This window comes from Azospirillum brasilense (assembly GCF_005222205.1).
GTDB lineage: Bacteria > Pseudomonadota > Alphaproteobacteria > Azospirillales > Azospirillaceae > Azospirillum > Azospirillum brasilense_G.
In genome coordinates, this window is the sequence record NZ_CP032349.1 from 395,591 (window position 1) to 510,078 (window position 114,488).

Here is a 114,488-nt window from a genome sequence, read left to right on the forward strand (position 1 = left end):
GTCTGCATCGCCCGCACGCTGGTGATGCGCCCGCGCCTGATCCTGCTGGACGAGCCGTTCGGCGCGCTTGACGCGCAGACCCGCCTGATCATGGGCGACGAGCTGCTGAAGCTGTGGCGCGAGACCGGCGCCACGGTGATGCTGATCACCCACGCGCTGGATGAAGCGGCCATGCTGTCGGACCGCATCGGCGTCATGTCGTCCCGGCCCGGGCGGATCATCGAGGAGATCGCGACGGGCTGGCCGCGCGAGCGCGATTCCCGCATCGCCAGCGAGGACGCTTTCGGCCAGATCACCGCCCGGCTGTGGCGGCTGCTACGCGAGGAGAGCCTGAAGGCGGCGGGCCTCGCCGGGGGTGGATCGTGAGTTGGGCGGGCTGGCTCCGGCTGATCGTGGTGGGCGGCGCCGTCCTGCTGCTGGAGGTGCTGTGCCGGGCCGGCGTCATCGCCAAGACGGTTCTGCCGGCACCCAGCGTCATGGCCGGCGATCTCTACCGCCTTCTCGCCTCGGGGGCGGCCAGCGCCGACATCGGCGAGACGCTGGGCAACGTCGCCATGGCGGTGATCGCCTCGATCCTGCTCGGCTTCGTCGCCGGGGTGGCGATCCACGCCATGCCGCGGGTGCGCCGGGCGCTCGATCCCTTCCTGGCGACCTATTACGCGGTGCCCTTCTTCGTCTTTTACCCGGTGCTGATCGTCATCTTCGGGCTGGGGGCGGCGCCCATCGTGGTGATCGGCACGCTGTTCGGCGTGGTGGCGATGCTGATCAACACGCTGAACGGGCTGGACCGCATTCCCCGCGTCCTGCTGAAGACCGCGCGCGTCCACGGCATGGACCCGGTGCGCACGGCGCTGATGGTCAAGCTGCCCAGCGCCGCGCCCTTCCTGTTCACCGGGGCCAAGCTCGCCATCGCCTACTGCTTCATCGGCGTCATCGCGGCGGAGTTCATCATGTCCTCCTCGGGCATCGGCTACAGCATCGCCTATGCCTTCAACAACTTCGACAATGCGCGGATGTACGCGCTGATGCTGTTCATCATCGTCCTGGTGACGGTGCTCAACGCGGTGCTCTTCACCTGGGAGCGCCGGATCATGCAGCGGCGGAGGCGCTGACGGCCATGCGCAGAAAGACCGATACGCTCCTCGTCATCGTCGCGCTGGTGGCCCTGTGGCAGGTCCTGCACTGGATCGTCGGCAGCGTCGCCCTGACCTCGCCCGCCGACACGCTGGCCCGCGCGGTGGAACTGCTGGGCTCCGCCACCTTCTGGCCGCACGTCGCGGAGACCGGCGTGGCGCTGCTCTATTCGCTGCTGCTGGCGGTGCTCGGCGGGCTGACCATCGGCATCGCTCTCGGCATCAACCGGCTGGCCGGCGAGGTGGCGGAGCCGATCCTGGTGTCGCTCTACTCGCTGCCCAAGATCACCCTCTACCCGGTGATCCTGCTGGCCTTCGGGCTGGGCCTGTCGGCCAAGGTGGCCTTCGGGACGATCCACGGCATCATCCCGGTGATCATCTTCACGATGAACGCGGTCCGCACCATCCCGCCGGTGATGCTGCGCAGCGCGCGGGTGATGCGCCTGTCGCCGCCCCAGCTCGTCTCCACCATCATCCTGCCCGCCGCCCTGCCGGAGCTGGTGTCCGGCCTGCGGGTGGGCTTCTCGCTGACCCTGTTGGGCGTGCTGATCGGCGAGATGTTCGCCTCGCAGCGCGGCCTCGGCTACCTCGTCATGAACGCCATCGGCGGCCACGACGTGCGCACCATGATGGCCGTGGTGCTGATCCTCGCCACCACCGCCGTGCTCATCAGCGCCGGCCTGCTGCACATCGACCGGCGCATGCACCGGCGGGCCTCGTAAAGACTTCCGGAGATTCCACAGACATGACCATTTCCCTCAAGCAGCGCCTGTCGCAGCCGGGCCTGATCTCGGCCCCCGGCGTGTTCGACATGATCTCGGCCAAGGTGGCGGACGGCATGGGGTTCGACGCGCTGTACATGACCGGCTACGGCACCGTCGCCAGCCATCTCGGCCTGCCGGACGCCGGGCTCGCCACCTACAGCGACATGGTGGGCCGGGTGCGGGCGATCGCGCACGGCACCGCGACGCCGCTGATCGCCGACGGCGACACCGGCTATGGCGGCCTGCTGAACGTCGATTTCACCGTCCGCGGCTACGAGGAGGCCGGGGCCGCCGCCATCCAGCTCGAAGACCAGGAATTCCCGAAGAAGTGCGGCCACACGCCGGGCCGCCGGGTCATTCCCATGGCCGACATGGTGCGCAAGATCCGCGTCGCCTGCGAGGCGCGCTCGTCGAGCGACTTCCTGATCATCGCCCGCACCGACGCCCGCACGACGCTCGGCCTCGACGAGGCGCTGCGCCGCGCCGACGCCTACGCCGAGGCCGGGGCCGACATCATCTTCGTGGAGAGCCCGGAGAGCGAGGCGGAGATGGAGCGGATCTGCCGGACCATCGGCAAGCCGCTGATCGCCAACATGGTGGAAGGCGGGCGCACGCCGGTGATGACCGGGGCGCGGCTGGAGGAGCTGGGCTACCGCATCGCCATCTTCCCGGCCACCGGCTTTCTGGCGATGGCCGCGGCGCTGCGCAGCGCCTACGGCGAAATCCTCGCCAAGGGGTCGAGCGCCGAGTATCGGGGAGAGCTTTACCCCTTCCCCGATTTCACCCGCCTGATGGGCTTCGAGCGCGTCTGGGCGTTCGAGAAGCGCCACCCCGAGACGGAGTAACCGTCCGCCATCTCAGGTCTGCGGCGCCTTTCCGGGGGCACGGCAGGGGAACTCGACGGTGAATCGCGTTCCCTCGCCGGGCTGGCTGTCCAGCTGGATGGTGCCGCCGAGCTGGCCGGTGATCAGGTTGAAGACGATGTGCAGGCCGAGCCCGGTCGAGCCGGTGCCCCGCCGCGTCGTGAAGAAGGGCTCGAACACCTTGCCGTGGTTTTCCGCTGGGATGCCGCAGCCGTTGTCCCGGTAGACCAGCCGCACCCCATCATTCTCCAGCGCCTCCGCCGTGATGGCGATCCGGCCCTTCTCGCCCTCCCGGTAGGCGTGGTTGACCGAGTTGGTGATGAGATTCGTCACGATCTGGGCGATCACGCCGGGGTAGCTGTCCAGCTCGATGCCCTTGGGGCAGTCCAGACTCACCTCGTGGCCCGGGCGGTGCCAGGTCGGGCGCAGGCTGACCAGAACCTCCTCCAGATAGCCGCGCAGGTCGAACCGGCGGCGGTCGCTGCGCGTCTGGTCGGAGGCGACCTGCTTGAAGCTCTGCACCAGATCGGCGGCGCGGGTGGCGTTGCTGATCATGAGCGTCGCGGCGTCGCGCGCGGCCTGCATGAAGTCCTGGAAGTCGGCCCGGCGCATCTTGCCGGTGTCGGACAGCGTTTCGAGCGCGCTGATCTTCTCGCCGAGATAGGAGGCGCTGGTCATCACGATGCCGATGGGCGTGTTGATCTCATGCGCCACCCCGGCGACGAGCTGACCCAGCGAGGCCATCTTCTCCGCCTGGACGAGCTGCTGCTGGGCGGCCTTGAGCTGGGCATGGGCGGCATGGAGCTGCTCGTGGGCGTCGCGCAGCTCGCTTTCGCGGCTGCGGTCCACCGTCACGTCCACATAGACCTGCACCATGCCGCCGTCCGGCATGGGATTGCTGCGGATCTGGATGACCCGGCCGTCGGCGAACTCGATCTCGCTGGGGCTGCTGACCAGGGGCGAGGGCACCAGCGCCGTCAGAAGCTGTCCGGACGCGTTCACCGCGGCGCTCAGCTCCCGATAAGGAACGCCGACCCGGCGCAGCGTGTCCGGCAGGCTGAAAAGCGCCATGGCGCGCTCGTTCCAGACGCGCAGCCGCTCCTCGGCGTCGAAGGCCGCCAAGCCGTCGTACATGCTGGCGAGCGTGGCGCGCAGCAGCTGCGACTGCTCCGCCACTTCGCGCGTCCGCTCGGCGACCTGGGCTTCCAGCGTGCGGTTCAGCCGCTCCAGCCCGTCGTAGAGGCGGGCATTCTCGATGGAGATGGCGATCTGAACGGACAAGAGGTCGAGCAGCTCCAGCCGCTCCGGGCTGAAGATGTCGGCGGCGAGGTTGTTCTCCAGATAGAGGATGCCGACCATCTGGTTGCGGTTGCGCAGGGGCAGGCACAGCACGGAGCGCGGCTGCGCCATCCGCGTGTAGGGGTCGTACTGGAAATCGCCGTCGTTCACGGCGTCGGCCAGGACGACCGGCTCCCCGGTCTGGATGACCGCATCGACGACACCGCGCACCAGGATCGGGGCCGCATCGTCGAGGGGGCGGGATTGCAACACCTCCGCGGCATCGCCCTCGCTCGTCGCGTCGGCCTCGATCCGCCACACGCCGTCGGTCGGCAGCAGCAGGCAGCCCCGCGTTGCCCCGGCGTTGGTGATGACCAGCTTCATGAGGGTCCACAGCAGGTCGCCGAGCCGGATGTCCTGCGCCAGCGCCCGCGAGGTGCGGATCACCGTCTCCACATCCACCATGTGCGAGCTGGACCCGGAGGAGGAGCGGCGCCGCGACGTCGCGGTGACCGGGCGTTGCGGCGGGAGGCCGTCGTCGGCGGGACTTTGGTCCGCCGCCGTCTCGCCGAACAGTTCCGCCAGCCGGGCGTCCAGCGCCCGGACCTTCGCCAGCGCGTCCCAACGCCGGTAGGCGTGGCGAGCCTGGAACAGCATCGCCTTCGCCGTGAAGCGGTCGCCGCGCGCCAACGCGGCCTCGCCAGCCCGCTCGCAGGCGAAGGCCTCGTCGTGGGTGAAGCCCTGCTCGCGGGCGCTCTCGGCGGCGGTCTGGTAATGACGGTGCGCCTTGTCCAGCCGCCCCGTGGCGCGCAGCCGCTCGGCCACCACGAGCGCCAGCAGATGCCGGAAATTGGTCGGCGCGTGGCGGACCGCGCCGCGGAGCCGGCGCTCCAGACCGAGCGCCGCGGCCCGTGCGCGGAGCCGCTCGGCGGGGCGGAGGCGGTCCCAGGCGGCGAAGTCGATCAGGGCGGCGACCACCCGCATGCGCAGGTTCATCACCATGCCCATGGAGGCATCGGCGAAGGGGCGGCGCTTCGCCATGCAGCGCCGCGCCTCGTCGATCCGGCCGAACAGCAGGTTCAGATAGGCCAGATGGCTGTGCATCGTGTCCAGGGCGAGGCGGTTGCCGCTGGCGGCCAGGGCCGGGACGTCGCTTGCTTCCGTGACGTGGGGTCCGGCGAAGACGGTGGGGTCCTCGGACTCGCCAAGCAGATTGGCGATGAGCTGCTGGTGGGGCCGCAGCACGCCGGCCGCGGTCTGCTGGTTCAGGCGCGCGATGGCGGCGGCGTGGCCCGCGGCGGTCTGCTGGAGCTGCCGCAGGGGATGGCCGAGAAACAGCCCTTGCGCGACGGCGTTGTTCAGGCAATAGGCGGCGTACTCGATGTCGCCGGTTTCCAGGCCGATCCGGTGGGCGTCGAGAAGGCCGGCCAGTGATTTGGCCACCGGCTGGTGCCAGACCTCGATGAACAGATGGACGACGAACAGCGTCTGGGCGCGGCCCTGGTTGGCGTTCAGCCGGTCGAGCACGCGCAGCGCCACCCGCCCGTACATGGCGCCCGCCGGAACGTCGCCGAGCATCGCGCAGTGCAGCAGCCCGTAGGTGGCGTAGGTGATGCCGGAGGCCGGCAGGATTCCCTCGGTCGCCGACAGGCGGACCATGCGCAGCAGCAGCACCGTGTAGAGGTTGGTGTCGTGCAGATAGGCGCTGGCCAGCACGCGCGACACGATGCGCCCGATCGTCAGCAGACGCGGGTCCGTCAGCGGCGGGCGGTTCACGAGATCCTCCTCGCCCTTGCCGCGCAGCGCCAGCTTGGTCTTGGCGAGTTCCTTGAGCACATGGCGGGTGTCCGCCCGCTCCGGGATCGGGCTGCCGAGCTGGCCCAGGGCGGTGCGGCAGGCATCGAGCGCCGCGGGCAGGTTCTGCCGCGACACGTGCATCTGGATCTGCGTCTCGTAGGCCAGCGCGCGGTCGAGGACGGTGCGGGCGTTGGCCTCGATGGCCTCGGCCAGCGGCGTCGCCGCGGCGACGTCGCCGTTCACCGCCGCGATCTCCGCCGCTTCGGCGTGTAGGCTGAGCGTCAGCTCGTACAGGCGCGACCAGCCGTCCGCGGGGAGCAGCCCGACCCCGGTGATGAGATAGTCGAAGGCCGGCCCCAGCGCCGCCGAGGCGCGCGCCGCCTGTCCGGCCAGCAGGTTGTAACGGGCCAGCCGCTCCCTCTGCTCCGGCGACAGCAGGGGCAGGGCGCGGTTCAGCTGGTTGGTGATCGCGAACAGCCGGTCGGTCGTCCGGTCGCCCGTCAGGCCCTGGCTGCGTTCCAGCACGAGGCCGACGGCGAGATGGCAGGCCAGGGCGTCGGCGTCCGGCAGCATGCTGTAGGCGGCCTGCTGCACCCGGTCATGGACGAAACGGTAGGTGGCGCGCGGCGACACGCTGTCCATGTCGGCGTAGCGGTAGGCGTCGCCCACCGGGACCACCAGCCCGCTGCGCAGGGCCGGCCACAGCGCCGCCGCCGTCGCGGCGGAGGTCCGCCGGCTCGCGTCGGCCAGAGTGGCGAGATCGAAGGCGCTGCCGATGCAGGCGGCGGTCTGGATGACGGTCAGCGTCTCGGCGGGCAGCTCGCGGATGCGGCGGACGACGAAGGTGACGACGTCGTCGACCATCCGTTCCATCCGCTGGGACTCGATGGCCTCCAGGTTCCAGTTCCACACACCGGCGAGGCCGTCATAGGCGATCAGCCCGCTCTGCTCCAGCGACTCCAGGAACTGGCCCAGGAAGAAGGGGTTGCCCAGCGTGTTGGCGATCAGCCGTTCGGCCAGAGGGCGCACCTCGTCGGGGGCCGCGTGCAGCGTGTCGGACAGCAGGGCGACCACCGCGTCGGCGTCGAGCCCGCCGAGAGAGACCTCGCGCACCGGCACGCCGCGCTCGCCGAAGGTCTGGATCGTGTGGCGCAGCGGGTGGGCGGCATCGACCTCGGTGTCGCGGCAGGTGCCGACCAGCAGGAAGTGGCCGAGGTCCGGATCGCCGGCCAGCCCTTCCAGGAGCTTCAGCGTGGCGAGGTCGGCCCATTGCAGGTCGTCCAGGAACAGCACCAGCGGGTGCCCCGCCCCGGCGAAGGCGCGGACGAAGTTGCGGAAGACGTAGATGAAGCGCTCATGCGCCTCCACCGGACCCAGTTCCGGGACCGGCGGCTGGGGGCCGATCAGCCGTTCGACGTGCGGAATGACGTCGGTGATGACCCGCCCGTTGGGACCGAGCGCGGCGAGCAGCCGGGCGCGCCAGCGCGCCAGCGACTCCGGACCGGTGGCGAAGGTCTGCCGCACCAGGGTCTTGAAGGCCTCGATCACCGGGGCGTAGGGGATGTCGCGCTTCAGCGGCTCGAACTTGCCGGTGATGAAGAAGCCGCGGCGGGCGATCACCGGCTTGTGCAGCTCGCGGACCAGCGCCGACTTGCCGACACCGGAATAGCCGGAGATCAGCAGGGTTTCGAACCCGCCCGCGGCGGCCCGCCCGAAAGCGTCGAGAAGGGCGCGGAACTGCGCGGTGCGGCCGTAGAGCTTCTGCGGGATGCGCAGCACCGGACGGACGTCCCGGCTGGCCAGCGTGAAGGGCTCGACGCGGCCGTGGCCGCGCCATTCGGTCAGGCAGCGTTCAAGATCGGCGCGCAGGCCGAAGGCGCTCTGGTAGCGCTCCTCCGGGTTCTTCGCCATCAGCCGGGCCACGATGGCGGCCAGCGGCTCGGGCACCAGCGGGTTGAGCTTGTGCACCGGGACGGGCGTCCGCGCGATGTGGCAATGCACCAGTTCCAGCGGGTCGCCCGATGGGAAGGGGGGCTGCCCGGTCAGGAACTCGTGGAAGGTGGCGCCCAGAGCGTAGAAGTCGGCGCGGTAATCCACCGACCGGTTCATCCGCCCGGTCTGCTCCGGCGCCATGTAGGCGAGCGTGCCCTCCATGGTGCCGACGTCCGGGTCGCCCGCCTCTTCCCGCGATAATTCCGACGCGATGCCGAAATCGATCAAGTTGAACTGGCCGGTCGCCGGGTTCCAGATCAGGTTGCCGGGGCTGATGTCCTTGTGGACGACCCCGGCGTCGTGCACGGCGGCCAGCGCGTCGACGGCCTGGAGCGCCATCCGCAGGAAGACCGCGACGTCCTCCGTCCGCACGTCCGGGAGCCCGTCCAGGGCGGTGCCACCGATGTCGCGGAACACCATCATCAGCCCGTTGCCGTGGGGGACGCAGTCCAGCGCCTCCACGATCCCGGCGTGGCGCAACCGGCGGGTGATGGCGAATTCACGCAGGAAGGCCGCCTTGTCCTCGCCGCCGATGTCCGCGCCGGACAGGAATTTGCAGATGACGGGCAGGCCGTCGTCGCGGCGGATGGCGCGCAGCACGGTGGAGCGCGACCCCACATGCAGCGTCTCGACAACGCGGAAGCCCGGTAACGCCGGCACGGTTGCGGTGGGGATGGCCCCGATCACGACGCAGCATCCTTATGTCGCGTGGTTGCGGTATCCGTTATAGAAGGTCGCGCCACGGTGGAGCAAGCGCAGGGCGTGCCGGCCGGGGTTTTGCACGATTTTTGCTTTGCGATCGCACGGGTCATAGGCCTGTAGCATCGGCGAAACGGCGTAATAGTTCAATTGCGGTAAGACAATTTATGCTAATCTCCCCCGCAATTTCCGACGAGTGCCACGAAATTCCGCGGTGCTGTCGTGAGGATGCCGGATCGGTCGGGGGGAGAGCATGGCGAAGATGAGGGTTGCAATTCTAGGTGGTGGCGTCGGCGCCCTCACCACGGCGCATTTCCTGTCCGACACGGATGAGAAGCGGGCGCGCTACGACGTCACCATCTATCAGATGGGCTGGCGGCTGGGCGGCAAGGGCGCCACCGGGCGCGACCAGTGGAACCGCATCCAGGAACACGGCCTGCACGTCTGGTTCGGCTTCTACAACAACGCCTTCAAGATGCTCCAGGACGTCTTCGACGTCTGGAAGCGCTCGCCGGACAACACCTTCCAGTCCTGGCGGGACGTGCTGAAGCCGCAGCGCTTCACCCCCATCGGCATGGTGCTGGACGGCGGAAAGCCGGCCTACTGGCCGCTGACCTGGCCAGTGCTGGGCGGCGAGCCAGGCTCGGCCAACGTCATGCCGACCCTGCCGCAGGCCATCGCGTCGCTGGTCGGCGTGGTGCGCGATGTCTTCGAGAACTGGGACGAGCTGAGCGGCCTGATCGTCGACGGCAAGCTGGTCCACATCGACGGCCGCACCGTCGCGCCGATGCCGGTCCTGCCGCCCGACCAGCAGGTCCTTCCGGCGCCGCTGGCCACCCGCTTCGCCGACGCGATCCGCGGCTGGAAGGACCGGGAGGTCCGCCATCTGGCGCAGGCCGAGGCGCTGGTGAAGGGCGCCGCCGTGACCACTGCGAAGGACGCCGCCATCGCCGCCCACCGGCTGATCCGGGCGCTGGCGGACGGGCCGCAGAATGGGCCTGGGTCCAACCCGTCGGCGGCCCCGCCGGTCGAGCATTTCCACGACCTGATGAAACTGTTGCGGCTGATCGAAGCCGCGGCGGCCACCCTGCCCAGCAACCATGTGGCCCGCGACCTGCTGGCCTTCGTGCTTCCCTTCACCATCGGCGTCATCGCCGATTTCGGGATCGAGAAGCGCACCGCCGACTCGCTGGACGAGCTGGAATTCACCGACTGGCTGATCCGCCACGGCGGCGACGCCGAAGCGCTGAAGCAGAGCTGTTCGCTGCGCACCTGCTACGACACCTTCATGCAGTACAAGGACGGCGACTACCGGCAGCCCAACTGGGGCGCCGGCGTCGCGGCGCAGTCCTGCGTGCGCATGTTCGCCACCTGCCGCGAGTCGGTGATGTGGAACATGGAAGCGGGCATGGGCGAGGTCATCATCGCGCCCATCTACCAGACCCTGCTGCAGAACGGCGTGAAGGTGAAGTTCTTCCGCCGCGTCGAGGACATCGGCCTGTCCGACGACCGCGCGCTGGTCGAGACCGTGCGTCTCGCCCGGCAGGTCGATCTGGCCGACGGCGGGGACGACTACCAGCCGCTGATCACCGTGCCGCTGGAGGACAAGAAGTTCCTGCTGGCCTGGCCGCTGGAGCCGCTGTGGGACCAGGTCAAGGACGCCGACAAGGTCCAGGCGGCTCTCGCCACCAACAACTCCTCGCTGGAATCGCACTGGTGCGCGTGGGAGCCGGTCGGGACCGAGACGCTGCAGCGCGGCCGCGACTTCGACGTCGCCGTCCTCGGCATCTCCATGGGCGGCTTCAAGGCGATGAACGACCAGCCGACCCTGGCGGCGGAGCTGCAGGCGGCCTCGCCGGCCTTCAACGCGATGACCAGCAACATCGGCATCATCCCGACGCTGTCCATGCAGCTGTGGTGCGGTCCCGACCTCCAGGGGCTGGGCTGGGAGCCGGGGCAGCCGGCCGCCGTCGCCGGGCCGGAGCCCTGGTCGATCTGGGCGGAGATGGGGCAGACGCTGCCCTACGAGTTCCGCCCCGACGAGACCGGCGCGCCGAAGTCGGTGCATTACATCTGCGGCGTTTGGCAGACCGGTCTGGTCGCCCGTCCGACCACCGACCTCGCGGTGCCGAAGGAGGCGCTGGACAACGTCACGAACAGCGCGGCGGAGTGGCTGGACGCCTATATGGGCAATTTCTGGCCCAAGGCGACGGTCTCCGGCCAGGGCGGCGTCGGCTTCAACTGGAACGTCCTCTACGATCCGTGGAACGGCACCGGGCGGGAGCGGCTGTCGCACCAGATCATCCGCGCCAACGTCGATCCGACCGAAACGCTGCCGGGCAGCGCCGCCGGCTCCACCAAGTTCCGGCTGCGCACCGACGCGAGCGGGTTCTACAACCTGTTCCTGGCCGGCTGCTGGGTTCGCACCGGCTTCAACACCTCCTGCATCGAGGCGACGGTGATGTCCGGCATGCAGGCGGCGCGGGCCATCTCCGGAACGCCATTGTTCATCTCCGGCGAGAACTTCCTGAACGGGGCGCCGTCGTGACCGCCCCCCGCTACGTCTCCTTCGCCGGGCACGGCGAGGTGTCGATCGCCGCACCCGGCGTCTTCACCGACAGCCTCGCCACCGCCTTCATCGTGCGCAGCAACCCGGTGAACACCCAGGCGCTGGTGGATAAGCTGCTCAACGCGGCGCCTGCCGGGGCGGTGCGCTACGAGGTGGCCGGTCCGGTGGCTCTGTGCACCTTCCTGTCGGTGGGGCGCTGCACCAGCCCGACCGAGCCGTTCGGCTGGATTCCCTACCGGGAGGCCTCGCTGTGGCTGCCGCTGATCGAGCATCGGCCCGGCCACTGGCCGCGGCTGGTGCTGTGGATGCCGTACGTCTTCCCGGACGCGACCATTCCGCTGGTCTGCGGGCGCGAGGGCTGGGGCTTCGCCAAGTCGCTCGGCCGCATCACGCTGCCGGAGGAGGGCGCCGAGGCGCCGCGCTTCGTCTGCGAGACGACGCTGTTCCGCACCATGTCCTCCGACTGCGAGGGGGTGTTCGCCCCGCTGCTGACGGTGGAAGGCGGGCCGTGGACCCCCGGCTCGGCGTGGCAGAGCCTCGAGGATCTCGCCGCCGACCTCGGCGACGCGCTGAAGGCCCTGCTACGCCCCGGCGGTCTGGTCGAAGGGGTGGAAGTCGCTGTCAAGGCGGTGGAATCGCTGCTGGCCGGCACGGTGCCGGTCATCAACCTGAAGCAGTTCCGCGACGCCCCGGACAGCGAACGGGCCTGTTACCAAGCGCTGATCGACTGCCCGATGCACGTCGACCGCTTCCGCGGGGCGTGGCCGATGCGGGGCGACTGGACGCTGCGGGTGGCCGACTACGCCAGCCATCAGGTCATCTCGGACTTCGGCTTCGCGGCCGGGCCGGATGGCAGCGCCACCGTCCATGTGGATTTCGCCATGCAGATCCACATGGACTTCCGCGCCAACCCCGGCCGGGTGGTCTGGCAGGCGGAGTGAGGAAAGGGGCGCCGGCCCGACGGAAGGCCGGCGCCCGTTTTTCAGATATGGGAGACCGTCAGAACGAGGCGCTGAGGCTCAGCGCCACGATGTCGGTGCCGTTGCAGAACTTCCCCGGGTTGACGGCGGAGCCGTTGGGCGGCGTGCCGTTGCTCACGCATTCCTGGAAGCCGTGGGAAAAGGCGCCGTCCAGCCGCAGCGTCTCGGAGAAGGCGTAGCCGACGCCGACGCTGGCGTGCTTGGTGATGACCACCGGGATGACCGAGACGATGTCCTCCGCCGGAGAGGTCTTGTCGGCCCAGCGGAAGCCGGCGCGCAGGGTCAGCGCGTCGGTCACTTGGTAGGCACCGCCGACGGCGAAGATGTTGATGTCGCGGTAGCGCTGCGGCAGCGTCTCCCACACCGTGCCGAGGCCTGGCACGTCGACGCGGATGTTGTACTGGCGCAGCGCCTGCGCCCAGAAGGCCCGCCGGTAGTCGAAGGCGACGGTCAGGTCGGGCCGCAGCCGGTGGCTGACGCCGATGCCGAACTCGGCGGGGAGCTGGAAATTGCCCAGCGTGTACTTCGCGGGCTGGGTCAGCCGCGAGCCGTCCGGCGCCAGCACGATCACCGAACCGTCGCCGGTCAGGTTGTTGAGCGCCGTGCGGAACTGGTAGAAGGCGCCGACGGTGGTCTCGGCCTGCGGCTTCCAGGTCAGGCCGAGCCGGCCGCTGACCCCGTCGCCCTCCACGCCGGCGCGGGCGATCGACGGGTCGAAGATGTCGAAATAGACGCCGCCGCCCATCCCGACCATGGCGCTGGCCGCGCCCAGCATCGGCCCCTGTCCGGTCAGCCGCCCGGTGGCGGCCAGCGCGCCGAGCTGGTCGGCCCCCTGAAGGACGCGGAAGCCGAGCCCCGCCCGCACATAGTCGATGGCGCCCGCCACCGTGACCTTCGGCGTCACGTCCCAGGCGGCGGCCAGCGGGACGCGCATGAACATCGCCTCGCTGCTGGTGCGCAGTCCGCTGTCGACGCCGGACGGCAGGCGGGCCATGAAGCTGCCCTCGCCGTAATCGGTGCCGAAGCCGCCCTGGGCGTAGGCGCCCAGCCCCAGCGCCAGGGTCTCATGCCGCCAGACGAAGCCGCCCTGGGGGATGTAGTAGCCCTGGAAGGGGAAGGTGTCCTTGCCGTGCGCCACCTCGCCGGTCCGCGTCTGCGTGGCGCGCAGCCCGGTCGGGGCGGCGACGACCAGTCCGCCTTCCAGATAGGAGGAGGAGCGCTGGGTCAGGGTCGCCGGGTTGAAGATCATGGCGGCGCCGCCGATGTCGGACGCCGCGCCGGTGCCGCCCATGCCCATGGACACGGCCCCGAATCCTTCGAAGGTGTAGACGTCGGTGGCATGGGACGGAAACGCGGCGGCCAGGGTGGCCGCCGCGGCAAACGCTGCGATTACGCGCATTGAATCAGGATTCTCAATCGGACGGGGTGAGGTCGATGGTCTGGCGGGCGATGGCCTCGGCGGCCTGCTTTCCGGAGAGGACGGCGATCTCGGCGCTGCCCGCGCTGAACCAGGTCCGCGTCCAGTCCCCCGCCAGGAAGGCGTTGACGAAGCCGCTGTCGCCCGGCGTCAGCCGGGTCTCCACCGTCGCCGGGAAGCACTGCACGTAAAGCTCCGACGGGTCGAGGTTGTAGCGGTAGTAGGAGGAATGGACCTGGCTCTGGTCGAACACGCCGTCCTTGACCGTGTTGGGCCACAGAACCCCGATGTTGGCGTTCAGCCACTCCGTGGCATCCCGGCGGACGTCCGCGGCCATCCGCTGCGGCAGGCCGCAGGCGTAGGGCGGGGCGCCGGCCGGCCAGCGGGCGGTGCCGCAGAAATACTCCACGGCCTTGACGGTGCCGGGCGGCCAGGATTCGGCGGGGATGAGGTGGCTCATCTCGCCCCAGCTGTCCAGTTCCTCGACATAGCTGGTCATGGCGGTCGGGCCGGCCTTCCAGCCCATCTCCTCGATGCTCGGCGTCATCCAGAGCTGGACCGCCTGGGTCGGCACCGCCGGGGTGACCTCGACCATCTGCTTGAAGCGCAAGTCGGCCTGCATCAGTTCCGCCGCCGGCTCGGCCAGCGCGGCGGGCGGCATCGCCAGGACGACGAGGTCGAAATCCTTGCCGACCTCCAGCACCGATTCCCCGGCGGTGCAGTGGCAGAACACGGATTCCAGATTGATGCCGGCGTCGCGGATCTTGTCGCCGTCGACGATCTGGCTCCAGTCCGGCTCGGACGGCCAGCAGTAGAGCCACTTCCCATCGTCGCCGTAGCCGACCTTGACGAACGGGTCATAGGCGCCGTTGACGAGATCGACCTGCCGGTTCAGGCGCACCCGCTCCACCCAGGCGCCGTTCTCCGAGGTTTCCAGCTTGGTCAGGCGGTGGAACAGCTTGATGTCCACCCCGCGCTGCTTCAGCACGAACCAGGCGGGCGTGAAGACGGTGTCGCCCATGCCGGCGTTCATCTTCCACAGCGGCGCGCCCTTGTAGGCGAAGCCCATCAGCAGAAGGATCTCCGCCGCCGCACCGGCGGCGAAGCGCGCGTTCTCCGGCCCGTCGGTCGCTTCGCCGTTCTTGTAGGAGAAGCACATGTCGTAGAGCAGGCGCACCGGGGCCGACCACGCGAAGGTGTCGGAGATGCCGTTCTTCTGCAGCCACTCGCGGAAGTCCTCGCCGTTGATGCGGTCGAAGCCGTCCTTGCCGTAGGGCAGCACGTCGGCGAAGCAGCCGATGGCGAAGGCGAGGCCGAAATCGGCGAAGCAGGCGAACTCCCAGCCCTCGTCCGACAGCTTCAGCAGCGGCTCCAGGACCGCCTGGAAGCCCTTCTGGACGAGCTTGAGCAGATCGACGATCAGCCCGTGGTCCAGGGCGCCGTCGCCGGCCTCCTCGATGTGGGCCCGCGCCTTGTCGAGGGCGTCCAGGCCGAGCTTGGCGGTGAGGTGGCCGGGCAGATGGTCGTGCTTGGCGACCAGATTCTGCAGCGCGCCGATCAGGAAGGCGGCGAAGCCGTTCGGGCCGAGCGACCGCGGGTCGCCGGGCGTGCCGGGGCGCTCGGGGAAGTCGAGGTTCCAGGAGTGCCAGCGGGTCTTGCCGAAGCGCGGGATGTCCTGCATCAGCGTCACCTGATACAGCGGGCGGAAGGCGTCGGTCCAGGTCTGGAAGGCGTAGTCGGCGGGCTTGTCCCACTCCGCGTAGGCGCCGCGCACCATCCGGAAGGCGTTGTCGTAGAAGCCCAGGAAGATGTGCAGCCCGTGCTCCTCGATGCGCTGGCCCTGCTTGGCGTTGCGGCCGCTGGCCCCCTTGCCGCCCAGCCGCCAGCCGTGGCTGACCAGAGTCACGTCGAACGTCTCGCGCAACGCCTCGGTCGCCGTGAGAGTCAGCGCGGCGGACACGCCCCCAAGCCCGCCGCCCAGCACCAGCACACGCGTCTTTCCCATCGCAGCCACCCCGAGCCCCCGGTTGTTTTGCCGGGGGATTGTGCTTGGCATCGCCGGATGTCGCAATGGGATTAAGACGAATGCGAACATTCCGTCGCCGCACCGATGCGAATCGGTTACGGGGCGTTGGCGTCCGGCAGTTCCGGCGGGGTGGCGGGAGCTGCGGCGTCGAGCATGATTCCCGACCGGCGCTGGGCGAACATTGCGATGAGCAGGGCCGCTGCCTGGGCGGCGGCGGCGGTGGGGGCGAGGCCGCCGACTCGGACGTTGGAGATGCAGTTGCGCTCGCTGTCCACCCGGCCGGGTCGCGGTTCCCAGGTCAGATAGAGGCCCAATGAATCGGCGGCGCTCAGCCCCGGCCGCTCGCCGATCAGGACGACGCTCGCCCGCGCCTGGAGCAGCGCGCCGACCGGGTCGCCCAGCGCCACCCGCGCCTGCTCCGCCACCACCACCGGCCCGACCCGCAGCCCGGCCGCCTGGAGCTTCGGGATCAGGGCCTCCAGCACCGCGACGGCGTTGGCCTGCACGGCGGTGCCGCTCAGCCCGTCGCCGACCACCAGAACCACGTCGGGGGCGCGGACCGGCTCCGACAGGCGGCGCTGCGACTCCTCCGACAATTGCCGGCCGAGGTCCGGGCGCTTCAGGTAGGCGGCGCGGTCGGGCGCCGCGCTGGTCACCGCGACCGCCGGCCAGCCGCGCTCCGCCAGGGCCGCCAGAAGCGCCGCGGCGTCGAGCGGCGTGTGCACGGCGTCGCGCGCCCGGGCGTGGGCGGCCTGGAAGGCGAGGTGGGCGGCGGTGGGCAGGCCGCTCCCGGCGTGGCCCAGCGCGATCCGCGCGTCGGTGTGGCGGCGCAGATGCGCCCAGCGATCGGGCTGGACCGGGTCGGGTTGGGCCTGGGAGGGAAGGGGCACCGGTTCGGACTCCGTCATGGCTGTTCCTCCGGCAGGGGCAGGGCGGGCAGAAGGCAGGACGCGGCGGGGTCGAAGCGCAGGCGCCCGGTGGAATCGGCGATGCCGGCGGCCTGCTGCCACGCCTCGAACTCCGGCGCGGGGCGGCGGCCGAGCACCTGACGCACATAGAGCGCGTCGTGGAAGGAGGTGCTCTGGTAGTTCAGCATGATGTCGTCGGCCCCCGGCACCCCCATGATGAAGGTGCAGCCGGCCACGCCGAGCAGGGTGAGCAGGGCGTCCATGTCGTCCTGGTCGGCCTCCGCGTGGTTGGTGTAGCAGACGTCGCAGCCCATCGGCAGGCCGAGCAGCTTGGCGCAGAAATGATCCTCCAGCCCGGCCCGCGTGATCTGCTTGCCGTCGTAGAGGTATTCCGGCCCGATGAAGCCGACCACCGTGTTGACCAGAAGCGGCCGGTAGCGGCGGGCGACGGCGTAGCAGCGCGCCTCCACCGTCTGCTGGTCCACCCCCTCATGCGCGCCGGACGACAGCTCGCTGCCCTGGCCGGTCTCGAAATACATCAGGTTGTCGCCGACGGTGCCGCGGTTCAGCGCCCGTCCGGCCTCCCACGCCTCGTCCAGCAGGGCCAACGAGACGCCGAAGGCGCGGTTGGCGGCCTCCGTCCCGGCGATGGACTGGAAGACCAGATCGACCGGCGCCCCGCGCTCCATGGCCTTCAACGCCGTGGTCACATGGGCCAGCACGCAGGACTGGATCGGCGCGCCGGTGCGCAGGCGAAGCTCCTCCAGCATCTCCAGGAGGGTCGTCATCGCCTCCACGCTGTCGGTGGCCGGGTTGATGCCGATCACCGCGTCGCCGCTGCCGTACATCAGCCCGTCGAGGACACTGGCCGCGATGCCGCGCGGGTCGTCCACCGGGTGGTTGGGCTGCAGGCGCGTCGATAGGCGTCCCGGCAGACCGATGGTGTTGCGGAAGCGCGTGACGACGCGGGTCTTGGCGGCGACGGCGATCAGGTCCTGCAGCCGCATGATCTTTGACACCGCCGCGACCATCTCCGGCGTCAGGCCCGGGGCGAGCGCCGTCAGGGCCGCCGCGTCCGCCGCCTCCGACAGCAGCCAGTCACGGAAGCCGCCGACGGTCAGGTGGGCGACCGGGGCGAAGGCGGCGCCGTCGTGGCCGTCGACGATCAGCCGGGTCACCTCGTCCGTCTCGTAGGGGACGACCGCCTCGCTCAGGAAATGGCGCAGCGGCAGGTCGGCCAGGGCCATCTGCGCGGCCACCCGCTCCGCCGCGCTGGCGGCGATCAGCCCGGCCAGCGCGTCGCCCGAGCGTGGCGGCGAGGCGCGGGCGAGCAGAGTCTTCAGATCGGGAAACTGGTGCCGCGTCCCGGCCAGAGTGTGGGCGAATGCCATGGCGTCCCCTCTCCCCCTCCTCGGTTCGTCCGCTCAACCCGCCGCCCGCGCGATGGCGGCGATGGTCTCGGCGTGCAGGTCGGCGGTGGCGGCGGCGACCACGCGCCCGTCGGAGTCCATGGTCAGCGGCTTGCCCTGCCAATCCGTGATGACCCCGCCGGCCCCCTCGATCACCGGCTGCATGGCCAGGTAATCGTAAGGCTGGAGCCCGGCCTCGATCACCAGATCGATGTGGCCCGAGGCGACCAGCCCGTAGATGTAGCAGTCGCCGCCAAAGCGCCGCGTCCGCGCCTGCCGGCTGACCGTCTCGAACACCCGCAGCCCCGCCGCGTCGAAGGCGTCGGGCGAGGTGGTGTAGACCGTGGCGTCGGCCAGCCGGCGGCAGTCGCGCGTGCGGCAGGGCCGCTCCGCTCCCGTCCCGTCGCTGTAGAGTGTGGGGGCGCCGGCGCGTCCCGTCCAGCGTTCGCCCAGCACCGGCATGTCGATCAGCCCGACCGCCGGGACCCCGCGCTCCAGCACCGCCAGCAGCGTGCCGTAGACCGGCCAGCCGCTGATGAAGCTGCGCGTGCCGTCGATGGGGTCGATCACCCAGACGATCTCCGAGTCGAGCCGGTCGCGGCCATGCTCCTCCCCGAAGATTCCATGGTCCGGGAAGCGCTCGGCGATGCGGCGGCGCAGGGCGGCCTCCACCTCGCGGTCGGCGATGGTTACCGGGCTGTCGTCGGATTTGGTGTCGATGGCGACCGGCGTGCGGAACCAGCGGCGGGACAGGCCGCGTGCCTCGTCCGCCAGGGCGGCGGCGAAGCTGGCCAACTCCCCGGCCAACTCCCCGGTCGATTCGCCGGCCAGCTCCCCGGTCAACGCCGCACGGTCGATGGTCGCGTCCTTGGTGATGGGGCTCATGATCTGCCTTGTTTTTGTGCGGCTGCGCAAATGCACGCCAACTGTGCAATCATGGTAGACACAAACGCACAGAAGTGCAAACCTCCACTTAAATCCACGGCGGGCACGGGCTCGCCACCGGCCGGGGCGCCGGGAAAGGGCATGCGGAACAGAGGGGTTGGCGATGGTGGAGTTTGCTGGGAAGTCGCTGCTGGCCGGCGTGGTGCTCATGGGCGCGGCGGTGCTGCCGGCCGTCGTGCAGGCGGGGACGCTGACCGTCTACACGGCGCTGGAGGAGGACGAGATCGCCGACTATGTGGCGGCGGCGAAGAAGGACCTGCCGGACATCGACCTGAAGGTGCTGCGCCTGTCCACCGGCGACCTCGGCGCCCGCATGCTGGCCGAGGCGTCCAACCCGCAGCACGACGTGATCTGGGGCTGGGCCGTCACCAACATGCTCGACCCGCGCGTCATGGCGCTGGTCGAGCCCTACGCCGCCAAGGGCTCCGACGCGCTGCCGGCCGCCTACAAGGGGGCGGACGCGAGCTGGTTCGCCGCCACCGGCTACATGGCCGCCTTCTGCGTGAACACGGAGCTTCTGAAGGCCAAGAACCTGCCGGTCCCGACCTCCTGGAAGGACCTGACCAACCCGGTCTACAAGGGCGAGGTGGTGATGCCGAACCCGGTTTCCTCGGGCACCGGCTATCTCCAGATCGCCGCCATCCTGCAGAGCCAGGGCAACGAGAAGGGCTGGCAGTTCCTGAAGACGCTGGACGGCAACATCGCCCAATACATCAAGTCCGGCTCCAAGCCCTGCAAGTCGGCCCGCTCGGGCGAGTTCGCCATCGGCGCCTCGCTGGCCTTCGCCGCCATCAAGTCGGTCGAGGAGGGCTTCCCGCTCAAGATGGTCATCCCGACCGACGGCGCCGGCTACGAGCTTGAGGCGTCGGCTCTGATGAAGACGTCGAAGAACAAGGACGACGCCAAGCGCTTCCTCGACTGGACCCTGTCGCCGAAGGCCGCCGCGCTCTACACCAAGTACAAGGAAATCGTGACGATCCCCGGCGCCCCGGTCGCCAAGGCGGCGGAAGAGGCCGGTCTGCCGGCGGACGTCCAGAAGGTCCTCTACCCGATGGACTTCGCCAAGTCCGCGGCGGAGCGCGACGCCATCCTGAAGACCTGGCAGGGCAGCATCGGCCGCTGAGGCCCGGTTTCCCTCTCCCGCTCCGGGAGAGGGTGCCCGCGAAAGCGGGCGGGTGAGGGTCGCGCGAGAATCGAAGCACGCTTTCTTGGCGGCACCCTCACCCTTCCCGCGCTTTCGCGCGGGCCCCTTCCTTCTCCCGCGGCGGGAGAGGGAGTCATCCCCCGCTCCAGATGGCCGCGCCATGGATTTGCAGATCAAGAACCTCCTGAAGACCTTCGACGGCTTCGTCGCCCTCGACCGCATCAACCTGACCGTGGAGGAGCGGGAATTCGTCTGCCTGCTGGGGCCGAGCGGCTGCGGCAAGACCACGCTGCTGCGCATCGTCGCCGGGCTGATGCCCTACGACACCGGCGAGCTGCTGATGGGCGGGCGGGACCTCGGCGCCGTGCCGGCGCGCGACCGCGGCTTCGGCATCGTCTTCCAGTCCTACTCGCTGTTCCCCAACATGACGGTGGCCGAGAACATCGGCTACGGCCTGAAGATCCGCAAGGCGCCCGGCGACCGCATCGCGGCGCGGGTGAAGGAGCTTCTGGAGCTGATCAAGCTGCCGCAGGTCGCCGACCGCTATCCCTGGCAGCTCTCCGGCGGGCAGCAGCAGCGCGTGGCGCTGGCCCGCGCCCTGGCCGTCGATCCGTCGCTGATCCTGCTGGACGAGCCGCTGTCGGCGCTCGACGCCCGGGTGCGCGCCGACCTGCGGGCGGAGATCCGCGACGTGCAGCGCCGGCTGGGCATCCCCACCATCATGGTCACCCACGACCAGGAGGAGGCGCTGACCCTGGCCGACAAGGTGGTCTGCATGAACCACGGGCTGATCGAGCAGGTCGGCACGCCGCAGGACCTCTACCTGCGCCCGCGCACCCGCTTCGTCGCCGACTTCATGGGCAGCAGCAACCTGCTGCCGACCGGCTGGGTGCGCGACGCCATGCCCCACCTGCTGCCCGGCCGTCCGGACGGGGCGGAGAACGCCTATGAGGCCTGCGTCCGGCCGGAGCGGATCGCCGTCGCCCCGGCGGCGGACGGGGAGGGGCGGGTGATCGACCTGACCTTCCTCGGCAACATCCGCCGGCTGCGCCTGTCCTGGCGGGGGCGGGAACTGCTGGCCGAAACCCACCAGGACCCCGGCGTCGGGCCAGGTGCGGCGGTGGACGTGTCGGTTGCGGCGGACGCCTGCGCCTGGGTGCGCGCATGACCATGCCCGCCCTGACCCTTCCCGGCAAGACGCCCAACGCCGCCCGGCCCCGCCGCCTGCACCGCCCGCTGGACGAGCGGCTGCTCTACGGCGCCTGCGTCCTGGTGCCGGTGGTGGCGCTGGTCCTGTTCTTCCTGCTGCCGCTGGGCACCATCGTCTGGCGGAGCGTCGTGGAGGAGGAGGGCGGCGTCGGCCTCGCCAACTATCTGGCCCTGTTCCGGACGCCGGGCATCCTGCGTGCGGTCGGCAACAGCCTGCTGGTCGGCGGCGCCACCACGGTGGTCTGCCTGCTGCTCGGCTTCATGGTCGCCTACGCCGTGCAGCGCACGCGCATCCCGGGCAAGCGCTTCGTCGCGGCGGCGCTGTCGCTGCCGCTGCTGGCGCCCTCGCTGGTGCTGGGCCTCGGCCTGATCTTCCTGCTGGGCCGCAACGGGCTGGTCAGCAACCTGATCGGCACGCGGCTGAACATCTACGGCTTTCCCGGCCTGCTGATCGCCAACGTGCTCTACGCGCTGCCCCAGGCGGTGCTGATCATCCAGGCGGCGCTGCGCCAGTCCGACGCCCGCTACTACGACGCGGCGGAGGTGATGGGGGCGACCCGGTTCCAGCAGTTCTTCGGCATCACCCTGCCCAACGTGAAGTTCGGCCTGCTCAGCGCCGGCTTCGTGGTCTTCACCGTGACGATCACCGATTTCGGCAACGCGGTGACCATCGGCGGCGACTTCTCCGTCCTGGCGACCGAGATCTACAACCAGGTCACCGGCCAGATGAAGTTCGGCATCGGCGCCGCGGTGGGCATCCTGCTGCTGCTGCCCACGGGCATCGCCGTCTACATCGAGCGGGTGGCCGCCCAGCGCCAGTTCGGCACCGCCTCGGAAAGCGCCCTGCCGCCGGTGCCCGATTACGTGCCGATGCGCGACATCCCGCTGTTCCTCGCCACCATGACGCTGGCCCTGTCCATCGTGGCGGTGGTGGGGACGGTGGTCTTCGCCAGCTTCGTCCGGCTGTGGCCCTACCGGCTGGACCTCACGCTCAAGCATTACTCGATCACGCTCAGCGGCGGCTACGACCCGCTGTGGACCTCGCTCGCCGTGTCGGCGGGGGCGGCGGCGATCGGAACGGCGCTGCTCTTCGCCCTGGTCCTGGGGCTGCGGCGGATGCCGCCGGGGGTGGCGAAGGCGGTCTATCTGCTGGCCGTCCTGCCGGTCGGCGTGCCCGGTCTGGTGCTTGGCCTGTCCTACATCTTCGCCTTCAACCTTGCGGGAACGCCGCTGCACATGCTGTATGGCACGGTGCTTCTGCTGGCGCTGTGCAACTTCTACCACTACCACACGCAGGGTTTCCTCACGATGGTCACCGGAATGCGCGCCGTGCCGCCGGCGCTGGAGGAGGCGGCGAGCTGCCTCGGCGGCGGCGTCCTGCGGGTGCTCGGCGACGTGGTGGTGCCGGTGATGGTGCCGACGCTGCTGTCGGTCTTCTTCTTCCTGTTCATGCGCTCCATGGTCACGCTGTCGGCGATCATCTTCCTGGTCACCCCCTCGACCAACCTCGCCGCGGTGACGGTGATGCGGCTGGACGAGGCCGGGTTCGTGTCGCAGGCGGCGGCCTTCTCCACCTGCATCATGGCGGCGGTCGCGGCGGCGGCGCTGGCGATGCGCGGCGCCCTGTCGCTGGCGACCCGGCGCAAGGCGGCCTGAGCGATGCTTCAGGAGGAACGCCACCAGCGCATCCGCGCCCTGCTGACGGCGCTGCACCGGGTGTCCACCGACCGCATCGCCGGGGACCTCGGCGTGTCGCGCGAGACGGTGCGGCGCGACATCGTGGAGCTGGAATCGCGCGGCGAACTGCGCCGCGTCCATGGCGGCGTCGTCGCCGTGGGGCCGGAGCCGGAACCCCCGATCGCCGTGCGCAGCCAGGTCCGCCTGAAGGAGAAGCGGGCCATCGCCAAGGCGGCGGCGCGGCTGGTCTCGCCCGGCCAGACGCTGTTCCTCGACTTCGGCAGCACGGTGTCGGCCCTGGCGGAGGAGCTGGCGAGCCTGCCCGGCCTGACCATCGTCACCAACTCCTTCGACGTGGCGCAGACCGTCGCCAACCAGAACCGCAGCCGGGTGGTCCTGCTGGGCGGCCGGGTGGACGAGGGGCTGCCCGCCACCTTCGGCGAGGGCACGGTGGCGGAGATCCACCGCTACCGTGCCGACATGGCGCTGCTGTCGCCGGTGGCGCTGCATCCCCGCTATGGCGCCACCAGCTTCGACCCGCGCGAGGCGGAGGTGGCCCGCGCCATGGTCGCCAACGCCGGCCGCACGGTGATCCTGGCCGACCACAGCAAGATCGGGCAGGCCAGCCGGGTCAGTTTCTGCCCGGTGGAGGGCATCGACACGCTGGTCACCGACGCCCGCTCCCGCGACCTGCCGGAGCTGGCCGCGCTGGCGGTGCCGGACATGGTGTTCGCTTAGCCCGGCTCCGGGGAGAAGAAAGGGCTTTACAAACAAAGGAAAATAATCCTTACTGACTGGCGTCAGCACCCGAATTGCGCCCGCCCGGCTCCGCCGTGGCGGGCGTCGTCGTTTCTGGCCGTGCTCTCCGCCAGCGACACCCGTCCCGACCCTTCGCAGGAGCGACCATGACCACCACCCTTCGGGCAGCACCGCCGCCCGCCGCGCTCGATCTGGCCCGCCATTTCGAGGGTTTGTCCCGAACCGCCTACCGTTGCCCCGCCGGCGTCTGGACCATCGGCTACGGCCACACCCGGGCGGTGGCTTCCGGCGACACCGTCACGACCGAACAGGCCGAGCGCCTGCTCGCCGACGATCTGGCCGAGGCCGCCGCAGTGGTGGATGGCGCCGTGACCGTGCCGCTGACCGACGGGCAGCGGGCCGCGCTGATCGATTTCGTCTTCAACGTCGGGGCCGGCCGGCCCGGGAAGGGCAAGGACCCGGGGAAGGACGGCTTCGTCCGGCTGCGCAGCGGAAAGCCCTCTACCCTGCTGCGCAAGCTGAACGCCGGCGACGCCGAGGGCGCCGCCGCCGAATTCGCCGCCTGGGTCTATGGCGGCGGCCGGCTGCTGCCCGGTCTGGTGCGGCGCCGGCGTGCCGAGGAGCTGCTGTTCCGCGGTGCGGACTGGCGGAGGGCCCTCGACGATGGGCCGATGGCCCAGCGGGTCGAGCCGGCGGCGCCGTCCGGCACGACCGGCGCCGTCCGCGCCGCCGCGGGGACGTTGGCCGTCGGCGGCTCGCTCGGCGTGGTGGCGGAGGCGCTGACGCCGGTGCTTCAGGTGACTCAGCAGGTGCAGGACCTCGCCGAGCGGGCACAGGACGTGTCCACGGGGATTCGGGGGCTGGCCGGATGGCTCGGGTGGGCGCCGTCGCCGGCGGTCGCCGTGCTGTTCACCGGTCTGGTGGTGACGCTGGCCCTGCTGTGGCGGGAGCGCCGCTCCGGCGGCTGACCGCAGGGACGGCGCGTCCTGACGGGCGGCGGCGCGGCCCCGAAGTCGCGTGCGTTGGCGGTGGCGGATGTGCTGTACTCCTTCCGCTCAAACCCCGCGAGTTCCGACCCGCCGCCGCCATGCCGACTTCCGCCGATCCCGGATATCCCGCCGCCCGTACCGCTCCCCAATCCGCGGAGTCCGTTCTGCGCGGCATCCTGGCCGTCGACGGAAGCAATGTGGAGGCGTGGCTCCGGCTGGGCGGCCTCGCGCTCAAGGAGGGGCGTCACAGCCGCGCTGCGCGCTGCTTCGCCCGCGTCATGCTGCTCGCCCCGGACCGGGCGCAGGCCATGCACAATCTGGCCGAGGCGCTGCGCCTGACCGGACGGAAGGGGCGGGCGTCCATCGCCTTCAGCCGGGCCTTGCGCCTGCGTCCGGACTATCCCAAGGCGCTGACGGCCTTCGCCATGATGATGCAGGACCAGGGTACGGGGCGCGCGGCGCGCCGTCTGGCCGTCCGTGCCCTGATCGCCGACCCGGCCTTCGCCATGGGATGGCGCAATCTGGCGATGCTGTTCCAGCCCCTGAACCAGCCGGACACCATGGTCCGGCTGCTGCGCCGGGCGGCGCTGTCCGATCCCGGCGACACAGGCGTCCAGGCCGCCTACGGCGTCGCGCTGTGCGAAACCAAGGAGACCCGCCGCGCCGTGGAGGCGCTGCACCGCGCCGTCGCGCTGGCTCCGGGTGAGTCCGAGCCTTTGGGCCACTTGGCTTACGGCCTGATGCATGCGGGCGATTGCGATGGGGCCCTGCTGGCGGCGTCGCGGTGCCGCCGCATCGACCCGATGGCGGCGGCGGCGGACGCGCAGGAATCCCTGGCCTGGATGATGATGGGCGACTTCCGGCGCGGCGACGCGGCCATCCGGCGCGCGGTCACGCTCGATCCCGGCAATTCCGGCATCCTGGTCAACGCGGCCCTGCTCCGGCACACGCTGGGCGACGGGGCGGCCAGCGTGCGCTGGAGCAAGCGCGCCCTGCGGCTGGACCCGGACAGCGGGGTCGGGCGCTTCAACCTGTCGCTGACTCTGCTCCGGCATGGCGATTTCCGCCATGGCTGGGCGCTCTACGAGGCGCGCTGGTCGCTGTGGGGCAACGCCTTTCCGCGCCACGCCCCGGCCTGGGACGGCGGACCGCTGAACGGGCGGAGCATCCTGCTGACCGCCGAGCAGGGGCACGGCGACACGCTGCAATTCGTGCGCTACGCCACCCTGCTGGCCGAGCGCGGCGGGCGTGTCGTCCTGCACGTCCAGCCGCTGCTGAAGCGGCTGCTCGCCAACACCCCCGGAGTCGCGGCGGTGTACGGGACGGACGAGGAACCGCCGGCCTGCGACCTGTGCGCGCCGCTGCTGAGCCTGCCCGGCCTCGTCGGAACCCGGCTGGACAGCGTTCCCGCCGCCATGCCCTATCTGCGGCCCGACGAGGCCGACCGTCCGGCGTGGCGGGCGCGGCTGGCCGGGGAGCGGCGGCTGAAGGTCGGTCTGGTCTGGGCGGGCGAGCCGCGCAAGGAGGACATCAAGGCCAACTCGGTCGACCGGCGGCGCAGCCTGACGCTGGCCGCCCTCGCGCCGCTGGCCGCCGCGACCGGCACCGTCTTCTACAGCCTGCAGGTCGGCGCGGCGGGCGCCCAGGCCAAGGCGCCGCCGCCGGGGATGGAGGTCATCGACTGGACCGGCCACATCCGCGACTTCGCCGACACGGCGGCCTTCATCGCCGAACTCGACCTCGTGGTGACGGTTGACACCTCGGTCTGTCATCTGGCGGGCGGGCTGGGCAAGCCGGTCTGGGTGCTGTCGCGGTTCGACGCCTGCTGGCGCTGGCTCGGCCATCGCGAGGACAGCCCCTGGTACCCGACCATGCGCCTGTTCCACCAGGAGGAGCCGGGCGCCTGGGAGGCTCCCATCGCCCGGCTGGCCGCCGCGCTGACCACCCTGTCCGCCGGCCGCCGCGCCCTTCCGGGACCGGAGGCCCCGCGGGGTGCGGACCCGGCGCCGGACCCGCTGGGCGCTGGGCTCACCGCGGCGCTCGCCGCCCACCGCTCCGGTCGCTTGGCGGAGGCCGCCGCCGGCTACCGCCGGGCGCTCGCCGCCGATCCGGCGAAGGGCGACGCGCTGCATCTTCTCGGCCTGACGGGTCTGGCCGAGGGGGGCCGGGATGTGGCCGGGCGCTGGCTCGACCGCGCCGTCGCCGTCGAGCCGGGGCGCGCGGTCTTCCGCAATTCGCTGGGCGAGTGCCAGCGCTCCGCCGACCGGGTGGAGGCCGCCGGGCGGTCCTACCGGCAGGCCGTCGCGCTCGATCCCGCCTATGCCGAGCCGCAGGTCAACCTCGCCAAACTGTCGGTGGCCGCCGGTCGGGCAGGGACCGGGCTCCGGCAGGCCCGGCGAGCGCTGCGCCTGTCGCCCCTGTTGCCGGACGCGTGGCGCAGCCTGGGCCACGCGGCTCTGGAGCACGGCGAGGCCGTGGTGGCCGAGCGGGCCGTCCAACGGACGCTGGCGCTCCTCCCCACCGATGGGGAAGCGCTGGGCCATGCCGCGCGCTTGGCCGGACGGCGCGGCGACCGGGATCTGGCGGAGCGGCTGCTCGGGCGCGTCCTGCGCCTCGGCCCGGACACGGCGGCGGCGTGGCGCGAGCGCGCCGATCCGTGCCTGAAGAGGGGTGACCACGCCGTCGCCCTGCCCATGCTGCAGCGGGCGGTCGCCCTCGCCCCCGCTTTTCCGGAGGCGCTCAACAACCTCGGCGGCGCGCTGCTCGGGCTGCGGCGCCGCGAGGAGGCGGGGCGCCAGTACCGCCGGGCCATCCAGCTCCGCCCCGGCTATCCCGACCCCTGGAACAACGCCGGCAGCGCCTTGCAGGAGCGTGGCGAGACCGCCCTCGCGCTGGATCATTACCGGCGCGCGGTGGCGCTGTCCCCCGATCACCCCGTGGCCTACGCGAACATGGGCGAGACGATCCGGTCATCGGCGGCCGGGCTGGCGGACTTCCGGACGGCGGAGGCGCTGTGCCGCCGCGCCCTGACGCTGGTGCCGGATCATGGCGCCGCCCTTAACGCGCTGTCCGTGCTGTGCCTGGACCTGCGGCGCCTGGAGGAGGCGGAGGCCGGCTTCCGCACCCTCATCGGACGGGACCCGGAGAGCGCCCAGGCCCGCTTCAACCTGTCGCTGGTCCTGCTGACCAGCGGCCGCCTGCGCGAGGGGTGGGAGCATTACGAGGAGCGCTGGCGGATCGGCGAGATCCCGGTTCCCAAGGCGCCGGGCCGGCTGTGGACCGGCGAGCCGCTGGAGGGCCGCAGCGTCCTTCTGCACGCCGAGCAGGGCCATGGCGACACGCTCCAGTTCGTGCGCTACGCCCCGCTGGTGGCGGCACGGGGCGGCCGGGTCCATCTGGCCGTCCACAACGGCCTGCGGCGCCTGATGGAGCGCATCCCCGGACTGGAAGGCGTGTACGACCTCTACGGCCGGTTGCCGGCGACGGAAGTCCACTGCCCGCTGCTCAGCCTGCCGCGGGCCTTCGGAACGGAGCTTGGCAGCATCCCCGCGGCGGTCCCCTACCTGACCGCCGATCCGGTCGAGGTGGAGCGGTGGCGGGCGCGCCTGCCCGCGGACGGGCGGCTCAAGGTCGGGCTCGTGTGGTCCGGCGACCCGCGCCCGCACAGCCCCAAGGCCAACGCGGTCGACCGGCGGCGCAGCCTGACGCTGGCCGCCCTGGCCCCGCTGGCCGCCGCCGGGGACATTCTGTTCGTCAGCCTGCAGAAGGGCACCCCCGCCGTCCAGGCCAAGGACCCGCCGCCGGGCATGGCGCTGATCGATCCGATGGACGCGGTGACGGATTTCGCGGACACCGCGGCGCTGATGCGCTGTCTCGACCTGATCGTCACCGTGGACACGTCGGTGGCCCATCTGGCGGGCGGGCTGGGCCTGCCGGTCTGGGTGCTGTCGCGGTTCTCCGGCTGCTGGCGCTGGCTCGAACACCGCACGGACAGCCCCTGGTACCCGACGCTCCGCCTGTTCCACCAGCCCGGCCCTGGCGACTGGGAGCCCGCCGTCGCCCAACTGGCAGAGGCGCTGGCCGAGCGGCGGCGCTCCCACGCGGCCCATCCGGCGTGACCGGGGAGGGCCGTCGCGAGAACCGGTTCAGCGGAACCGTCCGCCGCCGTCCATGTCGACCACCGAGCCCGACAGGTAGGCGACGCGCGGCGAGCTGAGGAGCGTGACGAGGGAGGCGATCTCCGACGGTTCGGCGAGGCGCCCGAAGGGAAGATCGCCCAGGGCTTCGGCCCAGCGTTCCTCGTCGTCGAAGCGCGTCTTGGCGCGCTTGCGGTAGACCGCCGCGACCCGGTCGGTGCGCGTCGCCGAGGGGTTCACCCCGAAGACGCGGACGTTCCAGTCGGTGCTGCGGGCGCCCACCGCCTGGGTGAAGGCGATGAGCGCCGCGTTGCCCGCCGACCCGCAGGCGTAGTCCCAGCGCGGCGTCATGCCCATCATGCCGATGACGTTGACGATGGTGCCGCCGCCGCGCTCCCGCATCGCCTCAACGAAGAGCTTCGTCATGTGGATGTAGCCGAAGACCTTCAACTGCCACGCCGCCTCCCATTCGGCCATGCCGAGGTCGAGGACGCTGCCGCCGGGGATCGCCCCGGCGTTGTTGACCAGCACATCGATGCCGGGAAGCGCCGCGGCGAGGCGTTCGCGAGACGCCCCGTCGGCGAGGTCGGCGGCCATCGTCTCGACCGCCACGCCGTGACGCGCGCGGATGCCCGCCGCCGCCGTCTCCAGCGCCGCCGCGTCGCGGGCGACCAGGACGGGCAGGGCGCCCTCGGCGGCGAAGGCCTCGGCGCAGGCGAGGCCGATCCCCTTGGAGCCCCCGGTGACGAGGACCCGCTTGCCGGACAGGTTCAAGTCCATCGCTCAGCCCTCCGCTTGGTCGATTGCCGGCCCTGCTGTCGGTTCTGCCGCCGCGTACCAGTCGGCGATTTGCGGACCGGTGGCGAAGGCGACGTGCGGCGAGGCCTGCAGCAGGTCCAGCATGGCCTCCAGCTCGTGCAGCCGGTGCGGCACCGCGATCAGGTGCGGGTGCAGGCCGATGGCCAGGACGCGCGGGTTCGCCTCGCATTCCCGCTCGAACAGCCGCAGGGTGTGGCCGAGCCGGCTCAGCATCTCGCCCGTCGCGTGCTTCTCGATGGCGTAGACGATGGAGTCGTTGATCTCCAGGTTGTAGGGCATGGCGAGCAGCGGGCCATGCGCGGTGCGCATCCAGCTCGGCAGGTCGTCCACCACCCAGTCGAAGACATGGTCGACGCCCTGGCGGCGCAGCAGGTCGGGCGTCTGCACCGTCTCGCGCAGGCCGGGGCTCAGCCAGCCGCGCGGGCGCTTGCCGGTGAAGCGCTCGATGCGGTCCAGCGCCGCCTCGATCAGCGCCTCCTCGCCATCGCCGGCGTGGTTGATCGCCTTCTGGTGCATGCCGTGGCCGATGAACTCCCAGCCGGCGGCGAGCATGGCCTCGGCGGCCTGCGGGTAGGCGTCGATGACACCGGCGTTGAGGCTGGTCGAGGCCGGCACGCCGCGGTCGCGGAACAGCTTCAGGATGCGCGGCAGGCCGCTGCGCATGCCGTAGTCCGCCCAACTGAAGTTCGGCACGTCCGGCACCGTCTCCCGCCCGTGGGGCGGGGTGATGATGGTGCGCGGCATCGCCTCGTCGAAGCGCCAGTTCTCAACGTTGACGACCAGATGGGCGATGATCCGGCGCCCCTGGAAGTCGGGCAGCGCCGGCCGCGCGTCGGACAGGCGGTAGCTGATCCGGGGGTTGGTCATGCGTGTTCCTTCTGGGCTTCGCGCATCTCGGCCATGATGGCGGCCTTGTGCCGGATGAAGGCGGGGTCGGTGAGCTGATCGACGGAGCGGGGCCGCGGCAGGTCCACGGTGATCTCGCGGGTGATCCGCCCCGGCCGGGCCGACATGATGCAGATCCGGTCGGCGAGCAGGATCGCCTCGTCGATGTCGTGCGTGACGAACAGCACCGTGGTACCGAGCGACTGCCAGACATCGAGCAGCAACTGCTGCATGCTCATGCGCGTCTGGGCGTCGAGCGCGCCGAACGGCTCGTCCATCAGCAGCGCCTTGGGGTCCATGACCAGGGCGCGGGCGATGCCGACGCGCTGGCGCATGCCGCCGGAGAGCTGCGAGGGCAGGGAGTGGGCGAAGCGCTCCAGCCCGACGAGGCGGAGCAGCTCGCGGATCTTCGGCTCGTATTCGGCGCGCGGGCGCTTCTGGACGCTCGGCCCGAAGGCGATGTTCTGCTCCACCGTCAGCCAGGGCAGCAGGGCGGCCTCCTGGAAGACGACGGCGCGTTCCGGGCCGGGGCTGTCGACCGTGCCGCCGTTGAAGGACAGCGCGCCGGAGGTCATGTCCTCGAAGCCGGCGATGAGGTTGAGCAGGGTGGATTTCCCGCAGCCCGAGGGGCCGAGCAGGGCGACGAACTCGCCCTCGCCAATGTCGAGATTGACGCGGTCGAGCGCGATGACCGGCTGCTTGCCGGGGTAGGTCTTCACGACCTCGCGGAAACGTATGGTGCCCATGTGTGTCTCCGTCCTTTAAAGCGGATCGTGATCCGCTTTGGACCGCGACGGCGGTCCCGGCCGCCTGTGCGGCCGAAGCCCGCCGGCGAATGAGGCGATATCAGTGCGAGGCGAACCGGTGTTCGCCTCAGCGCGAGGCGGATTGGAGCCGGCGCCAGCGCAGGGCCCAGTGCTCGACGGTGACGATCAGCCGGTCGCTCAGCAGGCCCATGGCCCCGATCGACAGCATGTCGGCGATGACCACGTCCATTCGCCCGACATAGTAGGCGTCCCACAGCACGTAGCCGAGCCCCGACTTGACCGCGACCATCTCGGAGACGATGACCGCCGTCCAGGCGATGCCCAGACCGATGCGCAGGCCCGTGAAGATCGCCGGCAGCGCCGCCGGCAGGACCACGCGCCGCAGCACGTCGAAGCGGCTGGCCCCCATCATCTCGGCCGCCCGGATCCAGTTGCGGTCGACGTCGCGGGCGCCGTGCGTGGCGTTCACCACGATCGGGTAGAAGCCGCCGAGAGCGATCAGGAAGATCGCGCCCATGTCCTGGATGCCGAACACGGCGATGGAGAAGGGCAGCCACGCGGTGATCGGGATGGGGCGCAGAAGCTGGATCGTCGGGTCCACCGTGCCGGACACGGCGCGGCTCCAGCCGATCATCACCCCCGCCGGGATGCCGATGGCCATGGCGAGCACGAAGCCCTGCGCGACGCGCATCGACGAGAACAGCACGTTGCTCAGCCAGGTGCCGCTGTAGGGGTTGAGGCCCATGCCCTGCGGGCCGAAGGCCCAGACGACCCAGGCGTCCCACACCCGGTCCGGGGTCGGCAGGACACCGCCGGCCAGCGAACCGCCCGATCCGGCGAGCTGCCACGCCGCGATCACCAGGATGGGCAGCAGCGCCGCGCGCATCGCCGCCCCGGTCCGGCCCGCCGGGAACAGGCCCCGGCCCTTCACCTTGGGAGCCGCTGGCACGGGGGCCGCGTCCAGAGCTCTTGCGGGCGCGTCATTCATCACTCCAGTCCTCCGCCATTCTTGTCGGCCGCCACGCTGTCGGAAGGCCGCCCGCCGAAGCGGGCGGCGGCTTGCCGTGTCACTGAGCCTTCTCGACGAAGGAGGCGTCCCAGTACTTCTCGATGTCGCCCGACACGTCCTTCGGGATGACGCCCAGCTCGTTGAAGGCCTTGGCCTGACGCTTGATCTGGTCGACGGTGGTGACGGAGCCAAGCTCGATCACCTTGGACGCCTCGGCGGCGAGCTTGGTGTCGAGGCCGGTCAGCGACGCGTAGGCCTTGGTGAACTCGTCCGGCGAGGCGGCGAGCTTCTTCTGCGCCTGCAGATAGGCCCAGACGAAGCGCTCCATGGCGGGGCGCTTCTCGGCCATCGACTTGCGGTTGGCGGCGAGCATGCCGAGCTCCGCGCCGACCGACTTGGACTGGCTGTATTCGAGATTCTTGGCGAAGAAGCCGTAGCCCTCCATCACGGGGATGGATTCGAAGGGCTCCCAGGTGACGATGGCGTCGACCTCGCCGCGCTGGAGGGCCTGGTCGAAGTTGGCGCCGCCGCCCTGGATGTTCACGGCCTGGAAGCTGTTGTAGGGGATGTTCTTCTCGGTCAGGGTCGCGGCGAACTGGAACCACACCGCCGAGCCGGGGGCGATGGCGACCTTCTTGCCCTTCAGGTCGTCCCAGCTGTCGAGCTTCACGCCCTTGCGGCCGATCACGTATTTCGGGGAGCTGCCGACGCCCATCACGCCGACCATGTCGGTGGCGCCTTGGGCCAGCGAGATCGCGAGGTCGGCCGGTCCGACCGTGGCCATGTCGAGGGAGCCGGCGAGCAGCGCGGTGCGCGCGTCGGCGTAGCGGGCGAACTCGACCGTCTTCAGCTCGACCCCGAGCTTCTTGAGGTCGTCGGTGATCATCACCACCGGGGCGAGATGGCCCACCTTCTGATAACCCACCGTCAGCTCGACCGGCTTTGGCAGGGGAGCGGGTTCCGCCGCGCGCGCGGCGGGCGACAATGCCAGACATCCGGCGATGACCGCGCCGATGGTGTTGAGACCCAGATGCTTCCAGTTCATGACTTGTCTCCCTGTTTATGGTTCGCCGCCCCGTGGGGCCGATCCTCCGCCTTACTCTCCCTTAAACCCGGGTTCTCTTTTTTGCGCGAAGGCGGCACGCCCCTCCGCGTAATCGGCGCTGGCGAAGCAGCGGGCGACGAGCGCGTCCACCGCTTCCACGTCGGCGGGACCGTCGGTCCGCAACGCCTCCAGCATGGCCCGTTTCGCCGCGCGCAGCGTCAGCGGCGCGTTTCCGGCGATCAGGCCGAGATAGTCCTCCACCGCGCCGTCGAAGGCGGACGCGGCGGCCACGCGCTGGACGATGCCGAGGCTCGCCGCCTCGTCCGCCGTCACGATGCGCGCGCTGAACAGCAGGTCGGCGGCGGCGGCGGCGCCCATCCGCTGCACGACGAGGCGCACCAGGGGGAAGCCGTAGCCGAGGCCGAGCCGGGCGCCCGGCATGCGGAACCGCGCGCCGTCGTCGCTGAGCCGCAGGTCGCAGCACAGCGCCAGTTCCAGCCCACCGCCGAAGCAGATGCCGCGGATGGCCGCGACCGTGGGCACCGGGGCGTTGAGGAGGGCCTCGGTCGCCGCCGACACCGCCTCCTCGTAAGCGGCGGCCTGGGCGGCGTCGGCGCGGACGGTGCCGAATTCGGAAATGTCGGCCCCGGCGGAGAAGGCGCGTTCCCCGGCGCCCCGGACCAGCAGGACGCGGACCGCCGGGTCGGCCACGGCGCGGCCGATGCGTTCGGGCAGGGAGCGCCACATCTCCAGCGTCATCGCGTTCAGCCGCCGGGGCTGGTCGAGCGTCAGGCGGGCGATCCCGCCGGACACGTCGAGCCCCACCACACCCCCAACCGCGCCCGGCTCCTGCTCGCTCATCAGACGATCCCCTGCGCCTTGAGGGCGGCGACGTCCGCTGGGGACAGGCCGATGGCGCCCAGCACCTCCGCCGTGTGTTCGCCCGCGTCGGGAGCGGGCCGCTCGATGCGGGCGGGCGTGCGCGACAGGCCGACCGGCTGGCCGACGAGGCGCATGGCGCCGCGCGCGGGATGCTCGCAGGGAACGGCGATGCCGAGATGCCCGACCTGCGGGTCGGCAAAGACCTCGTCCATGCGGTAGATCGGTCCCGCCGGAACCCCTTCCTCCTCCAGCCGCGCCAGCCAGTCCGCGGTCTTGCGGGTGCGGAACACCTCCTCCAGCAGCGGCTTGAGCGTCGGGCGGTTGCGGAAGCGCTGCTCCTGCGTGGCGAACTCGGGGGCGTTGGCGAGGTCCTCGCGCTCGATGGCCCGGCAGAAGGACTGCCACTGGCCGTCGCCGCCGACGCCGATGTTCAGGTGGCCGTCGGCCGTCGCCATCACGCCCATGGGGGTCGAGTAGGGGTGGTCGTTGCCCGCCGGTTGCGGCACCTCGCCCTCCACCAGATAGCGGGCGGCCTGGAAGTCCATCAGGGCGATCTGGGACTCCAGAAGCGAGGTCTGGACCCACTGCCCCTCGCCGGAGCGGTCGCGTTCCGACAGGGCGACCAGGATGCCGATGGCGGCGTAGAGGCCGGAGGCGCTGTCGGCGACCGCGATGCCCGCCCGGACCGGTCCCTGGCCGGGAAGGCCGGTGACGCTCATCAGGCCGCCCATGCCCTGGGCGATCTGGTCGAAGCCGGCGCGGTCGCGGTAGGGGCCGGTCTGGCCGTAGCCGGAGATCGAGGCCAGGATGATCCGCGGATTCACCGCCCGCAGCGCGTCGTAGCCGATGCCGAGGCGGTCCTTCACGTCGGGCCGGTAGTTCTCGACCACCACGTCCGCCGTGCGCACCAGCTCCAGGAACAGGTCCCGGCCCCGCGGGGTGCGGAGGTTGAGCGACAGCGACCGCTTGTTGCGGTGCAGGTTCAGCATGTCGTAGCCGTGCCGGGGGCCGCTCATCCCCTCGTTGCGGTCGACGCCCGGCGGCGCCTCGACCTTGATGACGTCGGCCCCGAAGTCGGCGAGCACGCGGCAGCAGGTCGGGCCGGCGCGCACGCGCGTGAGATCCAGGACTCGGATGTGCTCAAGAGCTTTTGCGGGTTCGGATCGGGTCATGAGCCACGCTGTGCAAGAGGGCTGGGAAAATCGGTGATGTCGGTGGGCCGCCGCCGGTGCCAGCCGGTCCGCGCCTGCAGCGCCGTGGCCAGCGCCAGCAGCGGGCCGTCCGTCCCCGGACGGCCGACGATCTGGAGCGCCACCGGCATTCCGCGGTCGTCGAAGCCGGCCGGGACGGCAACCGCCGGCAGGCCGAGCGCGTTGACGAAACGGGTGTAGGCGCTGAGCTGGTAGAGCGTCGCCGCGCGGAAGTCCGGGGAGGCCGGGTCGGCCACGGCGACCGGCGGCGTGCGGATCGGCATGACCGGCAGCAGGAGGGCGCTGGCCGCGCCGAACAGGCTGTCCAGGATGGGCGCGGTGGCGCCGGACAGCGCCGCCTTCGCCGCGGCGAGGCGGTCGGGCGCGATGTCCAGGCCCTTGGCGAGCCGCCGGGCGAGGGTCGGGTCCCGCGCGGCGAGAGCGAGCCCGCCATGCTGGGCCGCCGCCTCGCCCTGAAGAATGAGAAAGAGGGGGTCGGACAGCGATTCGATGGTCGGCAGGCCCGGCCGCTGTTCCAGGGAGACGCCGCAGGCGGCGATGGCCTCCGCGCCGTCGCGGCAGGCCGCCTGGATCGGCGCTTCGGACGCCTCGACCGCGTCGGAGAGGAAAGCGACGCGGGCCGGCGGTTCGGATGGGAACTCCATACCCGTCGCCAGAACGGGCGCCAGGAGCTGGATATCGCGCGCGCTGCGCGCCAGAAGCCCGATGGTGTCGAGGCTGGGGGCCAGCGTCATCGCTCCGGCGACCGGCACCGCGCCGTAGGTCGGCTTCCAGGCGGTGACCCCGCAGGCCTGCGCCGGAATGCGCAGCGACCCCGCGGTGTCCGATCCCAGAGCGGCGAACACCGCGCCGGCCGCCACCGCCACCGCCGATCCGGAGGACGAGCCGCCGGGGACGATGTCGCGGTTCCAGGGGTTGAGCGCCTTGCCCACGCCGGAGGGCTCGTAGGCCAGCGCCGTCATGGTGGTGAAGCCGATCCGCCGCGCCCCGGCTCCGTCGAGCCGTTCCAGCACCGCCGCCGCCCGCTGCGGGGCATGGCCGGATGCGTCGTCCGCGGCAGCGGGGAGGCCACAGCCGGGCGAGCGGCCCACGCTGTCGAACATGTCCTTGGCGGCGTAGGGCAGCCCGGCCAGCGGGCCGGCGGTGTCCGTTTCGGCGGTGCCGATCTCGACGAAGCAGCCGAAGCGGGCCTGAACCTCCGGCGCCCAGGCCGCGCAGGCCGCGGCGGCCTCCACGCGGGCCGCCGACGGGAGCCCGCTCCAGTCCGCGAAACCGGCATCGGCCCCGCGGGGGTCGTCAGGAACATCGGGGTTCTGGATGGTCCAGGACATTCGGCCCACTCCCTCATCGCCGGACCTGATGATGAGGGTCTGCACAGTTGCCTAGAAGAACAATTGCGACACACCTGATTTCGAATTTCTCGAAATCACGGCTTCGGGACGGCCTGCTCCCGCAGGAAATCCAGAAGCCGTTGGCTCGGCGCATCCAGCGCATCGGGTGAACGAACGCAAATCTCGAAGCTGCGTTCCGCCCAGTCCTCGTCGAGGGCGACCAGTTCGACGCCGAGCGCGTTGGACAGCGGCAGCACGGCGCGCTTCGGCAGAACGCCGACGCCCAGCCCCAGGCTGATCATCTGGCACATCACCTCGAAGCTGCGGACCTGGACGCGCACCTTGATGAAGCGGCCCTCCGCCCGCGCCCGCTCGGCGAGCAGGCCGTGCACGGCGGTCCCGCCCTCCAGCGCCACATGTTCCTCGTCCAGAAGCTCGGCGAAGCGCAGGCTGGGCCGGCCGGCCAGCCGGTGCCCGCGCGGCAGCGCCACCCACAGCCGGTCCTTGGCGTAGGGGTAGCGGACCAGCCCCTCGGTCCCCCGGCCGCCGACGATGACCCCGATGTCGGCCTTCTTGCGATAGAGCGCGTCCAGCGTGTCGGCGCTGGGGCGTTCCTCCAGCTCCAGCTTGATGCCGGGATTCTCGGCGGCGAAGCGCGAGAGGTCGGCGGCGAGGCATTCCACCAGCGCCGAGGACGACGCGTAGACCCGCACATGGCCGCGCACGCCGGACCGGTATTCGGCGAGCATCGCCTCCAGCTGCGCCCCCAGATAGACCATGTCGTGGGCGTAGCGGAGCACGAGCAGCCCGGCCGGGGTCGGCTCGATGCCGTGCGGGCGCCGCTTCAGCAGCGGCATGCCGGCGTCGTGCTCCAGCAGCCGGATGCGCCGGCTGGCCGCGGACACCGCGAGATTCAAAGCCTCGCTGGCGCGGCTCAGGCTTTTCAGCTCGCAGGCTTTCACGAACAGCCGAAGCGTTGCCAAGTCATGGTGAAGCACGGTCCACACACCCCATCCGCAGTTCACCGGCCATCCGCAATCCGCCGGTCCCAACAGAGTGCCATTCCGGGCGCGGGCGGGCGAGTGCGTTGACGGGGGGAGGGGATTCAGGATGCCCGGATCACAGGGACAGGTCGAGCACCCGTCCCTCGAACACGCGGTCGCGCGACCCTTCCAGATGCCGGCGCATCCGCGCCCGCGCGGTGTCGGCGTCGCGGTCGCGGATGGCTTCGAAAATGCCCCGATGCTCCTCCAGAACATGGGACAGCCCGCCGCTCGGTCCCAGCAGCGACGAGCCGTGGAACTTCATGCCGACGGCGATGTGGTCCTTCAGCGCCTGCATCGACGACGCGTAATAGTGGTTGTTCGCGGCGTCCGCGATGGCGGCGTGGAAGGCGAAATCCGCGTCGTCGCGGTGGCGGTGGGCGCGGGTCGCGTCGGCCATCAGGTCGAGCGCCGCCACGATGTTGGACAGGGCCGCGTCGTTCCGGCGCAGGGCGGCGTGATAGGCGTGGTCGGGCTCGATAGTCAGGCGGAATTCGTAGCAGCGCTGGATGTCGGCGATGGTTTCCACCGGCGCGTAGCCGAGCAGCGGCCGGCTTTCCTCCACCGTCGCCCGCACGAAGCTGCCGGCGCCCTGGCGCGAGTAGATCATCCCCTCGTCGCGCAGCCGGCGCAGCGCCTCGCGCACGATGGGGCGCGACACCTGGAAGCGCGTGGCGAGCTCGTTTTCCCCCGGCAACCGCTCGTTCGGCTGGTAGTCGCCGGCGCTGATCTGGGTCAGCAGAAGCTGGTAGACGCGCTGGACGAGAGGCGTGTGGCGCCCCCGCGCCGCGGTGTGGCCCTCGCCATCCCCGGGCATTGGCGACGTGCCGTCCTCCAGCCCCCGTTCGCGTGACTCCATGCGGCCTTCTCCTGCGACGTCCTGCCAACTTGTAAAGATGTAAACCCATTCTGGCGGGTGGTTCAAGCAGAAAAGCAGCAATCAACCTTACAACATGTTGACAGGTGATTTGTTGTATGCCTCAATGATCCGGCCTTGAACAACGGGTCGGAACGTCATGCCGCCGCTTCACCTGATCGCCGACGACCTGACTGGCGCGCTGGACAGCGCGGCGGCCTTCGCCGGCCCGGCCCGGCCCGTCGCGGTCCATTGGGAGGGGATTCCCGCCGGTCTGGCGGCGGGCGCCTCGGTGGCGCTCGACACCGGCACGCGGGACATCGGCGACGCGGCGGCGGCGCGGCGGCGGGTGACGGGGTTGGCAACCCGGCTGCCGGCCGACCGTGGAGCGCTGCGCTTCGCCAAGCTGGACAGCCTGCTGCGCGGCCATGGCGCGGCGGAAATCGCCGCCTGGATGGCGGCGGACCGGCCGGACCATTGCATCGTCGCGCCGGCCTTCCCCTTCCAGGGGCGGGTGACGCGCGACGGTCGCCAGCGCGTCAAGGGCGCGGGTGGCTGGACGGCCGTCGCCACGGATCTGACGGCCGCATTGGCGGCAGAGGGCGAGCGGGTGCGGCTGTGCCGCCCCGGCGACCCGGTGCCGCCGGGCGTCAGCCTGTGGGACGCCGAGACCGACGCCGACCTCGCCGCCATCGCGGCCTCCGGGCTGGCCTTGTCCGGCCGGGTGCTGTGGTGCGGCAGCGGTGGCTTGGCGGCGGCCCTGGCGGTGGCGATGGGAGCTGAGCGCGAACCGGCGCCGTCGTTCGCCTCCACTCCGTTGCCCCGGCCCTTGCTGGGACTGTTCGGCACCGACCATCCGGTGACGATGGCGCAGCTCACGGCCTGCGGGGACGATGTTCTGGTCCTGCCGGACGGCGGAACCGCATCTGCGGCGCGCGTGGCCGCGCGTCTGGCGGAGCGCGGCGCCGCGCTGGTCCGCCTCGGCCTGCCCGACGGGCTGACGCGCGACGTGGCGGCCGAGCGCATCGGTCGGGAGCTGGGCGCGCTGGCCCGCCGCCTCGTCCCGCCGGCGACCCTGCTGGTGTCGGGCGGCGAGACGCTGCGCGCGCTCTGCCAAGCGCTCGGCGCCGGTCGTCTCGACCTCGACGGCGCCCTGCTGCCCGGCGTGCCCTGCTCGACCCTGCGCGGCGGCGGTTGGAACGGGGTGCGCGTCGTCTCCAAATCGGGCGCCTTCGGCGACCCCTCGCTTTTGCGCCGGCTGATCCGCGGGGACGCCCCCGACGCGGACCGGGCGGCACCGGAACCAACGCGCCACGGCACGCCCTGGCCGCATCGAGGAGAAGAAGCATGACCCCCCATCTGGCCATCACCATGGGTGATCCGGCCGGCGTCGGACCCGAGATCATCGTGAAGGCCTGCGCCCGCCTGAAGGAGCGGCTGGACGCCGGAAGCCTGCGGCTTCTGGTGATCGGCAGCAACCCGGCGCTGATGGCGGCGCGCGCGGCCCTGGGCAGCGACCTCGCCTTCCCCGAGGTGACGGCGGACGAGGAGTGGCCGGCGCTCGCCTGCCTCCAGGCCGGGCCGGAGGGCGAACCGATCCGCCCCGGCGAGCTGTCGGTGGACGGCGGCCGCTTCGCCTATCTGGCGGTGGAGCGCGCGGTGCGGCTGGCCGAGGCCGGGCGCATCCACGGGCTGGTCACGGCGCCGCTGAACAAGGAGGCGATGAACAAGGCCGGCTACCACTTCGCCGGCCACACCGACCTGCTGGCCGAGCTGACCGGCGCCCGCGGCTCGGTGATGATGCTGGCCCACGGCAACATGCGGGTCAGCCACGTCACCACCCACATCGCGCTGGAGGACGTGCCGAAGCGCCTGACGCCGGAGCGGCTGCGCTACGTCATCGACCGCACCGACGAGACGCTGGCCGGGCTGGGGCTGGAGCGCCGCCGCATCGCCATCGCCGCCCTCAACCCCCACGCCGGGGAGGGCGGGCTGTTCGGCCGCCAGGACATCGAGATCACCACCCCGGTCATCGAGCGCTGCGTCGCCGAGGGGCTGGACGTGGTGGGGCCGGTGCCGGGCGACACGGTCTTCGTCAAGCTGCGCGCCGGCCAGTTCGACGCGGTGGTCGCCATGTACCACGACCAGGGGCACATCCCGGTCAAGCTGCTGGGCTTCCACGTCGATCCGGCGACCGGCCGGTGGGACGCGCTGAGCGGGGTCAACATCACCCTGGGGCTGCCGATCATCCGCACCTCCGTCGATCACGGCACCGCCTTCGACATCGCCGGCAAGGGCATCGCCAACGAACTGAGCCTGATCGAGGCCATCGATTACGCCGAGAAACTGGCCGCCGCCCGCCGGCGGACCGGCTGAGGGAGGAGCACCCGCCATGACGGAGTCCATCCACGCCACCCCGCCCAACGCCACTCTGGCCGACATGTTCACGCCCATCGAGCTGGTCCGGCCCCCGCGCGTCCTGTTCGGCGGCGGTCTGGTCGCCTCGGTCGGCGCCTGGGCGCGGGAGAACGGCATCGCCCGCACGCTGGTGGTGGCCGACGCCTTCAACGCCGCCCGCGTCGGGCTGCTTGACCTGCCGGGCGCGGTGACGGTCTTCGACCGCGTGCGGCCGGAGCCCGACACCGCCAACCTCGACGACCTGTTGGCCGTGGCCGAGGCGGCGGAGCCGCAGCTCGTCGTCGGCTTCGGCGGCGGCAGCGCCATGGATCTGGCCAAGCTGGCGGCGGTGCTGCCGGGCAGCGGCCAGACCCTCGCCGACGTCGCCGGGGCGGAGCGGGTGCGGTCCAAGCGCGCCGCTCTGGCCCAGGTGCCGACCACCGCCGGCACCGGCAGCGAGGCCGGAACCCGCGCCCTGGTCACCGACCCGGCCGCCGCCAGCAAGATCGCCGTGCAGAGCCTGCACATGCTGGCCGATCTGGCGGTGGTCGATCCCGACCTGACGATGACCGTGCCGCGGGCGGTGACCGCCGCCACCGGGGTGGACGCGCTGGCCCATTGCGTCGAGGCTTACACCAACCGCAAGGCCCATCCGGCCATCGACCTCTACGCGCTGGCGGGCATCCGGCTGATCGGGCGCTGGCTGCCGCGCGCCGTCGCCGACGGGTCCGACCGCGAGGCGCGGGCCGGTCTGGCCCTGGCCTCGCTCTACGGCGGCTTCTGCCTGGGGCCGGTCAACACGGCGGCGGGCCACGCCGTCGCCTATCCGCTGGGGACCCGGCACCATGTGCCGCACGGCGCGGCCAACGCCCTGGTCTTCCCCCATGTCCTCGCCTTCAACGCCCCGGCGGTGCCGGAGAAGACGGCGGGGGTGCTGGCGGCGCTGGGGCTGAAGCCGGTCAGCGAACCGGCGGCGGTCCTTCAGGCGGCGCACGGCTGGTGCGTGGCGCTGGGCTGCACCATGTCGCTCTCCGACCTCGGCGTGCCGGAGGACGACCTGCCCCGCATGGCCGAGGAGGCGCACGCCATCCGCCGCCTGCTGGACAACAACCCGCGCCCGGTCGGGCGGGACGACATACTGGCGATGTACCGCGCCGCCTACTGACGACGGCCCGGACCGAAGCCGGCCCCCCAAGAAAACGCCCCAGGAAACGCCCAAGGTAGATGCGATGAGCAAGATCACAGGACCCTTCGTCGCCGTCGTCACCCCCTTCGACGCGGAGGAGCGGATGAACGAGGCGGCGCTGCGCCGGCAGGTGGCGCGGCAGGCGGCCGCCGGCAACGGCGTCTTCTGCGCGGGCACCAACGGGGAGTTCTACGCGCTCTCCGTCGACGAGAAGCGCCGCGCCGCCGAACTGTGCGTGGAGGCCGCCGCCGGCCGCGTGCCGGTGCTGGCCCACATCGGTGAGATTTCCACCCACCAGACCATCACGCTGGGCCGCGACATCGCCCGGCTGGGCGTCAAGGCGGTGTCGGCGATCACGCCGTCCTTCATCGCCTGCTCGCAGGAGGAGCTGATCGGCTATTACCGCCGGGTGGCGGACGCGCTGACCGTGCCGCTTTACCTCTACAACATCCCGGCGCGCACCGGGAACACGCTGACCCCGGAGGCCGCCCGCATCCTGGCCGACCACCCCAACATCGTCGGCATCAAGGACAGCGCCGGCTCGCAGGACAGCCTGGACGGCTTCCTCGCCGTGGCCCGCGAGCGTGACGATTTCGACGTGATGGTCGGCCCGGATTCGCTGATCCTGCACGGGCTGCGCAACGGCGCCGCCGGCTGCGTCTCCGGCCTCGGCAACGTGGCACCCCTGACCCTGAACCGCATCTGGACCGCCTTCATGGCGGACGAGAACGAGGCCGCCGAGGCCGCCCAGGCCCATTTCGGCCAGCTCCGCAAGGACCTCTACGCGCTGGGCTTCCCGCCTTCCATGGTCAAGCGGGCGCTGTGCCACGCGATGCCGGAGGTCGGCCACAGCCGCGGCCCGGTGCTGATCGACGGGGAGACCGACCGCGCCATCGCCACCCTGGCCGTCCGCTACGCCGAGGCCGCCGACGGTTCGCAGGAGTGACGCCCATGGTGACGCCCATGACCACCGCATCGACCCTGTCCCATCAAGCCGCTCCGCCGCCGGAGCCGGAGCGCCGCGGCCCGCTGGTTCCGGCGGCCGACGATCCCCGCCGCATCGACGCCTACCTGCCGTCGCCCTGCGTGCAGAACCACGCCGCCAATCTGGCGCTGCTGCCCAACGGCGACCTGCTGTGCGCCTGGTTCGGCGGCACGCAGGAGGGCATCCCCGACGTGTCCATCCACGTCGCCCGCCTGCCGGCCGGCGGCGACCGCTGGGAGGCGCCGGTCAAACTGTCCGACGATCCCGGCCGGTCGGAGCAGAACCCGGTCCTGTTCCCGGCGCCCGACGGCACGCTGTGGCTGATGTACACCGCCCAGATCTCCGGCCACCAGGACACCGCCATCGTGCGCTGCCGCGTGTCGGCCGACCAGGGGCGGAGCTGGGGGCCGGTGCGCACCCTGTTCGAGGCCGAGGGCCACACCGGCGTCTTCATCCGCCAGCCGGTGGTGGTGCTGGACAACGGCGACTGGCTGCTGCCGACCTTCCTGTGCCACGGCACGCCGGGCCGCGCCTGGGTGGGCGACCACGACACCAGCGCCGTGCGCATCTCCAGCGACGGCGGCCGGACCTGGACCGAGCATGCGGTCTCCGACAGCACCGGCTGCGTCCACATGAACATCGTGCCGCTGGCCGACGGGCGGCTGGCCGCCTTCTACCGCAGCCGCTGGGCCGACCATGTCTACCGCAGCCTGTCCAGCGACGGCGGGCGGAGCTGGACCGCGCCGGAGCCGACGGAGCTGCCCAACAACAACTCCTCCATCCAGGTGACGGCCCTGTCCGACGGACGGCTGGCCATCGTTTACAACCACGCCAGCGCCGCCGACGCGACCGGCCGCCGGCTGGGCCTGTACGACGACATCGAGGATGCGGGCGAAGATGCGGGCGAAGGGACGGCCTCCGCAGCGTCCACCGCCGAGCCTGCGGCCGAACCTCCGGCGGAGGGGCGGACGGCCTTCTGGGGGGCGCCGCGCGCGCCGCTGACCCTGGCGCTGTCCTCCGACGGCGGGGTGACCTGGCCGCTGCGCCGCGACCTGGAGGTCGGCGACGGCTATTGCATGACCAACAATTCGAAGGAGAAGCTGAACCGGGAGTTCTCCTACCCGGCCATTCTCCAGACGCCGGACGGCCGGCTGCGCATCGCCTTCACCTATTTCCGGCAGGCGATCAAATACACCGAACTGCCGCCGGGCTGGGTCGATGCCGGCTGGGTCGAATCCGGCAGCGGGCGATAAGGGGGAAGGAAGCATGCCCATGAGAGCGACACAGATGGCGCCCATCGCCGGCCTGCGGCCGGTCGCACCGACGCTGATCCAGATCCGCAACCTGAAGAAGACCTACGCCGCCGGCCGGGTCCAGGCGCTGTCGAACATCAACCTCGACATCGCCGATGGCGAGTTCGTCTGCGTCGTCGGCCCGTCGGGCTGCGGCAAGAGCACGCTGCTGCGCATCCTGGCCGGGCTGGACGATTACGACAGCGGGCAGGTGATGCTCGGCACCAAGTTGGTCTCCGGCCCGTCGCGCGACGTCGGCGTGGTGTTCCAGCAGGCCAACCTGCTGCCCTGGCTGACGGTGCGCGAGAATGTGGCGCTGCCGCTGCGCGTCGGCGGCGGCCGGCCCGACGGAGCGGACGACGTGGACCGCCTGCTGGAGGTGGCCGGCCTGAAGGATTTTGGCGGCCGTTACCCCTACGAGCTGTCGGGCGGCATGCAGCAGCGCGCCGGCATTTGCCGCGCCCTGGTGCGCAACCCGCGCATCCTGCTGATGGACGAGCCGTTCGGCGCGCTGGACGCCCTGACCCGCGAGCGGATGAACCTGGAGCTGCAGCGCATCTGGCAGAGCACCGGCAAGACGGTGATGCTGATCACCCACTCGATCTCCGAGGCGATCTTCCTCGCCGACCGGGTGATCGTGATGTCCGCGCGTCCCGGCCGCGTGCTGCGCGAACTGACCGTGGACATCCCGCGCCCGCGCAGCAACGACACCATCATCAGCCACCCGGATTACCCGGCGCTCGCCAAGGAGATCCGCGCGCTTCTGACCGGACAGGGAGAGGAATGATGAGCAAGCCCGACATCACGCTGGCGGTCGCCGATCGCGCCATCGAGTCCGCCCCCGCCTCCGAATCCCCGCCGCGCGCGCCGCGCCCGGTCAACGGCACGCTGATCGCCGGATTGGGGCTGGTGGCGCTGTTCGCCGGCTGGGCGCTCGCCGTCCGCTTCCTCGACGTGCCGTCCTACATCCTGCCGTCGCCCGCCGCGGTGTGGAAGGCGCTGTGGTCGGGGCTGGCGGTGTCGCCCTCCGACCCGCTCGGCTACTATCTGCCGCTGTGGGGCACGCTGAAGAACGCCGCCATCGGTCTGGCGGCCGGCGGCGGGCTCGGGCTGCTGCTCGGCTCGCTGATGGCGGAGAGCCGCACCATCGAAAAGCTGCTGATGCCCTACGCCTTCGCCCTGCAGAGCCTGCCCAAGGTGGCCATCGCGCCGCTGGTGGTGATCTGGTTCGGCTTCGGCGACGGGTCGAAGATCGCCATCGCCGGCCTGCTGTCCTTCTTCCCGATCCTGATCAACAGCTTCACCGGTCTGCGCTCCGTCGATCCGGAGAAGATCGACCTGATGCGCTCGCTCTCCGCCTCGCGCTTCGAGACCTACCGCATCGTCAAGCTGCCGAACGCCGCCCCCTACATCTTCGCCGGCCTGGACATGGCGGTGGTCTATGCCCTGCTGGGCACCATCGTGGCGGAGTTCCTGGGCGCGCAGCAGGGCATGGGCGTCGTCATCACCCAGGCCCAGGCGGTGACCGACGTGGCCGGCGTCTTCGCGGCCCTGGTGATCCTGGGCGCCTTCGGCATCCTGCTGCACGGCATCGTGCGCGGGCTGGAGCAGCGCATCGTCCATTGGGGCAACCGCGGCCGCAAGTGAGCCGCGGCCCGAACAGCTTGAATTCAAACAACACGATCAAGGGGGAGGACACCATCATGACCAACTTCAGCGTCACCCGCCGCCAGTGCCTGCAGGCCGCCGGCGTCTTCGCCGCCGCCATGGCGCTCGGCCCGCGCTCGCTCTTCGCGCAGTCCGCCCCGCGCACCGTGCGGCTGGGCGTCGGGCTGAAGTCGCTGAACGCCAGCGTCATCAACCTGCTGATTGGCGAGGCGCTGGGCTACAACGCCGCCGAGGGCTTCACCGTCAAGGGCATGGCGGTGGGCGGCAACGCCAACGTCCAGGTCGCGGTGGACCGCGGCGACGTGGAGGTCGGCATCGCCGTGCCGTCCTACGCGCTGCCGATCCTCGCCAAGGGCGAGTGGGGCGAGGCCATCAGCTTCTATCAGTACACCTACCCCTACAAATGGGACGTGGCGGTGAAGCCGGGCTCGGTGCTCAAGAGCTACGCCGACCTCAAGGGCAAGAACATCGGGGTGTCAGATTTTGGCGGCACCGAATATCCGGTGACCCGCAACGTCCTGAAGAATCTCGGCATCGACCCCGACCGCGACGTGAAGTGGACGGCGGTGGGTGGCGGCGTGCCGGCCGGCGTGGCGCTGCAGCGCGGGGCGGTCGACGCGCTCGCCTACTACGACACCGGCTTCGGCCTGATCGAGGGGGCGGGCATCCCCTTCGAGATCCTGACCCGCCCGCAGGGCCTGCCGATGATCGGCGGCCAGTTCCTGATGACGCTGCGCGACAAGCTGAAGAGCGACCGCGCGCTGATGGTCGGCTTCGGCCGGTCGGCGGCCAAGGCCTCGACCTTCCTGCTCGCCAACCCGACGGCGGGGGCCAAGGCCTTCCTCAAGCTCTATCCGGAGACCGCGCCGCGCGGCAGCAGCGAGGAGGAGGCCGTCAAGGCGGTGCTGGTCGCGGTCAGCCGCCGCATCAAGCTCTACCAGCCGCCCTATCCGGGCTTCAAGATGGGCCAGATCAACCCGGACGAGTTCACCACCGAGATGGCGCTGAACGGCATGGAGGCGAAGGACCTGTCGCGCTTCTACACCAACGACCTGATCGCGGACATCAACGCCTTCGACGCCGAGGCGGTGAAGGCCCAGGCGATGAGCTACAATGGCTGAGCGGTCGGACGTGGGGCGGCCCGAGGTGAAGCGGCCCGCGCCTCTCGGCCGGGCGCTGGTGACCGGGGTCAGCTCCGGCATCGGCGCGGCCATCGCGGCTCGCCTGCTGGACGACGGCTGGGAGGTGGTGGGGATGAGCCGCACCGCCCCCGCCATCGACCATCCGGCCTTGCGCTTCGTCGCCGTCGATCTGATGGACGCCGGGGCGCTGGCCGACGCCTTGGCCGGCCTGCCGCCGGTGCGGGCGGTGGTCCACGCCGCCGGCATCCTGCGCGTCGGCCGGCTCGGCGAGGCGGAAAGCGCCATGGCGGACGCGCGGGCGATGTGGCGCTTGCATGTCGAGGCGGCGACGCAGCTCGTCGAGCACGCCGTCCCCGCCATGGAGGAGGGCGGGCGCGTCGTGCTGATCGGCAGCCGCACGTCGGACGGCTCGGCCGGGCGCGGCCAGTACGCGGCCAGCAAGGCGGCGCTGTCGGGACTGGCCCGCTCCTGGGCGATCGAGCAGGCGCCGCGCGGCGTCACGGTGAACGTCGTCGCTCCCGGCGCCACCGACACGCCGATGCTGGCCGACCCCAACCGCGCCGGCGTGCAGCCGAAGCGGCCCCCCATCGGCCGTTTCGTGAAGCCGGAGGAAGTTGCGGCCCTGACCGCCTTCCTGCTGTCGGACGCGGCGGCCAGCATCACCGGCCAGCGCATCGTGGTGTGCGGCGGTGCCTCCCTGGTGTGAAGCGCCTTTTCCGGTTCAGTAAGCCTGGACGAGGCGCGGCACCCAGCGGACGTAGGTGAGCATCGCCGCCAGTTCCACCAGCGTCTGCGTCACCACCACCGCGGGCACCAGCGCCCCGCCGTCCGGGACGGCGAAGGCCAGCGGCAGGACGACCAGGGAGTTGCGCGTGCCGCCGCTGAAGACGACGGCCCGCGCCGCCCCGGTCTCCAGCCGGAACAGGCGCGCCACGGCCCGGCCGGCGTAGGGCATCACGATCGCGAAGGCGATGTAGAGCGGCACGGCCAGGGCCACCGCCCGCGCCTGGGCCGCCACGTCGGCAGCGACCGAGGCGACGACCAGGAACAGCACCAGCGCCATCAGCGGCACCGGCAGCCATGCCAGGGCGTCCGCGGCGGATTTTCCGACACCGCCGCGCGCCGCCCAGGCCTGCGTCGCCCCGGCCAGCGCCAGCGGCACGGCGATCAACCAGACGAAGGCGTCGATGAAGGGACCGGGCCGCATCAGCGCCGCCGCTCCCTCCCCGGCGAACAGGCCGAGACAGACGGGCAGGAGCAGCATCTGGACGAGCAGCAGCACCGGCGTCGCCGCCAGCACCAGCCGCGCGTCGCCGCGCCCGAGATGGGTGAAGACGACGACATAGTCGATGCAGGGCGCCAGCAGGACCAGCAGCACGCCGAGCCGCACCGCCGCCTGCTCCGCCGGCAGGACGGAGACCAGCCCGAAGACCACGCAGGGCACCACCGCGAAATTGACCAGCAGCAGGGCCAGCAGGAAGCGGGTGTTGGTGACGCTGCGCCGCAGGTCGCCCAGCGGGACCTGGAGAAAGGTGACGTAGATCAGCGCGGCGAGGGTGGGGTTGATTCCCGCGTCCCAGAGTTCGCCCGGCAGGACGGCGGCGCTCAGCAGACCGGCCGCGACCGCGACGAAATAGACGGTGACCTGATGGTTTTCCAAATCCGCGCGGGTGACGGCGGCCATGTCTCGGCTCCCGGTCATGGATTGTCCTTGTCGGCCTGCGGAACCCGCCTGGTCACGGGCAGCAGCGGCCGTCCTCGTGGTGGGGCGACAGCGCCTCGATGATGCGGCACTCGGCCATCCGGCCGCCGCGCCGGCACTGGTGGGCCAGCCGGTCCAACTCCTCGCGCAGGCGCTCCAGATCGGCGATCTTCCTCTCCACTTCACCCAGCTGTTCGAGGACCAGGGCGTCGACCTCGTCGCAGGGGCGGTCCGGCTGGTCGGCCAGATCGAGCATCGCCCGCACCGTCTCCAGCGGGAAGCCGAGGTCGCGCACCCGCCGGACGAAGGTCAGCCGCCGCACATGGTCGTGGCCGTAGCTGCGGTAGTTGCCCGCCGTGCGGGCGGGCGCCGGCAGGATGCCGATCTTCTCGTAGAAGCGGATGGTCTCGACCTTGGTGCCGGTCTGCTTGCCGAGCGCGCCGATGGACAGCTCCTGTTTCGCCATCACAAACCCTCTTGACCCTGTAGTAACTCCAGGGTCCATGGTAGCGCACGACAGGCAGCCGCGCACCCTCCAATGGCGCGGTCCGCCACACCGCCGGTCGGAGTGGATCATGCAGGACAGGACAATCGAGGCCGCCCCGGGCACCGGGCAGGCCTTGCGCTACAAGGTGGCGGGCATGGATTGCCCGAGCTGCGTCGGCAAGATCGAAACCGCGCTGCGCCGCCTGCCGGGGGCGTCGGGTGTCGGGCTCAACCACCATTCGCAGATTCTGCGGCTGACGCTGGACGAGGCGGCGACGCCGCGCGCGACGGTCGAGGCGACGATCCGCGGCCTCGGCTTCGGGGTGGAGCCCGCCGACACGATCCACATCGCCGACGGAGACGGCGTGGTTACCGACGCCATCAGCGGAACGGAGCCCCGCTGGTGGCAGACCGGCCGGGGCCGCCTCACCATCCTGATCGCTCTGTTGGTCGCCGGCGGCTATCCGCTGTCCTGGCTGGCGCCGGGCGTGGCGGATTACGCGCCGGTGCCCGCCGCCCTGTTCGGGCTGGCCGTCTTCGGGCGCCGCGCCGTCCGGCTCGCCCGCTCTGGCTCGCCTTTCAGCATCGAAATGCTGATGTCGGTGGCGACGCTGGGCGCGCTCGTCATCGGGGAGGCGGAGGAAGCCGCGGTGGTCGTCCTGCTCTTCGCCATCGGCGAACTGCTGGAGGGTGTGGCCGCCGGGACCGCCCGTTCGGGCATCCGGGCGCTGTCGGCCCTGGTCCCGCGGACCGCCCTGCTGATCGAAGGGGAGAGCGCCCGCGCGGTGCCGGTGGAGCGGCTGGAGGTCGGGCAGCTCGTGCTCGTCCGGCCCGGCGACCGCGTGTCCGCCGACGGCGTGGTGGAGGAGGGCGAGTCCGACATCGACGAATCCCCGGTGACCGGTGAATCCGTGCCGGTCGCCAAGACCGTGGGCTCTTCGGTCTTCGCCGGCGGTATCAACGCCACCGGCGTGCTGCGCGTCCGGGTCACCCGCAAGGCGTCGGACAACACCATCGCCCGCATCGTCCAGCTCGTCGAGGAGGCGCAGGCCGCCAAATCGCCGACCGCGCGCTGGATCGAGCGGTTCAGCGCCCGCTACACCCCAGCCGTCATCGCCGCGTCGGTCCTCGCCGTCCTGGTGCCGCCGCTGGCCTTCGGCGGGGATTGGCACACTTGGATCTACCGCGGTCTGGCGCTGCTGCTGATCGGCTGCCCCTGCGCGCTGGTCCTCTCCACCCCGGCGGCCATCGCCTCCGGGATCGCCGCGGGCGCCCGGCGAGGCCTGCTCATCAAGGGCGGCGCCGCGCTGGAGGCGATCGGCAAGGTGCGGACCATCGCCTTCGACAAGACCGGGACGCTGACCCTCGGGCAGCCGCGCGTCACCGACCTCCTCCCGCTCGACGGAAACGAGCGCACGCTGCTCGGCCTCGCCGCCACGGTCGAGAACGGTTCGGCCCACCCGCTGGCCCGCGCCATCCTGGAGCGCGCGGCGGCCGACGGCGTGCCGCTGCGTCCGGCCCGCGACCGCAAGGCCGTGCCGGGACGCGCGGTGCAGGCCGTGGTCGGCGGGCGCCTGATCGAGGTCGGCTCTCCCCGCCACGCCGTCGAGCGGGCCGTCGCCGGGTCCTTGCCCGCCGACACCGTCGCCGCCTTCGAGGAGGAGGGCAAGACGGTCGCCGTGGTCCTGGCGGATGGCCGGCCCATCGGGCTCCTGGCGCTGCGCGACGAGCCACGGCCCGACGCCGCCCAGGGGATCGCCGCGCTGCGCGGGCTCGGCGTGCGCAGCGTCATGCTGACCGGCGACAACCGCCGCACCGGTCAGGCGGTCGCCCGGACGCTCGGCCTGGAGGTCGAGGCCGAACTGCTGCCGGAGGACAAGCTGCGCGCGATCGCGGGTTTGAAAAAGGAAGGGGCGGTCGCGATGATCGGCGACGGAATCAACGACGGCCCCGCGCTGGCCGCCGCCGACGTTGGAATCGCCATGGGCGGCGGCACCGACGTCGCGCTGGAGACCGCCGACGCCGCCCTGCTGGGCAACCGCGTCGAGGGGGTGGCCGACCTCGTCACCCTGTCGCGGGCGACGCTCGCCAACATCCACCAGAACGTCGCCTTCGCGCTCGGCCTGAAGGCGGTCTTCCTGGTGACGACGCTGTTCGGCATCACCGACCTGTGGCTGGCCATCCTGGCGGACACCGGGGCCACCATCCTCGTCACGCTCAACGCGCTGCGCCTGCTCCGCCGCAAGGGTGTGAGCCCGGCGCCGGCACTCTGAAGGAGACCATCATGAGTTTGCCATGGGCGGCCCTGTCCGCTGGTCTGAGTTCCGCTGGTTTGAAACTGGCGGGGACCATCGGCGCCGCGGTCCTGGTCCTCGATCAGCTCACCAAATGGGTGGCGCTGGAGCATCTTCTGGATCCGCCGCGGCTGATCGAGGTCACGCCGTTTCTCAATTTCGTGCTCGGCTTCAACACCGGCGTCAGCTTCAGACTGCTGGAGAACGACAGCGTCTACGGCCCCTGGCTGCTCTCCGGAGCGGCACTGCTCGTCGTCGCGGTTCTCGTGGTCTGGGCGGCCCGCTCGGACAGCCGCGCCGAGGCGGCGAGCTTCGGCGCGATCGCGGGCGGGGCGGTGGGCAACGTCGTCGACCGCCTCCGCCAGGGCGCCGTCACCGACTTCATCGACGTGCACGCCTTCGGCTGGCACTGGCCGACCTTCAACGTCGCCGACATCGGCATCACCGGCGGCGTCGGCTTGCTGCTGCTCTCCGGGCTGTGGCCGCGCAAGGCGTCCGACGACGACACCCCGGCCAATCGGGATGGCGCGCCCCGCTGATCCAACGCTTATGATCCGGCGGCCGCCACGGCGCGCTTCAGGACGTCGAAGACGCGCGGGTCGCCCATCTGGGCGACGTTGAAGCGCAGAAAGCCGGCGGCGGACTGGCCGACGCTGAAGACATTGCCGGGGGCGAGGACCACCTGTTCGTCCAGCGCCGCCCGTGCGACCGCCGCAGCGTCCCGGCCGTCCGGCAGGCTGCACCAGAGATAGAAGCCGCCGCGCGGCATCAGCCAGGGGTGCAGGCCGATGGGCGCGAGCCGGTCCGCCGTGTCGCGCCGCAGCCGCTCCAGGCGGCGGCGGAGCCCGTCGAGATGCCTGCGGTAGCCGCCGTCGCCGAGGGTTGCGAGGACGAGTTCGGCAGCGACCGGGCTCGGACCGCCGAAATTCGTCGCGACCTGCAGATCGACCAGGGCCTCCACCCAGTCCGGCCGCGCCGCGAGGTAGCCGCAGCGGACCGAGGCGGAGAGCGTCTTGGAGAAGCTGCCGATCCGGATGACCTGGGCCAGCCCGTCGAGGACGGCGAGGCGCGGCGAGGGGTCCGGCTCGAAACCGGCGAAGATGTCGTCCTCGACGATGACGACGTCGTGGGCGGCGGCGGCCTTGAGCAGACGGTGCGCCGTCTGCGGCGACATTGTGGCGCCGGTCGGGTTGTGCAGCGCCGCGTTGGTGATGTAGAGGCGGGGGTGGTGTTCGGCCAGCGCCGCGGCGAACCGCGCGGTGTCCGGGCCGCTCGGCGTGTAGGGCACGCCGACGATGCGGACCTGATGGGCGCGCAGCAGGGCCTGGAAGTTGAAATAGCAGGGGTCGTCGACCAGCACCGCATCGCCGGGGCGCAGCAGGAAACGGCAGATCAGGTCGATCGCCTGGGTTCCCGATCCGGTCAGCAGGATCTGCTCGGCTCCGACGGCGATTCCCTCCTCCGCGAACTGCCGCGCCAGGAGCCGGCGCAGGGCGAGCGAGCCGCGCGTGCCCCCATAATCCGCCAGCAGGGCATCGTCGGCGTTTGCGAGGCGGCGGAGGGCGCGGCGCAGGGCGGTGTTGGGCATCCAGTCCGCCGGCAGCCACCCGCAGCCGGGCTTCAGCATCTCCGCGCCGGCGTCGAGCGACTGGCGTGACACCCAGAAGGGATCGATCGCCCGGTCGCGGCGCGGTTCCGCCTCGGCCAGGGCCAGCGGCGGCAGGGCGCCGGACACGTAGAAGCCCGATCCGGGCCGCGAGCGGATCACGCCGTCCGCGGCGAGACGGTCGTAGGCCTCCACCACGGTCGAGGGCGACACGCCCATGGTGGAGGCGAAGCGGCGGATGGAGGGAAGCCGGTCCCCCGGAGACAGCCGGCGGTCCGCCATTCTCTGGCGGATCGCCTCCATCACCTCCGTCGTCCGTGTGCCCGTTCGGTTCGTCATCGCCCGGCCTTCGGCAAGTGTGCGGCTTTCAGTACCAATACAGTTCGGTGGAATTGTACGGGACCGTCGCTGTCTTCGCCAGCCCCCGCCGCGCTAGGGTCACCCGGCAAAGGGAACGGGATGGGAAAGGGTCGGGACATGCGGTGGGCGACGGCGGGCTGGGGCAGCGGGTTGCTGGGCGTTCTCATCTTCAGCGGGTCGCTGCCGGCGACGCGCGTCGCGGTCGGCGGCTTCTCGCCCTTGTTCCTGACCTCGGCGCGGGCGCTGATCGCCGCCCTGCTGGCGGGTGCCCTGCTGGCCGTGCTGCGGCAGGCCCGGCCGCGGCGCGGCGACCTTGTGCCGCTCGCGGTCGTGGCGCTCGGCGTGGTCGTCGGCTTTCCGCTGCTCACCGCGCTGGCGCTCCGCCACATCACCTCGGCGCAATCCATCGTCTTCATCGGCCTCTTGCCGCTCTCCACCGCGCTGTTCGGCGTGCTGCGCGGCCGGGAGCGGCCGAAGCCGGTCTTCTGGCTGTTCTCGGGCCTTGGCAGCCTCGCGGTGGTCGGCTTCGCCCTGGCGCAGGGCGGCGGCGCGTCGCTCACAGGGGCCGCCCTGATGGTGGCGGCCATCCTGCTCTGCGGGCTGGGCTACGCCGAGGGCGCGGTGCTGTCGCGCCGTCTGGGCGGCTGGCAGGTGATCTCCTGGGCGCTCGTGCTGACGACGCCGGCGATGGCCGGTCTGGCGCTGGCGACCATGCCGGACGGCTGGTCGGGCATCGGGGTTCCGGCCTGGATCGGCCTTGCCTACGTCTCCGTCTTCAGCATGCTGATCGGCTTCGTCTTCTGGTACCGGGGGCTGGCGCTCGGCGGCATCGCCGGGGTCGGGCAGTTGCAGCTGCTCCAGCCCTTTTTCGTGTTGACGCTGGCGGGCCTTCTGCTGAACGAGCCGGTGGCCTGGAGCATGATCGCCGTGACCGGGTTGATCGTGCTGTGCGTCGCCGGAGCCAAACGATTCGCGTGAGCGGCGTTTCCGCCTCCTGCCGCGGCTCCCTGCGGGTTTGAAGCCTCAGCCTATGTCCATTGGACTAGCAAATCGTTTCTCGCCGCCGCCCCCCGGATCAGCTTAAAGTGGCGTCCCGCCGTGCGGCTCCGGCCGCGCCCCTGTTGTAAAGGGGGGTTTAGAACAGGAAGGACGGGACTCCTGCGCATGTCCGACGAGACCGACGTCTCCACCGCTCCCGAATTCCTCGCCAGCGGTGGCGAGATGGGCGCATTGATGCGCGCGTTCGACTGGGCATCGACGGCGCTTGGCCCGCCCGAGGACTGGCCGCGCAGCCTGAAGACCGCGGTGCGGATCATGCTGACGTCCCGTCAGCCGATCTGGATCGGCTGGGGCGCGGAGCTGATCTACTTCTACAACGACGCCTACAAATCGATCATCGGCGGAAAGCATCCCTGGGCGCTCGGCCGCCCCACGTCGGTCGTCTGGCGGGAGATCTGGGGCGACATCGGCCCGATGCTGGCGACCGCCATGACGGGCGACGAAGGCACCTACGTCGAGGGGCAGCTCCTCATCATGGAGCGCAACGGCTATCCGGAGGAGACCTACTACACCTTCTCCTACAGCCCGGTGCCCGATGACGACGGCAGCCCCGGCGGCATCATCTGCGCCAACACCGACGACACGCAGCGGATCATCAGCGAACGGCAGCTCACCCTGCTGCGCGATCTGGCCGCCGGGACCGCCGACGCCCGCACCCTGCCGGAGGTGTGCGAGCGCAGCGCCCAGGCGCTCGCCACCAACCCGCGGGACATGCCGTTCGCGCTGCTCTACGTGGCGGAGCCCGATGGCGCGGGCGCCTTCCTCGCCGGGTCCTGCGGCATCGAGCGCGGCCATTTGGCGGCGCCGGAGGCGCTGGCGGTGGACGGCACGTCGGTGTGGCCTTTCACCCCCACGCTCCACGACCCGGTGCTGATCGGCGATCTGGCGGGGCTGTTCGGCGCCAGCCTGCCGCCGGGTGTCTGGCGTCGGCCGCCGGCCCAGGCCGCGGCGATCCCGATCCCGGCCAGCGGCGAGGCCGGGCGGGCCGGCCTTCTCGTCGTCGGGCTGAACCCGTTCCGCCTGTTCGACGACGGTTACCGGCGCTTCCTGGGGCTGGTCGCGGGGCAGATCGCCGCGGCCATCACCAACGTCCAGACCTACGAGGCCGAGCGCCGGCGGGCCGAGATGCTGGCCGAGATCGACCGCGCCAAGACGGTGTTCTTTTCAAACATCAGCCACGAGTTTCGCACGCCGCTGACCCTCATGCTGGGGCCGCTGGAGGAGGTGCTGCAGGCGGAACCGGACAGGATGCGCGAGCATCGCGAGGACCTGATGGTGGTCCATCGCAACGGGCAGCGCCTGCTCAAGCTCGTCAACGCGCTCCTGGACTTCTCGCGCATCGAGGCTGGCCGGGCCCAGGCGCGCTACGAACCGACCGACCTCGCCGCCTACACGGCGGAACTGGCGAGCGGTTTCCGCTCGGCCTGCGAGCGGGCCGGGCTGCACCTCGTCGTCGACTGCCCGCCGCTCCCCGGTCCGGTTCATGTCGATCGCGGCATGTGGGAGACGGTCGTCCTCAACCTGCTGTCGAACGCCTTCAAGTTCACCTTTCAGGGCGCGATCGTGGTTTCGCTGAGGCTGGTCGGCGAGGGCGCCGAACTTCGGGTGAGCGATTCCGGCACGGGCATCCTCGAATCCGAGCTGCCGCGCCTGTTCGAGCGCTTCCACCGGGTCGAGGGCGCGCGGGGCCGCAGCCACGAGGGCACCGGCATCGGCCTCGCCCTGGTCCAGGAACTCGTCAAGCTGCATGGCGGCACGATCCGGGTCGAGAGCGAAATGGACCACGGCTCGGTCTTCATCATCACCGTGCCGTTCGGCACCGCCCATCTGCCGCCGGAGCGCGTCCTGTCGGAGCCAACCGGCGCGTCGAGCGGCGCGCGCGCGCAGACTTTCGTCGAGGAGGCGCTGCGCTGGCTTCCCGGCTCGGCCGCCGCCGAAGACGTTGCGCCGGCCCCTTTCATCAGCGCCGCGGAGTCCATCGCGGCGCCGGAGACGGGCGCGTGTCCACGGCTCCTGCTGGCCGACGACAACGCCGACATGCGCGACTATGTGAGCCGCCTGCTGAACGGCCGCTACATCGTCGAGGCGGTGCCCGACGGTCAGGCCGCCCTGGCGGCGATCCACGCGAACCGTCCGGATCTCGTGCTGACCGACATCATGATGCCCGTGCTGGACGGCTTCGGCCTGCTGCGCGCGATCCGCGAGGACGCCGACCTGCGCGACCTGCCGGTCATTCTGCTGTCGGCCCGCGCCGGCGAGGAGGCGAGCGTCGAGGGGCTGTCGGCCGGCGCCGATGATTATCTGGTCAAGCCGTTCTCGGCGCGCGAGCTGATCGCCCGCGTCGACACCGCCCTGGCCATGGTGCGGCTGCGCCGCGAGGCGGACAACGCGCTGCGCGAGAGCGAGGCGCGTTTCCGCAATCTCGCCGACCACGCCCCGGTGATGGTCTGGGTCACCGAACTCGACGCCTCCTGCACCTATCTCAACAAGTCCTGGTACGAGTTCACCGGACAGACCCCCGAGACGGGGTTGGGCTTCGGCTGGCTGGACGCGACTCATCCCGACGACCGTCAGGCCGCCGAGGACGTGTTTCTGGCCGCCAACGCGAAGCAGGAGGCGTTCCGGTTGGAGTACCGGCTGCGACGGGTCGATGGGGTTTACCGCTGGGCGATCGACGCCGCCGCCCCGCGCTTCGACGCGGACGGCGGATTCCTCGGCTACATCGGTTCGGTGATCGACATCACCGAGCGCAAGGAGGTCGAGGACGCCCAGAAGCGCCTCAACGACCTGCTGGAGCAGCGCATCGCCTCGGCGGTCGCCGAGCGGGAGCGGGCCGAGGCGCAGCTCCGCCAGGCCCAGAAGATGGATGCGGTCGGCAAGCTGACCGGCGGGGTGGCGCACGACTTCAACAACCTGCTCCAGGTGATCTCCGGCAACCTCCAGCTCTTGGCGAAGGACATCGCGGGGAACGACCGCGCCGAACAGCGGCTGCAGAACGCGCTGAGCGGCGTCAGCCGGGGGTCGAAGCTGGTCGCCCAGCTCCTCGCCTTCGGCCGGCGCCAACCCCTGGCTCCTCGGGTGGTCAATCTGGGCCGGCTCGTCCGCGGCCTCGACGAGATGCTGCGCCGCGTCCTCGGCGAGGGCGTCGAGATCGAGACCATGATCGCGGGCGGCCTGTGGACCACCTTCGCCGACGAGAGCCAGGTGGAGAACGCGCTGCTCAATCTGGCGATCAACGCCCGCGACGCGATGAACGGCCACGGCCGGCTGACCATCGAGGCCGGCAACGCTTTCCTCGACGATCCCTACGCCGCCCGGCACGCCGAGGTGGAGCCCGGCCAGTATGTCATGCTGGCGGTGACGGACACCGGCTGCGGCATTCCGCCGGACGTGCTGGAGCACGTGTTCGAGCCGTTCTTCACGACCAAGCCGGAGGGGCAGGGCACCGGCCTGGGTCTCAGCATGGTCTACGGCTTCGTCAAGCAGTCTGGCGGGCACGTCAAGATCTACAGCGAGCCCGGCCAGGGCACCACGGTCCGCCTGTATCTTCCCCGCGCGCATCGCACCGAAGACGTGGTGACGGTGATAGACACCGGTCCGGAGACGGGCGGGTCGGAAACCGTGCTGGTGGTCGAGGACGACGACGATGTGCGGGCGACCGTGGTCGAGATGATGTCCGATCTCGGCTACCGCGTGCTCAAGGCGCGGGACGCGCAGAGCGCGCTGGCCATCGTGGAAAGCGGGGTGCCCATCGACCTGCTGTTCACCGACGTGGTCATGCCGGGGCCGCTGCGCAGCCCCGAACTGGCGCGCCGCGCGCAGGAGCGGCTGCCGGGGATCGCGGTCCTGTTCACCTCGGGCTACACCGAGAACGCGATCGTGCATGGCGGGCGGCTCGACCACGGCGTCGAACTGCTGAGCAAGCCCTACACCCGCGAGGCGCTGGCCCGCAAAGTCCGGCATGTCCTGCGCAACCAGCAGCAGAGGGCGAAGGGGGCGTCCGGAGACCGGGGCGCCGCCGCGAAGCCATCCGCCGTATCCGCGCCGGCGCCGCTGGCCGGCCGTCAGGGCCTGCGCGTCCTGCTGGTGGAGGACGATGCTCTGATCCGCCTCGTCACGGTGGAGATGCTGACCGGGCTCGGCCATTCGGTCGTCGAGGCCGGCAACGCCGAGGAGGCGCTGTCGATCGCCGAGACGCAGCCCGTCGACGCGCTGCTGACGGACATCAGCCTGCCGGGGATGTCGGGGGCCCAGCTGGCCGCCGCGCTGCGCAAACGCCACCCGGCCCTGCCGGTCGTCTTCGCATCGGGGGCCGACCGGGCGCCCGACGGCGGCGTCCACCTGCCGAAACCCTACGACGAGGCGGCGCTGGCTAGGGCGCTGGCAAGGGCGGCGCCGGACGAGGCGGGCGGATCGTCCCGCTGAGGGGCCTGTCCGCCGCCTCCACGACGTAGGCGCGCATCGTCAGGGCGGCCCTATGGCCGGACGCCCTCCGTCCCGCCACCGCGGACTTAGCAAGGGGCCGGGCGGAGGGCTCACGGCGTCAGGAACAGGGCCGAGGTCCAGACCCGCGACTGGTCGCGCTGGCGCGCGGTGAGGAACAGCGGATGCTCGCGGCCCGGGGCGAGGCCGAGGTCGGCGAGCCGGATGCGCCCGGCAAGGTCGCGGGGCAGCGGCGCCTCGGTGACGCGCTCCACCGTCACCTCCAGTTCGGTGCCGGGCAGGGTGCGGGTGACCCGCGCGGAGTCCGAGTCGGCCAGCAGCGCGTCGCCGTCGATGTCCAGGACCGCCTCCGGGGCGTGCGGGTTGGGCGGCGGGCTCAGCGGGTTGCCGACCTTCACATAAGTGCCGATGGCGAGACGCACCTGGATACGCGCGCCGGCCAGCCGCGACAACGCCAGCTCCACACCGTCGCTGTCGCCGTGGGTGACGGTGCGGATGGCGACGGTGGTCGCGTCGCGGCGCCAGCAACCCTGTTCCGGATGGTCGAAGCCGAAGGGCTCGACCCGCTGCACGGCGGCGCCGGTGATGGTGATCCCGCCGTCCCAGTAGGCGCCGCGGTAACGGTCCTTGATGCGGGCGCCGCCCAGCCGCAGGCGGATCTTCGTTTCTGACAGGCCCAGCTCGCGGTGCAGGTCGCGCTCCCAGACCAGCCGGTCGCCGTCGAACAGGCGCAGGCTCTCCCACCCGCGGTCGCCGAGCAGGCGATAGTCGAGCGCATCGTCGGTGCCGGCCCGCACCACCTCGCCCATCCAGCGGTCGCCGAGCCGCAGGCTGGCGAAGCTGCGCTCCCCGGTGGTCGCGAAGGTCCGCCGCGCCCGTAGCGCTTGGCCCACCGACGCGCGGTCCAGCCGGTCGGCGAAGACACCGGTCAGCCCGCCGCGCGCCCCGAACACCGCGGTCGCCGGCGCACCGCCGCCGCAGCGCCCCTGATGCTCGTCGCTGCTCGCCGAGGCGCCGAGCCGGTAGCCGCGGGCCAGGGCCTCCGCATAGACCCAGTGGAACTGGCCCCAGGCGGAGCCGATCTCGATCAGCCGCTCCAGCTCCGGGTGGTGCCAGTCGAGATTGCAGCGCCGCCCGCCGACATGGGGGATCAGCAGATGGCCTTCCGGATCGTCCTGATACGCGGCGTAGAGGTCGTCGAGCGGCCAGGCGCCGGGGCGCAGCGCGCCGCGGGTCGACTCGTTCCATTCGAAGGAGCGCACCGGCTGGCCCCGCCCGTCCGCCGGGAAGCGCGGCGCGCCGTCGCGCAGGAAGATCACGTTGTGGTCGCCGCCCGCTGCGGAATTGCCGCACCACTCCGTGCCGGGGTAGCAGACGAAGCGGCCCGGCTCGTTGCAGCGGTCGATCAGGCCGACTGCCTCGGTCCAGGCGCGCTCCGTCACGTTGAAGTCGTTGGCGGTGTAGCCCAGCACGTCCAGCCCGGCGACGTCGCGCCCGTAGGACAGGTTGTAGGCGGTGTCGTTGGTGCCCACCGTGTCGTTGGAATGGACGTGCAGGTCGGCGTAGACGGCGCGCGGCGCCCCGTCCTCGGCGGTGACGAAGGCTTCGGCGGGGGCGAGGCCCGGCGCCGTCGCGGCGATCCGCCATTCCCCGGCGCCGACGTCGAGCGCCTCGCGCCGGACCAGCCAGCCGTTCGCCTGCGGGTCCGGAGCCAGCGTGACCGTCCGCGCGCTCTCGCCACCCGGCCCGGTGCCATTTGGCCCCGTGATGGTCAGGGTGGCGTCCAGCGTGGCGTCGAGGCAGCAGTTGCCCCAGGCGTCGTCGGCGCGCAGCAGCAGCGACGCCGGGCCGGGGGCGATCAGCCGCGGCGCGACCAAGCGCAGGGTGGCGGGAGCGCCCGGAACGATGTCGATCACGCAGTCGCCCGGCACCTCCGCGTATTTCTGGCTGCCCAGCGGGTCGATGAAGACGCGGAAGCGGAAGCCCTGCTCGACGAAGGTCTGCACCCGCGTGCCCGGCCCGCCCTGGCGCCGGTCGCCCAGCCGGATCACGATGCGGTCGCCGGGATTCAGGTAGCCGTCGATCACGTCTATGACGATGGCCTTCTGGTAGGGCCGCTCATGCCCCTTCTGGTCGAAGCGCACCTTCAGCGCCTGCACGGTCGCCGGGCTTTGCCCCGGAACCAGCGGTCCGGCCTCGTACTCGGCGGAGACGAAGTTGGCCGCCGTGGGGTCGCTGGTCTGGAACAGCGCCCAGTCCGAATAGAACTTCATCGCCAGCTTGATCCCCGCCCCGTCGGCGAGGCCCGACCCGCCGACCTCGTAGGTCAGCGTCACCTCGGTCCATTCACCGGCCACCAGCCGCCGGTGGGAGCAGGCGGTCGCGCCGAGGAAGGGGCGGGCCTTGTTCCGCTCGTAAAGGCCGGTGGGGGCGATGTGGCCGGCGGGGACGGGATTGCTCATGGGACGGGACCTCGGGCAAGGGGGCGGCGCGCCGCGATGGGTAATACATTGCATAACAAGTTCGATAATACAATATAAGACATGTGGTGCGTCCCACCGGGAGGCGGCGATGAGCGGGGGCTTGAGCGGCTGGGGTTCCGGTGGCATCAAGGCGCGGATGCATTCGCCACGGGCGGGGAGGGGACGGTGGCCCCGATGAGGGACGGTTTGGTGCGGGACGGTTTGGTGCGGGAGAACGCGACGGCCCTCTACCGGCAGATCGCCGACCGGCTGCGCGAGGAGATCGCCGGGGGCCGGTTCGAGCCGTCGGGCCGCCTGCCGAGCGAGAGCGAGATCGGCATCCGCTTCGCGGTCAGCCGGGTGACGGTCCGCCTCGCGCTCGACCGGCTGGAGGCGGAAGGGCTGATCGAGCGGCGCAAGGGCAAGGGCACCTTCACCGCGGGCAAGCGCGTCCGCCACCCGCTGGACCGGCTGCGCAGCTTCCACGAATCCCTGCGGCTCCAGGGATTGAACGCCGGCATGCGTCCCCTGTCGGCGGGCATCACCGCCACGCCGCCGGACCTGACGGACGCGTTCGGTCCGCGCTGCCTGGAGGTGCGCCGCCTGCATCTGGTGGACGGGGAGCCGGTGGCCTTGGGGCGCAGCCTGCTGTCCCCGGAACTGGCGGGCGTCGATTGGACGGCTGTGGGGGAAAAGCCGATCTACGCCATCCTGCGGGAGGTCACCGGCAAGCCGGTGGTCGGCGCCGACGTCGAGGTCAAGGCCGAGGCTGCCGGCGCGGCGGTCGCCGAACCGCTCGGTGGGACGGTGGGGATGCCGGTGCTGGTGATGATCCGCCGGTCGTTCTTCGCGGACGGCGCGTGCGCCGACCACGCCGTTTTCCACGTCCGTCCGGAGCGCTACAGCTTCGTGCTGTCGCACCGCTGGGAGGGCTGAAGGCGGTCCCGGCCGCACATGCGGCCGAAGCCCGCCGGCAAGTGAGGCGATGTGAGTCTAAAGCGAACGGAAGTTCGCTTTAAGACGCCGCCGGGCCGCTCAGCGCAGCGTCTCGGCGCAGCCGTCGAGGCCCAGCCCGCGGCACAGCGCCTGGGCCAGCAGGCGGCCGTCCGGGTTGTCGGGCCCGACCGTGCCGGGCGGACGCCCGAGAAGCGGGTAGAGCATCATGCCGCCCAGCGGGTCCTGCGCGACCTTGCGCGTAATCTGCTCGGCCAGCGGCACCGTGTAGGTCGGCCCGCCGAGCTGGCTCGGCGGCACCTGGACGCCGAGGGCGAGCGGCCCCGTCCAGACCTGCCGGTAGGCCTGCCAGGCCTGCCAGGGATCGAAGGTCGGTCCGCCCTCGTAAGCCATGATGGAGACGAGGTCGATCGCCTCAGCCTGCGGGGAGCGCAGCAGGTTGAGCATCGACCCGGTGTGGGGACCGCGGGGCTGGGCGTCCCGGAACGCGCCCTCGCCATAGGCCCCGATGCTCCAGCCCGGCACGGTCAGCAGCAGGGGGCGCGGGAAGGCGGCGCGGAAGCGCGGGACCAGATCCTGCCACGCCGCGTCGGAGAGGCAGCGCACCCGCCCCCGGACCGAGCAGCCGGGGGACACCGGCTCGAAATCCAGATCGATCCCGTCGGCGCCGAGATCGCGGACCAGCCGCACCAGGGCGTCGAGGTTCAGCGCGTCCCAGTTCGCGTAATTGACACCGCCGACGGCGAGCAGCACGCGGGTCTGCGGCTGGCGCTGCTTCAGCAGCGCGATGGCGTCCCTCAGCACCGTGCCGGAAAAGCCGTATTGCAGGCCGGTCCCCTTGAGGTCGAGGCGGCCGGGATAGACGGCGTCCGGCCGGACGAAGGACAGGGCGACCAGATTCATGTAGCCGGGGAGGGTCGCCAGCGTCGTGGCGGCCGGGCCGGTGGCCGGGCGCTCGTACCAGCTGTCATGGTAGACGAGCAGGGGACGCGCCGGCAGCCCGTCCGCTTTCGCACCCGTCATGCCACCCGCCAGAAGCCCGGCGGCGATGGCCAGGGCGCCTAGAACACGTCGCGCCCGAACAGGCCGGTGGTCACGGTGCTGATGATGATTTTCGCATCGAGCCATAGCGACCAGTTCTCGATATAGTGGATGTCCATGTCAACCCCGACGCGCGCCTTCTCGACCGTGTGGATGCCGCCGCGCATGCCGTTGATCTGGGCCCAGCCGGTGATCCCCGGCTTGACGCGGCTGCGCGCCGCGTATTCGCGCGCCACCTCGGCGTAGCGCTGGTTGCCGACCCGCATGTTCGGGACGTGGGCGCGCGGGCCGACCACCGACATGTCGCCGGCCAGCACGTTGAAGAGCTGGGGCAGCTCGTCGATGCTCGTCCGGCGGAGGAAGCGGCCGACGCGGGTGATGCGCGGGTTGTCGCGGCTGGTGCCGACCGCGCCGTCGTCGCTGTCGTCCACCTTCATCGTGCGGAACTTCAGCATGGTGAAGGGCCGGTTGTTGAAGCCCACGCGGGTCTGCCGGAAGATGATCGGCCCCGGCGAATCCAGGCGGACCGCGATGGCCGCGGCCAGCATGAAGGGCGAGGCGACGAGCAGGCCGAGGCCGGCGACGGCGACGTCCTCGATCCGCTTCACGATGATCTGCATGCCGCGCAGCGGCTGCCGCATCACCAGCAGGGCCGGGATGTCGCCGATGTGCCGCAGGTTGGCGAGCCGCAGCCGGATGCTCTCCTCGTCCAGCGGAATCAGGATGTCGAGCGAGATCATCTGAAGCTGCATGCGCAGGCTGTGGATGCGCATCGCCGCCCGCCAGGGCAGGGCGATGACGACCATGTCCACGCGGTTGTCCGGCAGGAAGCGCTTGAAGTCCGTCAGATCGCCGGACACCGTGAGGCCGGCCAGGGCCGCCGGCCGGCGGTCGGCGTCGCGGTCGTCGAACAGGCCGAGGATGCTGTAGTTCGCCCGGTGCTCGGGCAGGGCCAGATGCGCGATCATCCGTTCCGCCACGTCGGTCGCGCCCAGGATGACGACCCGGCGGCGCAGCACCCCGCGCTCCTCCAGAAAGCGCACGCCCCGCGCCGCCAGGATGCGGCCCGCCCCGAGGCAGGCGAGCGCCATCCCGCCCCACAGGGCGAGCATATCCGATGGGCCGACCTCCGGCAGGAAGGCCCAGACGAGCAGCGACAGCACCGTCCCGGCCGGCAGCAGGCCGCCGACCACGTCGAGCAGCGACTTTCCCCAGTGCCGGTAATTCTCGACGCGGTAGGCGCCGATGGTGGTCATGGCGCGCAGATAGACGACGAGCGTGACGGCGGTGAAGATGATCGCCTGGATGACCAGGCGGCCGTCATCGAAGGACGCGCCGTCCGTCCGCTTGGTCCAGGCGGCCCAGGCGGCCAACCCGGCCAGCGCCAGCAGGACCCCGTCCAACCCCTTCACCAGACGGTTGACCAGCCCATGCGTCCAATGCAGCCAGCCATCCCGCGCACCGGCGAAATCGCCGGACGGTGGCGCGGCCTCCTCCGGTGGGCCATCTGATCCGGTGTCCGCTGGCGGCGCGGCAGGGCCCGGAACGGCAATTCGCTCGTCTGCCGGAAAACGGACCTGCACGTCGTCGCGCATGGCGGTCTCTTACCCCTGCACGAAGCGGCGGATGATCGGCTTCAACGCCTGCCCCAGCGGGTGGGAGCGAAGCCGGCGGGTCAGGCCGGTCTGCCGGATGAGTTGCATCGGCGTCCGCGGCGTGCGGAACACGGTGACGGGCTGGCCGAACAGCTCGGTGTCGCGCACGTAATGGCGCGACGCCATCGCCCCGACCAGCATGGCGCGGTAGCGTCCGGCCCACTCCGGGCGGGCCAGCAGCAGCTTGTTGTCGCCGATGGCGAAGGGCGCGAGGGCTCCCGGCCGATCGATCATGAAGCGGCACATGCCCTCGGACACGGCGGGGAATTCCGGGTTGAAGTAGTCGTCGAGGACGATCACCCCGCCATCGCCCAGACTGTCGTCGGCGATGCCCAGGTCGTGGCGCGTGATGTCGGCGGTGTGGCCGCCGTCGATGCTGAACAGGCGGACCGCAGGACCCAGCCGGCCGGCGAGGCCGCTCCAGGACAGGGCCAGGGAGTTGCCCTTGACGACCTCGACCGACGCCGGCTCGATCCCGAAGCGGACGAGGTTGGCGCGGAAGGCGGTTTCGTCGCCTTGCCCAGACTGGTCGACGTTGAATTGCTGGTCGTCGAACAGATCGATGGCAAAGGCCCGCTCGCCCGCTTTGCGGACAAGCGCCAGCAGGATGAACAGCCGTCCGTGATGGACGCCGATCTCGCCGACGCTGCCCGTCACGCCCTCAGCGTTCTGCCAAGCGCCGACCGTGGCGATCAGGCCAGCGTCCAGGCGCGACAGCCAGCCGTCCACGCGGCGATGGCCACCCTGGACATAACGTTGCAACGGCGATGACGGCGCTATCATGGGTTGAGATGTCATGATGTCCTATCACTAGCATACTATCTAAAATGGCTTAAGACAGCATTTCCGTCGTCAGCGCGATAAATTTCGACAAAGAGTCACAAGGGATCTCTGCAACATTGTCGCATTTCGTCGCATTTCGGAACGCCACTGTCCAATAATTCCGTTGCGCACGCCTTGCGGTTCCCTGGTCCTTGTCAAGACGTCGAGAGAACATCGCCTCCAGCCGCTCGTCATGGAAGCCCTGATGGGCCGGCCGGCGGCGGTCATGGTCTTTCCCCGCTGAAGACCGGGCGTTTCGGCGGGTGAAGGGGGCCCTGGGCGCCGGCCGGACGGCGGGCGTTGCGCCAGAAGAGGGCAAGCGCCATCACGCTGGCGACCTCGCCGGGCGTGAAGACGACGGAGTAGATGGTGGAGGTCGCCAGGGCGAACAGAACGTAATCGCCCAGCGCCTGGGTCATGGGATCGTCGCCGGTGGCGGCCTTGCGGGCGGTGCGCAGCGCCGCGACGTAGAAGGCCGCGATCAGCACCGCGCCGATGACGCCGTATTCGAAGACGATGCCGATCCAGCCGATGTCGGCGAGATAGAATTGATTGTTGCCCAGGATGTCCGCCAGGGTCACGTTGCTGAAGCGGGTGATGGCGCCCACCCCCAGCAGCCAGCGCAACGGCGTCACCTCCAGGAAGTCGAGCGCCAGGATGATGGAGTTCTGCCGGATCGACAGGGAGGCGCCGAGCATCTGCTCGGCCCGGTTGGCGAGGTCCACGCTGTAGACGGCGGCCAGGGCGACCGCCGCCAGCAGGGCCATGCTGACCGCCAGGATCCGCCACCAGCCGCGCGCCGAGGTGATCATGGCGAAGCCGACCACCAGGACCACGCTGCCCAGGGCCGTGCGCTGCTTGTAGATCAGGACCATCAGCAGCAGCCCGACCAGCAGCAGCGGGATGGTCCACCATTCCCGGTACGCGCAGAACCGCCGGGCCAGGTAGAAGAGGAACAGCACGCCGAAGAACATCGGCATGTAGATGCGCGGGCCGCGCTCGACGTCGTACATCAGCAGCTTGCTCTTCAGCGGGTCGGTGGCGTAGGCCTCCGGCGGGAGGACCAGCCACAGAGCGAGCATGATGACGAAGGTGCCGGCGCCGAGCGCGATCAGCGCGCCGCGCACCTGCGGCAGCGTCGGGCGCAGCAGCGTCAGAAGGGCGGCGAGGGAGAAGTAGTAGGCGAAGGGCCAGACCTTGACCGTGGTCGCCATCGCATCGGTCAGCCCGTTGCCGAGCTGGACCATGGAGACCGCCGGGGTGATCGCCACGAGGTAGGCGAGCAGGGCGATGCACAGCGACTTGAACGGCAGCTCGATCTGCGCCAGCGCGTAGACGGCCAGCGGGATGGTCAGGACCGGCCAGCTTTTCGACAGGGCGTAGAGCGGCGGGACATCGACCAGATAATGGAAGCTCTGCCCGAACAGCGGCAGCACCGCCAGCAGGATCATCACCGTCAGGGCGCGGGGCTGGGCACGGCGGGGCGCCGCCACCCGGACGGGCGACAGGATGCGGCCGCGCTGCCGGGCTCCCAGCTCGACGATCATGGGCGCGCCGCCGGCTTCGGGCGCGCTTGGCCCCGCTGCTCCGACCACCAGGCCGACAGCGCGATGCCGAGCAGCGGCAGGGACTCCACGAAGACCCGCCGGGTGTGGCCGCGCGGATTCTGGGCCAGCCGGTACAGCCATTCGAGCGCGAAGCGGCGGAACAGCGGCGGCGCGCGTTCGACCAGCCCCGTCACGAACAGAAGCGAGCTGCCGACGCACAGCCCGACGCCGGTGGCCTGTCCGGTGTTCCGGATGGCCAGCGACAGGCATTCCGACTGCGGCGCGCCGACCGCCAGGAAAACGAAGCGGGCCGGGTGGTCCAGCACGAAGCGGACGCAGCGCTCGACCTCCCGCGGGTCGGCGGAGAAGCCCATCGGCGGCTCGTGCCGGGCCAGCCGGGTCAGGCCGAAGCGGTCGCGCAGGCGGCGCTCCAGCTCGTCGCTGCCGCCGATCACCGTGACGGTATCGTCCGGCGTGATGACGTGCGCGAACAGGTGGGCGGTCAGGTCGCTGCCGCTGGCGCTGGGCAGCGGCTTGCGGAACAGCCGCCGCGACAGGTGCCGCATGATCTGGCTGTCGCACAGCCGCAGCCACGCGCCGTCATAGGCGGCGCGGAAGCGGGCGTCGTCGCCGCGGTGAAGCCGCACCACATGCTGCGCGTTCGGCGTCACGACGTAGGCGAAGGGCTCCCCCGGCGCCCGCGCGGCGATGGCCTGGGCGGCGCCGGCCACGTCGAGGCGGGTGATGGAGACCCCGAAGACGGTGTCCGCGGGGTGCTCCCGCCCCGGTTCGGTCTGGGGCGTCGTCATGGGAAAGTCGTGATCGCGCCGGTTTGACGGCTGATCGTGTAGTTGAACGTGCGCTCGAACGGGACGACGCGGTTGATGAACTGCTCGACCCACAGGCCGGTCTCGGCGATGGAGCTGCGCGGCACGAACAGGATGTCGCCGGCGACCAGCGGCACGTCGCCGGCCGCTGCCCCGGTCTCGATGAACCGGCGGGTGTCGATGGTGCGCAGCATCGGCTTGTTCTCGGGGTTGCGGCGGATCAGCACCACCTCCTCGTACCGCGCCTCGCGGTCGAAGCCGCCGGCCAGCATGATCACCTCCATCACGCCGATGCGGCCGTTCAGCAGGTAGGTGCCGGGGCGGGCGACGGCGCCGCCGATGTAGGCGCGGTTCGACGGGGTCTCCTTCAGCCCGATGCTGACCTGCGGAGCGCGCATCCAGCGCCGGGCGCGCGTCTCGATCACGTTGGCCAGCTCGCCCGGCGTCAGCCCGGCGGCGTCGACCTGCCCGGCCATGCGCAGCCCGGCGGAGCCGTCGGGGCCGATCATCACCTCCTCGTCCATGTCGGGGACGAGCGTGAACTTGACCTGGAAGCGGTCGCCCGGACCCAGCCGGTAGGGCGGGGTTGAGTCCTCCCAGCGGGCGAAGCCCTCGGGCATCGCCTCCTTTGGAGTCAACGACTGGCCGGTGCACGCGCCGAGCGCCAGCAACGCCGCCAACAGGAAGCCCCGCATCGCGGCCATCCGCATCACAGCCATCGGTAGATCACCTGGGGAATGTGGAAGTGACGGCCGGTCAGCACCAGGCCGACGATGTCGCCGCCGGACGCGAGGATGGAGTCGCGCATCCGGGCGGCGACCGGCGCACGGGTGTGCTCGGCGCGGGCGACCAGGATGTTCGCATCCACCATCGGCGACAGCCGGCGGGCAAGATGGCTGTTCCCGATCGGCGGCGACAGAATCAAAATGATGTCAAAGCGTTGATTCAGCCGTTCCAGCATCTGGCGCGACTGGGCGATGGGGGTGCGCAGGCTGCCCAGCGCCGATCCCGTCGCCTGCCGCGACACCCAGAGCAGCGGCACGGCGGAGGGCAGCGTTTCGAGGTCGCCGGTGCCCTGCGGCTCGATGGTCGGCAGCCGCTCGCCGGCCCCGCCGTCCGCATCCCCGGCCGCCTCGCCGTCCGTCTTGTCGTCGGCCCCGGCGTTGATCGCGGCCAGCTGGCCGGTGCCGTCGCCGCAGAGGTCGATGACCAGCGTCCGCAGGCCCCGCCCCTTGGCGAATTCCAGGGCCAGCCCGCGCGCCACGATGGCGTCGCCGTCGCCGTCGTTGGCGGTCACGAACTGGATCAGGCCCATCGGCTGGTCGTCCAGGCCGTGGTCGCGCAGCTGGGCGGCCAGATGGATCAGCTCCTGCTGGGCACCGGGGGAGACCAGCTCGCCGTCGGTGTCGGAGAAGCTGGCGATGGCCGGGACGCCCAGGTCGCGCTCGATCTCGTGCGGCAGGATGTAGACCTGGCGCAGCCACGTCGCCAGCACGCCGGCCGCCCCGCCCAGCAGGATGCCGCCGACCAGGCCGGCGATGATGAAGCTCGGTCCCATGCTCGTCCCGGTCGCCGGGGCCACCGCCGGCTGCACGACGCGGACGTTGGAGAAGCGCACCTTGGCGGCCTCCTCCTCGGCGCGGGCGGCCTCGGTGCGCTGGGCGTAGTCGCGGTAGATGTCCTCCATCACGCCGCGCGTGCGCTCCAGGTCGCGCAGCTCGCTTTCCGCCTTGCGCAGGCGCCCGACCTTCTCCACCGCCACCGTGTGCTGGCGGTTCAACTCGTCGAGCTGCCGGGCCACCGCGTCCTGCTCGATCTCCAGCGTCAGCAGATGGTTGTTCAGGAAGGGGATGGACGGGTTGCGGACCTCGCGCGTGGTGTTGAAGACCGGCTTGTCGCCGCCCTTCATGGACTGCCGGACTGTCCGGATCTTCCGTTCCAGCTCCTGGAGGGGCGGGTAGTCGGGCAGGAACTGCGAGGCCATCCGGTCGCGCTCCAGCTCCAGGCGGAGCAGCACGTTGCGGTCGTCGTCGTTCTGGGTCTGGTTGCTCTGCTCCCGGAAGTCGAACACCCGCTCCGGGAGGGAGGCGAGCCGCTTCTTGGCCGCCGCGACCTCCGCCAGGAGGGCCGCCTGGCGCTCCTGGGTCTGACGGCGGCGCTGCACGATGCTGTCCACCTGGTTGGCGGCGAGCAGGCTTTCCTGCCCGAGATCGACGATGTCGTACTCGGACTTCAGCGTCTGGATCTGCGCCTCGATGCTCTTCAGCTGATCGGAGTGGCGGGCCAGTTCGGAGGCGAGGAAGGGCGAGCGCGGGACGTCGAAGATCGCGCGGCGGCGCTTCAGATAGGCGTCGGCCAGGGCGTTGACGGTGTCCGCGGCGAGGTCCGGGTCCTCGTGGCTGAAGCTGAGGCGCACGATGTTGGAGGAGGACTGCTGCTCCACCTGAAGGCGGCGCTTGAACTTGTCGATGGCCTTTTCGAGCTGGTCCTGCGGGCTGTCGGCGGGCAGCAGGCCGAAGAGGCGCGGCCGCGCGATCTCCGGGAACAGGGTGACCGGGTCCAGCGCGCTCAGCGTGTCCTCGATCACCCGGCGGCTTTCCAGGATGCGGATCTCGCTGTCCACCGACTTCAGCCCGTCGATCGACAGGAAGGAGGGCAGGGTTCCGGCCACGTCGCTGATCCCCGCGTGCGAGCGGTCGATCATCATCATGACCAGACTTTCCGCGGCGTAGCGCGTGCGCGCATAGGTGGCGGCGGTCAAGCCGGCGATGATTGACAGAAGAGCAACGACCAGGATGATGCGCTTGTGATAAAAAGCGAGTATCAGAAGGTCGCGCGGCGTAAATGCCGACACCCCGCTGGAAAACAGCACCCCATGCGATTGCTGAGCCGGCGCGCCATCCAGCTGATCGGCTGATTGACTCTGCCTGCGATTTTCCAGATGTTGGGACAGCATCTTTTATGGGTACCGTAGCGTGTGGATCGAGCACTTTACCGCTAGGGTTTACCACGTCCGATGTAGCCCTGTCATGGGGTGGTTGGGGTTTTGAAGCATTTTGTCTCAATTTTTAGCTATTCGCTTTCTGCCGAACCCTCCTACTTTTGGTTGGGTCCCGTGATTCCCGATCGAGCCCCACCGAGCCGCAGGCCATGAACCACCAATTGTCCTCCCTGAAAGCCGCGATCGAGCGTCGCCATCCGCGGGTGTTCCGGCGCCTGACCTGGCTTCGGGACCGGCTCGCGCCCTATTACGCCGAGCCGGAGCTGCGCCTGCTTCCCGCGCTGTGCGTTCCGGGCGAAGCCGCCTACGACATCGGCGCCAACAGCGGCATATACACCTTCTGGCTCTGCCGGTTCGCGTCGAGCGTGACGGCCTTCGAGCCGAATCCGAACCTCGCGGCTTTGCTCGAAGCCAAGTTCGCGCCGCTGATCGCGGCCGGCCGGCTGCGGGTGGAGGGGTGCGCGCTGAGCGACGGCGACGGGTCCATCGTGCTGCACGTTCCGCGCTCGTCCGCCCTGGCCTCGGTCGAGGCGGGGGCGGTGGGGGCCCATGGCGAGGAGGTGGAGACGGTGACCGTCCCGCGCCGGACGCTGGACCGCTACGACCATCGTCCGGTCGGCTTCCTGAAGATCGATGTGGAGGGGCATGAGACCGCGGTGGTCGGCGGCGGCCTTGCCCTGATCGGGCGCGACCGCCCCAACCTGCTGATCGAGGCGGAGGAGCGGCACAACCCCGGGGCCCTGGCGGCGTTGCAGGCGCGGCTGGCCCCGCTGGGCTATCGCGGCTATTTCGTCCTGGCGGGACGCCTGTGCACGCTGGACGGCTTCGATCCGGATCGCCACCAGTCCCGCTCGGCCCTCAACGCGGCGGGCACCCATCGCGTCAAGGGGCGGATCTACATCAACAATTTCATCTTCGTCGCGCGCGATGGCGTGGCCGACCGGCTGCGCGCCGCGCTCGGGCAGTCAAGCGGGCGCTGATCGCGCCGGCGGCGGCATCAGCGGCGGCAATCGACCTCGGGCCAGGGCCGCTTCTGGTAGAAGGGACGCAAGGTCAGGATCGTCGCCACCTTCCAGATGCGGCTCTGCCGCTCGGGGCACAGATTGTTCACCGCGGAGGTCGGGTTGCCGCGCCACCAATCGGGAAGGTGGACCTCGACCTCGTAGGTGTTCAGGTGCAGCTCGGGTTCGCGGATCCACCAGCCATAGGGCAGACGGTCGAAATGGGTGCGGATTTCCTGAAGGATGTCGATGGCGCGCCATTCCTCCGCATCCTGCGCGGCGGCCGGTCGGCCATGCCCGACCAGCGCTGCGGCAAGGCAAAAAGCCAGCGCCGCATGGACCGTCCGGCGCCCTTGCCCTTTCGTCACCATGGTCATCAACCGACTGCTCTCCTTGCGCGGCCCGACACGGCGGGTCGCCGCGCGTCTCCGAATCTCTTCCGCTTCCGCAACAACCCTTTATCCCACAGAGCGTGATGCGTCTCCAGACATGGCATGCCCTCGGGCGTTACGGCGCCGGCCTCGGGCTGCGCGGGGTGGAGGTCGTCGGCAAGCTCGGCCTCTATATCATAGCGGCGCGCGCGCTGGGCGCCCATGATGCCGGGCTGTTCTTCCTGTGCCTGACCTGGATCGGCCTGGCATCGACGGTGGCGCGGCTGGGGCTCGAACGGGCGATCACGCGGCACATCGCCGCCGAGCTGGCCATCGGCCAGGGGCGGGCGGCCGGTCGTGACCTGCGCACCGGGTTGATCGGCACGGGACTCGCCGCGACCCTGGCCGCGGTGGTGGCCTTCGCCCTGGCGGGGCCGGCGTCGCACCTGCTGTTCGGGGCGCCGGACCTCGAAGCGCCGCTGCGCCTGTCGGCTCTGGTCCTGGTGCCGCAGACCTTGACCATCACCATCGGATCGGCCCTGACGGGGCTCAAGCGGGGCATCGCCGCGCAGTTCGTGCAGAACGCGCTGTGGCCGGTCCTGATGCTCGCCGCTCTGGTGGCGGGGGTGTCCAGCCTCGATTCCCTGATTCTGGCTCTGGCCGGGGTTTTGACTTTCAGCGTCGCGGTCGGGATGGCCTTGCTCGCGCGCGACCGCCACCGCTTCAGGGACCATTCCGTCGCCGCCGATGCCGCAACGTCGGAAGGGCGGGTGGAGGGTCTGCCGTCGCTCTGGCACACCGCGCGTCCTCTGTTCGTCGTTGAGCTGGTGCAGGTGTCGCTGGCGTCGCTGCCGGTGCTCGCGCTGGGCGTGTTCGTGGACGCGGCCTCGGTCGGCGCCTTCAGCGTGGCCAACCGCATCTCCATGCTGGTCTGGGTCGTCGTCATCAGCATCGGGACCTTCGCCGCGCCAAACTACGCCGAGCTGCATCGCCGCGGCGAGACGTCCCGTCTGCTGGCGATGAACCGCGGCATCATGCTGGCCGTCGCGGCGTTGGGCCTGCCGATGGTGTCGGTCATGATGATCGTGCCCGAGCTGTTGCTCGATCTGGTGGGGGAGGGGTTCGGCAGCGCGGCGACGGCGCTGCGCATCCTCGCCGCGGGCCAGATGATCCACTGCCTTCTGGCCTGCCAGGACATCCTGCTGGCCATGACGGGACACGGACGCACGCTGCGCCGGCTCAACCTGCTGCAGCTGGCGGTGTGCATCCTGCTCGGCGCCGTCCTGATCCCGGTCTTCGGCATGACCGGAGCGGCGGCGGTCACGGCCCTGACGGTGGCCCAGGGAGCGATCGGGACGACGCTGGTGCGCGTCCTGCTGTTCAGGCGGCACAACGGCACCGCGAAGGGCGCCGCGGCGTTCGAACGCGTCTGAGCGTGTTGGGCAGCGCTGCCCTTTCGGGTTCGCGGCCGATCGTCCGGTCTTGTGCGCGCAGAGCGGCCTGAATGCGCGGGGCGCCGTGGCGCTTGCGATGCTGCTCGTGCGGATGCCGAACGTCGGCCAAGCGCTGCCGATCGCCTGGAAGCGCTTCCCGTAGCTCCGAGAAGAGGCCAGGGGCGGTCGCCGCCCCGGCGGTCCAGCGGAACCGCGGCGGAGTGGTGCCGCAATTTCATGCATAAGGTTTAATCAGGTCGAGACATTGCCGAAAATTTGACCAATCACGGAACGGCCGCCCAGTGATTTCGCGCCCTTCCGGTTGGCACGCCGCTTGCTCAACAGTCTTGTATACAAGATTGGTGCGGCAGCCTGATGACCCAGCTTCCCGACAGCATCGAAGACAGCGTGATCTCCGCCATCCTGGGCGGCCGGCTGCGGCCCGGCACCCGGCTGGGCGAGGCGAAGCTGGCCGAGGTCTACGGCGTGTCCCGCACCCGCGTGCGCGAGGCGATGATGCGGCTGGAGACGCGCGGCATCGTCCATGTCAGCGCCCGGCGCGGCTGGTTCGTCGTCGAGCCTTCGGCGACGGAGGCGCGGGCCGCCTTCCAGGCGCGGCGGGTCATCGAGACCGGGATGCTGCGTGACCTGAACACGCTGCCAGGCGACGCCGTCGCCCATCTGCGCGCCCATGTCGAGGAGGAGCGCGAAGCGCTTCACACCGGCCATGTCGGCTCGCGCACCTGCCTGCTCGGCGACTTCCACATCCACCTCGCCCACGCCTTCGGCAACCCCTTCCTGACCGACATCCTGCGCGACCTGACCGCGCGCACGACGCTGGTCTCGATGCTCTACCAGTCCGACCAGGACGCCGCGGCGTCGAGCGACGACCACGCCGGCATCGTGACGCTGCTGGCCGACGGCGATTTCGCCGGGGCGGCGCGGCTGATGGACGAGCACATCCGGCGCGTCGAGGACGGCCTCGACCTCGCCGCCGCCCCCGATCCCCTGGCCGGCCTGCGCGAGATCCTCTCGCCCGGCGCCCCAGCCTGACCCTTTCACACAAACCATTCCATCCAGAACCGGAGGAGTTAGAGACATGAAGCGCAGGACCCTGCTCGCCCTGGCCGTCGCCGCCGTCGCCGGCCTTTCCATCGCCCAGGCCCCCGCCGCGCGGGCCGACGCCCTTCAGGACATCACCAAGCGCGGCACGCTGCGCGTCGCCGTCCCGCAGGACTTCCCGCCCTTCGGCTCGGTCGGCCCGGACATGGCCCCGCTCGGCTACGACATCGACGTGGCGAAGCTGATCGGCGCGAAGATGGGCGTGAAGGTGGAGCTGGTGCCGGTGACCAGCGCCAACCGCATCCCCTTCCTGCAGACCAACAAGGTCGATCTGGTCATCTCCAGCCTCGGCAAGAACGCCGAGCGCGAGAAGGTCATCGACTTCACCGACGCCTACGCGCCCTTCTTCAACGGCGTCTTCGCCCCGGCCGGCGTGACCGCCTCGAAGCCGGAGGAGCTGGCCGGCAAGACCGTCGGCGTGACCCGCGGCGCCATCGAGGATCTTGAGCTGACCAAGATCGCCCCGGCCGACGCGGTCATCAAGCGCTACGAGGACAACAACGGCACCATCTCCGCCTTCCTGTCCGGTCAGGTCGAGGTGGTGGCGACCGGCAACGTCGTGGCGGCGGCGATCCTCGCCCGCAATCCGCCGAAGCGGCCGGAGCTGAAGTTCCTCATCAAGAACTCCCCCTGCTACATCGGCCTGAGCAAGGAGCAGCCGGCCCTGCTGGAGAAGCTGAACGGCATCCTGGCGGCGGCCAAGGCCGACGGCTCGCTGAACGCCATCGCGCAGAAGTGGCTGTCCGCCGACCTGCCGAAGGACCTCTGACGATAGCAGGGCCGGGACGCCGGGGGTGGCTTCGGCCCCCACGGCGGCCCGGCGTGTGGAGGGCTGACCGGAGGGCCGCATGACCTACCGCTTCGATTATTCATGGATCGCCGAATACTGGCCCGTCATCCTGAAGGGGCTGGTGACGACGGTCGAACTGACTCTGATCGGCACGCTGTTCGGGGTGGCGCTGGGCATCGCCTGCGCCTGGACGCGGTCGCTCGGACCGCGCTGGCTGCGCCCGCCGGTCGTCGCCTATGTCGAGCTGATCCGCAACACGCCCTTCCTGATCCAGCTGTTCTTCATCTTCTTCGGCCTGCCGTCGCTCGGCGTGCAGATGACCGAGTTCCAGGCGGCGGTTCTGGCGATGGTCATCAACCTCGGCGCCTACAGCGGCGAGATCATCCGCGCCGGCATCGAGGCCACGCCGCGCGGCCAGTTCGAGGCCGGGGCCAGCCTCGCCATGACCCGCTTCGAAACCTTCCGCCACGTCGTTCTGATCCCGGCGCTGCAACGGATCTGGCCGGCGCTGTCGTCGCAGATCGTCATCGTCATGCTCGGCTCGGCGGTGGTGTCTCAGATCGCGGCAGAGGACATCACCTTCGCCGCCAACTTCATCCAGTCGCGGACCTTCCGCGCCTTCGAGAGCTATTTCCTGACCACCGGCCTCTATCTGCTGCTGGCGCTGGCCCTGCGGCAGGCGCTGCGCGGCGTCGGGCGGATGCTGTTCCCGCGGAGGGCCGCGCGATGATGAGCTTCACCCTGTGGGACATCCTGCGCAACCTGCTGCTGGCGGCGCGCTGGACGGTGGTCCTCTCGCTCGTCTCCTTCATCGGTGGCGGGCTTTTGGGGATGGCGCTGCTCTACCTGCGGATCGGCAAGGCGCGGGCCGGACGGATGTTCGTCCAGGGCTATGTCGAGCTGTTCCAGGGCACGCCGCTGTTGATGCAGCTCTTCCTCGCCTTCTTCGGGCTCGGCCTGTTCGGCATCGACGTTCCGGCCTGGCTGGCCGCCGGGCTGGCGCTGATCCTGTGGACGGCGGCCTTCCTGGTGGAGATCTGGCGCGGCTGCGTGGAATCGGTCGCCCGCGGCCAGTGGGAGGCGTCGGCCAGCCTCGGCATGGGCTACGTCCAGCAGATGCGCTACGTGATCCTGCCCCAGGCGGTGCGGGTCGCCGTCCCGCCGACCGTCGGCTTCTCCGTGCAGGTGGTGAAGGGCACGGCGCTGACCTCGATCATCGGCTTCGTCGAGCTGTCCAAGGCCGGCACGGTCGTCACCAACGCGACCTTCGAGCCCTTCACCGTCTACGGGCTGGTCGCCCTGATCTATTTCGCGCTGTGCTGGCCCCTGTCCAAGAGCAGCCAGATTCTGGAAAGGAAGCTCAATGTCGCTCATCGCAATCACTGAGGTGAAGAAGCGCTTCGGCGACGTCGAAGTCCTGAAGGGGATCAACCTGGACGTCGAGCGCGGCGAGGTCGTCGCCATCATCGGCAAGAGCGGCTCGGGCAAGAGCACGCTTCTGCGCTGCGTCAACGGGCTGGAGATGATCGACGACGGCTCGATCATGGTGGCCGGCGCCCAGCTCATCAACGACGACCTCCACCTGAAGGCGCTGCGGCTGAAGGTCGGCATGATTTTCCAGCAGTTCAACCTGTTCCCGCACCTGTCGGCGGGGCGCAACGTCATGCTGTCGCAGATGGTCGTCAAGAAGACGCCCGCGCGCGAGGCGGAGGCGATGGCCCGCCGCATGCTGGAGCGGGTGGGGCTGGGCCACAAGTTCGACGCCTATCCCGACCAGCTCTCCGGCGGGCAGCAGCAGCGCGTCGCCATCGCGCGGGCGCTGTCGATGCAGCCGATGGCCCTGCTGTGCGACGAGATCACCTCGGCCCTCGACCCGGAGCTGGTGAACGAGGTGCTGGCGGTGGTGAAGGAGCTGGCGGCCGACGGCATGACGCTGATGATGGTGACCCACGAGATGCGCTTCGCCCGCGAGGTCTGCGACCGCGTGGTCTTCATGCACCAGGGCCGCGTGCACGAGATCGGCCCGCCCGAGGAGGTCTTCGGCAACCCCCGCACCCCGGAACTCCGGCAGTTCCTGGGCGCGCAGCTGGTGGTCTGATAGCAAAAGGGTGCCGGTGGCATGACCACCGGCACCCCTTCCTAGGAACGGATGATGGGGGCTCAGCGCGCCGCGGTCTTCTCGCTCACCACCCGCGGGGTGTCGATCATGTCGGCAACGAACTCCGCCAGACAGCGGTAGCTGAGGTCCTTCAGGTGCAGGCCGTCGGTGCTCAGCACCTGATCGGCGGCGAAGTGCCGGCTCTCCAGCCACCACGCCATGATGCGGTAGCGGTCGAGCACCGGCACGTCGAGTTCGCGGCCGAGTGCCACCACGGTGGACGCGTAGGCGGGATAGGAGTCGACCTTGGCCTCGCCGGGGAAGGACTGCGGATTCATCAGGATGACGTCGGCGCCGGTCTTGCGGATGCGGGCGATGCCATCGCGCAGGGTGGCGGCGAAGGCGTCGAGCGGCACCTTCTGGAAGCTGTCGTTGGTCCCCACCTGCCAGACCACGAGGTCCGGCTTGGCGGCCAGCACGTCCTTGTCGAAGCGGACGAGGTTGGCCCCCGCCGTCTCGCCGCCGATGCCCTTGTTCAGGACCTCGATGGCCGAGGCGGCGTGACGCTGCTCCAGAATGGCGTCGAGCTGGGCGGGGTAGGTGGCGGCGATGGTGGTGGCCCCGACGCCTTCCGTGCTGGACGACCCCATCGCGACGACCGTCAGCGGCTGCCCGGCGGCCAGAGCGGCCCGGCTGTGCGTCAGTCCGGCGACGGTTGAATCGGCACCGGGCGGGACCGGGCACAGCGCCGACGCGGTGGCGGCACCGCTCCACAACACCCAAGCGGCCAACACTCCGCCAAGCACCCGTCCCGTCATGAGCCACGCTCCCCTGGTTCGCCTCGTCGAGGCAGGCTGTCCGAGGGGCATGGTCCGGCGATCATGGTTAATGCATCGCTAAGCGAGCGGGCGGCTAACCCCTTTTCGCTCCTCGTCAAAAGGGATGCTTTGCCGGGCTCGTCTGTATTCGGAATACGGACGAATAGGTGATGACACGGTCCTGCCGGTCGCCAGTCTGGCGCTCCCGGCGTGGCTGCACGGGCGCGTCGCCGTGCCGGCGCCGGGGCGGCGGGAGGTTCGCCGCGCTGCGGCCGGATCGGACCGACGCGCGACGACCTGAGGCGCGCTATGGCATCACCTGACAACGTAACCGCGAAACCAAGCCGCCGCCGTGCTGTTCAACAGGATGGGCGTGGGTGCTTGAGGTGACTTAGCCCTCTCCCCTCCGAGGAGAGGGAAATGCCGATGGCGCCCGCTCCATCCCGTCGCTTCGCGTGGTTGAAGGCATGCATCTGGCTGATCTGTTCGTTGCGCTGCGGTGCCAACTGGATCGAGACACGAAAGAGACCGAACGCGCTGCACAGCGTCTGGAATTCGCACCCGACGATGCGGGTGGTGTGCTGTGCCGACTGATGGCGCTGTTGGGGGCTGACGACGGCGCTGATGCGCTCAAGGCGTGGGTTGACTTGGCCGACGAGAGAACACCGCTGGAGCGGTGTGTGCTGGCGGCCCAGGCCATCGACCAATGGTTCGCGCCGCTGGCTTCGCGCTTCCTGTCGCGAGGCGCTCTGTCCGATGGTCATCTGCGGGCACGGCAATGGTACAAGCGGCACGGGCGCTTCAACGGCGACGCCGCCGATGGTCAGCTCATCCTGCGGCCCGGGCTGTTCGACCGTTCGGTGAACATCCGGGAGGTCACGCCCCTGCGCGAGTCCTTCGACGTGGCCGACCTGTTCCACACCCTGCTCCTGCTGCCGCCGGCCCTCGCGGCGGAATGCCCGCACGGCGAGGAGGGCGAGCGGCCCGTTTCGCTGACCTTCCATCGGGTTCCCGAGGTCGCCGATCAGTGCCCCAGCGATCCCGATTGGGCGCCCGTCGTCGGGGTCGTCCCGCTCGCGCTCGCCGAGGACGATCTCGCCCTGCGGACCTTTGCCAAGGATGGCGCGGACTGGTACACCGCCGTCCCCAGCAATCTCGGCGCCCGCGCGGCGTCGGCCATCGACGCGCTGGCTGCCGAAGGGGCGACCATCGTCGTTTTTCCCGAGGTGACCGCCGATCCCGCGACGCTCGACGCCGTCCAGGCGGCGGTGCGGCGGCAGGCCGTGGACGGGCCGATCCGCTACGTGCTCGTCGGAGTCCGGCAGGATGGCGAGACGGGTGGCCAGCCGCGCAGCACCGCGGTCCTGCTCGACCGGACGGGCGCCGAGATTTTCCGCCAGACCAAGCTGCACTGCTGGGACCTCGACGCCGACCAGTGCCGCTCCTACGACGTGCGTGGCCCGGACGGGCGGCTGCTCGGCGCGGCGAAGGAGTTCATCGCGCCGGGGGATGGCGTCACCATCGTCGAGTTGCCCAACATGGGCCGGCTGGCGGTGATGATCTGCGAGGATCTCGGGCGCGAACAGCCGGCGGCGTGGCTATGCCGGGCCAAGCTGCTGGACTGGATCGTCACCCCGGTGATGGACGCCGGCCTGACGGAAGAGCGGTGGCAGGCCCAGGCCGGCGACGAGTCCTCCCGCGCCGGGTCGTGCCGGGTGGTGGTGGCGAACAGCATGGCCTTCTCGCACCGCTTCAACCGCGTCTGCGACGACGATGGGGAGGAGGGCAAGCGCATCACCGACTGCGGGGTCGCGCTGTTCTTCCAGCCGCGCGCCGACCCGGCGCAATCCTCGCGCATCCGCCGGCTGTCGCTTCCCATCGACGCGCCGGAGCCCGGCTGCGTCGCGGCCCGCTGGGAACCGCAAAGCTGGCCGGAGCTGAAGACGGAGGGCTGTCCATGAGCGGGGAGGCGTATCGGGCGCTGGCCGACGACATCCGGGAGGGCGTCGCGGCCGGACGCTGGGACGAGGCCGACGCGGACCTCGACACCCTTGCGGAGGAAGCGGCCCTGTGCCTCGTGCAGGACCGCACCGCCGACCTCGCCGCTCTGGCGCGGGAGGTTGCCCGCTGCCACGCGGCGCTGGCCCTGCGCGAGGATCGTGGCCCCGAGGCGATGCACCGGCTGGGGCAACTCCGCGCCATCGCCGCGCTGGTCGCCGCCGGCCGGGCGAACCGGTCCGCCCGCAGCGAGGCGGCGCTCGCCCGGGCCGGATCGCCGACCGCGGTGGTGCTGCACGCCCTGGAGGGCGGGGCGAAATCGGGACCGGCGCTGGTCGAGGCGACGGGCCTGTCGCACGACGCGGTGGCCCGCGCCCTGCCGGAACTGCGCGCCGCCGGGCTGGTCCGCTCCTGGCCGGCGGGGCGGCTCGTGATGAACGAACGGACCGGCTCGGCGGGGTAGCGGTTACTCCTTGGGCACTTCGCGCTCCAGCTCCTCCAGCCAGATGCGGGCGTTGCCGTCGGACGGGGCGCGCCAGTCGCCGCGCGGCGACAGGGAACCGCCCGCCGTCACCTTCGGCCCGTTGGGCATGGCCGAACGCTTGAACTGGCTGAAGCCGAAGAAGCGCTGGATGAAGACGCGCAGCCAGGAATGGATCTCGGCCAGCGTGTAGGCGCTGCGCTTCTCCACCGGATAGCCCGCCGGCCAGTCGCCACGCGCCGGGTCGGACCAAGCGTGCAGGGCGAGGAAGGCGATCTTCGACGGGCGCAGCCCGTAGCGCAGGGTGTGGAACAGGTGGAAGTCCTGAAGCTCGTAGGGACCCACGACGGCCTCCGAACTCTGCAGGGCGCGGTCGCTGCCGGCGGGGACCAGCTCCGGCGAAATCTCGGTCGCCAGGATGTCGCCCAGCGTGTGCAGAACCTCGTCCTGGAACTGGCGGGAGCCGATCACCCAGCGGATCAGATGCTGGATCAGCGACTTCGGGACGCCCGAATTGACGTTGTAATGGGCCATCTGGTCGCCGACGCCGTAGGTGCACCAGCCGAGCGCCAGTTCCGACAGGTCGCCGGTGCCCAGCACGATGCCGCCCCGCTGGTTGGCGAGGCGGAACAGATAGTCGGTGCGCAGCCCCGCCTGGACGTTCTCGAAGGTCACGTCGTACACCGCCTCGCCGCGGGCGAAGGGGTGGTCCATGTCCTTGAGCATCTGGTTGGCGGCGGGACGGATGTCGAGTTCATGGTGCGACACGCCGAGCGCGCTCATCAGCCGGAGCGCGTTGCCCTTGGTCTTGTCGCTGGTGCCGAAGCCCGGCATCGTGAAGGCGAGGATGTCGGTGCGCGGCCGGTCGAGCAGGTCCATGGCGCGGGCGGCGACGATCAGGGCGTGGGTCGAATCCAGCCCGCCCGACACGCCGATCACGATGCGCGGCATGCCCGTGGCCCGCAGACGCTGGACCAGCCCGGCGACCTGGATGTTGTAGGCCTCGTAGCAGTCGAGCTCCAGACGCTCCTGCGCCGCCGGGACGAAGGGGAAGCGGGGGACGTTGCGGCGCAGCCCGACGTCCCCGCCGGGCGGATCGACGCGGAAGGCAACCCGGCGGAAAGCCGTCCCGTGCAGGCGGCGGTTGTCGTCGAAGGTGCCCATGCGCAGCCGTTCCTGGCGCAGCACGTCGAGGTCGACGTCGGCGACGGCCATCTGGGCGCCCTTGGGAAAGCGCTCGGTCTCCACCAGCGTCTCGCCGTTCTCGAAGATCGATGCCTGCCCGTCCCAGGCCAGATCGGTGGTGGATTCCCCGGCGCCGGCGGAGGAGTAGAGATAGGCGGCGATGCAGCGCGCCGATTGCGACTTGCAGAGCAGGCGACGGGTTTCCGCCTTGCCGATGGTGATGTTGCTGGCCGACAGGTTCGCCAGCACCGTCGCCCCGGCCAGCGCCGCCTCGGAACTGGGCGGGACGGCGACCCAGAGATCCTCGCAGACCTCGGCGTGGACCACCAGACCGTCGAGGTCCTCCGCCTGGAACAGCAGGTCGGGGCCGAAGGGGGCGTCGAGGGCGCCGTCTTGGGCGCCGATGCGGATCGTGCCGCCCTCGGTCCCAGCGCCGGACGCGAAGTGGCGGCGCTCGTAGAATTCCCGGTAATTGGGAAGATGGACCTTGGGAACCACGCCCAGCAGCCGGCCGCGATGCACGGCGACCGCCGTGTTGTAGACGCGGCCGGCGTGGCGCAGCGGCGCGCCGACGAGAATCAGCGGCATCAGGTCGCGCGACTGTTCGACCAGATGGACGACGGCCTTCTCCACGGCGTCGAGCAGGCAGTCCTGGAGGAACAGGTCGTCGATGGCGTAGCCGGACAGCGCCAGCTCGGGGAACAGAGCGACGGCGACCGCCTGTTCGTCGCACTCCCGCACGCTGTCCAGCACCGCGGCGGCGTTCGCCATGGGGTCGGCGATGGTGCAGGGCGTCGTGCAGGCGGCGACCCGGGCCATCCCATGGCGATAGAGTGATCCAAAGCTCAGGGTCCGAGCCGCGCCGTCAACCGTCATCGTGATCCTCTCCCAACCGGTCCTGCGGTAAAGCCCACAGGAGGGAAACCGGCGGAGGCCGCCGGTTGTCTCGCCCGCCGCATTCTGGCGGTTGCCGGCGCGCCGCTCAACCCATTGCTCAGGGCCGATTGATCATGGCCGACGGAACGGGGAGGGATCAGGCCGTCTTCACCTCGGCGATGAAGGCGTCGACGCTGCCCTTGAGGGCCACGGCGCGGCCCGCCACCTCGCGGGCGGATTGCAGAACCTGCGCCGAGCCGGCGGCGGTCGATTCCGAGGCGACGCGCAGCGTGCCGATGGTCCCGGTCACCTCCGCCGTGCCCTGCGCCGCCTGGACGGCGTTGCGGCCGATCTCGGCGGTGGCGGCCCCCTGCTGCTCGACGGCGGCGGCGACGGCCGTGGCCATCTCGTTCAGGCGGAAGATGACCGTGGCGATGGTCTGGATGGCGGACACCGCGCCGCCGATGGTCTCCTGCATCGCGCCGACCTGACCGCGGATCTCGTCGGTCGCCTGCGCCGTCTGGTTGGCGAGTTGCTTGACCTCGCTCGCCACCACGGCGAAGCCCTTGCCGGCCTCGCCGGCGCGGGCGGCCTCGATCGTGGCGTTGAGCGCCAGCAGGTTGGTCTGGCTGGCGATGCCCTGGATGAGGTCGATCACCTCGTTGATGCGCTGGCCGGATTCGGTCAGGGCGCCGACGCGCTCCTGGGCCTGCTGGGCCTGCCGCGACGCTTCGTCGGCGAAGCCGCGCGCCTCGTTCATCTGGCGCGACACCTCCTGAACGGTGGAGGTCATCTCCTCCGTCGCGGCGGCGACCGTCTGGACGTTGGCGGCGGTCTGTTCGGCGGCCGCACCCACGACGGTCATGCGTTCCGACGCCTGCTCCGCCCCGGCGGAGAGGGAGTGGGCGGTGGCCTCCAGCGCGGCGGCGGCGTCCTTCATCACATGCAGGGCCTCGCCGACCTCGCGGTCGAAGCGCAGGATCGTCGCGCCGACCGCCTCGGCGCGGTCGAGCTTGTGCCGGGCCTCGGCCTCCTGCTCCGCCTGGATGCGCTGGCGGTCGAGCGCGTTGTCCTTGAAGACAGCGAGCGCCCGCGCAATGTCGCCGACCTCGTCGCGGCGGTCGGCGCCGGTGATGACCACGGTCAGGTCGCCGCCGGCCAGACGACGCAGGCAGGACACCGCCTCCACGATGGGGACGACGATGCCGCGCGCCGACAACCAGCGCCCGATCAGCCCGCTGGCGAGGATGCCGAGCAGGGCGACCGCCGCGATCAGCCACGTGGTGCGGTCGGCCAGCGCTTCCGCCTCCTCGGAGATCCGCGCCGTCTTGGCGACGGTGAGGCCGTTGTAGTCCTGGACGGCGCGGATCAGCGCCTCGACCAGCTCCTGGCTGCCGGAGACGTTGTTCAGCACCTCGCGCCGGGCGTAGGTGATGCCCATGTCGGCGTGCTTCTTCGCCGCCTCCACGGTGGCGTCCAGGCTTTTGATATATGCGGCGTATTGGGTCTCGATGCCGTCGAGCAGCGGACGCTGCTGCGCGTCGGCGGCGTCGCGGGCGTGCTCCAGATGGGCGCGGATCTCAGCCTTGCGGTCGGCGACGACGGCCTCGATGGTGGCGACGCTGGCCGGGTTGGCGCCCATCTGGTACTCGGCGCGGCTCAGCTCGACCAGATAGCGGTTCAGCCGGGCGCCCTGCGTCGCCTCGCGCCCCGCCTCCTCGACCCGATTCAGCTCTCCGCCGAGCGTGGCGAGGCCGTAGCCGCTGACCAGGGCGGTGGACACCGAAACGGTGCCCAGCACCACGACGATGCCGAGAATCTTCCCGGCGATGCGCACATTCTTCAACTGCATGTCGGCCTCGGTCGCGCCCTCTTGCGGGTCAGCGCGCTAAATCGATGCGGTGGATGGGTAAGCCGGCATCGCCGGCGTCGGTGTTTGCGGCGCGGACGGCCCAGGCGGCGATCGCCAGATCCTGGATGCCCATGCCGGTGGAATCGAAGACGGTGATCTCGTCCGCGTGGGCGCGGCGGGGCGCCTTGCCCTCCAGAACGTCGCACAGCGTGCCGCGGATGGACTCGCGGGTCAGGCCATGCCCCAGCGCGTGCTGGCATTCGCCGAGTGCCGAGGCCTGCGCCCAGTCATCCACCCAGACAGCGGCGCCGAGCAGGATCGCCGGGTCCAGTTCCTGCTTGCCGGCGGTGTCGGCGCCCATGGCGCAGATGTGCGTGCCGGGGCGGACCCAGCCGGCCTGGACCACCGGCTCGCGCGCCGTGGTCAGGGTGATGAGCGCATCGGCGTTGCGCGCCGCGGTCTCGGCGTCCACGACCTCGACGGGCAGCCGCCCGGCGAAGGAGGCCGCCAGTTCCTCGGCCCGCGCGCGGTCGCGGTTGGCCACCAGGATGCGATCAAAGCGGCGCACCAGCAGCGCCGCCTCCAGATGGTGGACCGCCTGCCCGCCGGTGCCGATCAGGGCGAGCACCCGCGCGTCGGGCCGGGCCAGTTCGCGGATGCCGATGGCGCAGGCGGCGGCGGTGCGCAGCCCGGTTAGGTGGTTGGAGCTGACCAGCGCCGTCGGGCAGCCGGTCTCCGGGTCGGTCAGCACGGTGGTGGACTGGTGGTTGGTCAGGCCGCGGGCGCGGTTGCCCGTCCAGTAGCCGCCGATCTTCAGCCCGAGCAGCCCGATGGCGAGGTCGCCGCCGGCCTTGATGCCGTAGACGTCCGGCCCCGGCAGCAGCCGTTCGCGGACCACCGGGAAATTGCGCGCCTGCCCGCGAGAGACTTCGCGGAAGGCCATCTCCATGGCGTCGATGGCGTCGGCGGGGGACACCAGACGGCGGGCGGCGTTTTCATCGATGACGATCATTCGTTTGCTGCTCCCGCCGCTTCCAGAACCAGACGCGACAGCGCGTCCTCCGGCGTTTCCATCCGTGCCATGATCGAGAAGTGATCCTCCCCGGCCAGCGTGTGGTAGGTGCAGCGCGAGCCGCGGCCCCGGCACAGCGTGGCGAAGTCGCGCGATTGGGCGATCCAGGCGGGCGTCTCCGCCGAACCGACGACGACCGTCAGGGCCGTGGCGGTGGACGGCGGGTGGCGCATCGGGCTGACCCCGTCGACCATCTCCGGGCGCAGCCCGATGGTCTCGTTGACGGTGATGCTCAGCACCGGCTCCAACTCGTAGATGCCGCTGATCAGGACGGCGGCCTTGATGGCGCCGTCCTCCAGCCGGTCCGCTCCGGCGTCGTCGGCCAGAGCCATGGCGATCAGATGTGCCCCGGCGGAATGGCCCGACACGGTGAGGCGGTCGGGATCGCCGCCCAGCGAGGCGGCGTTGCGGTGAATCCAGCGCAGCCCCTCGCGGGTGCGCCGGGCGATCTCCGGCAGGGTCGCGGCCGGGCAAAGGTCGTAGTTCATGACCACGGTCGTGACGCCGCGCGGCACCAGCGCGTCGGCGACGTAGCTGTAATCAGCCTTGTCCCGCCCGCGCCAATAGCCGCCGTGCAGGAAGACGTGCAGCGGAGCGCCGGGGGCGGCGGCCGGAAACACGTCGAGCGTGGACAGCGGGCTGTCGCCGTAGGCGATGTCGTAGCGCGCGGCGCGGCGCTCGCGGGCGGTCCGGCTCAACGCGGCGGCGCGCTCGGCGTGGCGCGCGAAGTCAGGGACGGAATGGCGGGGGTTGTACTGCCACTCGTGATCGTCAGGGGTGACCGACACGATGGGACCTCCTGGGTTCCGGAGAAGGGGGGTGCTCAGACCAGATCCATCAGCTGGGTCCACAGCTGGTGCCGCTTGGCGACGTATTCCGGCGTGTCGCGCAGCGCCTCGCCCAGGCTGGCGCGCGGGCGCGGGATGTCGATGGGCACGATCTCGCGGATGCGGCCGGGGCGGGGCGACATGACCACCACGCGGTCGGCGAGGCAGACGGCCTCGTCCACGCTGTGGGTGACGAAGAGGATTGTCTTGCCCATGCGCTCGGTCAGGCCGAGCATCTCGTTCTGCAGAATCTCGCGGGTCAGCGCGTCGAGCGCGCCGAACGGCTCGTCGAGCAGCATGATCTCCGGCTCGATCGCCAGGGCGCGGGCGATGCCGACGCGCTGCTGCATGCCGCCGGAGAGCTGGTGCGGGAAGCGGTCGCCGAAGCCCTTCAGCCCGACGGTGGCGAGCACGCGCTCCGTCGTCTCGCCGTGGCGGGCGGCGGGGATGCCCTTGGCCTCCAGCGCGAAGCCGATGTTCTGGGCGGCGGTCAGCCAGGGCAGCAGGCCGTATTGCTGGAAGACGAAGCCGCGGTCGTGGCCGGGACCGGTGACCGGCTTGCCGTCGATGCGGATCTCGCCGCTGGTCGCCGTCTCCAGTCCCTGGATGATGCGCAGAAGCGTGGTCTTGCCGCAGCCGCTGGGCCCGACGAAGGCGATGAACTCACCCTCCTCCACGTCCAGGTCGACGCCGTCGAGCGCCGTCATCGACGGCCCTCCGGACACCGGGAAACGCTTGGTCAGGTTGCGGACGGACAGCTTGGGCATGGCACGGCACCGGGACTTGAGGCGGGACGGCGGGCGGAATGGGAGAAAGGAAAGGGGGCCGGCGGTGCGGCGCCGGCCCCGACGGGATTACGGCTGCTTGTAGGTGCCGATCTCCGCCAGCACCTCCTGGACGATGCTGGTGTCCAGCACCTTCTCGGCCGGGTGGACGGCCTTCTGCAGACCGCCTTCGACGTTCAGCTCCTGCATGTACTTGGCCTGTTCGGCGGTGACGGTGCCGTTCGGGTTCCAGATGCCGCCGACCTTGTAGAACTCGTAGAACTCGGCGAGCTGCTCGTCGTTGTAGTCGAAGTGCTTCTTCGCGACGTCGAGCGCGCCCTTCTCGTTGTCGAAGATCCAGCGGGTCGCCTCCAGCTCCGCCTTGACGAAGCGCTTCAGCACGTCGCGCTTCTTGGCGATGGTCGCGTCGTTGACGTCCCAGGGGGTCATCACGTAGTTGGGCAGCTTCTTGGAGACGACGAACAGCACCTTGGCGTTCTTGTCGTGCGCGGCCTTCGGGTCGTAGTTCGAGACGGTCGCGTCGATGGTGCCGGTCAGGATGCCGTTGATGCGGGCCGAGGAGCCCTTCAGCGAGACCCACTGCACCGACTTGATCTGGTCCTCGCTCATCCCGGCCTGGCGCATCAGGGCGGTGATGACGACGTGCGGCAGCGAGCCGGGGGAGGAGATGCCGACCTTCTTGCCCGGCAGGTCGGTGACGTCCTTCACGCCCGACGCGGCGTTGGCGTAGAAGGCGTAGTGCAGGCCGGTGTGGACGCCGCCGATGGTCTTCAGCGCGCCGCCCTTGTCGGCCGCCGCCAGCGTCTCCGACATGCCGGCCTGGCTGACGTCCAGCTCCCCGGCGATCAGCGAGCGCACGGGGATGGAGCTGTCGGCGATGTGCACCAGCTCCACCGTCAGGCCGTTCTTCTCGTAGAAGCCCTGGTCCTGCGCGACGAACTCGACGAGGTTCAGGAACATCTTGGCCGGCATGCCGATCTTCAGCGCGTCGGCGGCGAGCGCGGCGGTGCTCATCGCCACGGAGAAGGCACCCGCCAGCAGGGCGGCCTTCAGCGAACGGGACATCATGCTCATGATCCCTCTTCCTTCCTCAATCCGGTGTGGTGTGGGGCGCGTGTGGTGCGGGGGAGGCGGGCCGGTCAGCGGCGGCGCCAGCGGCCGAAACGCTCTTCGACCTTTTGAACGAGAACCGTCAGCGCGTTGGCGAGCAGGGCCACCACCAGGACCGGGGCGAAGGCCTTGGCCGTCTCGAACGCGTTGGTGTAGTTGATGATCAGGCCGCCGAGGCCGGAGATGGAGGTCAGGAACTCCGCCACGATCATCGCGATGATGCCGCGGCCGAGCGCGATGCGCAGGCCGCTCGCCACGTAGGGCAGGGCGTAGGGCGCGATGATACGGCGGTAGACCATGAACCGCGAGGCCATGAAGGCCTTGCCGATGTCCAGATAATGCCGGTCGACGTTCTTCACGCCGGTGACCGTGTTGATGATCACCGGGAAGACCGCGAACAGGATGATGATCGTGATCTTGGCCAGGAAGCCGATGCCCACCCACAGCATCAGGATGGGGATCAGCGCCACCAGCGGCATGGCGTAGAGCGCGTTGATGTAGGGATCGAGGATCACCTCCACCGTGCGGTTCGTGCCCATCGCGAAGCCGACCACGATGCCGATGACCGAGGCGATGACGAAGCCCAGGACGAAGGTCGACATGCTGTCCAGCGTCGCCGAGAGCAGCTCGCCGTTCAGCAGCAGCTCCCAGGTCGCCACGGCGATGTCGCTGGGCACCGCGACCAGCAGCTTGTTCGCGTCGCGCGCTGCGAATTCCCAGACGGCGAGCAGCAGGACCAGCGTGCCGATTTGCAGCAGCCGCTCGCGGCGCCTCTGCCGGTTGGGGTCGGACGCCGCCTCAGGCTCGCCGGCGCTTTTTGAAACGGCGCTCGCTTGTGCACTCCGCTGCACGCCTGCCTCCTGTGTGCGAGGTGATGGTATGGTGGGGTGGGTGTGGCGTTCGCCGCTGTGGGCCGCTTGGACCGCCGTTGATACGTATGCTAATCGAAGGTGGTAGTGTGGCGCAAGCAGATCGTCATACTGTCTGACAAGAAGAGAAACTTTATGTCAAATTTGCCGATAAATATTGTCCGCGTCGCCGCTCCCCTGCGCCAGCAGGTGATCGACCTGTTGCGCGCGGCCATCGCCGACGGGCGCTATTCCCCCGGCGACCGGCTGGTCGAGCGCGAGCTGTGCGAGGCGTTGCAGGTCAGCCGCCCGATCCTGCGGGAGGCGCTGCGCCAGCTGGAGGCGGAGGGGCTGGTCCACAACGTGCCCCAACGCGGGCTGGAGGTGGTGACCCTGACGGCGGAGGATGTCCGGCAGATCTATCAGGTGCGCGGGGCGCTGGAGAGCCTGGCGGCGGCGGAGTTCATCGCCCAGGCCAGCCCGGAGCAGTGGGCGATCCTCGCCGACGCCATGGCGGCCTTCGAGGCGGCGGCGGCGGAAGGCGTGCCGTCGCGCATCCGCACGGCGAAGACCATGTTCTACGACACGCTGATCGCCGGCTGCGGCAACCCGACGATGGCGCAGATCCTCAAGGCGCTGCACAACCGCATCCAGCTGCTGCGCGGGGTGTCGCTGGCCGAGCCGGGGCGGCTGCCCAACACGATCCGCGAAATCCGCGAGATCTTCGAGGCAATGACCGCCCGCGACACGGTGCGCACGCGCCAGCTCTACGACGAGCACATCGCCAGCGCCGCCCGCGTGACCATGCAGGCTTTAGCCGCCGGACGATGAGGGCTGGGCGGTTAAGGGTTGGTCAGGCGCCGCCGATGCCCTCGGTGAAGGTCTCGCCGGTCCTCGGGTCGATGTCCTCGCCGGTTCCCGGCGTGCCGGGCGCGGCCTCGTCGCGGTCGCTGGCCGGTTTCTTGCTGTCGGGGTCGTAGCTGCGCGGGGGATGGATGCCGGCGTCGTCCGGCTTCTTCGGGTCGCTCATGCGCCACCTCTGCGAAAAGGATTGCAACCTTCCCGTCAACAAGGGCGGGGGCGTATCCTCACGCGCATCGGCAACGCACCGACAGGGAAGGGACACGCGATGACGACCGCCAAGAACACCATCTGCCTCTGGTACGACAAGGACGCGGAGGCCGCGGCTCGCTTCTACGCCACGGTCTTTCCCGACAGCGCGGTGGGCGCCGTTCACCGCGCTCCGAGCGACTACCCGTCCGGCAAGGCGGGCGACGTGCTGACGGTCCAGTTCACGGTCGCCGGCGTTCCCTGCCTCGGCCTCAACGGCGGACCGACGCTCCAGCACAACGAGGCCTTCTCGTTCCAGATCGCCACCGACGACCAGGAGGAGACCGACCGCTACTGGAACGCCATCGTCGGCAACGGCGGGCAGGAAAGCGCCTGCGGCTGGTGCAAGGACCGCTGGGGCGTCTCCTGGCAGATCACGCCGCGCGTGCTGACCGAGGCGTTGGCGGCCGGCGGCGACGAAGCCAGGCGCGCCTTCGAGGCGATGATGGGCATGACCAAGATCGACGTCGCCGCGATCGAGGCCGCGCGGCGCGGCTGACGATCCCCGGAGGGGGGCTCACCGGCCCGGAGCCGGCGCCTCCACAACCTCCGCCGCGCCGCGCGCGGGAACGCGCAGCAGGCTGGTCAGGCCGCCCGCCAGGGTAAGGGCGGCGGCCACCGCGAGGCCGAGGCGCGGCGCGGCCTCCGGACCGGACAGCAGCGAGAAGAGCACGGTCATCAGCACCGCGCCGGCGGTCTGTCCGACCAGACGCGCGGTGCCCTGCATCCCTCCCGCGGCCCCGCTGCGCGCCTTGGGCACGGTCAGCAGCATGTTGCGGTTGTTGGGCGTCTGGAACAGCCCGAAGCCGAAACCGCACATCACCATGAAGACCACCAGCGGCCACGGGTCCTGAGCGAGCGGCCAAGCCGCCGCCAGGGCGAGACCGGAGGCGAGCAGCAGGCCGCCCACGGCGCACAGCCAGCCCGTGCCCATCCGGTCGGACAGCCGGCCCGCGATGGGTGCGGCGACGGCGGTCGCCAGCGGCCACGGCACCAGGAACAGCCCCGCCGTGACGATGTCCTGGCCGAGCCCGTGCTGCAGATAGAAGGGCAGGGCCACGGTGCCGGCCATCTGTCCGGTGAAGCAGAGGACGGAGGCGACCACCGACAGGCGGAAGGAGCGCACCCGCAGCAGGTCGAGCGGCACCAGCGGCGCCTCGCGGTCCTTTTCGCGCCGGACCAGCCCGGCAAGGCAGAGCGTCGCGGCCAGCAGCAACGCGCCGCCGCGCAGGGGCTGTGATGCGATGGCTTCCGCCCCCATCACCAGGGCGGCGAAGAACCCGGCGTTGAGGGCGACGCTGACGGGATCGAGGCGGCGTTTGGTTCCCGCGATGGTGGGCAGCGCGCGGGCGGTCGCCAGAACCACGATCCCGACCGGGATGTTGACCGCGAACAGAAACGGCCAGGGAGCGACGGCAAGGATGCCCGCTCCAATCGTCGGTCCCGCCGCCGAGGCCAGCGCGATGGCCAGGGCGTTCCAGCCGATGGCGGCGCCGAGCAGCCGCTGCGGATAGACGAAGCGCAGCAGCGCGACACCCAGCGCCATCACCGCCGCCCCGCCGAGCCCCTGGACGAAGCGCGCGGCGATCAGCCAGGGCAGCGTCGGCGCCAGGGCGCAGCCGGCGGAAGCCGCGGTGAACAGCAGCACCCCGCCGGTGAACACCCGGCGGTGCCCGAGACTCTCGCCAAGGGCGCCGACGGGCAGGAGCGCGATCACCAGTGCCAACTGGTAGGCGGTGATGATCCAGACGGTGTCGGCGGGCGGAACCCCGAGGGTGTTGGCGACGGTCGGCAGGGCGACGTTGGCGATGGCGCCGTCGAGCACGACGAGCACGATCGCGGCGATGACGGACGCGGCGGCCACGGCGCGGCGGGGCATGGGCAGCCCGTCGGGATGCGGGGAATCCGGCGTTCGGGCGAGGGTGGAACGGGGCATCGGTGTCTCCAACAGGGGTTGGATCAATGTCGCTCTCCGCTTGGCATGGCGGAAGACGCCGCCTGTGCAGGTTATTCCTGCATGGGGCGCCATGTGTTAGCCTCGGGCTCCATGGCCGATCCCGATCTCAACCTGCTCATTGCCCTCGACGCGCTGCTGGCGGAGGGCAGCGTCGTCAAGGCGGCGCGGCGGCTCGGCCTCAGCGAGTCCGCGATGAGCCGCACCCTCGCGCGCCTGCGCGAGGTCACCGGGGACCCGCTGCTCGTCCGGGCCGGACGCGGCCTCGTCCCGACGCCGCGGGCCATCCAGCTGCGGGAGCGGGTGCCCGGCCTCGCCGAGGAGGTCCGCGCGGTGCTGCGCCCGGCGGAGGACATCGACATCGCCCGGCTGGAGCGCAGCTTCACCCTGCGCGCCAGCGAGAGCTTCATCGAGGTCTACGCCGCCCGTCTGGTCGCCTGCGTCGCCGCCGAGGCGCCCGGCGTCCTGCTGCGCTTCGCGCCGCGGGGCAACCGCGACGCGCAGGCGTTGCGCGACGGTCTGATCGACCTCGACATCGGGGTGCATTCGGAAACCACGCCGGAGCTGAAGGTGCAGAGCCTGCTCCGCGACCGGCTGGTCGCCGCCGTGCGGGAGGACCATCCGCTGACCCGGCAGGAGACGGTCACGCCGGAACAGTACGCCGCCTGCGGCCATGTGCTGACCTCGCGCCGCGGGCTGGTGCGGGACCGGGTGGACGAGGCGCTGGCCGCCCTGGGCCTCGCCCGCAAGGTGGTGGCGGTGGTGCCGAGCTTCCCGGCGGCCCTGGCGATCGTCCGCGCCTCCGACCTGACCGCCCTGGTCTCCGAACGCCAACTCGCCGCCGGGGTGGCCGGGGTGCGCACCCTGCCGCTTCCCGCCGGTCTGGAGGCCGTCCTGGGCGAGGTCGTGGTGACTCAGATGTGGCACCCCCGGCAGGACGCCGACCCGGCCCACCGCTGGCTGCGCGGGCGGATTCTCGCGGCCTGCCGCGAGCCGGATTGATCCGCAACACACCTTTGGCGGAGCGGAAGCGGCGCAACCTCCTCCTCCTCCCGGCATTGGTAAGGCCGGATCGACGTCGACGGCCGGGGCGCAATGACCGGATTCCGACGCGCGCTGGCGGGCTTGCTCCTCGGTGCCCTCCTCGCCCTGCCGGGCGCTCCGCTCCGTGCGGCACCGGAGCCGCTGGATCCGGCGGTCAGCACCGCCACCAACGACGTCCGCATCCTGGTCAACCTCTAAAGCGAACTTCCGTTCGCTTTAGACTCACATCGCCTCACTTGCCGGCGGGCTTCGGCCGCATGTGCGGCCGGGACCGCCGTCGCGGTCCAAAGCGGATTGCAATCCGCTTTAACGCCCACCTGTTCGCCGCCGTGCCGTCCCGTCCGTCCTGACGCCGCTACCGCGGATAGCCGGCGAATTTGTTGACGGAGATCGAGGTCGCCGCCACCTGGACATGCCGGGCGAGTTCCTGCTCGGCCGACTCCGGCGTCCAGCGGGTGGTGGGGACGGAGATGTTCAGGCCGGCGACCGCGTGCCCATGTTCGTCGGTGATGGCGGCGGCGACCGAGATGTCGCCCATCACCGTCTCGTTGGTCACCACGGCATAGCCTTTTTCCGCCGCCTCCTGCACGCGGGCGCGCAGCCGTCCGGGGTCGTTCACGGTGAAGGGGGTGAGCGGGCGGAGGTCGGTGCGGGCCAGGATCTCCTCCTGTTCCTCCTCCGACAGGCGCGACAGGATGGCGGTGCCCGACGCGGTGAAGTAGGCGGGCAGCCGGCTGCCGACCATGATGTCGATGTTCACCAGATGCCGGCCGGGGAAGCGGGCAACGAAGACGATCTCGTGGCCGTCCAGCTCCTGGAGGTTGGCGGTCTCGCCGACGCTCCGGCTGATGTCCAGCAGGTAGGGCGACGCCTTCTCGATCAGTTCGTTCGCCCGCAGGTAATTGTAGGAGAACTGCAGCAGCTTCGGGCTGAGCGCGTAGTTGCGCGTGCCGTGGACGCGCCGCAGATAGCCCAGCGTCTCCAGCGTGTAGACCAGCCGCTGGGCGGCGCTGCGGTCCAGCCCCGCCGCCTTGGCGATCTCGGACAGCGGCATCTGCCGGTGCGGGCCGTCGAAGGCGTGCAGGATCTGGAAGGTCTTCTCGGTCGAGCCGACGAACAGCGAGGATTCGCGCGGGTCGGCCTTCGGCTTGACGGCCGGCGCGGCCTGCTGGCCATCGCCGTCCGCCGTGGTGCCCGCCATGCTGCCCGCCATGCCGCCCGTCCTGGTGGTCTTTCCGGCCTTCATCGGTGCTCGTCCTCGCGTCGTCGGCATGGTTCGCCTACGCATAGCATCCGGCGCGCCGGATGCCACGCGCAAGCGTTGCCACCGGTCAGGCCACCGCGGCCGCCGGCAGCCCTTCATAGGTGGTCAGAAGGCGCGCCAGTTCGCCTTTCAGCGCCTCGCGCAGCTCCGGCCGCGGCTCGCGCAGCGGCGGCAGCATGGCCGGGGCGTTCACGCCGATCAGATCCATCACCGACTTCATCGGGCCGGGGTTGGTCTCGGCGAAGGCGAGGTTCATCATGGGGATGAGGGTGCGGTGCACCTCCAGCGCCTCGGCGGTCTTGCCGGACGAGGCGAGGTCGAAGACGAGGCGCCAGGCGCGCGGCAGGAGGTTGGCCGTGACCACGATGCCACCCTTGGCCCCCGCGGCCACATGCAGCGGGAACAGCGTGTCCTCGCCGCTCAGCATGGCGAAGGACGGGTCCAGCCCGGCCATCGTGCGCAGGAAGTGGTACATGTCGGTGTTGCAGGCCTTCATGCCGACGATCCGCTCGTGGCGCGACAGCTCGTGCAGCACCTCCGGATCGACGGCGATGCGGGTGCGGTAGGGGATCTCGTAGATCAGGATCGGCACCGGCGACTCGTCGGCGTAGCGCAGGAAGTAGTCGCGGATGCCGGCCTGGGTCGGGTTGGTGTAGTAGGGCGTCAGGACCAGCAGGCCGTCCACGCCGGCCGCCGCGAAATCGCGGCCCGCGGCCAGGGCGTCATGGTAGCCGGTGTCGAGCACGCCGGCGATGACCGGCTTCTTGCCGGCCATCGCCTCGACCGTCAGCGCGGCGAAGCGGTTGCGCTCGGCCCGCGCCAGCGCGCCGTACTCGCCGGTGCCGCCCAGCGGAACCACCCCGTCGATCCCCTGGCGGTTCAGCCAGGAGAACAGCGCCTTCGACGCCGCGACGTCGATGGTGCCGTCGGCGGTCACCGGCGTCGGGGTGGCGGGCAGAATGCCGCGGAGTTTGGTGGCATCGAGCATGATGTATCCTTGGAAGTGCGAAGAGATGGAAGCGTCGGCGCTGGCGATGGTCAGGAGGCCAGGCTGCGCCGGCGCAGCCGGTCCGCGGCGTAGATCAGCACCGCGACGAAGACGAGGAGACCGGTCGACACGGCCGCGATGACGGGGGAGACCTGCAGCGTCACCTCGTCCCAGAACTGCTTGGGCAGGGTGGCGCTGAGACCGCCCGACGAGAAAAGCGAGATGGTCAGCTCGTCGAAGGAGGTGGCGAAGGCGAACAGGAAGGACGACAGCATGCCGGCTCCCAGGATCGGGAAGGTGACGTGGCGCAGCGCGGCCAGCGGACGGGCGCCCAGGCTCTGCGCCGCGAGGTCGAGCCGGGTGTCGTAGTTGCGCAGAACCGCCGTCATCGTCATCACCACATAGGGGACGGCGACGACCGTGTGGCCGATCACCAGACCCAGGATGGTGCCGACCAGCCCCATCTGGGCGAACAGGTAGAACATGCCGACGGCGATGATCATGCGCGGCACGATCACCGGCGACAGGATAAAGGCCAGCATGGCGCCCTTGCCCCGCATCCGGCTGCGCACCATCAGGAAGGCCGCCGGCACGCCGATCGCCATCGAGAGAAGGCCGGTGCCGAAGGCCACCACCAGCGAGCGGGTCAGCGCCTGCATCCACAGCGGCGACTGGAACAGCTGCTCGTACCATTGCAGCGAGAAGCCGGTGGGCGGCCAGGCCAGACCGGCCTCGCCGAAGGACAGCGGGATCATCAGGAAGGCCGGCAGGCTGATCAGCACCAGCATCGTCCACACCAGCGTCCGCAGGGCGGCCGACGGCATCTCGCCGGTGCCGCGCGGGCGGCGGCGCGGGAACAGGCCGATGAGCGCGTCGCTCGCGGCCCCCAGCAGCCCGAGCACCCGGCCGCCCAGCCGCCGCATGGCGGTGTCGCGGTTGTGCGCGGCGCCCGCGGTCTCGCCGGTCAGCGTGGCGAAGCCGAAGACGCGGTCGTAGAGGACGAACACCGCCAGCACCACCGTCAGCAGCAGCACCGAGATGGCGCCCGCCAAGCCCCAGTTCAGCGTCTGCTGGATCTGGTCGATGATGAGCTGGGTGATCATCGTCTCGCGCCGCCCGCCGAGCAGGGCCGGCACGATGAAGAAGCCGATGGCCGTCACGAAGACCATGATCGCCGCGGCGGCGACGCCGGGCAGCGACAGCGGGAAATAGACGGTCCAGAAGGCGGTGCCGGGGCGCGCGCCGAGCGTGCTGGCGGCGCGGGGCAGGGTGCGGTCGATGTTCTCCATCACCGCCAGCATGGTCATCACCGCCAGCGGCAGCATGGCGTGCACCATGCCGACCAGCACCGAGCCGAAGCCGTAGAGCAGGTCGATGGGCCGGTCGATGATGCCCAGCGACATCAGCGTGCCGTTGATGACGCCGTTGCGGCCGAGGATGATGACCCAGGCGAAGGCGCGCACCAGGAAGCTGGTCCAGAAGGCCAGCAGCACCCAGAAGATCAGACGGCTCTTCGCCGGTCCCTTGGTGACGGAGATCAGGTAGGCGATGGGGTAGGCCCCGGCCACCGCGACCAGCGTCGTCGCCAGCGAGATCTTCAGCGTGATCCACAGCACGGTGACGTAGAGGCTGGACGAGAAGAGCTGCTGGTAGGGCGCCAGCGTGAAGCCCTGGCCGTTGTAGACGCTGAGCGCCAGGAGCTGGCCGACCGGGAAGACCAGGAAGACGGTGAGGAGCAGGACGATGGGGGCGCCCATCAGCACCGGCTTGCGCCAGGCCGGCGGGGCGCCGCGCCGTGGGGCGGCGTGGGGCATGGTCATGATCTGGTCGCTCATGTCAGGCCGCCTTGGCCGTGGTTGCGGGCATGGCCGCCGGGCCGCGGTCCGCGATCACCACGGCGTCGCGGCTGTCCCAGGACAGCGCCATCACGTCGTCGATGCGGATGGCCTCGGCCTCGTTGCGGGTGGCGAAGGCGGCGACCAGCGGCGGCAGGGCGTCGTCGAGCGGCTGCATGTAGACCTTGGTCAGGCTGCCGGTGACCATCACGTCGGACACCCGGCCCATCACGGCCGTTTCGTCGCCGGAAGGACGGGCGATGCTCAGGTTCTGCGGCCGCACCATCACCCGCACCGGGGAGCCCGGCGGCAGGTCCAGGCCGTTGGCGAGCGCGCGGCCCGGGATGCCGGCGCTGCCCAGCCGGATCTCCGCCTCGTCGCCCAGCCGGGTCCCCAGCGAGGCCGGCAGCAGGTTGGATTCGCCGAGGAAGTCGGCGACGAACAGCGTGCGCGGGCGGAAATAGAGGTCGGCCGGCGTGCCGAGCTGCTCGATGCGGCCGGAATTCATCAGGCAGATGCGATCCGACATCGTCATCGCCTCTTCCTGGTCGTGGGTGACGTAGACGACCGTCGTCCCCAGCTCGCGGTGCAGATGCTTGATCTCGAGCTGCATGTGCTCGCGCAGCTTCTTGTCCAGGGCGCCCAGCGGCTCGTCCATCAGGATGATCGAGGGCTTGTAGACCATGCAGCGGGCCAGGGCGACGCGCTGCTGCTGGCCGCCCGACAGCTCGCGCGGGTAGCGTCCGGCGATGTGCGGCAGATGGACCATCTCCAGGGCTTCCTGGGCGCGCTTCTTCGCCTCGGCCTCCGGGATCTTCCGCATCTTCAGCGGGAAGGCGATGTTCTCGGCGATGGTCATGTGCGGGAACAGGGCGTAGTTCTGGAACACCACGCCGATGTCGCGCTCGTAGGGCGGGGCGTAGGTCACGTCCTGCGCGCCGATGCGCACGACTCCTTCATCGGGCGGAACCAGCCCGGCGAGCAGACTGAGCAACGTCGTCTTGCCCGAGCCAGACGGGCCGAGCAGGGTCAGGAATTCACCGTCGGCGACCACGAGATCCGTGGGGGCGAGCGCCACGAAATCGCCGTAGCGCTTGGCGAGGCCCTGGACGGTTAGGCTGGACGACGACATGGCAGGTCTCCTCGCGTCGAAAGGGGAGTTGGGAAAAATGCGGGAGCCCCGCGGCCGGCCCCGCCAGGCAGGGACGGGAGGCCGGACGCGGGTCTCCAGAAACGTGTCTTCAAAAACGGGCCTTCAGGAACAGGCCCTCAGCAACGGGTCTTCGGGGACGCGACGTCCCGTCGCCTCAGCTCAGCAGCCAGGCGTTGTAGCGCTCGAGCGCCTTCTGCTGGTTGTCCAGCCAGAACTGCGCGTTGATCTTGACGCCCTTCTCGATGTTCGCCGGGAAGGTCGGGCAGTTGGGGGCGATCGCCGGGTCGATGTGCTTGAAGGCGTCGGGCATGGTCACGCCGGCCGGGAAGTACTTCACCAGCTCCGCCTGCCGCTTCGCGTCGCAGGTGAACTTGATGAACTGGCGGCAGGCGTCGGCGTTCGGGGTGCCGGCCAGGATGGCCCAGTTGTCGAGGCCCCAGATGTTCTGGTCCCAGACGATGCCGACCGGAGCGCCGGCGGCGATCGCCGCCTGCGGACGCGACACCCAGGTCGGGACGAGATCGACCTCGCCGGAGATCAGCATCTGCTCGACCTGCGCGCCGCTGGTCCAGAAGATGGGGATGTCCTTCTTGATGCGGTCCAGCGTCTTGAAGGCGCGGTCGAAGTCGCAGGGATAGACCTCGCCGGTGGGCACGCCGTCGGCCATCAGCGCCTGCTCGATGGTGTCGAAGGGATGCTTGCGCAGGGCGCGGCGGCCGGGGACGCCGGCGACGTCGTAGAAATCCTTCCAGGAGGCCGGCGCCTTGCGGCCCTTGAAGGCGTCGGTGCGGTAGGCCAGAACGGTGGTGTAGACGTTGGTGCCGACGCCGTATTCCGACATGTACTGCTTGGGAATGGCGGCGACCGCCGGATCGTTCTCCAGCCCGTGCTTCTCCAGCATCGGCTTGTCGCCGCTGGTCAGCATGAGGATGGCCGGCTCGCTGATCTTGGCCATGTCCCAGGTGTAGGACTTCGCCTCGACCATCGAGCGGATCTGCGCCGTCGGCTCGGCGTTGGCCTGGACGCCGACGACCTCGATGCCGGTGGCCGCGGTGAAGGGCTTGTAGAAGACCTCGCCATAGGCCTTGGTGTAGATGCCGCCGTCATCGCGCACGACGATGCGCTTGTTCTGCGCGCGGGCCGGGCTCCAGATCGCCGGCATGGCGAGCGCCGCGGTGCCGGCGGCGCCGGCTTTCAGCAGGGTGCGGCGGGACCAGCCGGTTTGACGTGTGCTCATGTCGGAACTCCTCGAAGATGGGCCGGGACGGCGGATGGGCGGGGAAGGACGGCGGGAATCAGCCCGGCGGCAGCAGCCGTCCGGGGTTGAGGATGTTCTGCGGGTCGAGCGCCTGCTTGACGGCGCGCATCAGCGCCAGCTCGGCCGGCGGCTTGTAGCGGGCCATCTCGGCGAGCTGGACGCGGCCGACTCCGTGCTCGGCGCTGAAAGTGCCCTTGAGCCGGGCGGCCTCGTCGTTGACGGCGTGGCGCAGCGCGGCGGCGAGCGCGTCGCGGTCGCCCGATGCGGCGGCCTCCCAGGCGTCGAAGGTGAAGAAGGGGATGAAGTGGACGTTGCCGTCGCCGAGATGGGCCACCACGATCACCGGCAGGTCGGGCACCAGGGCGCGCACCGCCGCGGTCGCCGCCGCGATGAAGGCGGGCACCGCCGACAGCGGCACCGCGCAGTCGGTGGTCAGGCCGACGCCGGCCTTCTTGTTGGCCTCCGACACGCTGTGGCGCACCTCCCACATGGCGTGGCGCTGCGCCTCGCTGGACGCCAGCGCCGCGTCGCTGAGCAGGCCGTCGGCGAAGGCCTCCTCCAGGATCGCCTGAAGCTCGGCGTCGAGCGCCTCGCCGGAGCCGTTGTCCGACAGCTCGATCAGCACATGCCAGTCGGCCTCGCTCTCGATCGGGCTGCGGCGGCCGGGGACATGGCCGACCACCAGATCGAGCTGGAGGCGGTTGATCATCTCGAAGGCGGACAGCCGGGCCGCGCTGCGCGCCTGCACGCGGGTCAGCAGGGTCAGCGCGTCCTCCGGCGACGCCATGCCGACCCAGGCCACCGCGTGGCGCGTCGGCAGCGGGTGCAGCTTCAGCGTCGCCGCGGTGATGATGCCGAGCGTGCCTTCCGAGCCGATGAACAGATGCTTCAGGTCGTAGCCGGTGTTGTTCTTGCGCAGGCCGTACAGGCCCGACCAGATGGTGCCGTCGGCCAGAACGACCTCCAGCCCCAGCACGTTCTCGCGCGTGTTGCCGTAGCGCAGGACCGACGTGCCGCCGGCGTTGGTGGCGATGGTGCCGCCGATCTGGCAGGAGCCCTCGGCGCCCAGGCTGACCGGATAGAGCCGACCGGCCGCCGCGGCGGCCTCCTGCACGGTGGCGAGGACGCAGCCGGCCTCGACATCCATCGTGCTGTTCACCGGGTCGATGGCGCGGACCGCGCGCATGCGGGTCAGGCTGAGGATGACCGGGGCGGGGCCGGACTCCGACGGGACGGCGCCGCCGCACAGGCTGGTGTTGCCGCCCTGTGGCAGGACCGGCACCCCGTGCTTGGCGCAGCACCGCACCACGTCGGCCACCTGCCCGGCGTTGGCGGGGCGCGCGAGGCAGAGCGCCGGGCCGCGGTAACGCCCGCGCCAGTCCTCGGTCACGGCGTCCAGATCGGCGGGGTCGGTCAGGACGGCGTCGGCGCCGATCAGGCTCGTCAGTTCAGCGATCACGTCCACGCGCGATCTCCTTGATCTATCCATTATTCAATCGCTATGCGATTGCTTCAACTGGAATATGATAACTTGAGATTTGTGCTCCAACAAACTTCTTTTTGCAGAGAGGACGAATTTTCGGTGTGCGGAAGGGTCGGCGCAGGCGCTGTCAGGCCATGCCGGCCCTAAAGCGGATTGCAATCCGCTTTGGATCGCGACGGCGGTCCCGGCCGCACATGCGGCCGAAGCCCGCCGGCAAGTGAGGCGATGTGAGTCTAAAGCGAACGGAAGTTCGCTTTAGGAAAGCCCGCTCCCCGCCTGTTGCGAAGGCCCAGGGTTCCGGCGGTCATGGCTATGCGGTGGGGGCCGGGATCAGCAGGTCTTCCACGGTGCGCGCTCGCCGTCACGGATTTGGCGCTTCTCCTCCCGGGTCAGCCGCTGCCGGGGCGCCTCCACAATGGAGGCGTCGATGATCTGGCTGACCAGGGCGAAGTCGCCGCGCTCCTTCAATGCCGTGTCGAAGCGGGCGAGCAGGCCTTCCATCGCTCCCGCCGTTGCCAGCGCCTCGCGGAACAGCCAGACCGTCGTGCGGTCCGGAACCCGGTCGCTCAACCCCAGCCCAAGGAAACGCATGAACGGCAGCCGGTCGCGCACCTGATACTCCGCCTGCTCGTCCGACAGCCCATATAGCGCCTGCAGCACCAGGATCTTGAACATCATCACCGCGTCCAGCGGCGGCCGGACCATGTCGAAGTCTACCACCGACGACAGACGTTCCAGTGGATCGCCGCACGTTGCTCAGCTCCGCGCAGCGGTCCTGAAGCTCGAACAGCCCAGCTTGCCCGGCCATGTCCCGTCTTCCTTCGCCCTTAAGTAAAGGGAATAACGAGAACGCCGGTCGCGCTATGGTTTTTCGAGGCTTCCACCTGACGGAACCCTGTCCGGCGCGCCGCGCTCCGGTCCCCAATGCCTGCATGCGCATGTTCATCCGAGCACAAACGCTGTTCAATTTTGGACGATTGCGCGAACTCAACAAGCAAATAGGATGAATAAAAATGAATTAGCGAACTAATTTGGTGATTGGGCGCCGCCGGTGGTCCCATCACCCCTGCCGTGGAGAGACTTATGGATCGCCGTACCTTCCTGGGTGCGATGGCCGGGCTGGTGCCCGCCGCCGCCTTCACCCGCACCGCCGCCTTCGCCCAGAGCAGTCCCGCGGCCTCCTCCGGCTCCCGCCCGCTCTCCATCGGGGCGATCTCGGCCCCGAACTCGCTGGACCCCCATTTCTATCAGTCGCCGACCAACAATCAGACCCTGCGGCAGATCTTCGACCCGCTGGTGACCGAGGACGCGACGGGAACGCTGCGCCCCCTGCTGGCCGAATCCTGGCGGGCGCTGGACGAGACGACCTGGGAATTCAAGCTGCGTCCGGGAATCCGCTTCCACGACGGCACGCCGCTCACGCCGGACGACATCGCCTTCACCATCGAGCGGGTGCCCAACGTTCCGAACAGCCCCGGCTCCTTCGTGCCCTACGTGCGCAACGTCGCGGCGGTGGAGGTGGTCGACGACCGGACCTTCCGCATCCGCAGCAAAACGCCGAACCCCTTCCTCGACCGCGACTTCACGAACCTCTACATCCTGTCGCGCAAGATCCACGCAGGCGCCGAGACGGCGGATTTCACCTCCGGCAAGCTGGCCGTCGGCACCGGGGCCTTCCGCTACGCCGGTTTCACCGTCGGCCAGCAGATCGAGTTGGAGCCCAACCCCGGATATTGGGGCCGGACGCCGGGCTGGAGCCGCATCCGCACCCGCTTCATCCCCGACGCCGGGGCGCGCGTCGCCGGGCTGCTGTCGGGCGACCTCGACCTGATCGACGGCGTGCCGGTGCAGGACGTGGCCCATCTGACCGCCGACAAAAATGTGGAGATCTTCAGCGTCGCCAGCGCCACCAGCGCCTATCTGTTCCCCGACGCCAGCCGCGACCAGGCGCCCTTCGTCACCGACCGCGCCGGCCGGCCGCTGGACCGCAACCCGCTGAAGGACGTGCGGGTGCGCCAGGCGCTGTCGCTGGCCATCGACCGCAAGGGCATCGTGGAGCGGTTGCTGCTCGGCCAGGGCACGCCCGCCGACCAGTTCGCCCCGCCGCCCGCCCTGGACCGGCTGCCCAATCGCGCGCCCATCACCGTGGACGTCGCCCGCGCCAAGCGGCTGCTGGCGGAGGCTGGCTATCCCGACGGCTTCGGGCTAATCATCCACGGGCCGAGCGGCTTCTTCACCGGCGACGTCGCGGTGCTCCAGGCCATCGCCCAGGGCTTCTCGCGCATCGGGGTGGAAACCAAGGTGGAGACGCTGCCGATCGCCACCTTCTTCTCCCGCGCCACCAACCGGGAATTCGCCCTGTTCCTGACCACCTACGCCACCACCAACAGCGCGGAGCTGCTGCGGCAGGTGGTGCTGACCAAGAACCAGGACACCGGGGCCGGCCCCTTCAACCGCCAGCGCTATTCGAACCCCAAGCTGGACGCGCCGCTGCTGGCAGCACTCGGCGATTTCGACGCCGAACGGCGGGTCGCCCGCATCCGCGACGCGCTGGCCGCGCTGGAGGAGGACGTGGGCGTCATCCCGGTCTTCTACCCGCGCTTCAACTGGGCGGGGCGCAAGGGCTACGTGCGCTTCGTTCCCGGCAACGCCTTCGGCCACACCAACGCCGTCTTCGCCGAGCCGGTCTGAGGAATCCCGCCATGTCCCTGTTTTCCGACTACCAGGCCCACGACGCGGTGGGCCTCGCCGCCCTCGTCCGGCGCCGCGAAGTGTCCCCGGCCGAGTTGCTGGACTCCGCCCTGGCCCGGCTGGAGGCGGTCAACCCGCTCATCAACGCCGTGGTCGACCGGTTCGCCGAGGACGCCTTCGCCCAGGCCCGGACCCTGACGGGGGAGGAGCCGCTGGCCGGCGTGCCCTTCCTGCTGAAGGATCTGAACATCCAGGTGCGCGGGCGGCGCACCAGCAACGGCAGCCGTCTGTGGCGCGACCATGTGGCGGTCAAGGATTCCACCGTCACGGCGCGCTACCGCGCCGCCGGGCTGGTGCTGTTCGGCTTCACCAACACCGCGGAACTCGGGCTGGCCTGCGAGACGGCGCCGGCCCTGTTCGGCCCAACCCGCAACCCGTGGAATGTGGAGCGCAGTGTCGGCGGCTCCTCCGGCGGGGCGGCGGCGGCGGTGGCGGCGGGCATCGTTCCGGCGGCCCACGCCACCGACGGCGGTGGGTCCATCCGCATCCCGTCCTCCAACACCGGCACCTTCGGGCTGAAGCCGACGCGCGGGCGCAACCCCTTCGGCCCCGACCTGGGGGAGGGCTGGAACGGCCTGTCGGTCCACCACGCCATCACCCGCTCGGTGCGCGACAGCGCCGCCCTGCTCGACGCCACCCACGGGCCGGAGCCGGGCGACCCCTACGCCGCGCCGCGCTTCGACGGGCGCTACATCGACCTCGTGGAGCGCGATCCCGCACCGCTGCGCGTGGCCTTCCAGACCGTGGACCATGAGGGGCGCGCCGTCGATCCCGCCGCCGCCAAGGCCGTCACCGACGCGGCGGCGCTGCTCGAATCGCTCGGCCACCGGGTGGAGGAGGCCAGCCCCGGCGTGGACGGCGCCGCTCTGAAAAGGGCGACGCGCATCATCGTCGCCTCCAACATCGCCAACGTCCTGCGCGCCCGCGAAGAGGTGTTGGGGCGGCCCATCGAGCCGGACGAGCTGGAGCCGATCACCCGGCTGTGGGCCGGGGAGTCCACCCGTTACAGCGGCGCCGACCTCGCCCGGTCCATCTGGACGATCCACGGCCTGTCGCGCCTGTTCGGACGCTTCTTCCAGAGTTACGACGTGCTGCTGACCCCGACCTTCGCCGCCCCGCCGCTGCCCATCGGCACGGTGGACATGCAGAGCGCGGATCTCGACGGCTATTACGAGACGCTGCGCCGCTACAGCGCCTTCACCTCCGTCTACAACAGCGCCGGCATCCCGGCGGCCAGCGTGCCCTTCGCGCTCGCGGACGGGCTGCCGGTGGGCGTGCAGATTGCCGCCCCGCTGGGCGAGGACGGGCGCGTGCTCCAGCTCGCCGCTCAGATCGAGCGCGTCCGGCCCTGGGCCGGCCTGTACCCGCCGCTTCCGGTGTAGGCGCCTGATGACCGGAGCGATGGCGGGCTGGCTGGTGCGGCGGTCGGCGCAGGCCGCCCTGGTGGTGCTGGCGATGACGGTGCTCGTCTTCGTCGGCCTTCATGTCGCGGGCAACCCAGTGGACATCCTGGTCCCGCCGGAGGCCGACGCGGCGGAGCGGGCGCGCGTCGCCGCGTCCTTCGGCTTGGACCAGCCGCTGTGGCGGCAGTATCTGCTGTTCGTGGGGCGCGCGCTCCAGGGCGATCTGGGGCGCAGCTTCATCTACAACCAGCCGGCGCTGGCGCTGGTCGTCGAGCGGCTGCCGGCGACGCTGGAACTGTCGCTGGCCGCCTTGGTCCTGGCCGCCGGGCTGGGGATCGGTCTCGGGCTCTACGCCGGGCTGCGCCCGCGCGCGGCGGCGGCGCGGCTGATCATGGCGGGCAGCGTGGTCGGGCTGAGCCTGCCCGGATTCTGGGTCGGGCTGATGCTGGTGATCGGCTTCTCGGTGCGGCTCGGCTGGCTGCCCAGTTCGGGGCGGGGGGAGACGGTGGCGGTGCTGGGGGTGGGCTGGTCCTTTTTGACCGCCGACGGTCTGGCCCATCTGATCCTGCCCGCCGCCAACCTCGCCTTGTTCAAGCTGGCGCTGATCCTGCGGCTGACCCGCGCCGGGGTGCGGGAGGTGGTGCATCTCGATTACGTCCGCTTCGCCCGCGCGCGGGGGCTGGCCCCGTCGCGGGTGATCGGCGTGCACATCCTGCGCGCCATCCTGATTCCCATCGTCACGGTGATCGGGCTGGAGTTCTGCTCCACCGTCGCCTTCTCCATGGTGACGGAGAGCATCTTCGCCTGGCCCGGCATGGGGCGGCTGATGGTGGAGAGCATCCATGTGCTCGACCGGCCGGTGATCGTCGCCTATCTGGTCGCGGTGGTCCTGCTGTTCGTCGCGGTGAACCTGCTGGCCGACATCCTCTACCGGCTGCTCGACCCGCGCGTCGGCACCGCCGGAGCGGGGAGCGGAGCATGAGCAGCCTTGCCGAGGAAGGCCCGCCGCCCGCCCATTCCGTCGCCGAACCGTCCCCGTCGCCGCCCCTGTCGCCAATGCGCGTCCTGTGGCGGGACTTCGCCGCCTCCCGGGTGGCGCTGGGCAGCCTCGCCGTCTTCCTGCTGCTTGTGGCCGCCGCCGTGCTGGCCCCCTGGATCGCGCCGCAGAACCCGTTCGACCTGACCCAACTCGACCTGCTCGACGGGCGGCTGCCGCCGGGGGCGGAGGGGGCGCTGGTCGGCACCTACTGGCTGGGCACCGACGACCAGGGGCGCGACATGCTGTCGGCCATCCTGTTCGGGCTGCGGCTGAGCCTGCTGGTCGGCATCGGCTCGGCGGTGGTCGCCGGCGCGCTCGGCACGCTGGTCGGGCTGGTCGCCGCCCAGTCCAGAGCCCAGGCGGGCGGGCGCACCGACACGGCGCTGATGCGGCTGGCCGACCTGCAACTGTCCTGCCCGTCCATCCTGATCGCGCTGATGGTGATCGCCTTCCTGGGGCGCGGCACCGGCAACGTGCTGCTGGCGCTGGTGCTGGTCGAATGGGCCTATTACGCCCGCGCTGCCCGCTCGGCGGCGCTGGTGGAGCTGAAGGCGGAGTATGTGGAGGCGGCGCGCGGACTCGTCCTGCCCTCCTGGTGGATTCTGCTGCGCCACGTCCTGCCGAACTGCCTGCCGTCGCTGGTGGTGATCGCCACGACCCAGGTCGCCCGCGCCATCGCGCTGGAGGCGACGCTGAGCTTTCTCGGTCTCGGCGTGCCGGTGACCGAGCCGTCGCTCGGCCTGCTGATCGCCAACGGGCGGCAGTATGTGCTGTCCGGGGAGACCTGGATCAGCCTCTACCCCGGCGTTGCCCTCCTGCTGCTGATGGCGGCGATCAATCTGGCCGGTGACCGTTTCCGCGACGCCCTGAATCCGAGGCTCGGCCAATGACCGCCACCCTTCCGTTGCTGGAGGTGCGCGGCCTGCGCACCGAACTGCCCGCGCGCCAGGGCGCGCTGAACGTGCCCCTGAACGTTCTGGACGGGGTGAGCTTCTCCCTCGGCCGCGGGCGCATCCTGGGTCTCGTCGGCGAGTCCGGGTCGGGCAAGTCGGCCACCGCCTTCTCCATCATGGGGTTGCTTGATCCGCCGGCGCGGGTGGCCGGCGGCTCGATCCGCTTCGCCGGGCGGGAGTTGGCCGGCCTGCCGGAGCGGGAGCTGCGCCGCCTGCGCGGCAACCGCATCGCCATGATCTTCCAGGATCCGATGATGACGCTGAATCCCGTGCTGACCATCGGCGCCCAGATCGTCGAGACCGTGCTGGCCCACACCCGCGTCGGCCGGGCCGAGGCGCGGCGGCGGGCGCGCGACGCGCTGGGCCGGGTCGGCGTGCCGGGGCCGGAGGAGCGGCTGGACGCCCACCCGCACGAGCTGTCCGGCGGCCTGCGCCAGCGGGTGGCGATCGCCATGGCGCTGCTGCACGACCCGGACCTGATCATCGCCGACGAGCCGACCACCGCGCTCGACGCCACCATCCAGGCGCAGATTCTGCGGGAGATCCGCGGGCTTGCCGGCGGAGCGTTCGGTGGGGGCGGGCGGACGGCGGTGCTGTGGATCACCCACGACCTGTCGGTGGCCGAACAGCTCTCGGACGAGATCGCCGTGATGTACGCGGGCCGCATCGTCGAGCAGGCCCCGGCGGCGGAGTTGCTGTCCCGCCCGGCGCACCCCTACACCGCCGGGCTGCGCGCCAGCCTGCCGCGCGGGCCGCGGGGCAGCCGGCTGACGCCGATCCCCGGCCTTCCGCCGACGCTGGCCGGACGCCCGGCGGGCTGCACCTTCCGCCCGCGCTGCGCCGCCGCCGTGCCCGCTTGCGCCGCCGATCCGCCCTGGCAGGGGCGGGCGGACGGGCGGGGCGGCGTGCGTTGCCTGAATCCCGGTCAGGAGGCGCCGCGATGACCGCGCCCTTGGCCGAGCTGCGCGGCGTCTCGCGGCTGTTTCCCATTCCGGGGCGGCGGGGCGGCGTCCTGCACGCCGTGGACGGGGTGGATCTGGCGGTGCGGCGCGGGGAACTCGTCGGGCTGGTCGGGGAATCGGGCTGCGGGAAATCGACCGTGGCGCGGATCGCCGCCGGGCTCCTGCCGCCCAGCGCCGGCCGCGTGCTGATCGACGGGCAGGACGTCGCCGAACGGTCCGCCGCCGAGGCGCGGGCCGCCCGGCTGCGCGTGCAGATGGTCTTCCAGAACCCCCACGCCAGCCTGAACCCGCGCTTCACCGTCGAGGAGATCGTCGGGGAGGCGGTGCGCTACCACCGGCTGGTGCCGCGCGATGCGCTGGCCGAGCATGTGGCGGCGCAGCTTCTGCGCGTCGGCCTCGACCCGGCGTTGCGCCGCCACCATCCCCACCGCTTCAGCGGCGGGCAGCGCCAGCGCATCGGCATCGCCCGCGCGCTCGCCGTGCGGCCCGACCTGCTGGTCTGCGACGAGCCGGTGACCGCGCTGGACGTGTCGGTGCGCGCCGGCATCCTCAACCTGTTCCTCGACCTGCGCGACCGGGACGGGATGGCGATCCTGTTCATCAGCCACGACCTGTCGGTGGTCGGCCACATCTGCGACCGGGTGGTGGTCATGTATCTCGGCCGCGTGGTCGAGGAGGGGCCGGTGGACGCCCTGTTCGAGCGCCCGCGCCACCCCTACACCCAGGCCCTGCTGGCCGACTCCCGAACCGCCCTGCCGGAGGGAGCCGTGCCGGCGCGCGGCGAGGCGCCGTCCCTGGCGCAGCGGCCCGCCGGCTGTTCCTTCCACCCGCGCTGTCCCATGGCGCGGTCGGGCTGCCGGCGGGAGGTTCCGGCGCTGCGCGGGGTGGGGGAGGGGCATCGGGTGGCCTGTCTGCTGGCGGGGTGAGCGGTTCGAGCGGGTGGAGTGGTTGCCCCCACCCTTCCCACGGCTTCGCCGCGGGCCCCTTCCCTCCCCCGCTTCGCAGGAGAGGGAAATCAATCCCCTCCCCTGCGTAAGCGGGGGGTTTAGGGAGGGGGCAAGGACCTACCGCCCCCCGGCACCGACCGCCACCGGCGTCAGCGCGCCACCGCCGCCAACCGCCCGCTCCGCCCGGCGGAAGCGGAAGAAGCCGCGGCTGTTCAGGTTGTTCGCGATCAGCGCGCCGATGGTCAGGCCGGCACCGGCCAGCTCGACGTCCCCAAACGCGCGGCCCTGGGCCAGCCCGATGGCGAAGGCGGTGATCGGCACGAGGTTGATGAACAGCACCCCGTTCACCGGCCCCAGCAGCTTGATCCCGATGTTCCAGCTGAACACCGCCAGAACCGCCGCGATCAGCACCAGATAGGCGATCTCCGCCCGCACCGACCACACCGTTTCCAGCGACGGCACGGCGACGAACCCCGCCGCGGTGGCCAGCGCCGTCACGGCGGCGATGGTGACGGTGCCCAGCGCCGCGCTGACCGTCGTGTAGCGCAGCGGCGACCAGCCGGGCACCGTGGCCGCGCCCAGCGTGTAGACGACCCAGCTCGCCGCCCCACCCAGGATCAGCAGGTCGGGCAGCAGCGCACCGCCGTCCAGCGCCGACAGGCTGCCGCGCGTCACCACCAGCGCCACCCCGGCCAGCGCCGCCGCGATGCACAGGAAGGTCACCCGGTTCGGCCGCACCCCCTTGATGGCCCAGGTCAGCAGCGCCGTGATCAGCGGCATCAGCGCCATGATGATCGCGCCATGCTCCGCCTTGGAATGGGCCAGCCCGACGAAGGCCAGGATGCTGAAGCCGGCGAAGCCCATGGAGCCGTAGAAGAACAGCTTGCCGCCGTGGCCCTCCGTCGCCAGCGCCCGCCAGCCCTCCACCCGGACCAGGATGCCGATCAGGATCAGCGAGGCGAAGCCGTAGCGCAGCAGTGTCAGGTAGAAGCCGTCGATGCTCGCCAACGCCGCCTTGGCCACCGGGAACATGCCGCCCCAGGAGATGGCGGTCAGCGCCAGCAGTGCGATGCCCAGCAGCACGCCGTCCACCGTACCGCCGGTCCGCGCCTTCGCCGCGGGCTTGCCGGCCACCGGCCTGGCGGCCTCCTCCCCGGCGCGGCCGATGGCCTCCTCCAGCGCCGCCGCGCGGACCTTGCCGGACGGGCTGTAGGGGATCTGGTCGAGCGGCTCGAAGCGCGCCAGGGCGATCCGCTCGCGCCGCAGGATCTCGGCGGCGCGGACCCGCACCTCGTCGGCGGCTCCGGCCCCGGCGGACGCCTTCAGCACCACCGCGCAGTCCACCGCCACCGGCCCGGCCCCGGCCCGGCGCAGCAGCGCCACGTCCTCCACCCCGCGGATGTGGCGGATGGCGTTCTCCAGCGCGTAGAGATTCACGCTGTCCGCCCCCTGCGAGCGGTTGAGCAGATAGAGCCGCCCGTCCTCGTCCAGATAGCCGGCCTCCGACGTGATCAGGTAGCGCTCCCCGTCGATCTGCACCCGGTTGGCCGGTGCGCCGAGATAGGTGTCCATGTTCATGTAGCTGGCGATGGCCACCGACCCGACGATTCCCGCCGGCACCGGCTTGCGCTCCGGGTCGAGGATCAGGATGCGGTTGCCGTCGTAGACGCGCCCGACGCTGGCCGGGTGGGTCAGCAGGTCCGCCGGCTCGGCGATGGTGTTCACGCCGGTCTCGGTGGTGCCGTAATATTCGTAGACGACCGGCCCCAGCACCTGCAGCGCCTCCTGCTTGGCCGGGGCGGGGAAATGCTTGCCGCCCACCAGGACGAAGCGGAGCTGGTTGGGCGTGACGCGCGCCCGGCCGCGGGCGACCTCGCGCAGCACCCCCGACAGGATCGGCGGGGTCATGGTGCTGGAGGTGATCCATTCCCGGCGGATCAGCTCGGCGGTTTCCAGAGGGTCGTCGGGCGGAGCCAGCACCAGCGTCGCGCCGAGCTGGAGGAACAGCCGCGCCCAACCGCCGCCCGCCGCGTGGTAGAGCGGGATGGTGGCGAGGTGCCGGTCGGCGGAGGAGAAGCCGTAGCGCGCCGTGAAATAGGCGAAGCGCCGCGCGTCGAAGGAGGCGGTGCGGATCACCGGCTTCGGTGTGCCGGAGGTGCCGGAGGTGAAGGAGATGGCGCGGAAGGGCCGGGCCGGGGCGTTCGGCGTTCGCCGCCCGGCGGCGAGTCCCGCGAAGGCGGCGTAGGGCGTGGCGCCGGGCAGCCGACTGTCGAGATCGACCACCGCGCGGCCCGCCGCCAGCGTGCGGACGTTGATGCCACGGTCGGCCAGGAAGCCGGAGGAGACGATCAGCAGGTCGGCCTCGATGCGTTCCAGCAGCTCCGTCAGGGCGGCCGGCGACAGGGAATAGTCGAGCCCGCACAGCGTCGTCTTCAGCGTGGCGGCGGCCGAGGCGGCGACCACCAGCTCCGCGCGGTTGTGCGACAGGAAGGCGACGGTGCGCAGCTCGTCCAGGGCGACGGCGCCGGCCAGCCCTTCCGCCGCGTCGCGCACGGCGTCGGCGTACTGCCGCCAGCTCAGGGTTTCGGAACCGGCGACGATGGCCGCCAGATCGGCGCGCGAGGCGGCGATTTCCTCGATTCGGGACAGGGGAATCATGGTCGTCTCTCAGCGTGGGCGGTGTTCGATGGTGTAGATGCGGGCGCCGGCCGACCGGATCGCTTCGATCCGGCGCAGCGTGTCGCCGCCGATCTCCTCGCCGGGGACGATGATCGGCACGCCCGGCGGGTAGGGGATGATGAAGGAGGTGGACACCCGCTTCTCCTCGGGCTTCTCCACGGCGGGCGAGAGCTCGCGCTGGATCGCGCGCAGGGCGTCGAGCAGGGCCGCCACCTCCTCCTCGCCGATGCCGATGTGCAGGTTCAGCAGCAGCGAGGTCCGCGTGCAGCGGTTCACGTAGAGACCGTGCCGGCTGTACAGCCGCTCGCGCAGCTCCGGCGCGTCGATGGACAGACCGGAAACCCTCAGGGACAGCTTGGTCGGGTCAATCGCGGCGTGGCCGGCGAAGGCGTCCGGCACCGCCGGGGCGTTGACCGAGAAGGCGCTCAGCGCCGGATCGCCGGCCACCGTCTCGCCCACCCGCCGGGCGAGCCGCAGGGAACGTTCGACCAGGTCCCGCCCCTCCAGCTCCATCTGCGCGCGGGCGAGGTCGAGCGAGGCGAGGATCGGGTAGCTGGGCGAGGTGGTGTGGTGGCGGTAGCGGCCGAGCCGCAGCCGTTCCGCCAGCTCCGGATCGCCGCTGAAATGGATCAGCGATCCCTGGCGCAGCGCGCTCAGCGACTTGTGGGCGGAGTGGGTGGCGACGACGGTGAAGCGCTCCAGCGCCGGATCGGCGGCGCGGGCGTGCAGGGCGGTGCGCCCGCGCGTCGCCTCATGGAAATAGCTCCAGGCGCCCCACGCCTCGTCCACGAAGACGGTGGTCAGCGACGGGCTGGCCTCCGCCAGGGCGGTGAGGATGGCCCGGATGTCGTAGACAACGCCGTCGTAGGACTGGCCGTTCAGCACCAGAAGCTCGTAGGGCGCGCCCGCGCGCTCCGCCGCCGCGGCCTGCTCCAGAAGGGCGGGCAGGGACAGGGCGGCGCGTTCCGAATGCTCGCAGAAGACGCGCGGCTCGATGTAGTCGACCACCGCGTGCTTGTCGGACAGGGCGAAATGGATCGACTGGTGGGTGCCCTTGTCGGCCAGCACCCGGACGTCGGGGCGGGTGATCAGGGCTTCCAGCGCGATCAGGTTGGCGGTCGTCGTCCCGGCGGTGACGAACAGCGTGCCCGTCGCTCCGAAGGCGAGCGCCGCCAGCTCCTCCGCGCGGGCCAGCGAGCGGTGCGGGAAGAAGAAGCTGTCCAGCGGCAGGGCGGTGATCGTCGCCTCGCTGAACAGGCCACGCCCGAACAGGGCGTCGTAGGCATCGGCGAAGGCCGATTCCCGGATGGAGCCGCGCCGGCTGACCGGCAGCGCGTGGAACGACGCCCGGGTTGATCCGGCCGCCGCCAGCAGGGCGTCGGCAAGCGGTGTTTCCGGGATGGCCGAAGGTCCGGAGGCGTGTCGGGCGGACGAATTTTGGGTCGGCGGGCGTTGGTCGGCAGAGTCTGACATTGGAAACTCGCTCGTGGTGGCGGCCTCCGCTGGGAGGGCGTCCGTTTGAAACAC

General features: G+C 70.8%; 91 protein-coding genes and 1 pseudogene (1 of these 92 cut by a window edge). 45 read left to right on the top strand and 47 right to left on the bottom strand.

Annotated features, from left to right (window positions below; translation table 11 throughout):
- The 4 genes in view from D3869_RS31015 to D3869_RS31030 are tightly spaced (at most 23 nt apart) and all read left to right on the top strand, a layout consistent with a single transcriptional unit that may run on beyond the window.
- Positions 1-366, top strand: the final stretch of a protein-coding gene (locus tag D3869_RS31015) for an ABC transporter ATP-binding protein (RefSeq protein WP_137143445.1). It extends 495 nt beyond the left edge of the window; 366 of the gene's 861 nt are visible here — the last part of the coding sequence; the start codon falls outside the window, past its left edge; the stop codon is at positions 364-366.
- Complete coding sequence (locus D3869_RS31020) at positions 363-1,112, top strand: ABC transporter permease (protein ID WP_137143446.1); 750 nt, start codon at positions 363-365, stop codon at positions 1,110-1,112. The genes D3869_RS31015 and D3869_RS31020 overlap by 4 nt, the downstream gene beginning before the upstream one ends.
- Before the next feature lie 5 nt (positions 1,113-1,117).
- Entirely contained in the window at positions 1,118-1,855 is a 738-nt protein-coding gene (locus D3869_RS31025) for an ABC transporter permease (protein WP_137143447.1), read from the top strand.
- 23 nt (positions 1,856-1,878) lie between these two features.
- Entirely contained in the window at positions 1,879-2,742 is an 864-nt protein-coding gene (locus D3869_RS31030; RefSeq protein ID WP_137143448.1) for an isocitrate lyase/PEP mutase family protein, read from the top strand.
- 12 nt (positions 2,743-2,754) lie between these two features.
- Here D3869_RS31030 and D3869_RS31035 read toward each other — a convergent pair whose 3' ends face one another.
- Positions 2,755-8,514, bottom strand: coding sequence for a trifunctional serine/threonine-protein kinase/ATP-binding protein/sensor histidine kinase (locus D3869_RS31035; protein WP_137143449.1), 5,760 nt, complete (start codon positions 8,512-8,514; stop codon positions 2,755-2,757).
- 274 nt (positions 8,515-8,788) lie between these two features.
- Between D3869_RS31035 and D3869_RS31040 the strand changes: the two genes are divergently transcribed.
- Together D3869_RS31040 and D3869_RS31045 are read left to right on the top strand one after the other, a co-directional pair.
- On the top strand, positions 8,789-11,074 hold the full coding sequence (locus D3869_RS31040) for an NAD(P)-binding protein (RefSeq protein ID WP_137143651.1): 2,286 nt from the start codon (positions 8,789-8,791) through the stop codon (positions 11,072-11,074).
- A complete protein-coding gene (locus D3869_RS31045; protein WP_137143450.1) occupies positions 11,071-12,036 on the top strand; it encodes an acetoacetate decarboxylase family protein in 966 nt (321 codons plus the stop codon). The genes D3869_RS31040 and D3869_RS31045 overlap by 4 nt, the downstream gene beginning before the upstream one ends.
- Before the next feature lie 58 nt (positions 12,037-12,094).
- Here the strand turns inward: D3869_RS31045 and D3869_RS31050 are convergent, their stop codons facing one another.
- The 5 genes from D3869_RS31050 to hisN all read right to left on the bottom strand — a co-directional run bounded on the left by D3869_RS31050 (position 12,095) and on the right by hisN (position 18,720).
- Positions 12,095-13,474: an OmpP1/FadL family transporter gene (locus D3869_RS31050; RefSeq protein ID WP_137143451.1), complete on the bottom strand. Its 1,380-nt coding sequence runs from the start codon at positions 13,472-13,474 to the stop codon at positions 12,095-12,097.
- A gap of 13 nt (positions 13,475-13,487) precedes the next feature.
- On the bottom strand, positions 13,488-15,497 hold the full coding sequence (locus tag D3869_RS31055) for an NAD(P)-binding protein (protein WP_247896073.1): 2,010 nt from the start codon (positions 15,495-15,497) through the stop codon (positions 13,488-13,490).
- 116 nt (positions 15,498-15,613) lie between these two features.
- On the bottom strand, positions 15,614-16,426 hold the full coding sequence (gene eutC / locus D3869_RS31060) for an ethanolamine ammonia-lyase subunit EutC (RefSeq protein WP_137143452.1): 813 nt from the start codon (positions 16,424-16,426) through the stop codon (positions 15,614-15,616).
- Entirely contained in the window at positions 16,423-17,817 is a 1,395-nt protein-coding gene (locus D3869_RS31065; protein WP_137143453.1) for an ethanolamine ammonia-lyase subunit EutB, read from the bottom strand. The genes eutC and D3869_RS31065 overlap by 4 nt, the downstream gene beginning before the upstream one ends.
- 33 nt (positions 17,818-17,850) lie before the next feature.
- Positions 17,851-18,720: a histidinol-phosphatase gene (hisN, locus tag D3869_RS31070; protein ID WP_137143454.1), complete on the bottom strand. Its 870-nt coding sequence runs from the start codon at positions 18,718-18,720 to the stop codon at positions 17,851-17,853.
- Positions 18,721-18,928: 208 nt separating this feature from the next.
- Here hisN and D3869_RS31075 point away from each other — a divergent pair, with 208 nt between their 5' ends.
- The 6 genes from D3869_RS31075 to D3869_RS31100 all read left to right on the top strand — a co-directional run bounded on the left by D3869_RS31075 (position 18,929) and on the right by D3869_RS31100 (position 28,676).
- On the top strand, positions 18,929-19,903 hold the full coding sequence (locus D3869_RS31075) for an ABC transporter substrate-binding protein (RefSeq protein WP_137143653.1): 975 nt from the start codon (positions 18,929-18,931) through the stop codon (positions 19,901-19,903).
- A gap of 181 nt (positions 19,904-20,084) precedes the next feature.
- Positions 20,085-21,092: an ABC transporter ATP-binding protein gene (locus D3869_RS31080; RefSeq protein ID WP_137143455.1), complete on the top strand. Its 1,008-nt coding sequence runs from the start codon at positions 20,085-20,087 to the stop codon at positions 21,090-21,092.
- Positions 21,089-22,789: an ABC transporter permease subunit gene (locus tag D3869_RS31085; RefSeq protein ID WP_432613448.1), complete on the top strand. Its 1,701-nt coding sequence runs from the start codon at positions 21,089-21,091 to the stop codon at positions 22,787-22,789. Before D3869_RS31080 ends, D3869_RS31085 begins: the two co-directional genes overlap by 4 nt.
- A 3-nt stretch (positions 22,790-22,792) precedes the next feature.
- Positions 22,793-23,548: a DeoR/GlpR family DNA-binding transcription regulator gene (locus tag D3869_RS31090; protein WP_109069035.1), complete on the top strand. Its 756-nt coding sequence runs from the start codon at positions 22,793-22,795 to the stop codon at positions 23,546-23,548.
- Between the two features lie 167 nt (positions 23,549-23,715).
- Positions 23,716-24,537 (top strand): lysozyme, encoded by an 822-nt coding sequence (locus D3869_RS34680; RefSeq protein ID WP_137143456.1) that lies wholly within the window; start codon positions 23,716-23,718, stop codon positions 24,535-24,537.
- 119 nt (positions 24,538-24,656) lie between these two features.
- Complete coding sequence (locus D3869_RS31100) at positions 24,657-28,676, top strand: tetratricopeptide repeat protein (protein WP_175426695.1); 4,020 nt, start codon at positions 24,657-24,659, stop codon at positions 28,674-28,676.
- Positions 28,677-28,703: 27 nt separating this feature from the next.
- Here D3869_RS31100 and D3869_RS31105 read toward each other — a convergent pair whose 3' ends face one another.
- From D3869_RS31105 to D3869_RS31150, 10 genes are all read right to left on the bottom strand, one after another.
- Entirely contained in the window at positions 28,704-29,474 is a 771-nt protein-coding gene (locus D3869_RS31105; RefSeq protein WP_137143458.1) for a short-chain dehydrogenase/reductase, read from the bottom strand.
- A 3-nt stretch (positions 29,475-29,477) separates the two neighbouring features.
- A complete protein-coding gene (locus D3869_RS31110) occupies positions 29,478-30,380 on the bottom strand; it encodes a polysaccharide deacetylase family protein (RefSeq protein ID WP_137143459.1) in 903 nt (300 codons plus the stop codon).
- Entirely contained in the window at positions 30,377-31,144 is a 768-nt protein-coding gene (locus D3869_RS31115; RefSeq protein ID WP_137143460.1) for an ABC transporter ATP-binding protein, read from the bottom strand. The genes D3869_RS31110 and D3869_RS31115 overlap by 4 nt, the downstream gene beginning before the upstream one ends.
- A 127-nt stretch (positions 31,145-31,271) precedes the next feature.
- On the bottom strand, positions 31,272-32,153 hold the full coding sequence (locus tag D3869_RS31120) for an ABC transporter permease (protein ID WP_175426696.1): 882 nt from the start codon (positions 32,151-32,153) through the stop codon (positions 31,272-31,274).
- A 79-nt stretch (positions 32,154-32,232) separates the two neighbouring features.
- The gene (locus tag D3869_RS31125; protein ID WP_051658660.1) at positions 32,233-33,219 is read right to left on the bottom strand and encodes an ABC transporter substrate-binding protein; all 987 of its coding nucleotides are present in this window, start codon (positions 33,217-33,219) and stop codon (positions 32,233-32,235) included.
- A 51-nt stretch (positions 33,220-33,270) separates the two neighbouring features.
- Positions 33,271-34,080 carry an enoyl-CoA hydratase gene (locus tag D3869_RS31130; RefSeq protein ID WP_137143462.1) on the bottom strand — a complete coding sequence of 270 codons (810 nt, stop codon included), beginning with the start codon at positions 34,078-34,080 and terminating at the stop codon, positions 33,271-33,273.
- Positions 34,080-35,273, bottom strand: a complete 1,194-nt coding sequence (locus D3869_RS31135) for a CaiB/BaiF CoA transferase family protein (RefSeq protein WP_137143463.1) — start codon at positions 35,271-35,273, stop codon at positions 34,080-34,082. The genes D3869_RS31130 and D3869_RS31135 overlap by 1 nt, the downstream gene beginning before the upstream one ends.
- Entirely contained in the window at positions 35,270-36,643 is a 1,374-nt protein-coding gene (locus D3869_RS31140) for an amidase family protein (protein ID WP_137143464.1), read from the bottom strand. The genes D3869_RS31135 and D3869_RS31140 overlap by 4 nt, the downstream gene beginning before the upstream one ends.
- Before the next feature lie 95 nt (positions 36,644-36,738).
- A complete protein-coding gene (locus D3869_RS31145; RefSeq protein WP_137143465.1) occupies positions 36,739-37,641 on the bottom strand; it encodes a LysR family transcriptional regulator in 903 nt (300 codons plus the stop codon).
- A gap of 121 nt (positions 37,642-37,762) precedes the next feature.
- The gene (locus D3869_RS31150; protein ID WP_137143466.1) at positions 37,763-38,545 is read right to left on the bottom strand and encodes a FadR/GntR family transcriptional regulator; all 783 of its coding nucleotides are present in this window, start codon (positions 38,543-38,545) and stop codon (positions 37,763-37,765) included.
- A 157-nt stretch (positions 38,546-38,702) separates the two neighbouring features.
- On the opposite strand from D3869_RS31150, the gene D3869_RS31155 reads away from it, so the two are divergent.
- The 9 genes from D3869_RS31155 to D3869_RS31195 all read left to right on the top strand — a co-directional run bounded on the left by D3869_RS31155 (position 38,703) and on the right by D3869_RS31195 (position 47,918).
- The gene (locus D3869_RS31155) at positions 38,703-39,893 is read left to right on the top strand and encodes a four-carbon acid sugar kinase family protein (protein WP_137143467.1); all 1,191 of its coding nucleotides are present in this window, start codon (positions 38,703-38,705) and stop codon (positions 39,891-39,893) included.
- Complete coding sequence (gene pdxA, locus D3869_RS31160; RefSeq protein WP_137143468.1) at positions 39,890-40,918, top strand: 4-hydroxythreonine-4-phosphate dehydrogenase PdxA; 1,029 nt, start codon at positions 39,890-39,892, stop codon at positions 40,916-40,918. The genes D3869_RS31155 and pdxA overlap by 4 nt, the downstream gene beginning before the upstream one ends.
- Positions 40,919-40,934: 16 nt before the next feature.
- Complete coding sequence (locus D3869_RS31165) at positions 40,935-42,104, top strand: iron-containing alcohol dehydrogenase (protein WP_137143469.1); 1,170 nt, start codon at positions 40,935-40,937, stop codon at positions 42,102-42,104.
- A 64-nt stretch (positions 42,105-42,168) separates the two neighbouring features.
- The gene (locus D3869_RS31170; protein ID WP_137143470.1) at positions 42,169-43,071 is read left to right on the top strand and encodes a dihydrodipicolinate synthase family protein; all 903 of its coding nucleotides are present in this window, start codon (positions 42,169-42,171) and stop codon (positions 43,069-43,071) included.
- 17 nt (positions 43,072-43,088) lie between these two features.
- Positions 43,089-44,363 (top strand): sialidase family protein, encoded by a 1,275-nt coding sequence (locus tag D3869_RS31175; protein ID WP_137143655.1) that lies wholly within the window; start codon positions 43,089-43,091, stop codon positions 44,361-44,363.
- A gap of 13 nt (positions 44,364-44,376) precedes the next feature.
- Complete coding sequence (locus D3869_RS31180; RefSeq protein ID WP_432613449.1) at positions 44,377-45,189, top strand: ABC transporter ATP-binding protein; 813 nt, start codon at positions 44,377-44,379, stop codon at positions 45,187-45,189.
- Positions 45,189-46,049: an ABC transporter permease gene (locus D3869_RS31185; protein ID WP_247896075.1), complete on the top strand. Its 861-nt coding sequence runs from the start codon at positions 45,189-45,191 to the stop codon at positions 46,047-46,049. Before D3869_RS31180 ends, D3869_RS31185 begins: the two co-directional genes overlap by 1 nt.
- A 56-nt stretch (positions 46,050-46,105) precedes the next feature.
- Positions 46,106-47,191 carry an ABC transporter substrate-binding protein gene (locus tag D3869_RS31190; RefSeq protein ID WP_137143472.1) on the top strand — a complete coding sequence of 362 codons (1,086 nt, stop codon included), beginning with the start codon at positions 46,106-46,108 and terminating at the stop codon, positions 47,189-47,191.
- On the top strand, positions 47,184-47,918 hold the full coding sequence (locus tag D3869_RS31195) for an SDR family NAD(P)-dependent oxidoreductase (RefSeq protein ID WP_137143473.1): 735 nt from the start codon (positions 47,184-47,186) through the stop codon (positions 47,916-47,918). The genes D3869_RS31190 and D3869_RS31195 overlap by 8 nt, the downstream gene beginning before the upstream one ends.
- Before the next feature lie 15 nt (positions 47,919-47,933).
- On the opposite strand, the gene D3869_RS31200 is transcribed toward D3869_RS31195, so the two are convergent.
- Positions 47,934-48,914 carry a bile acid:sodium symporter gene (locus D3869_RS31200; RefSeq protein WP_247896076.1) on the bottom strand — a complete coding sequence of 327 codons (981 nt, stop codon included), beginning with the start codon at positions 48,912-48,914 and terminating at the stop codon, positions 47,934-47,936.
- A gap of 34 nt (positions 48,915-48,948) precedes the next feature.
- Positions 48,949-49,380 carry a MerR family transcriptional regulator gene (locus D3869_RS31205; protein ID WP_137143474.1) on the bottom strand — a complete coding sequence of 144 codons (432 nt, stop codon included), beginning with the start codon at positions 49,378-49,380 and terminating at the stop codon, positions 48,949-48,951.
- A 109-nt stretch (positions 49,381-49,489) separates the two neighbouring features.
- On the opposite strand from D3869_RS31205, the gene D3869_RS31210 reads away from it, so the two are divergent.
- A complete protein-coding gene (locus tag D3869_RS31210; protein ID WP_137143475.1) occupies positions 49,490-51,673 on the top strand; it encodes a heavy metal translocating P-type ATPase in 2,184 nt (727 codons plus the stop codon).
- Positions 51,674-51,684: 11 nt separating this feature from the next.
- Positions 51,685-52,233 carry a signal peptidase II gene (lspA, locus tag D3869_RS31215; RefSeq protein WP_137143476.1) on the top strand — a complete coding sequence of 183 codons (549 nt, stop codon included), beginning with the start codon at positions 51,685-51,687 and terminating at the stop codon, positions 52,231-52,233.
- An 8-nt stretch (positions 52,234-52,241) separates the two neighbouring features.
- On the opposite strand, the gene D3869_RS31220 is transcribed toward lspA, so the two are convergent.
- The gene (locus D3869_RS31220) at positions 52,242-53,639 is read right to left on the bottom strand and encodes a PLP-dependent aminotransferase family protein (protein ID WP_137143477.1); all 1,398 of its coding nucleotides are present in this window, start codon (positions 53,637-53,639) and stop codon (positions 52,242-52,244) included.
- 138 nt (positions 53,640-53,777) lie between these two features.
- On the opposite strand from D3869_RS31220, the gene D3869_RS31225 reads away from it, so the two are divergent.
- Both D3869_RS31225 and D3869_RS31230 read left to right on the top strand, forming a co-directional pair.
- Positions 53,778-54,638: a DMT family transporter gene (locus D3869_RS31225; protein ID WP_137143478.1), complete on the top strand. Its 861-nt coding sequence runs from the start codon at positions 53,778-53,780 to the stop codon at positions 54,636-54,638.
- A gap of 186 nt (positions 54,639-54,824) precedes the next feature.
- Complete coding sequence (locus D3869_RS31230; protein WP_247896077.1) at positions 54,825-59,144, top strand: response regulator; 4,320 nt, start codon at positions 54,825-54,827, stop codon at positions 59,142-59,144.
- A gap of 110 nt (positions 59,145-59,254) precedes the next feature.
- Here D3869_RS31230 and D3869_RS31235 read toward each other — a convergent pair whose 3' ends face one another.
- Positions 59,255-61,624 (bottom strand): hypothetical protein, encoded by a 2,370-nt coding sequence (locus tag D3869_RS31235; protein ID WP_137143479.1) that lies wholly within the window; start codon positions 61,622-61,624, stop codon positions 59,255-59,257.
- 195 nt (positions 61,625-61,819) lie between these two features.
- On the opposite strand from D3869_RS31235, the gene D3869_RS31240 reads away from it, so the two are divergent.
- Positions 61,820-62,560 carry a GntR family transcriptional regulator gene (locus D3869_RS31240; protein WP_137143480.1) on the top strand — a complete coding sequence of 247 codons (741 nt, stop codon included), beginning with the start codon at positions 61,820-61,822 and terminating at the stop codon, positions 62,558-62,560.
- Between the two features lie 99 nt (positions 62,561-62,659).
- Here the strand turns inward: D3869_RS31240 and D3869_RS31245 are convergent, their stop codons facing one another.
- From D3869_RS31245 to D3869_RS31275, 7 genes are all read right to left on the bottom strand, one after another.
- Positions 62,660-63,601, bottom strand: coding sequence for a hypothetical protein (locus D3869_RS31245; RefSeq protein WP_137143481.1), 942 nt, complete (start codon positions 63,599-63,601; stop codon positions 62,660-62,662).
- Between the two features lie 38 nt (positions 63,602-63,639).
- A complete protein-coding gene (locus D3869_RS31250) occupies positions 63,640-65,214 on the bottom strand; it encodes an exopolysaccharide biosynthesis polyprenyl glycosylphosphotransferase (RefSeq protein ID WP_137143482.1) in 1,575 nt (524 codons plus the stop codon).
- Between the two features lie 9 nt (positions 65,215-65,223).
- Positions 65,224-66,057, bottom strand: coding sequence for a class I SAM-dependent methyltransferase (locus D3869_RS31255; protein ID WP_247896078.1), 834 nt, complete (start codon positions 66,055-66,057; stop codon positions 65,224-65,226).
- Between the two features lie 263 nt (positions 66,058-66,320).
- A complete protein-coding gene (locus D3869_RS31260; protein WP_137143484.1) occupies positions 66,321-67,643 on the bottom strand; it encodes a hypothetical protein in 1,323 nt (440 codons plus the stop codon).
- Entirely contained in the window at positions 67,640-68,452 is an 813-nt protein-coding gene (locus D3869_RS31265; protein WP_137143485.1) for a WecB/TagA/CpsF family glycosyltransferase, read from the bottom strand. The genes D3869_RS31260 and D3869_RS31265 overlap by 4 nt, the downstream gene beginning before the upstream one ends.
- Positions 68,449-69,189, bottom strand: a complete 741-nt coding sequence (locus tag D3869_RS31270) for a polysaccharide biosynthesis/export family protein (RefSeq protein WP_247896079.1) — start codon at positions 69,187-69,189, stop codon at positions 68,449-68,451. Before D3869_RS31270 ends, D3869_RS31265 begins: the two co-directional genes overlap by 4 nt.
- The gene (locus D3869_RS31275) at positions 69,180-71,231 is read right to left on the bottom strand and encodes a GumC family protein (protein ID WP_175426697.1); all 2,052 of its coding nucleotides are present in this window, start codon (positions 71,229-71,231) and stop codon (positions 69,180-69,182) included. Before D3869_RS31275 ends, D3869_RS31270 begins: the two co-directional genes overlap by 10 nt.
- Before the next feature lie 389 nt (positions 71,232-71,620).
- On the opposite strand from D3869_RS31275, the gene D3869_RS31280 reads away from it, so the two are divergent.
- Positions 71,621-72,451 (top strand): FkbM family methyltransferase, encoded by an 831-nt coding sequence (locus D3869_RS31280; RefSeq protein WP_137143487.1) that lies wholly within the window; start codon positions 71,621-71,623, stop codon positions 72,449-72,451.
- Positions 72,452-72,468: 17 nt separating this feature from the next.
- Here the strand turns inward: D3869_RS31280 and D3869_RS31285 are convergent, their stop codons facing one another.
- Positions 72,469-72,849, bottom strand: coding sequence for a hypothetical protein (locus D3869_RS31285; protein WP_247896080.1), 381 nt, complete (start codon positions 72,847-72,849; stop codon positions 72,469-72,471).
- 98 nt (positions 72,850-72,947) lie between these two features.
- Between D3869_RS31285 and D3869_RS31290 the strand changes: the two genes are divergently transcribed.
- From D3869_RS31290 to D3869_RS31315, 6 genes are all read left to right on the top strand, one after another.
- Positions 72,948-74,276 carry a lipopolysaccharide biosynthesis protein gene (locus tag D3869_RS31290; RefSeq protein ID WP_137143489.1) on the top strand — a complete coding sequence of 443 codons (1,329 nt, stop codon included), beginning with the start codon at positions 72,948-72,950 and terminating at the stop codon, positions 74,274-74,276.
- A gap of 375 nt (positions 74,277-74,651) precedes the next feature.
- Entirely contained in the window at positions 74,652-75,329 is a 678-nt protein-coding gene (locus D3869_RS31295) for a GntR family transcriptional regulator (RefSeq protein WP_137143490.1), read from the top strand.
- A gap of 46 nt (positions 75,330-75,375) precedes the next feature.
- Positions 75,376-76,167, top strand: a complete 792-nt coding sequence (locus D3869_RS31300; RefSeq protein ID WP_137143491.1) for a transporter substrate-binding domain-containing protein — start codon at positions 75,376-75,378, stop codon at positions 76,165-76,167.
- Between the two features lie 79 nt (positions 76,168-76,246).
- The gene (locus D3869_RS31305) at positions 76,247-76,918 is read left to right on the top strand and encodes an amino acid ABC transporter permease (RefSeq protein WP_137143492.1); all 672 of its coding nucleotides are present in this window, start codon (positions 76,247-76,249) and stop codon (positions 76,916-76,918) included.
- Positions 76,915-77,574: an amino acid ABC transporter permease gene (locus D3869_RS31310; protein ID WP_137143493.1), complete on the top strand. Its 660-nt coding sequence runs from the start codon at positions 76,915-76,917 to the stop codon at positions 77,572-77,574. The genes D3869_RS31305 and D3869_RS31310 overlap by 4 nt, the downstream gene beginning before the upstream one ends.
- A complete protein-coding gene (locus D3869_RS31315; protein WP_014197879.1) occupies positions 77,552-78,286 on the top strand; it encodes an amino acid ABC transporter ATP-binding protein in 735 nt (244 codons plus the stop codon). Before D3869_RS31310 ends, D3869_RS31315 begins: the two co-directional genes overlap by 23 nt.
- Positions 78,287-78,348: 62 nt before the next feature.
- On the opposite strand, the gene D3869_RS31320 is transcribed toward D3869_RS31315, so the two are convergent.
- Complete coding sequence (locus D3869_RS31320; protein ID WP_137143494.1) at positions 78,349-79,104, bottom strand: SGNH/GDSL hydrolase family protein; 756 nt, start codon at positions 79,102-79,104, stop codon at positions 78,349-78,351.
- Between the two features lie 647 nt (positions 79,105-79,751).
- Between D3869_RS31320 and D3869_RS31325 the strand changes: the two genes are divergently transcribed.
- Both D3869_RS31325 and D3869_RS31330 read left to right on the top strand, forming a co-directional pair.
- Positions 79,752-81,065: a hypothetical protein gene (locus tag D3869_RS31325; protein ID WP_247896081.1), complete on the top strand. Its 1,314-nt coding sequence runs from the start codon at positions 79,752-79,754 to the stop codon at positions 81,063-81,065.
- Positions 81,062-81,565 (top strand): hypothetical protein, encoded by a 504-nt coding sequence (locus tag D3869_RS31330; protein WP_137143496.1) that lies wholly within the window; start codon positions 81,062-81,064, stop codon positions 81,563-81,565. The genes D3869_RS31325 and D3869_RS31330 overlap by 4 nt, the downstream gene beginning before the upstream one ends.
- Positions 81,566-81,568: 3 nt before the next feature.
- On the opposite strand, the gene D3869_RS31335 is transcribed toward D3869_RS31330, so the two are convergent.
- The 7 genes from D3869_RS31335 to D3869_RS31365 all read right to left on the bottom strand — a co-directional run bounded on the left by D3869_RS31335 (position 81,569) and on the right by D3869_RS31365 (position 90,141).
- A complete protein-coding gene (locus D3869_RS31335) occupies positions 81,569-83,617 on the bottom strand; it encodes an NAD(+) synthase (protein ID WP_175426706.1) in 2,049 nt (682 codons plus the stop codon).
- Positions 83,618-83,801: 184 nt separating this feature from the next.
- Positions 83,802-85,496, bottom strand: a complete 1,695-nt coding sequence (locus D3869_RS31340) for a methyl-accepting chemotaxis protein (protein ID WP_137143498.1) — start codon at positions 85,494-85,496, stop codon at positions 83,802-83,804.
- 28 nt (positions 85,497-85,524) lie between these two features.
- Positions 85,525-86,508: an ornithine cyclodeaminase family protein gene (locus D3869_RS31345; protein ID WP_137143499.1), complete on the bottom strand. Its 984-nt coding sequence runs from the start codon at positions 86,506-86,508 to the stop codon at positions 85,525-85,527.
- Entirely contained in the window at positions 86,505-87,356 is an 852-nt protein-coding gene (locus D3869_RS31350; RefSeq protein ID WP_137143500.1) for an alpha/beta hydrolase, read from the bottom strand. The genes D3869_RS31345 and D3869_RS31350 overlap by 4 nt, the downstream gene beginning before the upstream one ends.
- A gap of 35 nt (positions 87,357-87,391) precedes the next feature.
- Positions 87,392-88,162 (bottom strand): ABC transporter ATP-binding protein, encoded by a 771-nt coding sequence (locus D3869_RS31355; RefSeq protein ID WP_014197869.1) that lies wholly within the window; start codon positions 88,160-88,162, stop codon positions 87,392-87,394.
- A gap of 87 nt (positions 88,163-88,249) precedes the next feature.
- Positions 88,250-89,254, bottom strand: coding sequence for an ABC transporter substrate-binding protein (locus tag D3869_RS31360; protein ID WP_137143501.1), 1,005 nt, complete (start codon positions 89,252-89,254; stop codon positions 88,250-88,252).
- 65 nt (positions 89,255-89,319) lie between these two features.
- Positions 89,320-90,141, bottom strand: coding sequence for an ABC transporter permease (locus D3869_RS31365; RefSeq protein WP_137143502.1), 822 nt, complete (start codon positions 90,139-90,141; stop codon positions 89,320-89,322).
- A 153-nt stretch (positions 90,142-90,294) separates the two neighbouring features.
- On the opposite strand from D3869_RS31365, the gene D3869_RS34590 reads away from it, so the two are divergent.
- Positions 90,295-90,969 carry a GntR family transcriptional regulator gene (locus tag D3869_RS34590; RefSeq protein WP_282190195.1) on the top strand — a complete coding sequence of 225 codons (675 nt, stop codon included), beginning with the start codon at positions 90,295-90,297 and terminating at the stop codon, positions 90,967-90,969.
- Between the two features lie 22 nt (positions 90,970-90,991).
- Here the strand turns inward: D3869_RS34590 and D3869_RS33370 are convergent, their stop codons facing one another.
- Positions 90,992-91,168: a hypothetical protein gene (locus tag D3869_RS33370; protein WP_172428503.1), complete on the bottom strand. Its 177-nt coding sequence runs from the start codon at positions 91,166-91,168 to the stop codon at positions 90,992-90,994.
- Between the two features lie 99 nt (positions 91,169-91,267).
- Here D3869_RS33370 and D3869_RS31375 point away from each other — a divergent pair, with 99 nt between their 5' ends.
- Positions 91,268-91,747: a VOC family protein gene (locus tag D3869_RS31375; protein ID WP_137143503.1), complete on the top strand. Its 480-nt coding sequence runs from the start codon at positions 91,268-91,270 to the stop codon at positions 91,745-91,747.
- Positions 91,748-91,765: 18 nt separating this feature from the next.
- On the opposite strand, the gene D3869_RS31380 is transcribed toward D3869_RS31375, so the two are convergent.
- Positions 91,766-93,184 carry an MFS transporter gene (locus tag D3869_RS31380; RefSeq protein ID WP_137143504.1) on the bottom strand — a complete coding sequence of 473 codons (1,419 nt, stop codon included), beginning with the start codon at positions 93,182-93,184 and terminating at the stop codon, positions 91,766-91,768.
- A 111-nt stretch (positions 93,185-93,295) separates the two neighbouring features.
- Here D3869_RS31380 and D3869_RS31385 point away from each other — a divergent pair, with 111 nt between their 5' ends.
- The gene (locus tag D3869_RS31385) at positions 93,296-94,204 is read left to right on the top strand and encodes a LysR family transcriptional regulator (protein WP_137143660.1); all 909 of its coding nucleotides are present in this window, start codon (positions 93,296-93,298) and stop codon (positions 94,202-94,204) included.
- 93 nt (positions 94,205-94,297) lie between these two features.
- Positions 94,298-94,444 carry a hypothetical protein gene (locus D3869_RS33375; RefSeq protein WP_175426698.1) on the top strand — a complete coding sequence of 49 codons (147 nt, stop codon included), beginning with the start codon at positions 94,298-94,300 and terminating at the stop codon, positions 94,442-94,444.
- A gap of 157 nt (positions 94,445-94,601) precedes the next feature.
- On the opposite strand, the gene D3869_RS31390 is transcribed toward D3869_RS33375, so the two are convergent.
- The 7 genes and pseudogenes from D3869_RS31390 to D3869_RS31425 form a co-directional block, all read right to left on the bottom strand.
- The gene (locus D3869_RS31390) at positions 94,602-95,492 is read right to left on the bottom strand and encodes an IclR family transcriptional regulator (protein ID WP_175426699.1); all 891 of its coding nucleotides are present in this window, start codon (positions 95,490-95,492) and stop codon (positions 94,602-94,604) included.
- Between the two features lie 85 nt (positions 95,493-95,577).
- Positions 95,578-96,498: a dihydrodipicolinate synthase family protein gene (locus tag D3869_RS31395; RefSeq protein ID WP_137143505.1), complete on the bottom strand. Its 921-nt coding sequence runs from the start codon at positions 96,496-96,498 to the stop codon at positions 95,578-95,580.
- Between the two features lie 50 nt (positions 96,499-96,548).
- Positions 96,549-98,333, bottom strand: coding sequence for an ABC transporter permease subunit (locus D3869_RS31400; RefSeq protein WP_137143506.1), 1,785 nt, complete (start codon positions 98,331-98,333; stop codon positions 96,549-96,551).
- 1 nt (position 98,334) lies between these two features.
- Positions 98,335-99,465, bottom strand: coding sequence for an ABC transporter ATP-binding protein (locus tag D3869_RS31405; RefSeq protein ID WP_137143507.1), 1,131 nt, complete (start codon positions 99,463-99,465; stop codon positions 98,335-98,337).
- 175 nt (positions 99,466-99,640) lie between these two features.
- On the bottom strand, positions 99,641-100,723 hold the full coding sequence (locus D3869_RS31410; protein ID WP_137143508.1) for an ABC transporter substrate-binding protein: 1,083 nt from the start codon (positions 100,721-100,723) through the stop codon (positions 99,641-99,643).
- Between the two features lie 58 nt (positions 100,724-100,781).
- On the bottom strand, positions 100,782-102,209 hold the full coding sequence (locus D3869_RS31415) for an FAD-binding oxidoreductase (protein ID WP_432613450.1): 1,428 nt from the start codon (positions 102,207-102,209) through the stop codon (positions 100,782-100,784).
- Positions 102,210-102,584: 375 nt separating this feature from the next.
- Positions 102,585-103,035 (bottom strand): annotated as a pseudogene (locus D3869_RS31425) (transposase); the annotation flags it as partial.
- Between the two features lie 275 nt (positions 103,036-103,310).
- On the opposite strand from D3869_RS31425, the gene D3869_RS31435 reads away from it, so the two are divergent.
- The 6 genes from D3869_RS31435 to D3869_RS31460 are packed head-to-tail and all read left to right on the top strand — an operon-like array spanning position 103,311 to position 110,261.
- Positions 103,311-104,918: an ABC transporter substrate-binding protein gene (locus D3869_RS31435; RefSeq protein WP_137143512.1), complete on the top strand. Its 1,608-nt coding sequence runs from the start codon at positions 103,311-103,313 to the stop codon at positions 104,916-104,918.
- A gap of 11 nt (positions 104,919-104,929) precedes the next feature.
- Positions 104,930-106,360 carry an amidase gene (locus tag D3869_RS31440; protein ID WP_137143513.1) on the top strand — a complete coding sequence of 477 codons (1,431 nt, stop codon included), beginning with the start codon at positions 104,930-104,932 and terminating at the stop codon, positions 106,358-106,360.
- A gap of 19 nt (positions 106,361-106,379) precedes the next feature.
- A complete protein-coding gene (locus D3869_RS31445; RefSeq protein ID WP_137143662.1) occupies positions 106,380-107,363 on the top strand; it encodes an ABC transporter permease in 984 nt (327 codons plus the stop codon).
- Positions 107,360-108,310 (top strand): ABC transporter permease, encoded by a 951-nt coding sequence (locus D3869_RS31450; RefSeq protein ID WP_137143514.1) that lies wholly within the window; start codon positions 107,360-107,362, stop codon positions 108,308-108,310. Before D3869_RS31445 ends, D3869_RS31450 begins: the two co-directional genes overlap by 4 nt.
- Positions 108,307-109,317 (top strand): ABC transporter ATP-binding protein, encoded by a 1,011-nt coding sequence (locus D3869_RS31455; protein WP_137143515.1) that lies wholly within the window; start codon positions 108,307-108,309, stop codon positions 109,315-109,317. The genes D3869_RS31450 and D3869_RS31455 overlap by 4 nt, the downstream gene beginning before the upstream one ends.
- A complete protein-coding gene (locus D3869_RS31460) occupies positions 109,314-110,261 on the top strand; it encodes an ABC transporter ATP-binding protein (protein WP_137143516.1) in 948 nt (315 codons plus the stop codon). Before D3869_RS31455 ends, D3869_RS31460 begins: the two co-directional genes overlap by 4 nt.
- A gap of 138 nt (positions 110,262-110,399) precedes the next feature.
- Here D3869_RS31460 and D3869_RS31465 read toward each other — a convergent pair whose 3' ends face one another.
- The gene (locus D3869_RS31465; protein ID WP_137143517.1) at positions 110,400-112,940 is read right to left on the bottom strand and encodes an AMP-binding protein; all 2,541 of its coding nucleotides are present in this window, start codon (positions 112,938-112,940) and stop codon (positions 110,400-110,402) included.
- Positions 112,941-112,949: 9 nt separating this feature from the next.
- Complete coding sequence (locus D3869_RS31470) at positions 112,950-114,434, bottom strand: aminotransferase class I/II-fold pyridoxal phosphate-dependent enzyme (RefSeq protein WP_137143518.1); 1,485 nt, start codon at positions 114,432-114,434, stop codon at positions 112,950-112,952.
- Positions 114,435-114,488: the final 54 nt, after the last annotated feature.

Excerpts from the sequence above, each read along its gene's own strand:
- D3869_RS31105 (WP_137143458.1), bottom strand. The coding sequence starts at position 29,474 with ATGGACTTGAACCTGTCCGGCAAGCGGGTCCTCGTCACCGGGGGCTCC.
- D3869_RS31125 (WP_051658660.1), bottom strand. The coding sequence starts at position 33,219 with ATGAACTGGAAGCATCTGGGTCTCAACACCATCGGCGCGGTCATCGCC.
- D3869_RS31280 (WP_137143487.1), top strand. The coding sequence starts at position 71,621 with ATGAACCACCAATTGTCCTCCCTGAAAGCCGCGATCGAGCGTCGCCAT.
- D3869_RS31315 (WP_014197879.1), top strand. The coding sequence starts at position 77,552 with ATGTCGCTCATCGCAATCACTGAGGTGAAGAAGCGCTTCGGCGACGTC.
- D3869_RS31290 (WP_137143489.1), top strand. The coding sequence starts at position 72,948 with ATGCGTCTCCAGACATGGCATGCCCTCGGGCGTTACGGCGCCGGCCTC.
- D3869_RS31040 (WP_137143651.1), top strand. The coding sequence starts at position 8,789 with ATGAGGGTTGCAATTCTAGGTGGTGGCGTCGGCGCCCTCACCACGGCG.
- D3869_RS31405 (WP_137143507.1), bottom strand. The coding sequence starts at position 99,465 with ATGTCGTCGTCCAGCCTAACCGTCCAGGGCCTCGCCAAGCGCTACGGC.
- D3869_RS31445 (WP_137143662.1), top strand. The coding sequence starts at position 106,380 with ATGGCGGGCTGGCTGGTGCGGCGGTCGGCGCAGGCCGCCCTGGTGGTG.
- D3869_RS31375 (WP_137143503.1), top strand. The coding sequence starts at position 91,268 with ATGACGACCGCCAAGAACACCATCTGCCTCTGGTACGACAAGGACGCG.
- D3869_RS31400 (WP_137143506.1), bottom strand. The coding sequence starts at position 98,333 with ATGAGCGACCAGATCATGACCATGCCCCACGCCGCCCCACGGCGCGGC.
- D3869_RS31300 (WP_137143491.1), top strand. The coding sequence starts at position 75,376 with ATGAAGCGCAGGACCCTGCTCGCCCTGGCCGTCGCCGCCGTCGCCGGC.
- D3869_RS31360 (WP_137143501.1), bottom strand. The coding sequence starts at position 89,254 with ATGAGCATGATGTCCCGTTCGCTGAAGGCCGCCCTGCTGGCGGGTGCC.
- D3869_RS31270 (WP_247896079.1), bottom strand. The coding sequence starts at position 69,189 with ATGGCTGTGATGCGGATGGCCGCGATGCGGGGCTTCCTGTTGGCGGCG.
- D3869_RS31065 (WP_137143453.1), bottom strand. The coding sequence starts at position 17,817 with ATGGCATTCGCCCACACTCTGGCCGGGACGCGGCACCAGTTTCCCGAT.
- D3869_RS31120 (WP_175426696.1), bottom strand. The coding sequence starts at position 32,153 with ATGAATGACGCGCCCGCAAGAGCTCTGGACGCGGCCCCCGTGCCAGCG.
- D3869_RS31345 (WP_137143499.1), bottom strand. The coding sequence starts at position 86,508 with ATGATCGTCATCGATGAAAACGCCGCCCGCCGTCTGGTGTCCCCCGCC.
- D3869_RS31180 (WP_432613449.1), top strand. The coding sequence starts at position 44,377 with ATGCCCATGAGAGCGACACAGATGGCGCCCATCGCCGGCCTGCGGCCG.
- D3869_RS31410 (WP_137143508.1), bottom strand. The coding sequence starts at position 100,723 with ATGAGCACACGTCAAACCGGCTGGTCCCGCCGCACCCTGCTGAAAGCC.
- D3869_RS31135 (WP_137143463.1), bottom strand. The coding sequence starts at position 35,273 with ATGACCCGATCCGAACCCGCAAAAGCTCTTGAGCACATCCGAGTCCTG.
- D3869_RS31165 (WP_137143469.1), top strand. The coding sequence starts at position 40,935 with ATGACGGAGTCCATCCACGCCACCCCGCCCAACGCCACTCTGGCCGAC.
- D3869_RS31330 (WP_137143496.1), top strand. The coding sequence starts at position 81,062 with ATGAGCGGGGAGGCGTATCGGGCGCTGGCCGACGACATCCGGGAGGGC.
- D3869_RS31100 (WP_175426695.1), top strand. The coding sequence starts at position 24,657 with ATGCCGACTTCCGCCGATCCCGGATATCCCGCCGCCCGTACCGCTCCC.
- D3869_RS31080 (WP_137143455.1), top strand. The coding sequence starts at position 20,085 with ATGGATTTGCAGATCAAGAACCTCCTGAAGACCTTCGACGGCTTCGTC.
- D3869_RS31380 (WP_137143504.1), bottom strand. The coding sequence starts at position 93,184 with ATGCCCCGTTCCACCCTCGCCCGAACGCCGGATTCCCCGCATCCCGAC.
- D3869_RS31225 (WP_137143478.1), top strand. The coding sequence starts at position 53,778 with ATGCGGTGGGCGACGGCGGGCTGGGGCAGCGGGTTGCTGGGCGTTCTC.
- D3869_RS31390 (WP_175426699.1), bottom strand. The coding sequence starts at position 95,492 with ATGAAGGCCGGAAAGACCACCAGGACGGGCGGCATGGCGGGCAGCATG.
- D3869_RS31455 (WP_137143515.1), top strand. The coding sequence starts at position 108,307 with ATGACCGCCACCCTTCCGTTGCTGGAGGTGCGCGGCCTGCGCACCGAA.
- D3869_RS31265 (WP_137143485.1), bottom strand. The coding sequence starts at position 68,452 with ATGACGACGCCCCAGACCGAACCGGGGCGGGAGCACCCCGCGGACACC.
- D3869_RS31235 (WP_137143479.1), bottom strand. The coding sequence starts at position 61,624 with ATGAGCAATCCCGTCCCCGCCGGCCACATCGCCCCCACCGGCCTTTAC.
- D3869_RS31255 (WP_247896078.1), bottom strand. The coding sequence starts at position 66,057 with ATGATAGCGCCGTCATCGCCGTTGCAACGTTATGTCCAGGGTGGCCAT.
- D3869_RS31465 (WP_137143517.1), bottom strand. The coding sequence starts at position 112,940 with ATGATTCCCCTGTCCCGAATCGAGGAAATCGCCGCCTCGCGCGCCGAT.
- D3869_RS31285 (WP_247896080.1), bottom strand. The coding sequence starts at position 72,849 with ATGACCATGGTGACGAAAGGGCAAGGGCGCCGGACGGTCCATGCGGCG.
- D3869_RS31295 (WP_137143490.1), top strand. The coding sequence starts at position 74,652 with ATGACCCAGCTTCCCGACAGCATCGAAGACAGCGTGATCTCCGCCATC.
- D3869_RS31055 (WP_247896073.1), bottom strand. The coding sequence starts at position 15,497 with ATGGGAAAGACGCGTGTGCTGGTGCTGGGCGGCGGGCTTGGGGGCGTG.
- D3869_RS31440 (WP_137143513.1), top strand. The coding sequence starts at position 104,930 with ATGTCCCTGTTTTCCGACTACCAGGCCCACGACGCGGTGGGCCTCGCC.
- D3869_RS34590 (WP_282190195.1), top strand. The coding sequence starts at position 90,295 with ATGTCAAATTTGCCGATAAATATTGTCCGCGTCGCCGCTCCCCTGCGC.
- lspA (WP_137143476.1), top strand. The coding sequence starts at position 51,685 with ATGAGTTTGCCATGGGCGGCCCTGTCCGCTGGTCTGAGTTCCGCTGGT.
- D3869_RS33375 (WP_175426698.1), top strand. The coding sequence starts at position 94,298 with ATGACCGGATTCCGACGCGCGCTGGCGGGCTTGCTCCTCGGTGCCCTC.
- D3869_RS31150 (WP_137143466.1), bottom strand. The coding sequence starts at position 38,545 with ATGGAGTCACGCGAACGGGGGCTGGAGGACGGCACGTCGCCAATGCCC.
- D3869_RS31200 (WP_247896076.1), bottom strand. The coding sequence starts at position 48,914 with ATGACCGGGAGCCGAGACATGGCCGCCGTCACCCGCGCGGATTTGGAA.
- eutC (WP_137143452.1), bottom strand. The coding sequence starts at position 16,426 with ATGACGGAGTCCGAACCGGTGCCCCTTCCCTCCCAGGCCCAACCCGAC.
- D3869_RS31210 (WP_137143475.1), top strand. The coding sequence starts at position 49,490 with ATGCAGGACAGGACAATCGAGGCCGCCCCGGGCACCGGGCAGGCCTTG.
- D3869_RS31310 (WP_137143493.1), top strand. The coding sequence starts at position 76,915 with ATGATGAGCTTCACCCTGTGGGACATCCTGCGCAACCTGCTGCTGGCG.
- D3869_RS31190 (WP_137143472.1), top strand. The coding sequence starts at position 46,106 with ATGACCAACTTCAGCGTCACCCGCCGCCAGTGCCTGCAGGCCGCCGGC.
- D3869_RS31355 (WP_014197869.1), bottom strand. The coding sequence starts at position 88,162 with ATGCCCAAGCTGTCCGTCCGCAACCTGACCAAGCGTTTCCCGGTGTCC.
- D3869_RS31450 (WP_137143514.1), top strand. The coding sequence starts at position 107,360 with ATGAGCAGCCTTGCCGAGGAAGGCCCGCCGCCCGCCCATTCCGTCGCC.
- D3869_RS31030 (WP_137143448.1), top strand. The coding sequence starts at position 1,879 with ATGACCATTTCCCTCAAGCAGCGCCTGTCGCAGCCGGGCCTGATCTCG.
- D3869_RS31250 (WP_137143482.1), bottom strand. The coding sequence starts at position 65,214 with ATGCGCGACGACGTGCAGGTCCGTTTTCCGGCAGACGAGCGAATTGCC.
- D3869_RS31090 (WP_109069035.1), top strand. The coding sequence starts at position 22,793 with ATGCTTCAGGAGGAACGCCACCAGCGCATCCGCGCCCTGCTGACGGCG.
- D3869_RS31110 (WP_137143459.1), bottom strand. The coding sequence starts at position 30,380 with ATGACCAACCCCCGGATCAGCTACCGCCTGTCCGACGCGCGGCCGGCG.
- D3869_RS31050 (WP_137143451.1), bottom strand. The coding sequence starts at position 13,474 with ATGCGCGTAATCGCAGCGTTTGCCGCGGCGGCCACCCTGGCCGCCGCG.
- D3869_RS31175 (WP_137143655.1), top strand. The coding sequence starts at position 43,089 with ATGACCACCGCATCGACCCTGTCCCATCAAGCCGCTCCGCCGCCGGAG.
- D3869_RS31155 (WP_137143467.1), top strand. The coding sequence starts at position 38,703 with ATGCCGCCGCTTCACCTGATCGCCGACGACCTGACTGGCGCGCTGGAC.
- D3869_RS31305 (WP_137143492.1), top strand. The coding sequence starts at position 76,247 with ATGACCTACCGCTTCGATTATTCATGGATCGCCGAATACTGGCCCGTC.
- D3869_RS31245 (WP_137143481.1), bottom strand. The coding sequence starts at position 63,601 with ATGACGGGTGCGAAAGCGGACGGGCTGCCGGCGCGTCCCCTGCTCGTC.
- D3869_RS31205 (WP_137143474.1), bottom strand. The coding sequence starts at position 49,380 with ATGGCGAAACAGGAGCTGTCCATCGGCGCGCTCGGCAAGCAGACCGGC.
- D3869_RS31340 (WP_137143498.1), bottom strand. The coding sequence starts at position 85,496 with ATGCAGTTGAAGAATGTGCGCATCGCCGGGAAGATTCTCGGCATCGTC.
- D3869_RS33370 (WP_172428503.1), bottom strand. The coding sequence starts at position 91,168 with ATGAGCGACCCGAAGAAGCCGGACGACGCCGGCATCCATCCCCCGCGC.
- hisN (WP_137143454.1), bottom strand. The coding sequence starts at position 18,720 with ATGAGCCCCATCACCAAGGACGCGACCATCGACCGTGCGGCGTTGACC.
- D3869_RS31220 (WP_137143477.1), bottom strand. The coding sequence starts at position 53,639 with ATGACGAACCGAACGGGCACACGGACGACGGAGGTGATGGAGGCGATC.
- D3869_RS31395 (WP_137143505.1), bottom strand. The coding sequence starts at position 96,498 with ATGCTCGATGCCACCAAACTCCGCGGCATTCTGCCCGCCACCCCGACG.
- D3869_RS31230 (WP_247896077.1), top strand. The coding sequence starts at position 54,825 with ATGTCCGACGAGACCGACGTCTCCACCGCTCCCGAATTCCTCGCCAGC.
- D3869_RS31460 (WP_137143516.1), top strand. The coding sequence starts at position 109,314 with ATGACCGCGCCCTTGGCCGAGCTGCGCGGCGTCTCGCGGCTGTTTCCC.
- D3869_RS31075 (WP_137143653.1), top strand. The coding sequence starts at position 18,929 with ATGGGCGCGGCGGTGCTGCCGGCCGTCGTGCAGGCGGGGACGCTGACC.
- D3869_RS34680 (WP_137143456.1), top strand. The coding sequence starts at position 23,716 with ATGACCACCACCCTTCGGGCAGCACCGCCGCCCGCCGCGCTCGATCTG.
- D3869_RS31130 (WP_137143462.1), bottom strand. The coding sequence starts at position 34,080 with ATGAGCGAGCAGGAGCCGGGCGCGGTTGGGGGTGTGGTGGGGCTCGAC.
- D3869_RS31115 (WP_137143460.1), bottom strand. The coding sequence starts at position 31,144 with ATGGGCACCATACGTTTCCGCGAGGTCGTGAAGACCTACCCCGGCAAG.
- D3869_RS31470 (WP_137143518.1), bottom strand. The coding sequence starts at position 114,434 with ATGTCAGACTCTGCCGACCAACGCCCGCCGACCCAAAATTCGTCCGCC.
- pdxA (WP_137143468.1), top strand. The coding sequence starts at position 39,890 with ATGACCCCCCATCTGGCCATCACCATGGGTGATCCGGCCGGCGTCGGA.
- D3869_RS31170 (WP_137143470.1), top strand. The coding sequence starts at position 42,169 with ATGAGCAAGATCACAGGACCCTTCGTCGCCGTCGTCACCCCCTTCGAC.
- D3869_RS31025 (WP_137143447.1), top strand. The coding sequence starts at position 1,118 with ATGCGCAGAAAGACCGATACGCTCCTCGTCATCGTCGCGCTGGTGGCC.
- D3869_RS31140 (WP_137143464.1), bottom strand. The coding sequence starts at position 36,643 with ATGTCCTGGACCATCCAGAACCCCGATGTTCCTGACGACCCCCGCGGG.
- D3869_RS31435 (WP_137143512.1), top strand. The coding sequence starts at position 103,311 with ATGGATCGCCGTACCTTCCTGGGTGCGATGGCCGGGCTGGTGCCCGCC.
- D3869_RS31195 (WP_137143473.1), top strand. The coding sequence starts at position 47,184 with ATGGCTGAGCGGTCGGACGTGGGGCGGCCCGAGGTGAAGCGGCCCGCG.
- D3869_RS31240 (WP_137143480.1), top strand. The coding sequence starts at position 61,820 with ATGAGGGACGGTTTGGTGCGGGACGGTTTGGTGCGGGAGAACGCGACG.
- D3869_RS31385 (WP_137143660.1), top strand. The coding sequence starts at position 93,296 with ATGGCCGATCCCGATCTCAACCTGCTCATTGCCCTCGACGCGCTGCTG.
- D3869_RS31320 (WP_137143494.1), bottom strand. The coding sequence starts at position 79,104 with ATGACGGGACGGGTGCTTGGCGGAGTGTTGGCCGCTTGGGTGTTGTGG.
- D3869_RS31260 (WP_137143484.1), bottom strand. The coding sequence starts at position 67,643 with ATGATCGTCGAGCTGGGAGCCCGGCAGCGCGGCCGCATCCTGTCGCCC.
- D3869_RS31185 (WP_247896075.1), top strand. The coding sequence starts at position 45,189 with ATGAGCAAGCCCGACATCACGCTGGCGGTCGCCGATCGCGCCATCGAG.
- D3869_RS31085 (WP_432613448.1), top strand. The coding sequence starts at position 21,089 with ATGACCATGCCCGCCCTGACCCTTCCCGGCAAGACGCCCAACGCCGCC.